111 protein-coding genes, 4 tRNA genes and 9 pseudogenes (2 of these 124 running past the window's edge) are annotated in these 112,180 nt (G+C 69.7%); 86 read left to right on the top strand and 38 right to left on the bottom strand.

Annotated features, from left to right (window positions below):
* A protein-coding gene (locus tag ABZV31_RS09390; RefSeq protein WP_355890349.1) for a tetratricopeptide repeat protein crosses the window boundary here: on the top strand, positions 1-241 show its end. The gene continues 1,427 nt to the left of window position 1, outside the view; only the last 241 of its 1,668 coding nucleotides appear in the window; its start codon lies off the left edge, out of view; the stop codon is at positions 239-241.
* Positions 242-261: 20 nt separating this feature from the next.
* Here ABZV31_RS09390 and ABZV31_RS09395 read toward each other — a convergent pair whose 3' ends face one another.
* Entirely contained in the window at positions 262-732 is a 471-nt protein-coding gene (locus tag ABZV31_RS09395) for a VOC family protein (RefSeq protein WP_355890352.1), read from the bottom strand.
* Between the two features lie 21 nt (positions 733-753).
* On the opposite strand from ABZV31_RS09395, the gene ABZV31_RS09400 reads away from it, so the two are divergent.
* A complete protein-coding gene (locus ABZV31_RS09400; protein WP_355890355.1) occupies positions 754-1,377 on the top strand; it encodes a CGNR zinc finger domain-containing protein in 624 nt (207 codons plus the stop codon).
* 16 nt (positions 1,378-1,393) lie between these two features.
* Here ABZV31_RS09400 and rarD read toward each other — a convergent pair whose 3' ends face one another.
* Positions 1,394-2,353, bottom strand: coding sequence for an EamA family transporter RarD (rarD, locus tag ABZV31_RS09405; protein WP_355890358.1), 960 nt, complete (start codon positions 2,351-2,353; stop codon positions 1,394-1,396).
* A gap of 179 nt (positions 2,354-2,532) precedes the next feature.
* Positions 2,533-3,366 (bottom strand): annotated as a pseudogene (locus ABZV31_RS09410) (SDR family oxidoreductase); the annotation flags it as partial.
* A 148-nt stretch (positions 3,367-3,514) separates the two neighbouring features.
* On the opposite strand from ABZV31_RS09410, the gene ABZV31_RS09415 reads away from it, so the two are divergent.
* Positions 3,515-3,886 (top strand): helix-turn-helix domain-containing protein, encoded by a 372-nt coding sequence (locus tag ABZV31_RS09415; protein ID WP_355891192.1) that lies wholly within the window; start codon positions 3,515-3,517, stop codon positions 3,884-3,886.
* Between the two features lie 16 nt (positions 3,887-3,902).
* Here ABZV31_RS09415 and ABZV31_RS09420 read toward each other — a convergent pair whose 3' ends face one another.
* The 5 genes from ABZV31_RS09420 to ABZV31_RS09440 form a co-directional block, all read right to left on the bottom strand.
* The gene (locus tag ABZV31_RS09420; protein ID WP_355890361.1) at positions 3,903-4,982 is read right to left on the bottom strand and encodes a 2-oxoacid:ferredoxin oxidoreductase subunit beta; all 1,080 of its coding nucleotides are present in this window, start codon (positions 4,980-4,982) and stop codon (positions 3,903-3,905) included.
* Positions 4,975-6,903: a 2-oxoacid:acceptor oxidoreductase subunit alpha gene (locus ABZV31_RS09425; RefSeq protein ID WP_355890363.1), complete on the bottom strand. Its 1,929-nt coding sequence runs from the start codon at positions 6,901-6,903 to the stop codon at positions 4,975-4,977. The genes ABZV31_RS09420 and ABZV31_RS09425 overlap by 8 nt, the downstream gene beginning before the upstream one ends.
* Positions 6,904-7,264: 361 nt before the next feature.
* Complete coding sequence (locus tag ABZV31_RS09430) at positions 7,265-7,924, bottom strand: response regulator transcription factor (protein ID WP_355890366.1); 660 nt, start codon at positions 7,922-7,924, stop codon at positions 7,265-7,267.
* A 323-nt stretch (positions 7,925-8,247) separates the two neighbouring features.
* On the bottom strand, positions 8,248-9,657 hold the full coding sequence (locus ABZV31_RS09435; RefSeq protein WP_355890369.1) for a sensor domain-containing protein: 1,410 nt from the start codon (positions 9,655-9,657) through the stop codon (positions 8,248-8,250).
* Between the two features lie 248 nt (positions 9,658-9,905).
* Entirely contained in the window at positions 9,906-11,114 is a 1,209-nt protein-coding gene (locus tag ABZV31_RS09440) for a sensor domain-containing protein (protein ID WP_355890372.1), read from the bottom strand.
* Between the two features lie 338 nt (positions 11,115-11,452).
* Here ABZV31_RS09440 and ABZV31_RS09445 point away from each other — a divergent pair, with 338 nt between their 5' ends.
* The 12 genes and pseudogenes from ABZV31_RS09445 to ABZV31_RS09500 all read left to right on the top strand — a co-directional run.
* Positions 11,453-11,860: an NADH-quinone oxidoreductase subunit A gene (locus ABZV31_RS09445; protein ID WP_355890375.1), complete on the top strand. Its 408-nt coding sequence runs from the start codon at positions 11,453-11,455 to the stop codon at positions 11,858-11,860.
* Positions 11,851-12,561: an NADH-quinone oxidoreductase subunit B family protein gene (locus ABZV31_RS09450; RefSeq protein WP_355890378.1), complete on the top strand. Its 711-nt coding sequence runs from the start codon at positions 11,851-11,853 to the stop codon at positions 12,559-12,561. The genes ABZV31_RS09445 and ABZV31_RS09450 overlap by 10 nt, the downstream gene beginning before the upstream one ends.
* Entirely contained in the window at positions 12,558-14,246 is a 1,689-nt protein-coding gene (locus ABZV31_RS09455; RefSeq protein WP_355890381.1) for an NADH-quinone oxidoreductase subunit C, read from the top strand. The genes ABZV31_RS09450 and ABZV31_RS09455 overlap by 4 nt, the downstream gene beginning before the upstream one ends.
* Complete coding sequence (locus ABZV31_RS09460; RefSeq protein WP_355890384.1) at positions 14,243-15,211, top strand: complex I subunit 1 family protein; 969 nt, start codon at positions 14,243-14,245, stop codon at positions 15,209-15,211. The genes ABZV31_RS09455 and ABZV31_RS09460 overlap by 4 nt, the downstream gene beginning before the upstream one ends.
* 2 nt (positions 15,212-15,213) lie before the next feature.
* Positions 15,214-15,774 (top strand): NADH-quinone oxidoreductase subunit I, encoded by a 561-nt coding sequence (locus ABZV31_RS09465; RefSeq protein ID WP_355890386.1) that lies wholly within the window; start codon positions 15,214-15,216, stop codon positions 15,772-15,774.
* Entirely contained in the window at positions 15,771-16,463 is a 693-nt protein-coding gene (locus ABZV31_RS09470; RefSeq protein WP_355890389.1) for an NADH-quinone oxidoreductase subunit J, read from the top strand. Before ABZV31_RS09465 ends, ABZV31_RS09470 begins: the two co-directional genes overlap by 4 nt.
* Positions 16,463-16,852, top strand: a complete 390-nt coding sequence (gene nuoK / locus ABZV31_RS09475; RefSeq protein ID WP_355890392.1) for an NADH-quinone oxidoreductase subunit NuoK — start codon at positions 16,463-16,465, stop codon at positions 16,850-16,852. The genes ABZV31_RS09470 and nuoK overlap by 1 nt, the downstream gene beginning before the upstream one ends.
* Positions 16,849-18,843, top strand: a complete 1,995-nt coding sequence (locus tag ABZV31_RS09480; protein WP_355890395.1) for an NADH-quinone oxidoreductase subunit L — start codon at positions 16,849-16,851, stop codon at positions 18,841-18,843. Before nuoK ends, ABZV31_RS09480 begins: the two co-directional genes overlap by 4 nt.
* Before the next feature lie 6 nt (positions 18,844-18,849).
* Positions 18,850-20,424 (top strand): NADH-quinone oxidoreductase subunit M, encoded by a 1,575-nt coding sequence (locus ABZV31_RS09485; RefSeq protein WP_355890398.1) that lies wholly within the window; start codon positions 18,850-18,852, stop codon positions 20,422-20,424.
* Positions 20,421-21,944, top strand: coding sequence for an NADH-quinone oxidoreductase subunit N (locus ABZV31_RS09490; protein WP_355890400.1), 1,524 nt, complete (start codon positions 20,421-20,423; stop codon positions 21,942-21,944). Before ABZV31_RS09485 ends, ABZV31_RS09490 begins: the two co-directional genes overlap by 4 nt.
* 250 nt (positions 21,945-22,194) lie before the next feature.
* Positions 22,195-23,058 (top strand): zinc metalloprotease HtpX, encoded by an 864-nt coding sequence (gene htpX / locus ABZV31_RS09495; protein ID WP_355890402.1) that lies wholly within the window; start codon positions 22,195-22,197, stop codon positions 23,056-23,058.
* Positions 23,055-23,171: pseudogene (locus ABZV31_RS09500) on the top strand (YccF domain-containing protein); the annotation flags it as partial. The gene htpX and the pseudogene ABZV31_RS09500, both read left to right, overlap by 4 nt.
* Here the strand turns inward: ABZV31_RS09500 and ABZV31_RS09505 are convergent.
* Positions 23,143-23,412, bottom strand: a complete 270-nt coding sequence (locus ABZV31_RS09505) for a hypothetical protein (protein ID WP_355891249.1) — start codon at positions 23,410-23,412, stop codon at positions 23,143-23,145. The pseudogene ABZV31_RS09500 and the gene ABZV31_RS09505 overlap by 29 nt on opposite strands.
* Before the next feature lie 315 nt (positions 23,413-23,727).
* Here ABZV31_RS09505 and ABZV31_RS09510 point away from each other — a divergent pair, with 315 nt between their 5' ends.
* Positions 23,728-23,886 (top strand): hypothetical protein, encoded by a 159-nt coding sequence (locus ABZV31_RS09510; protein ID WP_355890404.1) that lies wholly within the window; start codon positions 23,728-23,730, stop codon positions 23,884-23,886.
* A gap of 609 nt (positions 23,887-24,495) precedes the next feature.
* On the opposite strand, the gene ABZV31_RS09515 is transcribed toward ABZV31_RS09510, so the two are convergent.
* From ABZV31_RS09515 to ABZV31_RS09525, 3 genes are all read right to left on the bottom strand, one after another.
* Complete coding sequence (locus tag ABZV31_RS09515; RefSeq protein ID WP_355890407.1) at positions 24,496-25,347, bottom strand: hypothetical protein; 852 nt, start codon at positions 25,345-25,347, stop codon at positions 24,496-24,498.
* 370 nt (positions 25,348-25,717) lie between these two features.
* On the bottom strand, positions 25,718-26,593 hold the full coding sequence (locus ABZV31_RS09520) for a hypothetical protein (RefSeq protein ID WP_355890409.1): 876 nt from the start codon (positions 26,591-26,593) through the stop codon (positions 25,718-25,720).
* 632 nt (positions 26,594-27,225) lie between these two features.
* Positions 27,226-27,627, bottom strand: coding sequence for a YccF domain-containing protein (locus tag ABZV31_RS09525; RefSeq protein ID WP_355890412.1), 402 nt, complete (start codon positions 27,625-27,627; stop codon positions 27,226-27,228).
* Between ABZV31_RS09525 and ABZV31_RS09530 the strand changes: the two genes are divergently transcribed.
* Both ABZV31_RS09530 and ABZV31_RS09535 read left to right on the top strand, forming a co-directional pair.
* Entirely contained in the window at positions 27,614-28,036 is a 423-nt protein-coding gene (locus ABZV31_RS09530; protein WP_355890415.1) for a YccF domain-containing protein, read from the top strand. The two genes, ABZV31_RS09525 and ABZV31_RS09530, sit on opposite strands and share 14 nt — an antisense overlap.
* Positions 28,037-28,268: 232 nt before the next feature.
* On the top strand, positions 28,269-28,835 hold the full coding sequence (locus tag ABZV31_RS09535) for an SMI1/KNR4 family protein (protein ID WP_355891194.1): 567 nt from the start codon (positions 28,269-28,271) through the stop codon (positions 28,833-28,835).
* 28 nt (positions 28,836-28,863) lie between these two features.
* On the opposite strand, the gene ABZV31_RS09540 is transcribed toward ABZV31_RS09535, so the two are convergent.
* Positions 28,864-30,114, bottom strand: coding sequence for an APC family permease (locus ABZV31_RS09540; RefSeq protein ID WP_355890418.1), 1,251 nt, complete (start codon positions 30,112-30,114; stop codon positions 28,864-28,866).
* Positions 30,115-30,324: 210 nt separating this feature from the next.
* On the opposite strand from ABZV31_RS09540, the gene ABZV31_RS09545 reads away from it, so the two are divergent.
* Entirely contained in the window at positions 30,325-30,591 is a 267-nt protein-coding gene (locus tag ABZV31_RS09545) for a GlsB/YeaQ/YmgE family stress response membrane protein (RefSeq protein WP_355890421.1), read from the top strand.
* 104 nt (positions 30,592-30,695) lie between these two features.
* Here ABZV31_RS09545 and ABZV31_RS09550 read toward each other — a convergent pair whose 3' ends face one another.
* Complete coding sequence (locus tag ABZV31_RS09550; protein WP_355890424.1) at positions 30,696-31,184, bottom strand: YajQ family cyclic di-GMP-binding protein; 489 nt, start codon at positions 31,182-31,184, stop codon at positions 30,696-30,698.
* A 252-nt stretch (positions 31,185-31,436) separates the two neighbouring features.
* Here ABZV31_RS09550 and ABZV31_RS09555 point away from each other — a divergent pair.
* The 4 genes from ABZV31_RS09555 (at position 31,437) to ABZV31_RS09570 (ending at position 32,672) form a co-directional block, all read left to right on the top strand.
* Positions 31,437-31,518: transfer RNA gene (locus tag ABZV31_RS09555), tRNA-Tyr, on the top strand.
* A gap of 137 nt (positions 31,519-31,655) precedes the next feature.
* Complete coding sequence (locus ABZV31_RS09560) at positions 31,656-31,901, top strand: hypothetical protein (RefSeq protein WP_355891196.1); 246 nt, start codon at positions 31,656-31,658, stop codon at positions 31,899-31,901.
* A 30-nt stretch (positions 31,902-31,931) separates the two neighbouring features.
* Complete coding sequence (locus tag ABZV31_RS09565; RefSeq protein WP_355890426.1) at positions 31,932-32,405, top strand: NUDIX domain-containing protein; 474 nt, start codon at positions 31,932-31,934, stop codon at positions 32,403-32,405.
* Positions 32,406-32,459: 54 nt separating this feature from the next.
* Positions 32,460-32,672: a hypothetical protein gene (locus ABZV31_RS09570; protein WP_355890429.1), complete on the top strand. Its 213-nt coding sequence runs from the start codon at positions 32,460-32,462 to the stop codon at positions 32,670-32,672.
* 32 nt (positions 32,673-32,704) lie between these two features.
* Here ABZV31_RS09570 and ABZV31_RS09575 read toward each other — a convergent pair whose 3' ends face one another.
* From ABZV31_RS09575 to ABZV31_RS09585, 3 genes are all read right to left on the bottom strand, one after another.
* Positions 32,705-33,154 carry a nuclear transport factor 2 family protein gene (locus ABZV31_RS09575; protein ID WP_355890431.1) on the bottom strand — a complete coding sequence of 150 codons (450 nt, stop codon included), beginning with the start codon at positions 33,152-33,154 and terminating at the stop codon, positions 32,705-32,707.
* Between the two features lie 2 nt (positions 33,155-33,156).
* Entirely contained in the window at positions 33,157-33,813 is a 657-nt protein-coding gene (locus ABZV31_RS09580; RefSeq protein ID WP_355890434.1) for an SDR family oxidoreductase, read from the bottom strand.
* A 275-nt stretch (positions 33,814-34,088) separates the two neighbouring features.
* A complete protein-coding gene (locus tag ABZV31_RS09585) occupies positions 34,089-35,354 on the bottom strand; it encodes an amidohydrolase family protein (protein WP_355890436.1) in 1,266 nt (421 codons plus the stop codon).
* Positions 35,355-35,711: 357 nt separating this feature from the next.
* On the opposite strand from ABZV31_RS09585, the gene ABZV31_RS09590 reads away from it, so the two are divergent.
* From ABZV31_RS09590 to ABZV31_RS09620, 7 genes and pseudogenes are all read left to right on the top strand, one after another.
* A tRNA-Thr gene (locus ABZV31_RS09590) sits at positions 35,712-35,784 on the top strand.
* Positions 35,785-35,830: 46 nt separating this feature from the next.
* Positions 35,831-35,903, top strand: a tRNA-Met gene (locus tag ABZV31_RS09595).
* An 89-nt stretch (positions 35,904-35,992) separates the two neighbouring features.
* Complete coding sequence (gene rpmG / locus ABZV31_RS09600; protein WP_067397031.1) at positions 35,993-36,157, top strand: 50S ribosomal protein L33; 165 nt, start codon at positions 35,993-35,995, stop codon at positions 36,155-36,157.
* A gap of 105 nt (positions 36,158-36,262) precedes the next feature.
* On the top strand, positions 36,263-36,715 hold the full coding sequence (locus tag ABZV31_RS09605; protein WP_355890440.1) for a MaoC family dehydratase N-terminal domain-containing protein: 453 nt from the start codon (positions 36,263-36,265) through the stop codon (positions 36,713-36,715).
* Between the two features lie 8 nt (positions 36,716-36,723).
* Complete coding sequence (locus tag ABZV31_RS09610) at positions 36,724-37,152, top strand: MaoC family dehydratase (protein ID WP_355890442.1); 429 nt, start codon at positions 36,724-36,726, stop codon at positions 37,150-37,152.
* A gap of 117 nt (positions 37,153-37,269) precedes the next feature.
* Positions 37,270-37,425 (top strand): annotated as a pseudogene (locus tag ABZV31_RS09615) (MFS transporter); the annotation flags it as partial.
* A 281-nt stretch (positions 37,426-37,706) separates the two neighbouring features.
* Entirely contained in the window at positions 37,707-38,762 is a 1,056-nt protein-coding gene (locus ABZV31_RS09620; RefSeq protein WP_355890445.1) for a UDP-N-acetylmuramate dehydrogenase, read from the top strand.
* 165 nt (positions 38,763-38,927) lie between these two features.
* Here ABZV31_RS09620 and ABZV31_RS09625 read toward each other — a convergent pair whose 3' ends face one another.
* On the bottom strand, positions 38,928-39,560 hold the full coding sequence (locus tag ABZV31_RS09625; protein ID WP_355890448.1) for an SDR family oxidoreductase: 633 nt from the start codon (positions 39,558-39,560) through the stop codon (positions 38,928-38,930).
* A gap of 120 nt (positions 39,561-39,680) precedes the next feature.
* On the opposite strand from ABZV31_RS09625, the gene ABZV31_RS09630 reads away from it, so the two are divergent.
* Complete coding sequence (locus ABZV31_RS09630) at positions 39,681-40,277, top strand: helix-turn-helix domain-containing protein (RefSeq protein ID WP_355890451.1); 597 nt, start codon at positions 39,681-39,683, stop codon at positions 40,275-40,277.
* 37 nt (positions 40,278-40,314) lie between these two features.
* On the opposite strand, the gene ABZV31_RS09635 is transcribed toward ABZV31_RS09630, so the two are convergent.
* Together ABZV31_RS09635 and ABZV31_RS09640 are read right to left on the bottom strand one after the other, a co-directional pair.
* A complete protein-coding gene (locus ABZV31_RS09635; protein ID WP_355890453.1) occupies positions 40,315-41,346 on the bottom strand; it encodes an adenosine deaminase in 1,032 nt (343 codons plus the stop codon).
* A gap of 120 nt (positions 41,347-41,466) precedes the next feature.
* Positions 41,467-42,693 carry a pyridoxal phosphate-dependent aminotransferase gene (locus tag ABZV31_RS09640; RefSeq protein ID WP_355890456.1) on the bottom strand — a complete coding sequence of 409 codons (1,227 nt, stop codon included), beginning with the start codon at positions 42,691-42,693 and terminating at the stop codon, positions 41,467-41,469.
* Positions 42,694-42,953: 260 nt separating this feature from the next.
* On the opposite strand from ABZV31_RS09640, the gene ABZV31_RS09645 reads away from it, so the two are divergent.
* The 10 genes from ABZV31_RS09645 to ABZV31_RS09690 all read left to right on the top strand — a co-directional run bounded on the left by ABZV31_RS09645 (position 42,954) and on the right by ABZV31_RS09690 (position 56,635).
* Positions 42,954-43,026 (top strand) — tRNA-Trp (locus ABZV31_RS09645).
* A 109-nt stretch (positions 43,027-43,135) separates the two neighbouring features.
* Positions 43,136-43,423, top strand: coding sequence for a preprotein translocase subunit SecE (secE, locus tag ABZV31_RS09650; RefSeq protein ID WP_355890459.1), 288 nt, complete (start codon positions 43,136-43,138; stop codon positions 43,421-43,423).
* 81 nt (positions 43,424-43,504) lie between these two features.
* Positions 43,505-44,374 carry a transcription termination/antitermination protein NusG gene (nusG, locus tag ABZV31_RS09655; RefSeq protein WP_355890462.1) on the top strand — a complete coding sequence of 290 codons (870 nt, stop codon included), beginning with the start codon at positions 43,505-43,507 and terminating at the stop codon, positions 44,372-44,374.
* A 208-nt stretch (positions 44,375-44,582) separates the two neighbouring features.
* On the top strand, positions 44,583-45,017 hold the full coding sequence (gene rplK, locus ABZV31_RS09660) for a 50S ribosomal protein L11 (protein ID WP_355890465.1): 435 nt from the start codon (positions 44,583-44,585) through the stop codon (positions 45,015-45,017).
* 100 nt (positions 45,018-45,117) lie between these two features.
* Positions 45,118-45,843 (top strand): 50S ribosomal protein L1, encoded by a 726-nt coding sequence (rplA, locus tag ABZV31_RS09665; RefSeq protein WP_355890468.1) that lies wholly within the window; start codon positions 45,118-45,120, stop codon positions 45,841-45,843.
* Positions 45,844-45,979: 136 nt separating this feature from the next.
* Entirely contained in the window at positions 45,980-46,891 is a 912-nt protein-coding gene (locus ABZV31_RS09670) for a hypothetical protein (RefSeq protein ID WP_355890471.1), read from the top strand.
* 633 nt (positions 46,892-47,524) lie between these two features.
* Positions 47,525-48,055 carry a 50S ribosomal protein L10 gene (gene rplJ, locus ABZV31_RS09675; protein WP_355890474.1) on the top strand — a complete coding sequence of 177 codons (531 nt, stop codon included), beginning with the start codon at positions 47,525-47,527 and terminating at the stop codon, positions 48,053-48,055.
* Positions 48,056-48,173: 118 nt separating this feature from the next.
* The gene (rplL, locus tag ABZV31_RS09680; protein WP_355890477.1) at positions 48,174-48,563 is read left to right on the top strand and encodes a 50S ribosomal protein L7/L12; all 390 of its coding nucleotides are present in this window, start codon (positions 48,174-48,176) and stop codon (positions 48,561-48,563) included.
* A gap of 589 nt (positions 48,564-49,152) precedes the next feature.
* Entirely contained in the window at positions 49,153-52,638 is a 3,486-nt protein-coding gene (rpoB, locus tag ABZV31_RS09685; protein ID WP_355890480.1) for a DNA-directed RNA polymerase subunit beta, read from the top strand.
* Between the two features lie 97 nt (positions 52,639-52,735).
* A complete protein-coding gene (locus ABZV31_RS09690; RefSeq protein WP_355890483.1) occupies positions 52,736-56,635 on the top strand; it encodes a DNA-directed RNA polymerase subunit beta' in 3,900 nt (1,299 codons plus the stop codon).
* Between the two features lie 66 nt (positions 56,636-56,701).
* Here the strand turns inward: ABZV31_RS09690 and ABZV31_RS09695 are convergent, their stop codons facing one another.
* From ABZV31_RS09695 to ABZV31_RS09720, 6 genes are all read right to left on the bottom strand, one after another.
* Positions 56,702-57,955: a M48 family metalloprotease gene (locus ABZV31_RS09695; RefSeq protein ID WP_355890486.1), complete on the bottom strand. Its 1,254-nt coding sequence runs from the start codon at positions 57,953-57,955 to the stop codon at positions 56,702-56,704.
* Between the two features lie 51 nt (positions 57,956-58,006).
* A complete protein-coding gene (locus tag ABZV31_RS09700; RefSeq protein WP_355890489.1) occupies positions 58,007-58,558 on the bottom strand; it encodes a Pycsar system effector family protein in 552 nt (183 codons plus the stop codon).
* Positions 58,555-60,159 (bottom strand): hypothetical protein, encoded by a 1,605-nt coding sequence (locus ABZV31_RS09705; protein ID WP_355890492.1) that lies wholly within the window; start codon positions 60,157-60,159, stop codon positions 58,555-58,557. The genes ABZV31_RS09700 and ABZV31_RS09705 overlap by 4 nt, the downstream gene beginning before the upstream one ends.
* A 55-nt stretch (positions 60,160-60,214) precedes the next feature.
* The gene (locus ABZV31_RS09710; protein WP_355890495.1) at positions 60,215-62,398 is read right to left on the bottom strand and encodes a hypothetical protein; all 2,184 of its coding nucleotides are present in this window, start codon (positions 62,396-62,398) and stop codon (positions 60,215-60,217) included.
* Positions 62,395-63,159 carry a hypothetical protein gene (locus ABZV31_RS09715; protein ID WP_355890498.1) on the bottom strand — a complete coding sequence of 255 codons (765 nt, stop codon included), beginning with the start codon at positions 63,157-63,159 and terminating at the stop codon, positions 62,395-62,397. Before ABZV31_RS09715 ends, ABZV31_RS09710 begins: the two co-directional genes overlap by 4 nt.
* A 186-nt stretch (positions 63,160-63,345) precedes the next feature.
* Entirely contained in the window at positions 63,346-64,113 is a 768-nt protein-coding gene (locus ABZV31_RS09720; RefSeq protein ID WP_355890501.1) for a Crp/Fnr family transcriptional regulator, read from the bottom strand.
* A gap of 462 nt (positions 64,114-64,575) precedes the next feature.
* Between ABZV31_RS09720 and rpsL the strand changes: the two genes are divergently transcribed.
* The 5 genes from rpsL (at position 64,576) to ABZV31_RS09745 (ending at position 69,518) form a co-directional block, all read left to right on the top strand.
* Positions 64,576-64,947 carry a 30S ribosomal protein S12 gene (gene rpsL / locus ABZV31_RS09725; RefSeq protein ID WP_003948652.1) on the top strand — a complete coding sequence of 124 codons (372 nt, stop codon included), beginning with the start codon at positions 64,576-64,578 and terminating at the stop codon, positions 64,945-64,947.
* Positions 64,948-64,949: 2 nt separating this feature from the next.
* A complete protein-coding gene (rpsG, locus tag ABZV31_RS09730; RefSeq protein WP_355890504.1) occupies positions 64,950-65,420 on the top strand; it encodes a 30S ribosomal protein S7 in 471 nt (156 codons plus the stop codon).
* A 39-nt stretch (positions 65,421-65,459) separates the two neighbouring features.
* On the top strand, positions 65,460-67,589 hold the full coding sequence (gene fusA / locus ABZV31_RS09735) for an elongation factor G (RefSeq protein ID WP_355890507.1): 2,130 nt from the start codon (positions 65,460-65,462) through the stop codon (positions 67,587-67,589).
* Between the two features lie 157 nt (positions 67,590-67,746).
* Positions 67,747-68,940, top strand: a complete 1,194-nt coding sequence (tuf, locus tag ABZV31_RS09740) for an elongation factor Tu (protein ID WP_355890510.1) — start codon at positions 67,747-67,749, stop codon at positions 68,938-68,940.
* A 227-nt stretch (positions 68,941-69,167) separates the two neighbouring features.
* Positions 69,168-69,518: a hypothetical protein gene (locus tag ABZV31_RS09745; RefSeq protein WP_355890513.1), complete on the top strand. Its 351-nt coding sequence runs from the start codon at positions 69,168-69,170 to the stop codon at positions 69,516-69,518.
* A 1,063-nt stretch (positions 69,519-70,581) separates the two neighbouring features.
* On the opposite strand, the pseudogene ABZV31_RS09750 reads toward ABZV31_RS09745, so the two are convergent.
* The 6 genes and pseudogenes from ABZV31_RS09750 to ABZV31_RS09775 form a co-directional block, all read right to left on the bottom strand.
* Positions 70,582-70,827 (bottom strand): annotated as a pseudogene (locus tag ABZV31_RS09750) (helix-turn-helix domain-containing protein); the annotation flags it as partial.
* 129 nt (positions 70,828-70,956) lie between these two features.
* Positions 70,957-71,505 carry a hypothetical protein gene (locus tag ABZV31_RS09755; RefSeq protein WP_355890516.1) on the bottom strand — a complete coding sequence of 183 codons (549 nt, stop codon included), beginning with the start codon at positions 71,503-71,505 and terminating at the stop codon, positions 70,957-70,959.
* Between the two features lie 46 nt (positions 71,506-71,551).
* Positions 71,552-71,866, bottom strand: a pseudogene (locus tag ABZV31_RS09760) (ATP-binding protein); the annotation flags it as partial.
* A gap of 118 nt (positions 71,867-71,984) precedes the next feature.
* Complete coding sequence (locus tag ABZV31_RS09765) at positions 71,985-74,099, bottom strand: serine/threonine-protein kinase (RefSeq protein WP_355890519.1); 2,115 nt, start codon at positions 74,097-74,099, stop codon at positions 71,985-71,987.
* Entirely contained in the window at positions 74,096-76,309 is a 2,214-nt protein-coding gene (locus tag ABZV31_RS09770; RefSeq protein WP_355890522.1) for a protein kinase, read from the bottom strand. Before ABZV31_RS09770 ends, ABZV31_RS09765 begins: the two co-directional genes overlap by 4 nt.
* Before the next feature lie 5 nt (positions 76,310-76,314).
* Positions 76,315-77,154 (bottom strand): HAD hydrolase family protein, encoded by an 840-nt coding sequence (locus ABZV31_RS09775; protein WP_355891198.1) that lies wholly within the window; start codon positions 77,152-77,154, stop codon positions 76,315-76,317.
* Positions 77,155-77,373: 219 nt separating this feature from the next.
* Here ABZV31_RS09775 and ABZV31_RS09780 point away from each other — a divergent pair, with 219 nt between their 5' ends.
* The 12 genes from ABZV31_RS09780 (at position 77,374) to ABZV31_RS09835 (ending at position 91,037) form a co-directional block, all read left to right on the top strand.
* Positions 77,374-79,485 (top strand): glycoside hydrolase family 27 protein, encoded by a 2,112-nt coding sequence (locus ABZV31_RS09780; RefSeq protein WP_355890525.1) that lies wholly within the window; start codon positions 77,374-77,376, stop codon positions 79,483-79,485.
* Between the two features lie 218 nt (positions 79,486-79,703).
* Entirely contained in the window at positions 79,704-80,996 is a 1,293-nt protein-coding gene (locus ABZV31_RS09785; RefSeq protein ID WP_355890528.1) for an ABC transporter substrate-binding protein, read from the top strand.
* Positions 80,997-80,998: 2 nt separating this feature from the next.
* Positions 80,999-81,895: a sugar ABC transporter permease gene (locus tag ABZV31_RS09790; RefSeq protein WP_355891201.1), complete on the top strand. Its 897-nt coding sequence runs from the start codon at positions 80,999-81,001 to the stop codon at positions 81,893-81,895.
* The gene (locus tag ABZV31_RS09795; RefSeq protein WP_355890531.1) at positions 81,895-82,818 is read left to right on the top strand and encodes a carbohydrate ABC transporter permease; all 924 of its coding nucleotides are present in this window, start codon (positions 81,895-81,897) and stop codon (positions 82,816-82,818) included. The genes ABZV31_RS09790 and ABZV31_RS09795 overlap by 1 nt, the downstream gene beginning before the upstream one ends.
* Complete coding sequence (locus ABZV31_RS09800; RefSeq protein WP_355890533.1) at positions 82,815-84,926, top strand: alpha-galactosidase; 2,112 nt, start codon at positions 82,815-82,817, stop codon at positions 84,924-84,926. Before ABZV31_RS09795 ends, ABZV31_RS09800 begins: the two co-directional genes overlap by 4 nt.
* Before the next feature lie 56 nt (positions 84,927-84,982).
* Positions 84,983-85,741 carry a glucose 1-dehydrogenase gene (locus tag ABZV31_RS09805; protein ID WP_355890536.1) on the top strand — a complete coding sequence of 253 codons (759 nt, stop codon included), beginning with the start codon at positions 84,983-84,985 and terminating at the stop codon, positions 85,739-85,741.
* Positions 85,742-85,790: 49 nt separating this feature from the next.
* Entirely contained in the window at positions 85,791-86,552 is a 762-nt protein-coding gene (locus tag ABZV31_RS09810) for a FadR/GntR family transcriptional regulator (RefSeq protein WP_355890539.1), read from the top strand.
* Complete coding sequence (gene dgoD, locus ABZV31_RS09815) at positions 86,549-87,694, top strand: galactonate dehydratase (RefSeq protein WP_355890542.1); 1,146 nt, start codon at positions 86,549-86,551, stop codon at positions 87,692-87,694. Before ABZV31_RS09810 ends, dgoD begins: the two co-directional genes overlap by 4 nt.
* On the top strand, positions 87,688-88,485 hold the full coding sequence (locus ABZV31_RS09820; RefSeq protein WP_355890545.1) for a hypothetical protein: 798 nt from the start codon (positions 87,688-87,690) through the stop codon (positions 88,483-88,485). Before dgoD ends, ABZV31_RS09820 begins: the two co-directional genes overlap by 7 nt.
* Before the next feature lie 26 nt (positions 88,486-88,511).
* A complete protein-coding gene (locus ABZV31_RS09825; RefSeq protein ID WP_355890548.1) occupies positions 88,512-89,147 on the top strand; it encodes a bifunctional 4-hydroxy-2-oxoglutarate aldolase/2-dehydro-3-deoxy-phosphogluconate aldolase in 636 nt (211 codons plus the stop codon).
* Positions 89,144-90,049, top strand: a complete 906-nt coding sequence (locus ABZV31_RS09830; RefSeq protein WP_355890551.1) for an SMP-30/gluconolactonase/LRE family protein — start codon at positions 89,144-89,146, stop codon at positions 90,047-90,049. The genes ABZV31_RS09825 and ABZV31_RS09830 overlap by 4 nt, the downstream gene beginning before the upstream one ends.
* A gap of 10 nt (positions 90,050-90,059) precedes the next feature.
* Positions 90,060-91,037 carry a sugar kinase gene (locus tag ABZV31_RS09835; RefSeq protein WP_355890554.1) on the top strand — a complete coding sequence of 326 codons (978 nt, stop codon included), beginning with the start codon at positions 90,060-90,062 and terminating at the stop codon, positions 91,035-91,037.
* 372 nt (positions 91,038-91,409) lie between these two features.
* On the opposite strand, the pseudogene ABZV31_RS09840 reads toward ABZV31_RS09835, so the two are convergent.
* The 5 genes and pseudogenes from ABZV31_RS09840 to ABZV31_RS09860 form a co-directional block, all read right to left on the bottom strand.
* Positions 91,410-91,668: pseudogene (locus ABZV31_RS09840) on the bottom strand (integrase); the annotation flags it as partial.
* Between the two features lie 111 nt (positions 91,669-91,779).
* Positions 91,780-91,965 (bottom strand): hypothetical protein, encoded by a 186-nt coding sequence (locus ABZV31_RS09845; RefSeq protein WP_355890556.1) that lies wholly within the window; start codon positions 91,963-91,965, stop codon positions 91,780-91,782.
* A gap of 216 nt (positions 91,966-92,181) precedes the next feature.
* Positions 92,182-92,823: pseudogene (locus ABZV31_RS09850) on the bottom strand (coagulation factor 5/8 type domain-containing protein); the annotation flags it as partial.
* Positions 92,824-93,127: 304 nt separating this feature from the next.
* Positions 93,128-94,069 (bottom strand): annotated as a pseudogene (locus ABZV31_RS09855) (STM4014 family protein); the annotation flags it as partial.
* The gene (locus ABZV31_RS09860) at positions 93,973-94,545 is read right to left on the bottom strand and encodes an ATP-binding protein (RefSeq protein ID WP_355890559.1); all 573 of its coding nucleotides are present in this window, start codon (positions 94,543-94,545) and stop codon (positions 93,973-93,975) included. The gene ABZV31_RS09860 and the pseudogene ABZV31_RS09855, both read right to left, overlap by 97 nt.
* 152 nt (positions 94,546-94,697) lie before the next feature.
* On the opposite strand from ABZV31_RS09860, the gene ABZV31_RS09865 reads away from it, so the two are divergent.
* The 3 genes from ABZV31_RS09865 to gdhA all read left to right on the top strand — a co-directional run bounded on the left by ABZV31_RS09865 (position 94,698) and on the right by gdhA (position 97,829).
* Complete coding sequence (locus ABZV31_RS09865) at positions 94,698-95,573, top strand: helix-turn-helix transcriptional regulator (protein WP_355890562.1); 876 nt, start codon at positions 94,698-94,700, stop codon at positions 95,571-95,573.
* Positions 95,570-95,779, top strand: a complete 210-nt coding sequence (locus ABZV31_RS09870) for a DUF397 domain-containing protein (RefSeq protein WP_355890564.1) — start codon at positions 95,570-95,572, stop codon at positions 95,777-95,779. Before ABZV31_RS09865 ends, ABZV31_RS09870 begins: the two co-directional genes overlap by 4 nt.
* A gap of 691 nt (positions 95,780-96,470) precedes the next feature.
* The gene (gdhA, locus tag ABZV31_RS09875; protein ID WP_355890567.1) at positions 96,471-97,829 is read left to right on the top strand and encodes an NADP-specific glutamate dehydrogenase; all 1,359 of its coding nucleotides are present in this window, start codon (positions 96,471-96,473) and stop codon (positions 97,827-97,829) included.
* A gap of 128 nt (positions 97,830-97,957) precedes the next feature.
* Here gdhA and ABZV31_RS09880 read toward each other — a convergent pair.
* Positions 97,958-98,350: pseudogene (locus tag ABZV31_RS09880) on the bottom strand (ricin-type beta-trefoil lectin domain protein); the annotation flags it as partial.
* A 647-nt stretch (positions 98,351-98,997) separates the two neighbouring features.
* On the opposite strand from ABZV31_RS09880, the gene ABZV31_RS09885 reads away from it, so the two are divergent.
* The 25 genes from ABZV31_RS09885 to map form a co-directional block, all read left to right on the top strand.
* Positions 98,998-99,315 (top strand): hypothetical protein, encoded by a 318-nt coding sequence (locus tag ABZV31_RS09885; protein ID WP_355890570.1) that lies wholly within the window; start codon positions 98,998-99,000, stop codon positions 99,313-99,315.
* A gap of 704 nt (positions 99,316-100,019) precedes the next feature.
* Complete coding sequence (gene rpsJ / locus ABZV31_RS09890; protein WP_003948644.1) at positions 100,020-100,328, top strand: 30S ribosomal protein S10; 309 nt, start codon at positions 100,020-100,022, stop codon at positions 100,326-100,328.
* Between the two features lie 18 nt (positions 100,329-100,346).
* Positions 100,347-100,991 (top strand): 50S ribosomal protein L3, encoded by a 645-nt coding sequence (gene rplC / locus ABZV31_RS09895; RefSeq protein WP_355890573.1) that lies wholly within the window; start codon positions 100,347-100,349, stop codon positions 100,989-100,991.
* Between the two features lie 8 nt (positions 100,992-100,999).
* Positions 101,000-101,656 carry a 50S ribosomal protein L4 gene (rplD, locus tag ABZV31_RS09900; protein WP_355890576.1) on the top strand — a complete coding sequence of 219 codons (657 nt, stop codon included), beginning with the start codon at positions 101,000-101,002 and terminating at the stop codon, positions 101,654-101,656.
* Positions 101,656-102,075, top strand: a complete 420-nt coding sequence (rplW, locus tag ABZV31_RS09905) for a 50S ribosomal protein L23 (RefSeq protein WP_355890579.1) — start codon at positions 101,656-101,658, stop codon at positions 102,073-102,075. Before rplD ends, rplW begins: the two co-directional genes overlap by 1 nt.
* A gap of 40 nt (positions 102,076-102,115) precedes the next feature.
* On the top strand, positions 102,116-102,952 hold the full coding sequence (gene rplB, locus ABZV31_RS09910; RefSeq protein ID WP_355890582.1) for a 50S ribosomal protein L2: 837 nt from the start codon (positions 102,116-102,118) through the stop codon (positions 102,950-102,952).
* Between the two features lie 12 nt (positions 102,953-102,964).
* Complete coding sequence (rpsS, locus tag ABZV31_RS09915; protein WP_355890585.1) at positions 102,965-103,246, top strand: 30S ribosomal protein S19; 282 nt, start codon at positions 102,965-102,967, stop codon at positions 103,244-103,246.
* A gap of 45 nt (positions 103,247-103,291) precedes the next feature.
* On the top strand, positions 103,292-103,639 hold the full coding sequence (rplV, locus tag ABZV31_RS09920) for a 50S ribosomal protein L22 (RefSeq protein WP_355890588.1): 348 nt from the start codon (positions 103,292-103,294) through the stop codon (positions 103,637-103,639).
* On the top strand, positions 103,639-104,463 hold the full coding sequence (gene rpsC, locus ABZV31_RS09925) for a 30S ribosomal protein S3 (RefSeq protein ID WP_164391222.1): 825 nt from the start codon (positions 103,639-103,641) through the stop codon (positions 104,461-104,463). Before rplV ends, rpsC begins: the two co-directional genes overlap by 1 nt.
* Positions 104,464-104,468: 5 nt before the next feature.
* Positions 104,469-104,888: a 50S ribosomal protein L16 gene (gene rplP / locus ABZV31_RS09930; RefSeq protein WP_028420770.1), complete on the top strand. Its 420-nt coding sequence runs from the start codon at positions 104,469-104,471 to the stop codon at positions 104,886-104,888.
* The gene (gene rpmC / locus ABZV31_RS09935) at positions 104,888-105,112 is read left to right on the top strand and encodes a 50S ribosomal protein L29 (RefSeq protein ID WP_007494763.1); all 225 of its coding nucleotides are present in this window, start codon (positions 104,888-104,890) and stop codon (positions 105,110-105,112) included. Before rplP ends, rpmC begins: the two co-directional genes overlap by 1 nt.
* Positions 105,112-105,396, top strand: coding sequence for a 30S ribosomal protein S17 (gene rpsQ, locus ABZV31_RS09940; protein WP_355890594.1), 285 nt, complete (start codon positions 105,112-105,114; stop codon positions 105,394-105,396). The genes rpmC and rpsQ overlap by 1 nt, the downstream gene beginning before the upstream one ends.
* A gap of 115 nt (positions 105,397-105,511) precedes the next feature.
* Entirely contained in the window at positions 105,512-105,880 is a 369-nt protein-coding gene (rplN, locus tag ABZV31_RS09945) for a 50S ribosomal protein L14 (protein ID WP_003998823.1), read from the top strand.
* 2 nt (positions 105,881-105,882) lie between these two features.
* Positions 105,883-106,206, top strand: a complete 324-nt coding sequence (rplX, locus tag ABZV31_RS09950) for a 50S ribosomal protein L24 (protein ID WP_355890597.1) — start codon at positions 105,883-105,885, stop codon at positions 106,204-106,206.
* Positions 106,206-106,763 carry a 50S ribosomal protein L5 gene (gene rplE / locus ABZV31_RS09955; RefSeq protein ID WP_355890600.1) on the top strand — a complete coding sequence of 186 codons (558 nt, stop codon included), beginning with the start codon at positions 106,206-106,208 and terminating at the stop codon, positions 106,761-106,763. The genes rplX and rplE overlap by 1 nt, the downstream gene beginning before the upstream one ends.
* A gap of 5 nt (positions 106,764-106,768) precedes the next feature.
* Positions 106,769-106,954, top strand: a complete 186-nt coding sequence (locus tag ABZV31_RS09960) for a type Z 30S ribosomal protein S14 (RefSeq protein WP_003956452.1) — start codon at positions 106,769-106,771, stop codon at positions 106,952-106,954.
* 212 nt (positions 106,955-107,166) lie between these two features.
* Positions 107,167-107,565, top strand: a complete 399-nt coding sequence (rpsH, locus tag ABZV31_RS09965) for a 30S ribosomal protein S8 (protein WP_355890603.1) — start codon at positions 107,167-107,169, stop codon at positions 107,563-107,565.
* A gap of 24 nt (positions 107,566-107,589) precedes the next feature.
* Positions 107,590-108,129, top strand: a complete 540-nt coding sequence (gene rplF / locus ABZV31_RS09970) for a 50S ribosomal protein L6 (protein ID WP_355890605.1) — start codon at positions 107,590-107,592, stop codon at positions 108,127-108,129.
* A gap of 3 nt (positions 108,130-108,132) precedes the next feature.
* Entirely contained in the window at positions 108,133-108,516 is a 384-nt protein-coding gene (gene rplR / locus ABZV31_RS09975) for a 50S ribosomal protein L18 (protein ID WP_355890607.1), read from the top strand.
* A 41-nt stretch (positions 108,517-108,557) separates the two neighbouring features.
* Positions 108,558-109,163 (top strand): 30S ribosomal protein S5, encoded by a 606-nt coding sequence (rpsE, locus tag ABZV31_RS09980; protein WP_344014107.1) that lies wholly within the window; start codon positions 108,558-108,560, stop codon positions 109,161-109,163.
* A 2-nt stretch (positions 109,164-109,165) separates the two neighbouring features.
* A complete protein-coding gene (gene rpmD / locus ABZV31_RS09985; protein WP_009190145.1) occupies positions 109,166-109,348 on the top strand; it encodes a 50S ribosomal protein L30 in 183 nt (60 codons plus the stop codon).
* A 2-nt stretch (positions 109,349-109,350) separates the two neighbouring features.
* Complete coding sequence (gene rplO, locus ABZV31_RS09990) at positions 109,351-109,806, top strand: 50S ribosomal protein L15 (RefSeq protein WP_355890612.1); 456 nt, start codon at positions 109,351-109,353, stop codon at positions 109,804-109,806.
* Positions 109,807-110,050: 244 nt separating this feature from the next.
* Positions 110,051-111,364, top strand: a complete 1,314-nt coding sequence (gene secY / locus ABZV31_RS09995; protein ID WP_355890614.1) for a preprotein translocase subunit SecY — start codon at positions 110,051-110,053, stop codon at positions 111,362-111,364.
* Positions 111,364-112,026 carry an adenylate kinase gene (locus ABZV31_RS10000; RefSeq protein ID WP_355890616.1) on the top strand — a complete coding sequence of 221 codons (663 nt, stop codon included), beginning with the start codon at positions 111,364-111,366 and terminating at the stop codon, positions 112,024-112,026. The genes secY and ABZV31_RS10000 overlap by 1 nt, the downstream gene beginning before the upstream one ends.
* 129 nt (positions 112,027-112,155) lie before the next feature.
* Positions 112,156-112,180: the 5' portion of a type I methionyl aminopeptidase gene (map, locus tag ABZV31_RS10005; RefSeq protein WP_355890619.1), read on the top strand. 812 nt of this gene lie beyond the right edge of the window; 25 of the gene's 837 nt are visible here — the first part of the coding sequence; the start codon lies at positions 112,156-112,158; its stop codon lies off the right edge, out of view.

Here is a 112,180-nt window from a genome sequence, read left to right on the forward strand (position 1 = left end):
CCGCGCGAGGGACGCGGAGGCCGCCTACGGCAACATCCAGAGCGCGGCCGCCGCCTGGCGCGCGGTCCGCGACCCCGAGCAGGGCCTGCGGCTCGGCCGCGACCTGATCGGCCTGTGGACGGAGCTCACGGCCGAGGACGGCCCCGCCGCGGACGACATCGAACAGCTGGAGTCCGCCCGCGCCCGCATGGGCCGCCTCGCCGAACGGGCGCGCAAGGCGGCGTCCCCGCCCACGAGCTGACCCGGAGCCCTCCTGCACACCTAATGCACACAGAACTCGTTCCCCTCCGGGTCCGCCATCACCACCCACTCCCCGGCGGGCTCCTTCACGTGCCGCAGCACGCTCGCCCCGAGCCCCTCCAGCCGTTCGACCTCGCCCGCGCGCCGGTCCTCGCCGGGGTGCAGGTCGAGGTGGAGCCGGTTCTTGACGGTCTTCGCCTCCGGCACGCGCTGGAACAGCAGCCGCCGCCCCAGCCCGGTGCCGCTCTCGTTGTCGTACGGGTCGTCCGGATGCCGTACGGCGATCAGGTCCCGGAAGGCCGGACGGCCGTGGAACTCGACGGTGGCCTCGCCCGGCAGCGCGCCGAGCTCCAGCAGCCGCTCGATGAACGCGCTGTTGTCCTCGATCTCGTAGTGCAGCGCGGCGGCCCAGAAGTCGGCCTGCGTGTGCGGGTCCCCGCAGTCGACGACGAGCTTCCAGTGCACGGGTTGTGGTGCGGGAGAGTCGCTCATGTAACCACTTATAGTGGTTACATGAGCGCACGGGCAATGGAAACGCCAAAACCCTCACCCGGCCTGACGCTGGTCTCGTACGACGGGAAGCCCTACCGCTTCGACCCGGGGGCGCTGTGCCTGGAGCTGCTGGCGACGGGCGGCCCGGGTCGTTTCGCCCGATACGAGGTGCTGCACACACCCGCCGACCTCGCGGCCTGGGCCGACCGCAGCCGACTCGCAAAAGGGCTGGAGCTCACCGTGAGCGAAGGTGAGCTGGCGCGCGCCCGGGCCTTCCGCGACGCCCTGTTCCTGCTCACCGCCGACCGCGCCCACGGCCGTCCGCTCGAGTCGGCCCACCTGGACGTCGTCAACGCGGCCGCGGCCGAGCCCCCGCTCGTCTCCCGCCTCACCCCGGCCGGCACCCGCAGCTGGGCGCCCGGCGCCACCGGTACCCAGCTGCTGTCGACCGTCGCCCGTGACGCGATCGACCTCTTCACCGGCCCGTACGCCGACCGCATCCGCGAATGCGGCGCCCACGACTGCTACCTGCTCTTCGTCGACACCTCACGCCCTGGCAGGCGGCGCTGGTGCGCGATGGAGCACTGCGGGAACCGGGAGAAGGTACGGGCGCACCGGGCACGCACCGGCGGCGGATCGGCCTAGGCGTCCACCGATCGGCCTAGGCGTCCACCGGGTCGGAGCTCGGCGCGGCGGTCCGGGGTGTGCCGATCCGGGCCCGGAGCAGCGCCGCCCTCCGCGCGGAGCGCAATCCGTCCCAGGTCAGGAGCGTCAGCGCCAGCCACACCAGCGCGAAGCCCGCCCAGCGCTCGGCGGGCATGGCCTCGTGGAAGTACAGGATGCCGAGCAGGAACTGGAAGACGGGGGCCAGGTACTGCAGCAGGCCCAGCGTGGACAGCGGCACCCGTATCGCGGCCGCGCCGAAGCAGACGAGGGGCAGGGCGGTGACGACGCCGGTCGAGGCGAGCAGGGCGGCATGGCCCGTGGTCCCGCTCGTGAAGGTGGAGTCGCCGTGCGCGGTCAGCCACAGCAGATAGCCGAGCGCGGGCAGGAACTGGACCGCGGTCTCGGCGGCCAGCGACTCGATGCCGCCGAGGTTGACCTTCTTCTTCACCAGGCCGTAGGTGGCGAAGGAGAAGGCGAGGCAGAGGGAGATCCACGGCGGGCGGCCGTAGCCGATGGTCAGGACCAGGACGGCGGCGAGGCCGATGCCGACCGCGGTCCACTGCACAGGCCGCAGCCGCTCCTTGAGGATGAGTACGCCCATCGCGATGGTGACCAGCGGGTTGATGAAGTAGCCGAGGGAGGCCTCGACAACGTGCCCGCTGTTCACGGCCCAGATGTACACGCCCCAGTTGACGGTGATCACCGCGGCCGCGAGCGTGATCAACGCGAGCCTGCGCGGTTGTCGCAGCAGTTCGCCGGCCCAGGCCCAGCGCCGTGCGACGAGCAGCGCGACGGCGACGAAGGCGAGCGACCACACCATCCGGTGGGCGAGGATCTCCACCGCCCCGGCCGGCTTCAGCAGGGGCCAGAAGAGCGGGACGAGGCCCCACATCCCGTAGGCGGCGAAGCCGTTCAGCAGTCCTGTGCGCCGCTCGCCCCTCGACTTGTCGGTCACGGGCCCCTCCTTCGTGCCTGGCTGCGTCCCGTGCAGCAAGCACGAAGGTAACGCCGAGCGCCCCCGCCTGTCATGCCCGTATTGCCATACGGTCATGACAGGCGGGGGTTAAGAGGCTCAAGGGTCCTACCGGGGGAGTTCAGCCCTTGAGTGTTGGCGTCAGCCCTTGAGGCGGCGGTGATCGCCTCGGCGAGCGGGGTGGTCGGGCGGCCGGCCAGGCGGGACAGGTCGCCGGTGGTGACGACGAGCTCGCCCTGCTCGATGGAGGCGTCCACGCCCGCCAGGATCGTGGCCAGCGGCCCGGGCAGCCCGGCGCCGGTCAGAATGCTTTGGTAGTCCTCGACGGAGACCGGGGTGTAGGTGATCTCCTTGCCGGTCTGCTTGCTCAGCTCGGCGGCGAACTCGGCGAAGCTCCACGCCTCGTCGCCGCCCAGCTCGTACGTCTTGTTCTCGTGCCCCTCGCCGGTCAGCACCGCGACGGCGGCGGCCGCGTAGTCGGCGCGGGAGGCGGAGGAGACGCGGCCCTCGCCGGCGGCCTGGACGACGGCGCCGTGCTCGAGCACGGGGGCGAGGTTCTCGGTGTAGTTCTCGTGGTACCAGCCGTTGCGCAGCAGCGTGTACGGCAGGCCGGAGGCCAGCAGGATCTCCTCGGTGGCACGGTGGTCGTCGGCGAGGGCGGCCGTCAGGCCGCCGGGGGCGCTGGTGTAGGCGAGCAGCGCGACGCCGGCCGCCTTGGCGGCGTCGATGACGACCCGGTGCTGCTGGACCCGGCCCTTGTCGAACTCGTTGCCGGAGATGAGCAGCACCTTGTCGCCGGCCGCGAACAGGCCGTCGAAGGTCTCGGGGGCGTTGTAGTCGGCGACCGCGAGCTTCACGCCGCGCTCCGCGAAGTCGGCGGCCTTCTCCGGGGTGCGTACGACAGCCGTGATCCGGTCGGCCGGAACCTTCTCCAGCAGCTGCTCCACGATGTGGCGGCCGAGGTGTCCGGTGGCTCCGGTGACGACGATGCCCATGACGGAAATCTCCTCGTGGGGTGTGTATGTCACTTACCCTAGGAGGCGCGCTAACTAAGCGAAAGTACCCACTTTGAAGTAAGGTACTGGCGTGAAAGTAAGCAATGAGGGCGTCGTGGCAGCCGCGAAGGGCGACACCGGCGCGGCGATGTGCCCGCACCGCCTGGTCCTGGAGCACGTCACCAGCCGCTGGGGCGTCCTGGTGCTGATCGAGCTGCTGGAGCGCCCCTACCGCTTCAGCGAACTGCGCCGCGCCATCGGCCGGGTCATCGGGGGCAGAGGCGTCAGCGAGAAGATGCTGACGCAGACACTGCAGACCCTCGAGCGCGACGGCCTGGTCCACCGGGACGCCAAGCCCGTGATCCCGCCGCGCGTCGACTACTCCCTCACCGACCTCGGCCGCGAGGCCGCCGAGCAGGTGCGGGCACTGGCGATGTGGACCCAGGAACGCATGGCGGACGTGGAGAACGCCCGTCAGGCATACGACGAGGCCCGGGCGCTCACCGCCCGGGCCTCGTGAAGAAGGGCTGACGCACTCAGCCGACGACGGTCCAGGTGTCGCCGCCGGCCAGCAGCGCGGCCAGGTCGCCCTTGCCGTGCTGTTCGATCGCGGTGTCCAGTTGGTCGGCCATTTTGGTGTCGTAGACCGGGCGGTCGACGTTGCGGAACACGCCGATCGGGGTGTGGTGCAGGGTGTCCGGGTCGGCGAGGCGGGACAGCGCGAACGCGGTGGTCGGCGAGGCGGCGTGGGCGTCGTGGACCAGGACGTCGGCCTCGTTGTCCGCGGTGACGGTGACGACCTTCAGGTCGCCCGTCCGCTGGTCGCGTACGACGCCGCGGGTGCCGTCCGGGCCGAAGCGGATCGGCTGCCCGTGCTCGAGGCGGATGACCGCCTCCTCGGCCGTCTGCTTGTCCTTCAGGGCGTCGAAGGCGCCGTCGTTGAAGATGTTGCAGTTCTGGTAGATCTCGATCAGTGCCGTGCCCGCGTGGGCGGCGGCCTGTCGCAGGACGTCGGTGAGGTGCTTGCGGTCGGAGTCGATGGTGCGGGCCACGAAGGAGGCTTCGGCGCCGATCGCCAGGGAGACGGGGTTGAAGGGCGCGTCAAGGGAGCCCATCGGCGTCGACTTGGTGATCTTGCCGACCTCGGAGGTGGGGCTGTACTGGCCCTTGGTCAGGCCGTAGATCCGGTTGTTGAACAGCAGGATCTTGAGGTTGACGTTGCGGCGCAGGGCGTGGATGAGGTGGTTGCCGCCGATGGACAGGGCGTCGCCGTCGCCGGTGACGACCCACACCGACAGGTCGCGGCGGGTGGTGGCCAGGCCGGTGGCGATGGCGGGGGCGCGGCCGTGGATGGAGTGCATCCCGTAGGTGCTCATGTAGTACGGGAAGCGGGAGGAGCAGCCGATGCCCGAGACGAAGACGATGTTCTCCCGGGCCAGGCCGAGTTCGGGCATGAAGCCCTGGACGGCCGCGAGGATCGCGTAGTCGCCGCAGCCGGGGCACCAGCGCACTTCCTGATCCGACTTGAAGTCCTTCATGGACTGTCTGGCCTCGGCCTTCGGCACGAGGGAAAGCGCCTCGATCGTGCCCGTGCCTTCCGTGGACGTCTCAGCCATCGATGGCCTCCTTGAGAGCCGTGGCGAGCTGTTCGGCCTTGAACGGCATGCCGTTGACCTGGTTGTACGAGTGCGCGTCCACCAGGTACTTCGCCCGCACGAGGGTGGCGAGCTGACCGAGGTTCATCTCGGGGATCACCACCTTGTCGTAACGCTTCAGGACCGTACCGAGATTCCTCGGGAAGGGGTTGAGGTGGCGCAGGTGCGCCTGCGCGATGGACTCCCCGGCCGCGCGCAGCCGACGGACCGCCGCCGTGATCGGCCCGTACGTCGATCCCCAGCCCAGCACCAGCGTGCGTGCCTCGTGCGGGTCGTCGACCTCGATGTCGGGGACGTCGATGCCGTCGATCTTGGCCTGGCGGGTGTGGACCATGAAGTTGTGGTTGGCGGGGTCGTAGGAGATGTTGCCCGTGCCGTCCTGCTTCTCGATGCCGCCGATGCGGTGTTCCAGGCCGGGTGTGCCGGGGATCGCCCACGGGCGGGCCAGCGTCTTGGGGTCGCGCTTGTAGGGCCAGAACACCTCGGTGCCGTCCGCAAGGGTGTGGTTGGGGCCCTGCGCGAACTGCACGCGCAGGTCGGGCAGCTCGTCCAGCTCCGGGATGCGCCAGGGTTCGGAGCCGTTGGCCAGGTAGCCGTCGGACAGCAGCATCACCGGGGTGCGGTAGGTCAGCGCGATCCGGGCGGCCTCCAGCGCCGCGTCGAAGCAGTCCGCCGGGGTGCGCGGGGCGACCACCGGCACCGGCGCCTCGCCGTTGCGGCCGTACATGGCCTGCAGCAGGTCCGCCTGCTCGGTCTTGGTCGGCAGACCGGTCGAGGGGCCGCCGCGCTGGATGTCGACCACCAGCAGCGGCAGCTCCAGCGACACGGCCAGACCCATCGTCTCCGACTTCAGGGCCACACCCGGGCCGGAGGTGGTGGTCACCGCGAGCGAACCGCCGAAGGCGGCACCGAGGGCGGCGCCGATGCCGGCGATCTCGTCCTCGGCCTGGAAGGTGCGCACGCCGAAGTTCTTGTGCTTGGACAGTTCGTGCAGGATGTCGGAGGCCGGGGTGATCGGGTACGAGCCCAGGAACAGCAGCAGGTCCGCCTGGCGGGAGGCGGCGATCAGGCCGTAGGCCAGGGCCAGGTTGCCGGAGATGTTCCTGTACGTGCCGACCGGGAAGGCCTTGGTGGCCGGGGCGATCTCGTAGGAGACCGCGAAGTCCTCGGTGGTCTCGCCGAAGTTCCAGCCCGCACGGAAGGCGGCGAGGTTGGCGGCCGCGATCTCCGGCTTCTTGGCGAACTTGGTCTTGAGGAACTTCTCGGTGCCCTCGGTCGGCCGGTGGTACATCCAGCTCAGCAGGCCCAGCGCGAACATGTTCTTGCTGCGCTCGGCCTCCTTGCGGGTGAGGTCGAACTCCTTGAGCGCCTCGACCGTCAGGGTGGTCAGCGGCACCGGGTGGAGGTTGTAGCCGTCGAGGGAGCCGTCCTCCAGCGGGGAGGCGGTGTAGCCGACCTTCTGCATCGCGCGCTTGGTGAACTCGTCGGTGTTGACGATGATCTCCGCGCCACGCGGCAGGTCGCCGATGTTGGCCTTCAGAGCGGCCGGGTTCATCGCGACCAGGACGTTCGGTGCGTCGCCGGGCGTGAGGATGTCGTGGTCGGCGAAGTGCAACTGGAAGGAGGACACGCCCGGGAGGGTGCCGGCGGGTGCCCGGATCTCGGCCGGGAAGTTCGGCAGGGTCGACAGGTCGTTGCCGAAGGACGCCGTCTCCGAGGTGAATCGGTCACCGGTGAGCTGCATACCGTCACCCGAGTCACCCGCGAACCGGATGATCACCCGGTCCAGACGGCGAACGTCCTTCGCTCCGGCCGCCCTGCGCTGCTCTCCTACGACGGCTCCGTCGGCATGCTCCGCTGGACTGCTGACCTTGCTGGTCACTGAACTGGACCTCCTTCGAGGCGGCTGTATGGGAGCGGCCTTCCCGAAGGCCTTCCCGGGATCAACCCTACGACCGTGAGGGTCGCCCTCCCTGTGCCGTTCGCATGGTGGACGCACCCATGAGACGGCCTGATGCCCTGATGAGCCATGCTTTCCCACCCCCCGGACTTCTCCTGAAGACGCTCCGCGCTCGTTCCTTGGTTCTGGGCCCGCCTCTGTCTGGTTCTGGGGCCGCTCCTCTCTGTCCGTCCTTGCACGCGTGGCCCGCTGGATCTCCATTCGTACGCGTGGCCCGCTGGATCTCCGTTCGTTCCTGCACGCGTGGCCCGCTGGTCCCCGCACCTGACTCAGTTTCGGGCCATCAGGAGTTCAGATAGGTGAGCACGGCCAGAACACGCCGGTGATCCCCGTCGCTCGGCGACAGGCCGAGCTTCAGGAAGATGTTGCTGACGTGCTTCTCGACCGCGCCGTCGCTCACCACCAGTTGCCGGGCGATCGCGGAGTTCGTGCGCCCCTCGGCCATGAGTCCCAGGACCTCCCGCTCCCGCGGCGTGAGCCCCGCGAGCACGTCCTGTTTGCGGCTGCGCCCGAGCAGCTGCGCGACCACCTCCGGGTCGAGGGCGGTGCCCCCCTGGGCCACCCGCGCCACCGCGTCCACGAACTCCCGCACCTCGGCCACGCGGTCCTTGAGCAGGTAGCCGACTCCGCGACTGGAACCGGCCAGCAGTTCCGTGGCGTAACGCTCCTCCACGTACTGCGACAGCACGAGCACGCCGAGGCCGGGATGCGCCTTGCGCAGCTGTACCGCGGCCCGCACCCCCTCGTCGGTGTGCGTCGGCGGCATCCGTACGTCGGCCACGACGACGTCCGGCAACGTCCCCTGCTCGTGCAACTCGGTGATGGTCTTGATCAGCGCGTCGGCGTCGCCGACACCGGCCACGACCTCGTGTCCGCGGTCGGTCAGCAGCCGGGTCAGGCCCTCCCTGAGCAGCACTGAGTCCTCGGCGATGACCACCCGCACCCTGTCCTCCACGTTCCTCGGCCCCCCACAGCCTCACTCCACGGCCGTCCCATACGGCAAAGTCCAGCATCCCAGCATTCGGACTTCGATGGGCCCGGGCTCCGGGAATGAGGGGGCATTGGCCGCTCCGGCCTGTCACTGCTTCGGCCTGTCACTGCTTCGGCCTGTCACCACTTCGGCCTGCGATCACCCTTGTTGGCGGTCACCTTTGTTGGCGATCACGGGGGGGGGGAGTGGTGGGCCCACTGGACTGCCGGAACGGCCGACGGCACCCTTCAGCGCCGGGCACCAGTTTCGGCGCCCGGCGGCGGCCAAGCTCACACTCACCCTCGCCAGGGCAGCTCCGCCGTCACCCGCGTGGGCCCGCCCTCCGGGGAGTCGACCACCAGGACCCCGTCCACCGCGTCCAGCCGCTCGGCCAGCCCCGCCAGCCCCGACCCGTTGGACACGTCGGCACCCCCCGCCCCGTCATCCACGACCTGCAGCATCAGCCGGTCGTCCGTCCGCCACACATCCACGGAGGCGAACCTCGCCCCGCTGTGCTTGCTGACGTTCTGCAGCAGCTCGGACACCGTGAAGTACGCGATCCTCTCGATCGCCGGCGCCGGCCGCTCCGCCAGGTCCACCTCCACCTGCACCGGCACGGTGCAGCGCGAGGCGACCGCCGACAGCGCGGCGTCCAGGCCGCGGTCCGTCAGCACCGCCGGATGGATCCCGCGCGCCAGGTCCCGCAGCTCCTGCAGCGCCGTCTTCACCTCGCCGTGCGCCTCGTCCACCATCCGCGCCGCCGCCTGCGGATCCTCCGCCAGCTTCTCCTTGGCCAGACCGAGTCCCATGGCCAGGTTGACCAGCCGGGCCTGTGCCCCGTCGTGCAGGTCCCGTTCGATGCGCCGCAGGTCGGCGGCCGCCGTGTCGACCACGACCCCCCGGTCCGACTCCAGCTCCACCACCCGCGCCGACAGCCGCGACGGCCCGAGCAGCCCGTGCACCAGCAGCCGGTCCACCATCGTCAGCGCCCGCACGATCCACGGTGTGGCCAGCGTGAACAGCAGCCCGACCAGCGCGGTCACCGTGATCTCGAAGGGGTTGTCGAGGAAGATCCGGTGGTGCTCGTCGCCGTAGAGCTGGAGGCCGCCCTGACCGGCGTACATCGGGAAAACCCAGAACCACAGCGGGTATGTCAGCAACGCCCAGCCCAGCGCCCAGACGTTCACGGCGACCGTGAAGGAGAACACCGACCACGGGAACTGCAGCACCGCGTAGAGCAGGGCCCGCCACGAGGTGCCGCTCTTCAGCACGGCCACCATCCAGGCCAGCGCGCCCTGGCGCTTCATCCGCAACGGCTGCGGTTCGGCCACCTGAAGACCGAGCAGCCCGCGCGCCCGCGCCCGCTCCAGCGCACCGAACCCGCGGCTGCCCGCCAGCGCCGCCGCCAGCACCGGGATGCCGAGGAACGTCACCAGCAGGCCGGCGCCCAGCGACACCATCGTGACGGCGTACGTGAACAGCACGATGCCGATCGGCAGGCTCAGCAGCACATAGCCGAACTCGCGCCAGCTGCGCGCCTCGAACGGCGCTCGCAACCCGGCGGGCAGCCTGTGCCGCCCCCTGCCGGTGCCCGCGCCGGTGCCCCTGCCGGTGCTCGCGCCGGTGCCCGCGTCGGGGCCCGCGCCCGCCTCGCGGAATCCGGCCCCGCTGTAGGGCCCGTACCCCTGTCCGTACTCGGTGGCCATCGGCGCCGTCCCGTTCCCCTCGTCCTGCTTCCTGCGGCCTGTCTCGCCGTTCGGCGGCTGCTCCGCTGTTCGGCGGCTGCTCCGCTGTTCGGCGGCTGCTCCGCTGCTCGGCGGCTGCTCCGCCGTTCTTGTCTCGCCGTCGAGCGGCTGTTCTGCCGTCGGGCGGCTGTTCCGCCGTACCTCCACCCTGCTGGGCCGCAGGTCACGGGACCATGGAGTCCGTCGGCGTCTTGGACGGGGGGTTTTCCCTACCCCTTGTTGGGGGTGTCCGTCCGGTTCCGCCAGGGCAGCTCCGCCGTCACAGTCGTCGGGCCGCCGGGCGGCGACTCGACGACGAACAGGCCGTCGACGGCGTTCAGCCGCTCGGCCAGGCCCCGCATGCCCGTGCCGCCGTCGAGGCGCGCGCCGCCGCGGCCGTCGTCCCACACCTGGATGAGGAGGCGGTCGTCGGCCCGCCAGACGTCCACGGAGGCGGACTTCGCCCCGCTGTGCTTGCTGATGTTCTGCAGCAGCTCGGAGACGGTGAAGTAGGCGATGCCCTCGATGGCCGCGGCCGGGCGCGCGTCCAGGTCGGCCGTCACCTTCACCGGGACGGTGCAGCGGGAGGCGACCGCCGACAGGGCCGCGTCCAGGCCGCGGTCCGTCAGGACGGCGGGATGGATACCGCGGGCCAGGTCGCGCAGCTCCTGCAGCGCCAGTTTCACCTCGCCGTGCGCCTCCTCGACCATCGCCGCGACATGTTCGTCGCCCTGACCCTCGAGCAGCTTCTCCTTGGCCAGGCCGAGCCCCATGACCAGGTTGACCAGCCGAGCCTGTGCCCCGTCGTGCAGGTCCCGTTCGATGCGTCGCAGGTCGGCGGCCGCCGTGTCGACCACGACCCCCCGGTCCGACTCCAGCTCGGCGATCCGCCGCTCCAGCTCGTCGGAGGGCGACAGCAGCGCACGCACCATCGCCCGGTCCACGTTCGCCAGGCCCCGCGCGATGAACGGCAGCACCGGCCACAGCACGAACAGCGAGGTCAGGGTGACGGTGAAGGTGAGGATGCCCCAGGGCAACCGTATGAAGTCGTACAGAACCGTACGCCAGCCCACCGGGTCCTTCAGTGCCAGCCACAGCTGGTTGAACAGTCCCTTCGTCCGGTGCAGCAGCAGCGGGCTCGGCTCGTCGATCCGCACCCCGAGCAGCGCCCGGGCCCGGGCCCGTTCCAGCCTGCCCAGCTGCCGAGCGCCCATCAGCCCGGCCGCGAGCAGGGGGAAGCCGACCACGGTGAGCGTCAGCGTGGCGCCGGTGAACAGCACCGACACCACATAGGTGAAACCGAACAGCGACACGGGCAGGTTCGCCAGGAGATGCGTGATCTCCTTCCAGGTGGGCAGGTCGTAGGCGAGACGAGCCGGGGGCAGGTGGTCCTCGGTGCCGGCCGCCGCCGGGTCGGCGGAGGAGATGCGTGCGGTCATGTGGGCTAGCGTGCCGCGCAGCGTGCTGCGGCGCCATGAGGTCGGCCGCCCTGGTCACCGGGGGAAAACCCCACCCCCGCATCTCAAGAGGTGACGGGCTGCTTACCGTCTCTTTATCAGGGCCTAGACTCCCGTGCGTACAGATCGTCGAACACAGGATTCACGAAGGTCACAGGCCACAGGCCACAGGCCACAGGCCACAGGCCACAGGCCACAGGCCACAGGCCACAGGCCACGGGCCACGGGCCACGGGCTACGGGCTACGGGCTACGGGCCAGAGTCAGAGGCCAAAGGCCAGAAGCCAGAGGTCAGAGGTCAGAGGGAGCGAGGGACGGACGGTGCGGGAGACGTTGCGGGGGTCGACTGTCGTCGTCGCGGCGGACTACTTCCAGTCCTATTCGGTCGTCGGACTGCTCGCCGTCGTGGGCGTGCTCTTCGTCGCCGTCGCCTTCGGCGCGGGCCGCCTGCTGCGCCCGGTCGTGCCCACCCCCGAGAAACTTATGACGTACGAGTGCGGCGTCGACCCCGTCGGCGAGGGCTGGGCCCACACCCAGGTCCGCTACTACGTCTACGCGTTCCTGTACGTGATCTTCGCCGTCGACTCGATCTTCCTGTTCCCCTGGGCGACGGTCTTCGCCGCCCCCGGCTACGGCGCAACGACGCTCGTGGAGATGTTCATCTTCCTCGGCTTCCTGGCCGTGGGCCTGCTGTACGCATACAAGAAGGGCGTCCTGGCATGGACGTGAACCCCTCGACCGCTGAGACCTCTGGGAACCCTGGGGCCTCCAGGATCTCCGGGATCTCCGGGACCTCCGGGAGCTCTGGTCCGGTGCTGCTTTCTGAGCCGAAGCGGCTCGGCGCACTCGCGCGCCTCGCCCCCGAGCCGATGAAGGTCGTCCTGAACTGGGGCCGCCGCTACTCGCTCTGGGTCTTCAACTTCGGCCTCGCCTGCTGCGCGATCGAGTTCATCGCCGCGTCGATGGCCCGTCACGACTTCATCCGCCTCGGCGTGATCCCGTTCGCACCGGGCCCGCGCCAGGCCGACCTGATGGTCGTGTCCGGGACGGTGACGGACAAGATGGCTCCCGCGGTGAAGCGCCTGTACGAACAGATGCCCGAGCCGAAGTACGTCATCTCCTTCGGCGCCTGCTCCAACTGCGGCGGCCCGTATTGGGACTCGTACTCCGTCACCAAGGGCGTCGACCAGATCATCCCGGTGGACGTCTACGTCCCCGGCTGCCCGCCCCGCCCCGAGGCGCTGCTCCAGGGGATTCTCAAGCTCCAGGAGAAGATCGCGCGGGAGTCGCTGGGGGAGCGGTACGGCTCCGGCGCGGCGCGTCCTTCGGCGTCGGCGCTGCAGAGCGGGCTGGTGAGGCCGCCGGCCTCCCACTCGGGCGACTCGGGCTTGGGATCGGCCTCGGGATCGACCTCGGAGGAGGGGCGATGACCGCCGTGGGCTGGCTGCCTGCACCCGCCGAGGAACTGTTCGGTACGGAGGCCACCGCGGAGGAGTCGTACGAGATCCTGACGGTGGACGTACCGCCGTCGGCCTGGGTCTCCGCGCTGCGGACCGCCCGCGACGGGCTGGGCTGTACGTACTTCGACTGGCTGAGCGCGGTCGACGAACCGGGCACGGGCTTCCGCGTCTCGGCGCACGTCGTCGCCCTCTCCCCGGTGCGGCGGCTGCTCCTGCGGACGACGGTCCCGCACGAGGCGCCGATCCTGCCCACCGCCGTGGACGTGTACGCGGGCGCGGCCTGGCACGAGCGCGAGACGCACGAGATGTTCGGCGTCGTCTTCGAAGGCCACCCGGCCCTGGACCACCTCCTCCTCCCGGAGACCTTCGAGGGCCACCCGCTCCGCAAGGACTTCGTGCTGGCTGCGCGCGTCGCCAAGGGCTGGCCGGGAGCGAAGGAACCCGGCGAGTCGGACCACGGCGGCCCGAGGCGCCGCCAGATGCTGCCCCCGGGGGTGCCCGACCCCAACGAGTGGGGTCCTTTGAAGGGCCAGCTTCCGCCTGCCCCCGCCCGTCCCGCCCGCGGCGCGGGGCGTGCGGCGGGCGAGCGTCCGGTGCGTCGTACGCGTACGGCGGCGGAAGGCTCGGCCAGCCAGGCGACCACGGCGGCGAGGCCGAAGACAGCCACGGGGGCCACGGGGGCCGCGGGGGCTGGGGAGGCCCCGGCGAGCCCGGCGTCGCCCTCGGCGGAGGCGGCGGGCGCGGGAGCTGCGGCCAGGCCGCGCCGGATGCGCAGCGCGAGCGAGGGCTCGGTGAGCCAGACCGCGGCGCGCGCCGAGGGCGCGGGAACGGAAACCCCGGCCGCGACCGAGGACGCGGCGACCGAGAAGCAGGCCGCGGCCGAGAAGCAGGCCGCGGCCGAGGGCGCTGCGACAGAAACCCCGGCGGTGGAAGGGCCGGAGGCCTCGGTGGCCCCCGAGCCGGTCACTCCGGCCGAGGGAGCGGCTGAAGCCGAGGGAGCGGCTGAAAGGGCGGCTGCGGAGACCCCGGCCGCCGAGGGCGCGGCCACTTCGGCCGAGGGGGCGACCTCCGGGGCACCGACCGGGCCGCGTCGCGCGCGCAGCGCGTCCGAGGGTTCGGCGTCGCAGCGGGCGGGCGCCGCCGGTACGACCGGGCCACGTCGCGCGCGCAGCGCGAGCGAGGGCTCGGCCTCCCAGCGGGCGCAGGCGGCGGCTGCCAAGCCGCCCACACCACCCGCAGCCCCGCGCAGCTCGGACGCCCCCTGGCACCGCGCCCGCCCGGCGTTCGACGAGCTCGAACCGGAGCCGAGGCGGACGCCGCAGGCCGCGGCGGCAGCCGAGCCCGCCGCCCAGCCGCCGACCGCCGCGCAAGCCGACACACGTCCGAGCGACACCGGCACCGCCGAGCCCGGATCCGGCCCGGTCACGTCTGCCACCGGCGCCGCCGAGCCCGGAACCGGCACAGGCACGCCCGCCACCGGCGCGTCCGAACCCGGTACCGCCCCGGCCGACGACCGGGACAACCGGACCGAACCCCCGGCCGGCGATCCGGCCGGCGATCGGCCCGCCACCTCCACCGCCGATGCGACGGACAAGCCCACCGGCGACCAGGACGAACCCCCGACCCACGACGACCACGAAGGAGGCCCGCAGTGAACGACGCGGTCGACGTCGCCCTGCGACTCCTGATCGTCTTCGTCGTCTTCCTCACCTTCCCCCTGATCGTCGGTCAGACCGAGCACAAGGTGATGGCCCACATGCAGGGCCGCCTCGGCCCGATGTACGCCGGCGGCTTCCACGGGTGGGCCCAGCTTGTCGCGGACGGCGTGAAGTTCGCGCAGAAGGAGGACGTGGTCCCGGCGGGCGCGGACCGCCGTATCTTCCAGCTCGCCCCCGCCGTGGCCCTGCTCCCGTACCTTCTGGTCCTGCTCGCCATCCCGATCGGCCCCGGCGAGGGTGCCGTCGGACAGGTCCTGGATGCGGGCGTCTTCTTCGTGCTCGCGGTGATGGGCGTCGGCGTCCTCGGCTCCCTCATGGCCGGCTGGGCCTCCGCCAACAAGTTCTCCCTCCTCGGCGGCCTGCGCACCGCCGCCCAGCTGCTCGCCTATGAACTCCCGATGCTGCTCGCCGCCGCCTCCGTGGCGATGGCGGCCGGCACGGTCTCCCTTCCCGGCATCCTCGACGCCTTCCACTGGTGGTGGCTGCCCTGGCAGATCGTCGGCGCGATCGTCTTCTTCGTCGCCGGCCTCGCCGAGCTGCAGCGCCCGCCGTTCGACATGCCCGTCGCCGATTCGGAGATCATCTTCGGTGCGTACACCGAGTACACCGGCCTGCGCTTCGCCCTGTTCCTCCTTGCCGAGTACGCCGGAATCATCGTCCTGTGCGGCCTGACCACCGTCCTCTTCCTGGGCGGCTGGCACGGCCCGTGGGGCGCCGACGGCCTCGGCTGGGTCTGGACCCTCCTGAAGGCGGCCGTCCTCGCCTTCGTCGTCATCTGGCTGCGCGTCACCTATCCCCGCCTGCGCGAGGACCAGCTCCAGAAGCTCTCCTGGACCCTCCTCGTCCCCCTCTCCCTCGCCCAGATCGCCCTCACCGGCATCGTCAAGGTGGTGATCCAGTAGCTATGGCCCCCATCCCCGGCTCCGGCCTCGCCAAGGGCCTGGCCGTCACCCTCCGCACGATGACGAAGAAGACCGTCACCGAGCAGTACCCGGACACCCAGCCCGACCTCCCGCCCCGCACCCGCGGCGTGATCGGCCTGTTCGAGGAGAACTGCACGGTCTGCATGCTGTGCGCCCGCGAGTGCCCGGACTGGTGCATCTACATCGACTCCCACAAGGAGACGATCCCGGCGGCGACCCCCGGCGGCCGCGAACGCAGCCGCAACGTCCTCGACCGCTTCGCCATCGACTTCTCCCTTTGCATGTACTGCGGTATCTGCATCGAGGTCTGTCCTTTCGACGCCCTGTTCTGGTCCCCGGAGTTCGAGTACGCCGAGACCGACATCCGCGACCTCACCCACGAGCGCGACAAACTCCGCGAGTGGATGTGGACCGTCCCCGCCCCGCCCGCCCTCGACCCCGGCGCGGAGGAACCCAAGGAGATCGCGGCCGCCCGCAAGACCGCCGAGAAGCTGGCGGCGGCGCAGGCCGAGCCGACCGAGCCGCAGGGAGGAGAGTCGTGACCCTCGCCGCAGCCGCCGCGGCGGCGCATGCCACCACGATCACGACCGCCGCCGAACCGCACGGTTTTCTCTCCCCGACCGGTGTCGAGATCGCCTTCCTTCTCGTCGGCCTGGTCACCTTCGGCGCCGCGCTCGTCACCGTCACCACCCGGCAACTGGTGCACGCCGCCCTGTGGCTGGTGGTGACCCTCGGCAGCCTCGCCGTCGAGTACCTGCTGCTCACCGCCGAGTTCATCGCCTGGGTGCAGGTCCTCATCTACGTCGGTTCCGTCGTCGTCCTCCTCCTGTTCGGTCTGATGCTCACCAAGGCCCCCATCGGCCGCTCCCCGGACGCCGACTCCGGCAACCGCCGGGCCGCCCTCACCGTGGCCGTCGCCGCCGCTGCCGCCCTGGTCTGGGTGGTCGCCGACGCCTTCCGCACGACCTGGATCGACCTGGACGGCGCCGCCGCCGGCTCCACCAAGGTCACCGGCGCGAGCCTCTTCCAGAACTGGGTCCTGCCCTTCGAGGCCCTCTCCGTCCTCCTCCTCGCCGCCCTGGTCGGTGCGATCGTCCTGTCCCGCAAGGCGAAGGCGGACGCGGCCGCCGCCACCGCGAGCGCCCAGGCCGCACCGGCCGCCCCCACCGATCCGGGCACGCCGAACGAAGAGGCGCCCGGCGCCCGCGGCGCCAAGGAAGGTGTCCGCTGATGCACCTCGCCTATCCCGCCGTGCTCTCCGCCCTCCTGTTCTGCACGGGCCTGTACGGCGTCCTCGCCCGCCGCAACGCGATCCTGGTCCTGATGTCGGTCGAGTTGATGCTCAACGCCGTCAACCTCAACCTGGTCGCCTTCGACGTCTGGCTCAGCAAGGCCGCCGCCGAACCCCTGCACTCCGGCCAGGCCCTGACCCTGTTCACCATCGCCATCGCCGCCGCCGAGATCGGCATCGGCCTGGCGATCGTCCTCGCCGTCTACCGCAACCGCGGCACCTCGGACATCGACCGCCTCCGCGATGCCGCCGAAGGCCGCGACGACGGCCCCGACAGCGACGCCCCCGCAACCGCGCAGGCCGCTGAGAAGGCTGAGGCCACCGCGTGACCACGACCACCCTCGCCGTCCTCGTCCCCCTCCTTCCGTTCCTGGGTGCCGCGGCCGGCCTGCTGCTCGGCCGAACGGCCCCCGGATTCGTCCGCCCGCTCGCCGTCCTGCCGGCCCTCGCGTCCCTCGTGCTGGCCGTGCTGGTCGCCGCGCGCCAGGGCGGCGACCGGGCCGTCGACGCCGCGACCGAGCTCACGCCCACCGGCTCGGTCCCCATCGAACTCGCCCTGCACATCGACGGCTTCGCCGCGCTCGTCGCCGTCCTGGTCGGCGTCGTCGCCACCTGCGTGCAGATCTACTCGACGGGCTACCTGCGCGACGACCCGCGCTACCCCTCGTACGCCGCTCTCGTCTCCCTGTTCACCTCCGCCATGCTCCTCGTCGTCTACTCGGGCGACCTGATCGTGCTGCTGGTCGGCTGGGAAGTCATGGGCATCTGCTCGTACTTCCTGGTCGGCCACTACTGGGAGACCCCGGAGGCCCGCGCCGCCTCCATCAAGGCCTTCCTGGTCACCAAGCTCGGCGACGTGCCCTTCCTGATCGGCCTGTTCGCGCTCGCCACCGACGCCGGGTCCTTCCGCATCACCAACGTCCTCGGCACGGTCGCGAGCGGCGGCCTGCACCACCCGACGGTGATCGCCCTGCTGCTCCTCGCGGGCGTGGCGGGCAAGTCGGCGCAGTTCCCGCTGCACACCTGGCTGCCCGACGCGATGGCCGGCCCGACCCCCGTTTCCGCGCTGATCCACGCCGCGACGATGGTCGCCGCCGGTGTCTACTTCATCGCCCGTCTCCTCCCCGTCTTCCAGGCCTCCTCTGCCGCGATGATCGTCCTCGCCGTCATGGCCGCCGTGACGATGGCCGGGTCGGCGCTCGCCGCGCTCGCCCAGGACGACATCAAGCGCGTCCTCGCCTACTCGACGATCGGCCAGCTCGGCTACATGACCGGGGCCCTTGCGGTCGGCGACCGCGGTGCCGCCGTCTTCCACCTCCTGTCCCACGGCGCCTTCAAGGCGCTGCTGTTCCTCGCGGCCGGCGTGATCATCCACGCCGCCGGCACGAACTCGCTGGCCGCCATGTCCCGCATGAGCAAACTGCGCGACCGCGTCCCCGACGCCTACTGGACGATGACCGTGGCGCTCCTCGCGCTCGCCGCGATCCCGCCGTTCAGCGGCTTCTTCTCCAAGGAGTCCGTCCTCGGCGCCGCCGAGCACGTCGCCACCGGCCAGACCGACCATGCCCCCGGTTCGGCGGGCTGGATCGTCCTCGTCTCAGGTCTCCTCACGGCCCTGCTCACCGCCGCGTACGCGATGCGCCTGTGGTTGCTGGCCTTCCACGGCCGGGGCGCCGAGGCCCCGGACCACGGGAAGCAGCCCGTGGTGATGAACGCCGTGCTGTGGGTGCTCACCGTGCCGTCCCTCGCCCTCGGTGGGCTCGCCTACCGCGTGCTGCCCGACTGGTTCGACGGCCGCGACCTCACCCCGGCCCTCACCACCTCCGTGCTCGGCACGGGCCTGGCCCTGGCCGGCGGCATCGTCGCCTATGGCGCCTGGCGGCACACCACCGCGCTCGCGGCCCGCGTCCCGCTGGGTGCGGTCGCGGCCCACCCCCAGGCCGACGCCGGACTGGTCGAGGCCGAGGCCATCGCCAGCCACAAGCCCGCGTACGGAGACATCGCCTACGCGCCCGACCCCGCGGACCCGGGACGGCTGCTGCTCGGCCCGCTGCACCGCCACGCGGCCGTCGGCTTCCACCTCGACGCCGTGTACGCGGCTCTCTTCGTCCACCCGGTCCTGGCCGGAGCGAGCCTCGTCCGGTTCCTCGACCGCGAGGTCGTCGAAACCTACGTACGCGGCGCCGGCGCCCTACCCCGCCTGCTCGGGGCCGCCGTACGGCGTGCCCAGACCGGCAATGTGCAGACCTATGTGAGCGCGCTGCTCGCCGGCACCGTCCTCCTCGCGGTCGCCGCCGTCCTCGTCGCCACGGGAGCGTGAGCAGGCGTGATCGATATCAACGAGTCCGTGATGCAGTTCCTTCTGGCATTCGTCGTCGTCGGCCCGCTCCTCGGCGCGCTCGCCGCCCTCCTGCCGGCCCCGCCCGGGCTGAAGGGGAAGTCGCCCGAGCAGGCCGTGCTCCGGCACGGCGTCACCGTCACCGGCGCGGTCCTCATCGCCGCGATCGTCCTGGCGCTCGGCTTCGACCACGACCATCCGTCGAAGATGCAGGCCACGACCGACATCAGCTGGATCCCCGCACTCCATGTGCGCATCCACCTCGGCATCGACGGCATCTCCCTCCCCCTCGTCGTCCTGACCGCGCTGCTGACCTTTCTCTGCGCGCTGTACTCCTACTTCAAGATGCCTGCGGGCCCGACCCCGAAGGCCTTCGTCGCGCTGCTGCTCGTCCTCGAGTCCGGCACTCTCGCGACCTTCGCCGTCCTCGATCTGCTGCTGTTCTTCCTGGCGTTCGAGATGGTGCTCATCCCGATGTACTTCCTCATCGCCCGCTGGGGCGGCGAGGGCCGTCAGGCCGCTGCCTGGCGGTTCATCCTCTACACGGTGCTCGGTTCGGTCGTCATGCTGCTCGGCCTGCTCCTGATCGGAATCAAGGCGGGCACGTTCGACATGGTGGCACTCGCCACTGACAACGGCCGGTCGCTGACCGCATCCGTGCAGGTCATCGCGGTTCTGGCGATCGGAATCGGACTCGCGGTCAAGTCGCCGATGTGGCCGCTGCACAGCTGGCTGCCGGACGCCCACACCGCCGCGCCGACCGTCGGTTCGGTCCTGCTGGCCGGCGTACTGCTGAAGATGGGTACGTACGGGTTCGTCCGGATTCTGCTCCCCATCACTCCCCACGGCTTCCACACCTTCGCCCCCTACCTCGCCGCCTTCGCCGTCGTCGGGATCATCTACGGATCCCTGGCCTGCCTCGCCCTCGCCAAGCAGGGCGCCAAGGGCGACCTCAAGCGGCTCATCGCCTACTCCTCCGTCGGCCACATGGGCTTCGTCCTGCTCGGCATTGCCACCATGACCCCGACCGGCGTGAACGGCGCGCTGTTCGCCAACATCGCCCACGGCCTGATCACCGGCCTGCTCTTCTTCCTGGTCGGCGCGCTGAAGGAACGCACCGGCACCACCGACCTCGACACCCTTGCCGAGGGGACCGGCGCCGCGCTGTACGGCAAGGCCCCGCGCCTCGGCGGCCTGCTCGCCTTCGGCGCGGTCGCCTCGCTCGGGCTGCCGGGCCTGGCCGGGTTCTGGGGCGAGATGTTGGCGCTGTTCGGCGCGTTCAAGCCCGCCGCCGACCTCAGCCGTCCCGCCTTCCTCACCTTCATGGCGATCGGCGCGTTCGGCACCCTGCTGACAGCCGCGTACATGCTCGTCGTGGTCCGCCGCGTCTGCATGGGCGCCGTACCGCAACAGGCTCCGAAGCTCGCCGACGTCCACAACTTCGAGTTCGCGGCCTGGACCCCGCTCGTTGTCCTCACCGTCGTCGCCGGGCTGTGGCCGAGGGCCCTGCTCGGGCTGACCGACCCGGCCGTGCAGCAGCTCCTCGCAGGAGGCACCCGATGAGCGCCCTGGCCCAGCCCCTGGCGGAGTCGGCGGTCCAGTCCGTCGACTGGCTCGCGATCGCGCCGCCCACCGTCGCCGCGGTGGTCGCCCTCGTGGTGCTGGTCGCCGACCTTTTCGTGTCCGACGCGCGCAAGCCCCTCCTCGGCCGGGTCTCCGTCGCCGGCCTCGCCGCCTCCGCGGTGCTGCTGCTGCCGCTCCTCGACGGCGACCGCACCACGTTCTGCCTCACCGGCCACGCCGACGTCTGCAGCTACACGGCCGACCGCTTCACCCTCGTCATCCAGTTCCTGGTCCTCGGTGGTGCCCTCCTCGCGGCTCTCCTGTCGGTCACCGCCCTCAAGGATGCCCGCCGGGGACTCCCCGAAGGGGAGTACTGGTTCCTGCTGCTGTCGTCCGCCGCGGGCGCCGCGCTCCTGCCCGCCTCCCGCGACCTGGCGACCCTGATCGTCGCCCTGGAGGTCGCCTCGCTGCCCGCCTTCGCGCTCGTGGGCATCCGATACGGCGACCGGAAGTCCTCCGAAGCGGCCCTGAAGTTCTTCCTGTCGTCGGTCACCGCGACCGCCGTCAGCCTCATGGGCATCAGCTTCGTCTACGCCTCCACGGGCACCCTCTACCTCACCCAGGTCGCCGACCGCATCCAGCACGTCGACGGGCAGCTCCACACACTCGCCCAGACCGGCGTCGTCCTCACCCTCGTCGGCTTCGCCTTCAAGACGGCCGCCGTCCCCTTCCACTTCTGGGTGCCCGACACCTACGTCGGCGCGCCCCTGCCGATCGCCGCCTACCTGTCGGTCGTCGGCAAGGCGGTGGGCTTCTCCGGCCTGATCCTCGTCACCGTCGTCGCCTTCCCTTCGTACGCCGACGTCTGGGGCCCGGCGCTCGCGGCGCTGGCCGCGCTCACCATGACCGTCGGCAACGTCGGCGCCCTGCGCCAGCAGGCCACGCGCGCGTACAGCGCGGTACGGCTGCTCGCCTGGTCGTCCGTCGGCCAGGCCGGCTACCTCCTCGTACCGATCGCCGCCGCGGGGTACTCCAAGGACGCCCAGAAGTCGATCGGCTCCACCGTCGCGTACGCCCTCATGTACGCAGCAGTGAACCTCGGCGCCTTCGCGGTGGCCGCGCTCGTGGGCCGTACGAGGGCCCGCAACCGCATCACGGACTACCGCGGCCTGTACGCCACGAACCCGCTGACCGCCCTCCTGCTGGCGTTCTTCCTGCTGTGCCTCGCCGGGCTGCCGCCAGGCATCATCGGCCTCTTCGCCAAGGTCACCGTCTTCTCCGCGGCCGTCGACGCCGGACTCGGCTGGCTCGCCGTCGTCATGGCCGTCAACGTCGTCATCGCGCTGTTCTACTACCTCCAGTGGACGGCACTGCTGTTCCGCGCGCCCGAGGGCGAGCCCGTCAAGCACCGCGTCCCGGCCCCCCTCACGGCCGCGATCACCCTGACGGCCGTCCTCGGCATCGCCCTGTCCGGCGCACCCCAGTTGGTGTTGCGCTTCGCGGACACCGGTCTGTTCTGACCATCTCGCGTCCGAACACTTCGCGCGCCGCACCGCGCGCGTGGGGCACTCGACCCCCACGCGCGCGTGCCGGCCGGTGACCCGCTCACCCCGACGGCCCCGCGCGCCGTCGCGCACACAAGGGAACCAGCGGCCCTCGCCTGGCGTTGACCAGTACGGAAGGGTCCACTGGACGTGACACCACGGCACCAGTGGCGTCGAACAGCAGCAAGCGAAGGGTTCCCCTGCCGCACCACTTGGAGGGCGTACCGTGCACCGCCGGCACAACGGGCTCAGGACCGCAGTACTCCTCGGGGGACTGTCCGCACTCATCATCCTCATCGGCAGCTTCTTCGGCCGCACGGGCCTGATCGTCGCGGTCCTCGTCGCCCTCGGTACCAACGCGTACGCATACTGGAACAGCGACAAGCTGGCACTCCGCGCGATGCGCGCCCGACCGGTCAGCGAGTTCGAGGCCCCGGCCCTGTACCGCATGGTCCGCGACCTCTCCACCCAGGCCCGCCAGCCCATGCCCCGCCTGTACATCTCCCCGACGGAGGCGCCGAACGCCTTCGCGACCGGTCGCAACCCACGCAACGCCGCCGTGTGCTGCACGGAAGGCATCCTGCGCAGCCTGGACGAGCGCGAGCTGCGCGGCGTCATCGGCCACGAACTCAGCCACGTCTACAACCGCGACATCCTGATCTCGTCCGTCGCCGGCGCCCTCGCCTCCGTGATCATGTTTTTGGTCAACTTCGCCTGGCTGATCCCGATCGGCCGCTCCGATGACGACGACGGCCCCGGCCTCCTCGGCATGCTCCTGATCATGATCCTCGGCCCGCTCGCGGCCACGCTCATCCAGTTGGCCATCAGCCGGTCCAGGGAGTACGAGGCCGACGCGTCCGGCGCCCGCCTCACCGGCGACCCCCTCGCCCTCGCCAGCGCGCTGCGCAAGCTGGAGATCGGCACCAAGCAGCTTCCGCTGCCCCCGGAGCCGCGCATCGAGACCGCGAGCCACATGATGATCGCTAACCCCTTCCGCCCGGGTCAGGGGCTGTCGAAGATGTTCTCCACGCACCCGCCGATGGCGGAGCGCATCGCCCGACTCGAGCGGATGGCAGGTCGCCCTCAGTGAAGACAATCCTCAACGTCATCTGGCTGATCCTGAGCGGCTTCTGGCTGTTCCTCGGGTACCTCCTCGCGGGCGTGCTGCTGTGCATCACGGTGATCGGTATCCCGTTCGGGATCGTTCTTCTGCGTTCAGCATCGCGCTCGGGTCGACCCGTCCTTCGATGACCATCGAGGGCAGTAGCTGAAGCTCCGGGAGAGGGACCTGTTCCATGTCCGCCAGGGCAGCGCACACACGGCTCCAGGTGTCGTCAGACGTCCAGGTGTTGAAGTGCTTCGAAGCCTGGATGGTGGCGCCGGTTTCCTTGATCACAATGGGCCAGGACTTGCCGGTACGCGCCTTATAGAAAATGGCGTCCACGGATCGGCGAACGGTACCCCGGCGCCCCTTAGGGAGTAGGGGGAGCGACCTTTGCCCACTCCTCGTCGGAGAGTGCGGCGGCAGGGATGCCGAGGCCAGCAGTGGCGTACCAGGCGCGAACGGTGCAGGGGACGCCGCCGCGCCGATCGTCGGGCACCGGGCCCGTGATCGTGACCTTTAAGTGGCGCTCCGACTTCCGCGGCTTGCCTGGACGCCAAGATCGGTGAGCGGCATGCCGTCGGGACGGCCGTGCCCATATATACGGGTGGCTTCCACTTCTTCGCGGAGAGCGGCGGGTCTCATCAGTTCCCGCCTGTGGAGATTGTCAAGATCGACCGGAGCTTTCCGCACCACCGGATACAGATCACCACGACCAGCACGGTATGGAAGACGATCGTGGTAGAGCCGCAGAACTGGAACATCAAGGCGTGGGAGCTTCTCAAGGACCGGGAAACCTACCAGGCAGACCAGTAGGACCCACCACAAGAGCGGCTTCTAATAAGGCGCTCAGTCGCACACCTTACGCACCAACGAACGCCGACGAGCCCCCTTCCCGGTCAGGGAAGGAGGCTCGCAGCCACACAGTCACGCACAATTCGATACGGACCTCAGACCCACTCCACCTCGGAAACGATGCGCAGCGAAGCCTCAGGGCCCGGCAGCGGTGTCCGAGAGGGTGTCGACGGCGCAGACGGGCGAGGGGCCGAAACGCCGGCCGCAGACAGAGCAGCCGTCACCTCGTCCTCGCTCGCGCCCGCCAGCGCCTCAATCACCCGATCGAGTGCCCCGCTCACCTCAGTGGGTGTGACCGCTCGAAGCCGGCGTCGGACCTGCGTTCTTGACCGTCAGAGGCAGCAGCTTCTTGCCGGTCGGGCCGATTTGTATGGCCGTATCCATCTGCGGGCTGAACCACACCGAAGACTGGGCCGATTCAGCACCGTGGACGGTTCTGCGCGGTTACCTCACACGAAGAAGCCACCGATCGGCGCAGCACCCCTGATCTCAGCCTCATGTACTGGACCGCGAAATCCGTATCCATGAACTTGCGGTCCCCTGGGCGAGGATTCGCGCCCCGCCCAGTGCTTACCCGCGACTTGCTTCCTGACGGGCCACTGCAGCCTCCGGGCCCACAGTCTCAAGGCTCGGTGTGACGGCCTTGCGCTCCTGGATGTGGGCGTAGGCCATCAGGCCGAACAGGACCGCGAGCAGCACGGCCGAGGAGCCCGCGGTGCCGAGTTCCAGTCCGCCCTTGGCGACCGGCTTGGTGAGGAAGTCGCCGGCGGTGGCGCCGAGGGGGCGGGTGAGGACGAAGGCGATCCAGAACAGGAGGACGTTCGGGACGGCAGGCACCTTCATCAGAGCGACCAGCACGACCAGCACGCTGGACACCAGCGCCGCACCGCCCAGGTAGCCGAGTCCGGAGCTGTCGGACAGGAAGTCGCCCATCGAGGTACCGAGGGTGTTGGAGACGAGGATCGCCGCCCAGAACAGGGCCTCGCCCTTGAAGGTGACGATGTCGCGGATCTGGAACGTCATCCCGCTGATCCTCCAGGCGAGGAAGATCGCCAGGAGGATGGAGACGAGGATCGCGGCTCCCTCCGGGTAGCCGAGGCCGAGGCCCTGCGGGCCCCAGCCCAGCGAAGAGGCGCCGCCCGAGAGGTACTTGTCGCTGGCGTCGCGGTTCATGAAGTCAGACATCGTCGTGCCGGCCGTGCTGGTCGACAGGATCACGGTCCAGTAGAAGAACGGGTTGTACTGAGAGGACCGCAGCTGCACCACCAGCGTCACCACGAAGATCAGGAACAGGGCGATCGTGGTGAGGAAATAGCCGAACTTGAGCGTCTGGGCGAACAGGTCGCCCGCCGTCTCACCCAGGGTCGTCGCGGCGATCTTCATGATCCAGAACGCCAGCGTGACCTCGGGCAGCTTCTTCATCACAGACTTCGTCGACGTCAAAAGGGTGCTCCTGTGCTTGTGGGGGGATCTCCGTTCGACCCTGACAAGGTCAACCTGAACGCATCCTGGACGTGCGCATCATGGATCTTGCGTCAGTGCGCCCGCGGTGCTTCACCTGTCAACCTTTGCCTCGTCCGCACCTCGCATAGCATCCGCCGCTCCAGCTCGAACACCCGCGCCGGAAGCGGCGGAGGCCGAGGATCGTCAGGGCACCGGAAGGCTTCCGGTTCTACGATTTACGGCGGCCGGGCACGCCGTGTTCACGGCGAGCGGGCTGCGCCGAAGGCACCAGAGAGATCTCGGCCAAGCCCGGCGCCGCCCTCATGTGACAGCCTCAGCCCCACTCAGCTCAGAGATCGGCCCGACCACTTCCCTCCGGCGTGTGTGGCGGCTCGGCGGGTTTGCCCGCATAGTCAGCCGACAAGGTTGCCGTTGATGGGCCGACAGGCTGGCGATCGTGGCTGTCGGTCGGGGAGAGCGTATCCACCGTGCGGGTCTGTCGACGGCCGGTGAGCATCTGCCGGCCCACCAGAATGGCCAGGACAGCGAGCAGCGCGGACGAGGTGATCGTGGTTCCTACTCCGAGTCCGCCCTGTGCGACGGGCTTTTCCACCGCGTTCTCCGCCACCGCTCCGAGTGGGCGCGTCAACACGTAGGCCGCCCAGAACAGCACCGTGCCCGAGATCGGGGTCAGATAGTGCGCGGCAAGGATCACGAGCATGGCCCCGGACAGCAGCAGAGAGCTGTCGCGGAAGCCGAGGCCCAGACCGCCGGAAAGGAAGTCGCCGCTGGAGGTGCCCAGCGTGTTGGACACCAGTGTCGCGGTCCAGTACAAGACCTCGCCCTCAGTGGTGGCGATCCGCTCGACATCCATGGTCTGTCCGGTCATCCGCCACCCGATCAGCACGATTGCCAGCAGGCTGGTCAGCAGAATCGAGCCGCCGGCGTAGCCGAGCCCGGCCGTGCGGTTGATGTAGTCGGACATCGAGGTGCCCACGATGCTGGTCGTCAGAATGACCGACCAGAACACCACCGGGCGGAAGCGGCCGGCCTTGAGCTGCATCGCCAGAGTGAGCGCGAAGGCCAGTAGGAAGATCATCGCGCCGACCGCGTAGCCGAGGTTCAGTGGCGCCATCGTGACGAAGTTCGATGCCGACTCACCCAGCGTGGTGGCCACGATCTTGGTCGCCCAGAACATCGCGCCGACCATCGGCAACTTGCTCACGGCAACCCTGCTCATTGAAGGTCCCATCCTCACCCCTCACGAGGCACCGGCCTGCCGAATCCCTCGTGGCGGACCGCAGACCTGGCCCGCGAGTCCATAGGTCCCCGACGCGGGCGCTCGATCCCGCTTCATCCTGCTGATCCACCCGACAGGGTGATGGCCGAGGGTCGCCCGACAGATGAAGCACCCTGCTGGCTCGGCACGGGTGCTGCGAAAACCGCCGAGCCCCTTCCCGATCAGGGAAGGGACTCAGGACGTCATGCAGTTGCACAAGGAGCCGTAGGGAGCTCAGACCCACTCCACCTCTGAGTGGATGTCCGAAGGGCCCCCAGGAGGCGGCAGTGGCGTCCTCGGCGCATCCCGCACGAGCCTCTGCCGCCTACCTTGCACGCCGAGCGCCTTCAGCACGGCAGCTCTGTCTTCCTCGCTGCTGTCCGCCAAGGCATCGGCGACGCGCCGTAACGCCTCGCTCACCTCAGTGCACGTGCCCGCTGGCCGCAGCGCCCTTCTTGACCGTCAGAGGCAGCAGCTTCTTGCCGGTCGGGCCGATTTGTATGGCCGTATCCATCTGCGGGCACACGCCGCAGTCGAAGCAGGGGAGAGAAACGTCAACCACCGAGCAGCGACCTCGGTCAGCGCCCGCCGAACTGCTGATCCGTCGCAACCACCTCACGCCCAAGCGGCATGAGCGAGATCGGGATGAGTTTTAGGTTGGCCCACCCAAACGGGATACCGATGATCGACAGGAACAGCGGGATACTCGTGATCAAGTGCGCCAGAGCAAGCCACCAGCCCGCGAAGACCAACCACAGGACGTTGCCGATACAAGAGGGCGCCCCGGCATCCGGTCGCTCTACAGTGGTTCGGCCGAACGGCCACAGCACGAACCCCGCGATACGCAGCGACGCGATGCCGAACGGGATGGTGACGATCAAGATGAAGCACACCAGCGCCGCGATCAGGTACCCGATCGCCATCCAGATGCCGCAGAAGACGAGCCACAGAATGTTCAGCAGCAGGTTGAACAGCTTCATGATCGGTACCTCTCCAGGTCGCTCCATCGCCACTGCCTGCCAAGACAAGTATCAGCTCGTCAGGCGTTCAGGCGGAACCGCAGCGGCCTTGTGGCGTGATCGGGAACATTCCGAGACGATCCCGTTCGGCATCGCGGCGTTCCGCATCGGTGTCTACGCCCTCTGGCCGTTCGGGTACACCACGGTCGAGCGCCGCGACGCGGGCGCCCCCTCCTGCATCGGCAACGTCCTGTGGCTGGTCCTCGCCGGCTGGTGGCTGGCCCTCACCCACATCGTCACGGGCGTCGCCCTGTGCGTCACGATCATCGGCATCCCGTTCGGCATCGCCAACTTCAAGCTGATCCCGGTCTCCCTGCTCCCGCTTGGCCGCGAAATCGTGCCCACGGACCAGCCGTTCGCGACGCGCTGACAGGCGGCCACGGGGGGAGTCGTGTCGGCGTCCCTTCCCGCCTTCCCCGCCTGCCCACTCCTGACGGCTCGCCGCCCGCTGCACGGGCCGCGAGCCGTCCGCTTTCCACAGCCGGCGAGCTGCTGGTTGTCCACAGCCCGCCGGTTGTCCACAGCCCGCCGGTTGTCCACAGGCCGGCCCGATTGTCAGTGGCGGCCTGCATGATGAACCCATGACCGAGCACGAGCAGTTGCTGACCGAGCACGAGCAGTTGCTGACACGGGTGGAGGCCAAGGCCCGCAACACCCGCCCGTGGGGCTGGACTTCACTGCCCGCCCCCGTGGACGCGGCCACGCTGGCCCGCGCCGAGGCCGCGCTGGGGTTCCGCCTGCCCCCGCTGCTCGCGGAGCTCTACCTGCGGATAGGCGACGGCGGATTCGGCCCGGAGTACGGCCTGCTGCCCCTGCTGGACAGCCCGCCGGCCGGTGAGCCCGCCGCTGTCCCGCAGTACCTCGCAAACCGCGAAAGCGGCCGCAGCGACCCCGACTGGCCCTGGCCGGAAGGCGTGCTGCCGATATCCCACTGGGGCTGCGCCATGTACGCCTGCGTGGACTGCCTCGCCCCGGAAGCCACCGTGCTGCTCTTCGAGCCGAACCCCGGCGACCCCGAACGCGCCTGGTTCGTGGACGCCCCCAGCCTCACCGACTGGCTGCGCGCCTGGGTCGACGGCACAGGCTGGTACGAGGAGATGAACGAGGAGCTGGAGATGGTCCCCTGGCCCGACTTCCGCATTCGCACGGCGCCGGTGCAGGCGCCCTGAGAGGCATACGCGTACGCGCGTGCGTGAGCTAACGCGCCGCCACCCACCGCCGTACGCCGTACGCGGCCACGCCCACCGCCAGCACCGCCGCGCCCAGGACCACCGAAACCCACGGCAAGGCGAACGCCAGCGTCACGCACCCGACCAGCCCCACCACCGGCACCACCCGGGAGGCCGGAGCGGAATCGAGGGTCCAGGCGGAGGCGTTGGCCACCGCGTAGTACGCCAGCACACCGAAGGAGGAGAAACCGACCGCGCCCCGGACGTCCACCGTGGCGGCCAGGACCGCGACCACCGCGCCCACGGCCAGCTCCGCCCGGTGCGGCACCCGGAAGCGGGGATGCACGGCGGCCAGCGCGCCGGGCAGATGCCGGTCCCGGGCCATGGCCAGCGTGGTGCGCGAGATACCCAGGATCAGAGCGAGCAGCGACCCCATCGCGGCCACGGCGGCACCGGCCCGCACCACCGGCACCAGCCCCGGCACCCCGGCCGCCCGCACCGCGTCGGCCAGCGGCGCGCCCGCGTGCCCGAGACCGCCCGACCCCAGCACGGAAAGGACAGCCACTGCCACACACGCGTACAGGGCCAGCGTGATGCCCAGGGCGAGCGGGATCGCGCGGGGGATGGTACGCGCCGGATCCCGTACCTCCTCGCCCAGGGTCGCGATCCGCGCGTACCCCGCGAACGCGAAGAACAACAGCCCGGCCGCCTGCAGCACGCCGCCGGCGCCCCCGGCGTCGCCGATGGCCAGCCGCCCGGCATCGGAGGCGCCGGAGCCCAGGCACACGACCACCACGGAAGCGAGGACTGCCAGCACCACTGCCACGATCGCCCGCGTCAGCCAGGTGGACTTCTGGATGCCGCCGTAGTTCACCGCGGTCAGCGCCACCACGGCCGCGACCGCCACGGCGTGCGCCTGCCCCGGCCAGACGTATGCCCCCACGGTCAGCGCCATCGCCGCACAGGAGGCCGTCTTCCCGACCACGAACGCCCAGCCCGCGAGGTAGCCCCAGAACGCCCCCAGCCGCTCGCGCCCGTACACGTATGTGCCGCCCGAGGCCGGATACCGGGCGGCCAGCCGCGCCGACGACGTGGCGTTGCAGTACGCGACCACGGCGGCGACCGCGAGCCCGACCAGCAGCGCGGACCCGGCCGCGCGCACCGCGGGTCCCAGGGCGGCGAAGATCCCGGCCCCGACCATCGAGCCGAGCCCGATGACCACGGCGTCCCCGACCCCCAGGGTGCGCCGCAGCTCGGACGTGGAAGCCGACTGTGTCATGGCCCGCACCCTACTGATCAGTGCAACCGCGGGGTGTGGTCGTGACGTCCTCTTCATCAACACGGCACGAACACGCGTGTGGCAAGCACCACGACGAGTACCTTCGAGCACGACGAGCAACGACGCACGGGCCTACGGGCACAGCCTGTCCGAACCGAAGTCACAGCGCCGGGACAGTGCAGGAACAGCGTGGAAGGGCAGGGTCAGGGCATGGGCATCATCGGTTGGATCATCCTGGGGCTGTTGGCCGGAGCCATCGCCAAGTTCCTGCTGCCGGGCCGCGACCCGGGCGGCCTCATCGGCACGACCCTCATCGGCATCGCGGGCGCGTTCATCGGCGGCTGGGTATCGGCCCGCTGGCTGCACCACCCGATCACCAAGAACTTCTACGACGGCGCCACCTGGGCCGCGGCGATCGGCGGCTCGCTCGTGCTGCTGATCGCCTACCGCATCCTGTTCGGCAACTCGCGCGACTGAGCGCACCCCCGAGCCGCAGCCAGCAGGCGAGAAGGGTGGGCACCAACCGGGTGCCCACCCTTCTTCGTATGCGCGGCGCGCGGGGAACCCCCGGCCGCTGCGGACTACCGGTAGTTCACGAACTGCATCGCGAAGTCGAAGTCCTTGCCCTTCAGCAGGGCGATCACGGCCTGCAGATCGTCGCGGCTCTTGGAGCTGACGCGCAGCTCCTCGCCCTGGACCTGGGCCTTCACGCCCTTCGGGCCCTCGTCCCGGATGATCTTCGCCACCTTCTTCGCGTTCTCCTGGGAGATGCCCTCCTGGATCGACGCGAAGATCTTGTACTCCTTGCCGGAGAGCTGGGGATCGCCCGCGTCCAGGGCCTTCAGCGAGATGCCGCGCTTGATCAGCTTGGACTGGAAGACGTCGAGGACTGCCTTCACCCGGTCCTCGGAGTTCGCCTCCATGAGGATCTTGTCACCGGACCACGAGATCGAGGCACCAACGCCCTTGAAGTCGTAGCGCTGCGAGATCTCCTTGGCGGCCTGGTTGAGGGCGTTGTCGACCTCCTGCCGCTCGACCTTCGAGACGATGTCGAAACTGGAGTCGGCCATGTCCTGTGGCTCCTTGTATCGGGGTGCGTATCGGGGTGCGTATCGGGGTGCGTATCGGGTGCGTATCGGCGGGCGTGGGGGTGGCCGCCGAGCCCGGCATGGGATCCCGGGCCGCATCCGCACCAGCCTAGCCACCCCCCGTCCGCCCGGCGCCGATGAATCGGGTGGCGAAGCACCCCTCCGTATCGGGTATTGTTTACGTCGTTGCCACGGAGCACCGCCGAAGGGCGGTTCGAATGGCAGCCCCCCTCCGGCGGTGTGCCCGAGCGGCCAAAGGGAGCAGACTGTAAATCTGCCGGCTCAGCCTTCCCAGGTTCGAATCCTGGCGCCGCCACACGGGAAACAAAGGGCCCGTGGCCTGCGAGAACAGCAGGTCACGGGCCCTTTTTGTTGTTTTCCGGCGCGGGAAGGTGCCGGCTCGCTCCGTCACCGGGAAGCAATCGCGTGACGGAGGTCATAAAGGCCCGCGGGCTGTGCAGGCGGAGGTCGTTCGCGGGCGTGTGGGCAGGGGCGTATGGGCTGGCCCGGGACTGGAACGTCAAGCACGACGGCGTCGGCTTCGCGACCCGGTTCGAGGTCGAGACCGAGTTCCTGCGCCGGTATCCCGTTCAGCAGGCGGGCGGACGATTCTCGAGCTGTGGGTGCCGGGCCGAGGAGCTCGACGAGTTCAACACCCACATCGTCGGAACCATCCAGGTGGTGCACGAGTTCCGGTGAGCTGTCGGGGGCGCTGGGTACGTACGCGGCATGGGACGGATTGACTACCTCCACGACCCCGACGCGCCGCCCGCCAACTCCGTCGTGCCCTCCGTCGTCGCGTTCGTGCAGAACGACGCCGGTCACGTGCTGGTGATCCAGCGGTCCGACAACGGGCGCTGGGCGCTGCCCGGGGGCGGGCACGACCTCGGCGAGTCGATCAGCGACACCGTGGTGCGGGAGGTCCGGGAGGAGACCGGCATCGACGTGGAGGTCGTCGACCTGTCCGGGATCTACACCGACCCGGGGCACGTGATGCGGTACGACGACGGCGAGGTGAGGCAGCAGTTCAGTCTCTGCTTCCGGGCCCGGCCGATCGGCGGCGACCTCCGCACCAGCAGCGAGACCACCCAGGTGCGCTGGGTCCCGCCGACGGAACTGCCCACCCTGGACGTGCATCCGACCATGCGGCTGCGGATCGGCCACGCCATGGAGCGCGGCCGCTCCTCGCCCTACATCGGCTGACGGGTCCCTCCCCGCGCATCCGCCGACCGCGGCGCAACGCGGCACACTGGCCCCATGTCTTCCCGACGCAGACCCTGCCCCGTGTGCCGTCGTGAGATCGCCGTCGTCGCGGCGCGGTTCGCCCGGCACGATCCGCGCGGTGCGCGGGAGAACGGCGAGCTGACGTCGTGTCCCGGCTCGCGTCGGCCGGCGCAACTCGGGGCAGTGCAGCCCTCGTTGGACCGGTACGTCGTCCCCGAGTTCCCGGGGCAGCTTTCGCTGTTCTGACACGGTCGGGCCTCGACCCGCCGGGCGCTCCGCTACACCGCCCGTACGTCCATCCGCGCCACCCGGCCGTCCTCACCGAAGCGGTAGACGTGCTCGACCGTCCCGGCCCAGTGGTCGCCCTCCGCGTCCCTCATGCCCTGCCTTACGGTCGCGACCACGCCCTCGCCGTCCCCGTCCAGGCGCAGCCCCTCCAGCCGTACGAGGGGATGGCCGGCCGTGAACTGCCGTGCCCAGTAGGCCCGGACCTCCTCGTGACCGTGGAGCCGAACGCCGTCCAGCACGTTCGGCCAGTCCACGTCGGGCGCAAGACACCGCGGGATGAAGGCGTCCCGCTCGTCGGTCGAGAAGACCTCGTACATCCGGCGGAGCAGAGTTTCCTCCTCCGCCGGCACGGCCTCCGCCGGCCCACCGTCCGCCGACCCGCCCTGCGCCGACCCGCCCTGCGCCGGCCCGCCCCGCGCCGGCATCCCCTCCGTCGTCATCCTCAGTTCCCCGCCACCGACTTCACCGCCACCGACACCGGTGTCGAACCGCTGATGAGCTCCAGGGTCAGGCCTGCCGTCGCCGGGGTGTCCACCAGTTCGGCCAGTACGGCGGCCACGTCGTCGCGCGGGATCGAGCCGCGGCCGGTGTGGGCCTCCAGGCGTACGAGACCGGTGCCGGCGTCGTTCGTCAGCGAGCCGGGGCGCAGGATCGTCCAGTCGAGGGCCTCCTGCCCGCGGACGTAGTCGTCCGCCGCACCCTTGGCGCGCAGATACACGTCGAAGACGTCGTCCCCCTTGTGCTCCGCATCGGCGCCCATCGACGACACGACCACGTGGCGCCGTACGCCCGCCCGGACCGCGGCGTCCGCGAACAAGATCGCCGCGCCCTTGTCCACCGTTTCCTTGCGGGCCGCTCCGCTGCCCGGGCCCGCGCCCGCCGCGAACACTGCCGCGTCCGCGCCCCGCAGCCGTTCCGCGACCTCCTCGACCGAGGCCGACTCCAGGTCGAGCACGATCGGTTCGGCGCCGGCTGCCCGCAGGTCGTCGCCCTGTTCGGCGCGGCGGATGATCCCCGCGACCTCGTCCCCGCGCGCGGCGAGCAGCCGCTCCAGCCGTAGCGCGATCTGACCATGACCACCAGCGATGACAATGCGCATGTTTCCGACCGTACGCCCGGACGGCCGCATCCGCCGCACGACTTCAGCCACGCCCCAGGGCGCACGCCATCACCCCTCTACGGGCGTACGCCCTCACGTGCGCACATCTCTACGCACGGCGCACGCCATCACGGGCGCACGCCATCATGCACCCCTCCACGGGCGTACGCCTCAACCTCCGGTTCCGTGGTACAGGGGGTACGGGGGTACGGGGGTACGGGGGTACGGGGGTGAAGGTCGGCCTGGGAGCGGGCGCGGGACGGTTGCCCTGCCCGTCACGACAACTCCCCCCGGCCCTGCCGCGGCAATCCCAACTCCACCGTCGCCGCCGAGTCGCAGAACTCCCGTACGGCGCTCGTCCGTGCCACCACGCGCCCCCGGTGCACCACGATCCTGCTGTACGCGAGCGACAGGGCTTCCGCGAGCCGGTCGCCGCGCACCGCGAGCAGTTCGGCCGGGAAGCCCGCCTCCACCCGCACCTGGGGCAGGCCCAGCACGGCGCGGGCCGACGAACTCGCCGCCTCGTAGGCGTCCTCGGGCCGCAGGCCGTTGCGTGAGGCCAGCAGGTACGCCGCCTCCAGCGGGTCCCCGCGCCCCACCGGGTTCGACACGTCCCGCAGGGCGCCGCTGCCCGCGGCGACCCGCACCCCGGCCGCCTGCAGCAGCCGTACCGGAGCCGTCCCTCGGCCTTCGACGCTTCCGCAGCCGCCCTGCGGCAGGCACACCACCGTCACCCCGGCGGCTGCCAGTTGGTCCGCGGTCCGGGAGGCCACCTCGGCGGGCAGCCGGGCGAGGCCGCCGCACGGGCCGAGCGTCACCCCGGGGCGCAGCCCGCCCGCCATCGCCGCGATCCGGGCCAGGCGCGCCGGGTCGGTGCCGTCGGTGTGCAGGTCGACGGGGCAGCCGTGCTCGGAGGCGACCTCGAGGACCGCCTCGACGTAGCCCGTGGGGTCGGGGTCCACGTCGGGGCAGCCGCCCACCACGCACGCGCCCATCTTCACCGCGTCCCGCAGCATCGCGAGCCCGTCCGCCCCGGCCGCCCCGGTCAGCACGCGCGGCACCGCCACCGTCGTCAGCTCGGTGAGCCCGCGCAGCGCCCGCCGCGCCCGCAGGACGGCGGTCAGGGCGCCGAGCCCCTGGACGTCGCCCACGCGCACGTGCGAGCGCAGTGCGGTCGCTCCGTGACCGAGCTGCAGCAGCGCGGCCTCGGTCGCCCGGCGCTGGACGTCCTCGGGGTCGTACGACACCGGTCCGCCGCTGTCGGCGGTCAGGGCCGTGTCGCCGTGGGCGTGGGGTTCGGCGGGGGCCGGCAGGAGCAGGTAGCCGGTGAGGTCCACGCGTGCCCCGCCGTCGCGCAGACCGCTCGCGCCGAGGCTGCCGGCCGTGCCGACCGCCTCGATGCGCCCGCCGGCCAGCCGTACGTCCACGGTCCGCCCGTCGGTCAGCCGCGCCCCGCACAGCAGCAGGCCGCCCGGGTCGGCAGGTCCCGACGAACCCGACGAGGAGGACGAGTGGGGCGGCTGCGGCTGACTGTCGGGCATCGCGCTCCAGGTACGACAGGTGCTCCGGTACATGGACTCGTGGCTGCGCGTAGGGCGCAAAGATCACACAGAGTGAGTCGAGCCTAGGGTGGCTCTCCGCCCGGGAGGGGGAGGAGCTCAATAGTCGTACCGGTGTGGCCGCGCGCGGTCGCAGGTGCCGCAGGTGATGGGAGCCGTGCGTCCGGGACACGAGAGGACACGAGAGGGCACGAGAGGGCACGAGAGGACGCGAGGGCACACGAGAGGCCCCGCGAGGCTCCTGTGAGGTCCTCGCGGCGGGACGGGGAACGGGACGGGGCGGGGCCGCGAAACGGATTTGGGTGAACGGCGGCCGAGCGTGTAATGTCTTCATCGCTCGCCCCAATAGCTCAGTCGGCAGAGCGTCTCCATGGTAAGGAGAAGGTCAACGGTTCGATTCCGTTTTGGGGCTCTGGTGTGTGAGGTTCCCGCCGCGAGGCGGGGGCCGATCGCATCGCAGCGGTGTAGCTCAGTCGGTAGAGCAAGCGGCTCATAATCGCTGTGTCACCGGTTCAAGTCCGGTCACCGCTACTGACAGTAGCCGATTGCGGGGTCGGTCCTTCGATCGGCTACTCTTTCTTGCGTTGAACTAGCCCACCCGTTCGTCAAGGAGCACTCACGTGGCTGCCACCGACGTCCGCCCGAAGATCACGCTGGCCTGCGTGGAGTGCAAGGAGCGGAATTACATCACCAAGAAGAACCGGCGCAACAACCCGGACCGTCTTGAGCTGAAGAAGCACTGCCCGCGTTGCAACGCCCACACGGCGCACCGCGAGACGCGATAACCAAGGCTCGTGCATGAGGCCGCCCCCGCAGTAGGGGGGCGGCCTCATGCTGTTTCCTCTTCCTTATGTCGTTTCCACGCAGCTGACACCAGGAGGTGCCGAGCCATGGCGCTCGACCAGTCCTTCGTGGGGCGGTCCTACCCGCCCACCGCCCCCTACGAGGTGGGCCGGGAGAAGATCCGTGAGTTCGCGGAGGCGGTGGGGGACGCCAACCCGGCGTACACGGACCCGGTGGCCGCCAAGGCGCTCGGCCATCCCGACGTGATCGCCCCGCCGACCTTCGTCTTCGCGATCACCTTCAAGGCCGCCGGACAGGTCGTCGAGGACCCGTTGCTCGGCCTGGACTACAGCCGGGTGGTGCACGGCGATCAGAAGTTCGCCTACACCCGGCCCGTGCGCGCCGGCGACCGGCTGACGGTCACCTCGACCATCGAGGCGATCAAGTCCCTGGCCGGCAACGACATCCTGGACATCCGTGGCGAGGTGCACGACGAGGCGGGCGAGCACGTCGTGACCGCCTGGACCAAGCTCGTGGCCCGTGCGGCCGAGGAGGCGTGAGGAGACCGATGACGGCGAAGATCGCCTACGACGACGTCGAGGTCGGCACCGAGTTGCCGGCGCAGACCTTCCCCGTGACCCGCGCCACCCTCGTCCAGTACGCGGGCGCCTCAGGGGACTTCAACCCGATCCACTGGAACGAGAAGTTCGCCAAGGAGGTCGGGCTGCCGGATGTGATCGCGCACGGCATGTTCACCATGGCCGAGGCGATCCGTGTCGTCACCGACTGGGTGGGCGACCCGGGTGTCGTCGTCGAGTACGGTGTCCGCTTCACGAAGCCGGTCGTCGTCCCGAACGACGACAAGGGAGCCACGATCGAGGTCAGCGGCAAGGTCGCGGCCAAACTCGACGACAACACCGTGCGGGTGGACCTGACGGCCATCAGCGGCGGGCAGAAGGTGCTCGGGATGTCCCGGGCGGTCGTGCGGCTGGCCTGACAGGGCTGCGCGAGGTACGGGGCGTCCGCCATGGCGGACGCCCCGTACCTGTCTCCACTTGTCCGCTTGTACTTGTCTCCACTTGTCCGCTTGCCCGCAGCGCTTGACTGGTTGGTGATTGACGGCCTGCGGCGGCCCGCGCTGGTGACCGGCTCCGCGGTGGGGGCCCTCGCCGGGGTGGCCGCGCTGCTGATCCCGACCCGGCGGCGCGCCGCACGGACCGCGGACGCGGCGGAGCAGCCCGCACCGGTCCTGGAAACCGCCGCCCACTGAGCCCCTCGCGCCGGCGCTCGCAGGCCGCAGCACCCCACCTCGGCGGCTGCTCCCGCAGTCCGCATTCCACCGGGCATGCGCGCGTACGGCTCCGTTTCCACCGACGGGCCGTACGCGCGCGTGCCCGGTTGTGGGGAGGGGGCGGCCGGACCTCTGCGCGTGGGGGTGTCGAAGGGGGGCCGCCTGGGAGTCGCGCAGCCCTCTCGGTGGGGGTGTGCGGGTGGGGCCGCCCGAGTCGTCTCGGCGCGGGGCTGTCTGCGGGGTCTCGTAGTCTTGAGCGCGTGCAGGAACTCCACGACGCGCCCCTGGCCCCGCTGACCACCTTCCGACTGGGCGGCCCCGCGACCCGGCTGATCACCGCGACCACCGACGCCGAGGTGGTCGACGCCGTCCGCGAGGCCGACTACACCGGCACACCGCTGCTGCTCATCGGCGGCGGTTCGAACCTGGTCATCGGCGACAAGGGCTTCGACGGCACCGCCCTGCGCATCGCCACCAGCGGCTTCGAGCTGAGCGGTACGACACTGGAGCTGGCCGCCGGCGAGGTGTGGACGGACGCCGTCGCCCGCACCGTCGAGGCCGGGCTCGCAGGCATCGAGTGCCTGTCCGGCATCCCCGGCTCTGCGGGCGCGACGCCGATCCAGAACGTCGGGGCGTACGGCCAGGAGGTCTCCTCCACGATCACCGAGGTCGTCGCGTACGACCGCAGGGCGGGCGAGACGGTGACCCTGGCGAACGAGGAGTGCGCCTTCTCCTACCGCCACAGCCGGTTCAAGGCCGACCCCGAGCGGTTCGTCGTCCTGCGCGTCCGCTTCGAGTTGGAGGACGCGGATGGGCTGTCGGCGCCGATCAAGTACGCCGAGACGGCTCGGGCGCTGGGGGTGGAAGCGGGCGACCGGGTGCCGCTGACCACTGCCCGCGACACCGTCCTGAAGCTGCGCGCCGGGAAGGGCATGGTGCTGGACCCCGAGGACCACGACACCTGGTCGGCCGGGTCCTTCTTCACAAACCCGATCCTCACGGACGCCGAGTTCGCCGCGTTCCGCACGCGCGTGCGGGAGCGGCTGGGCGACGGCGTCGAGCCGCCCGCGTATCCGGCGGGGGAGGGGCACACCAAGACCTCGGCGGCCTGGTTGATCGACAAGGCCGGCTTCACCAAGGGCTACGGCACCGGCCCGGCCCGCATCTCCACCAAGCACACGCTCGCCCTCACCAACCGCGGCGGGGCGACGACGGAGGACCTGCTGGCGCTGGCCCGCGAGGTCGTGGCCGGAGTTCGTGAGACCTTCGGCATCACGTTGGTGAACGAGCCGGTGACGGTGGGCGTGAGCCTCTAGGCCGGACGGCTTCCGGAGGCGGCCCTGATCAGCCACCCCGGCCCTGGCAGGCCACTCGCGCCCCCGGCCTTGGCAGGCCATTCCTGCTCCCGGGCAGGCCGCCCCGCCCCGGCCCTGGTGGACCGCTCCTGCCCCCGGCCCCTGGCAGACCACCCCCACCCCGCCCTAGTAGGCCACCCCCACCCCCTGCTTCACCGTCCCCGGATCGTCGACCATCGCCAACATCGCGTGAGCCACGTCGGCGCGGGCGATGAAGCGGCCCTTGGGCGGGAACCCGCCGACGACCATGCGGTACGTGCCGGTGAGCGGCTTGTTCTGCAGGCGCGGCGGGCGGATCACGGTCCAGTCCGTGGCGCTGCGGGCCAGCTCGGCCTCCATCCGGCGCAGGTCGGCGTAGACGTCCTTCAGGAGGGCGGAGACCAGGCTCCGCGCGGTGCGGTCGAGGAACCCGTCGCCCTCCGGCTCTGGGCCGACCGGGCCCGCGCTCACCACGAGCAGCCGTCGCACCCCCTCCGCCTCCATCGCGCCCAGCACCGTACGGGTGAGCCGGGTCGCCACCCCGGCGTCCTTGCGGCTGCGGGCGCCCAGCCCGGACAGCACCGCGTCCCGGCCTGCGACGGCGGGACGCAGTGCCTCCGGGTCCGTCAGGTCGGCGCGGAACACCTCCAGCCCGTCGCCCGTCACGGTCAACCGTGCCGGATCGCGGACGACGGCCGTGACCCGGTGGCCTGCGGCCAGCGCCTGGCGCACGATCTCCTGACCGATCCCGCCGGTGGCGCCGAAAACGGTGAGGTTCATGGGTTACTCCCGTGCTCGGGTAGTGGGTGAGTGTTCACTCACCTATGTCGCTCCTAGAGTGAGTAAATACTCACCCACCCGTCAAGCCTGGTGGGACCCACCATGGAATCCTTGGTCCCCATGCAGCAGAAACCGGCCCGCGTCCGCATCCTCGACGCCGCCCACGAGCTGATGCTCACCGTCGGCCTCGCCCGCGCCACCACCAAGGAGATCGCCAGGGCGGCCGACTGCTCCGAGGCCGCGCTCTACAAGTACTTCCCGAGCAAGGAGGAGCTGTTCATCCGCGTCCTGGCGGAACGGCTGCCGCAGCTGACGCCGCTGCTGCGCAGCCTGGCTGCCGAGCCGGGGCGGCGCTCGCCGGAGGAGAACCTCACCGACATCGCCCGCCAGGCCGCCCTCTTCTACGAGCAGAGCTTCCCGATCGCCGCGTCGCTGTACGCCGAGACCCAGCTCAAGCGGCGCCACGACGACGCGATGCGCCGCATGGGGTCGGGGCCGCACATGCCGATCGAGGAGCTGGACGCGTACCTCCGGGCCGAGCAGGCCCTGGGGCGTGTGCGCCCCGACGCGGACACCTTCGCGGCCGCGTCCTTGCTGCTCGGGGCGTGCGCCCAGCGGGCATTCGCCTACGACGCGACCCCCACGGGCGAGCCCCCGCCCGTGGACGACTTCGCCCGACGCCTGGCCCGGACACTGCTCGCGGGCATCACCGGGTGACAGGGGCTCGCGGCGATACGCCCACGGCTCGCCGGCCTCAGTTCGCCAGCCAGTCGTCGACCCCCGCCAGCAGCTTGCTCTGCACGCCCTCCGGGGCCGCCGACGCACGGATCGACTGGCGGGCCAGGTCCGCCAGTTGCTCGTCCGTGAAGCCGTGGTGGCGACGGGCGATGTCGTACTGGGCCGCCAGCCGGGAGCCGAACAGCAGGGGGTCGTCCGCACCCAGGGCCATCGGGACGCCCGCCTCGTACAGCGTCCGCAGCGGGACGTCCTCCGGCTTCTCGTACACCCCGAGCGCGACGTTCGACGCCGGGCACACCTCGCACGTCACGCCCCTGTCGGCCAGGCGCTTCAACAGGCGCGGGTCCTCCGCCGCGCGCACCCCGTGACCCACCCGGTCGGCGTGCAGGTCGTCCAGGCAGTCGCGGACCGAGGCCGGCCCCGTCAGCTCGCCGCCGTGCGGGGCCGAGAGCAGGCCGCCGTCCCTCGCGATCGCAAAGGCCCGGTCGAAGTCCCGTGCCATGCCCCGGCGTTCGTCGTTCGAGAGGCCGAAGCCGACCACGCCGCGGTCCTTGTGGCGCACGGCGAGGCGGGCCAGTGTGCGCGCGTCCAGCGGGTGCTTCATGCGGTTCGCGGCGACCAGGACCCGCATGCCCAGGCCCGTCTCCCGCGACGCCGCCTCCACCGCGTCCAGGATGATCTCCAGAGCCGGGATCAGCCCGCCCAGGCGCGGCGCGTACGACGTCGGGTCCACCTGGATCTCCAGCCAGCCCGAGCCGTCCTTCAGGTCCTCCTCGGCCGCCTCGCGCACCAGCCGCTGGATGTCCTCCGGCTCTCTCAGGCACGAGCGCGCCGCGTCGTACAGCCGCTGGAAGCGGAACCAGCCCCGTTCGTCCGTCGCCCGCAGCCGCGGCGGCTCCCCGCTGACCAGCGCCTCGGTCAGCGCCTCGGGCAGCCGTACGCCGTACTTGTCGGCCAGTTCCAGCAGGGTGGCGGGCCGCATCGACCCGGTGAAGTGCAGGTGCAGATGGGCTTTCGGCAGCTCAGAGACATCACGTACACGCTCCATCCCAGGATCCTGCCGTACCTCCCTGGCGTCCCGGTAGCGCTTTCCCCGTTCGTGGTCTTGCTCGCACAAAGGAACGGGCCGCCTCCCCGGAAGGAAACGGCCCGCACGCGCGCGTGTGCGTCAGTCCCGCGCCTCCGCCAGCAGCTTCTGGATCCGGCTCACGCCCTCGACCAGGTCCTCGTCACCGAGGGCGTAGGACAGCCGCAGGTAGCCCGGCGTGCCGAAGGCCTCGCCCGGGACGACCGCGACCTCGGCCTCCTCCAGGATGAGCGCGGCCAGCTCCACCGTGTTCTGCGGGCGCTTGCCGCGGATCTCCTTGCCGAACAGCGCCTTCACCGACGGGTAGGCGTAGAACGCGCCCTCCGGCTCCGGGCAGACGACGCCGTCGATCTCGTTGAGCATCCGCACGATGGTCTTGCGGCGCCGGTCGAAGGCCTCGCGCATCTTCGCGACCGCCTCCAGGTCGCCGGAGACCGCGGCCAGGGCCGCCACCTGCGCCACGTTCGACACGTTCGACGTGGCGTGCGACTGGAGGTTCGTCGCGGCCTTCACCACGTCCTTGGGGCCGATGATCCAGCCCACGCGCCAGCCGGTCATGGCGTACGTCTTGGCGACGCCGTTGACCACGATGCACTTGTCGCGCAGCTCGGGCAGGAGCGCCGGCAGGGACACGGAGACCGCGTCGCCGTAGACCAGGTGCTCGTAGATCTCGTCGGTCAGCACCCAAAGGCCGTGCTCCACGGCCCAGCGGCCGATCGCCTCGGTCTCGGCCTCGGAGTACACCGCGCCGGTCGGGTTGGACGGGGACACGAAGAGGACGACCTTGGTCTTCTCCGTGCGGGCGGCCTCCAGCTGCTCGACCGTGACGCGGTAGCCGGTGGTTTCGTCCGCGACGACCTCCACCGGGACACCGCCGGCCAGGCGGATCGACTCCGGGTACGTCGTCCAGTACGGCGCCGGCACGATGACCTCGTCACCGGGGTCGAGGATCGCCGCGAAGGCCTCGTAGATGGCCTGCTTGCCGCCGTTGGTGACCAGGATCTGGGAGACGTCGGGCTCGTAGCCGGAGTCGCGCAGCGTCTTGGCGGCGATCGCGGACTTCAGCTCGGGCAGGCCGCCGGCCGGGGTGTAGCGGTGGTACTTCGGGTTCTTGCAGGCCTCGATCGCGGCCTCGACGATGTAGTCCGGGGTCGGGAAGTCGGGCTCACCGGCGCCGAAGCCGATCACCGGACGCCCGGCGGCCTTGAGGGCTTTGGCCTTGGCATCCACCGCGAGGGTGGCGGACTCTGAGATCGCGCCGACTCGGGCGGAGACCCGGCGCTCGGTGGGAGGGGTTGCAGCGCTCATGAGTCCATCGTTTCAGACCGGAAACGCCCCCGGCACGCGGGTTTCACAGACTGAGCAGGATGGGTCGGACCCCTGAACATCCGTCCGGATCCGGACCCCGGCCAGGGCGATCATCCGCCGGGAAATCCCCGACGGGCACTTCCTGTTCGACGACCGGCGCCGGACCACGTACACTCTCACCTCGTTGGCCTTCAGCAGCGCTGCCGCACCAGGTGCACACCGAGCATCCGGTCGGATGCGGTACGTTGGGGGGCACACAAAGGGTCGTAGCTCAATTGGTAGAGCACTGGTCTCCAAAACCAGCGGTTGGGGGTTCAAGTCCCTCCGGCCCTGCTACACACACCTTCGCCAGGATGTGTGCGCATGTACGTACAGCAATGCACCGCCGTGCGGCTCAGACCGGGCGCGGCACGGCCACGACCCGGAATCAGGTGAGGACGGAATGACGGACGCCGTGGGCTCCATCGACACGCCTGATGCCCAGGACGAGGTGCCGGAGTCGAAGAAGAAGGCCCGCAAGGGCGGCAAGCGGGCCAAGAAGGGCCCGCTGAAGCGCCTTGCTCTCTTCTACCGTCAGATCATCGCGGAGCTCCGCAAGGTCGTCTGGCCCACGCGCCATCAGCTGACGTCGTACACCACCGTGGTGATCTTCTTCGTTGCCATCATGATTGCCCTGGTGACCGTGATTGACTATGGGCTCAACCACGCGGCCAAGTACGTCTTCGGCTGAGTCAAGAGCGAAGGGCGCCGTGGATCCCGGCGCCCGTTTTCGCATGTTCCACCCCTATGTATCCAGGAAGAAGCAGCCACCGTGTCTGACCCGAACCTGAACGACGCCACCGAGCCTCGCGGGGAAGCTGTCGAGCCCGTGGATGTCGAGTCCGTGGATGACGAGCTCGACATCGTCGAGGGCGCGGACGAGGTCGACGAGGCCGAGGCTGCTGAAGCCGCCGCGGGCGAGCCGGCCGAGCGGGCCGCTGTCCACGTCGTGGATGAGGACGAGATCGCCGAGGGCGAGGCCGCGGCCGCGTCCGACGAGGCCGACGACGAGCCGGAGGCCGAGCTCGACCCGGTCGAGAAGCTCCGCGAGGAACTGCGCACGCTGCCCGGCGAGTGGTACGTCATCCACACCTACGCCGGCTACGAGAAGCGCGTGAAGGCCAACCTGGAGCAGCGCGCCGTCTCGCTGAACGTCGAGGACTTCATCTACCAGGCCGAAGTGCCCGAGGAAGAGATCGTCCAGATCAAGAACGGCGAGCGCAAGACCGTCCGGCAGAACAAGCTGCCCGGATACGTCCTCGTCCGCATGGACCTGACGAACGAGTCCTGGGGCGTCGTCCGCAACACCCCGGGTGTCACGGGCTTCGTCGGCAACGCCTACGACCCCTACCCGCTGTCCCTGGACGAGATCGTCAAGATGCTCGCCCCGGAGGCCGAGGAGAAGGCCGCCCGCGAGGCCGCCGAGGCCGAGGGCAAGCCGGCCCCGCAGCGCAAGGTCGAGGTCCAGGTGCTGGACTTCGAGGTCGGCGACTCGGTCACCGTCACCGACGGCCCGTTCGCCACGCTGCAGGCGACCATCAACGAGATCAACCCCGACTCGAAGAAGGTCAAGGGCCTGGTGGAGATCTTCGGCCGCGAGACGCCGGTCGAGCTCTCCTTCGACCAGATCCAGAAGAACTGACGTTCTTTCGGACCGAGCACTTCCGAGCAGGTCAGGCCGGCTGCGAAAGCCGGCCTGACCTGCTCGGTTTTTGGCCGCGCATGGATACCCGTTATCGTTGTGCGGTATGCCTCCATCCGTATGATCCACTCGATCTCCCCTGAGATCGCGTGCGGTCTGGCAGGTGGATGGGGGCGAAACACTCTCACTAAGGACCCGGAGAGAGCACATGCCTCCCAAGAAGAAGAAGGTCACGGGGCTCATCAAGCTCCAGATCCAGGCCGGCGCCGCCAACCCGGCCCCGCCGGTCGGTCCGGCGCTGGGTCAGCACGGCGTCAACATCATGGAGTTCTGCAAGGCCTACAACGCCGCGACCGAGTCGCAGCGCGGGTGGGTCATCCCGGTGGAGATCACGGTCTACGAGGACCGTTCCTTCACCTTCATCACCAAGACTCCGCCGGCCGCCAAGATGATCCTGAAGGCTGCGGGCATCGAGAAGGGCTCCGGCGAGCCGCACAAGACCAAGGTCGCCAAGATCACCCAGGCGCAGGTCCGCGAGATCGCCCAGACCAAGATGCCCGACCTCAACGCCAACGACCTGAACGCCGCCGAGAAGATCATCGCCGGCACCGCCCGTTCCATGGGCGTCACCATCGAGGGCTGAACCCCACCTTCGTAGAACCCCGCGGCAGCAGTTGTCTGTCGCACGTGGAAGGGCCTGCTCGGCCCGTACCACGACTCCTTCAGAACACACAGGAGCAGTTGTGAGCAAGCGCAGCAAGGCTCTCCGCGCTGCGGACGCCAAGGTCGACCGGGAGAAGCTGTACGCCCCGCTCGAGGCCGTCCGTCTCGCCAAGGAGACCTCCACGACCAAGTTCGACGGCACCGTCGAGGTCGCCTTCCGTCTGGGTGTCGACCCGCGCAAGGCCGACCAGATGGTCCGTGGCACCGTGAACCTTCCGCACGGCACCGGTAAGACCGCCCGGGTCCTGGTCTTCGCGACCGGCGACCGTGCCGAGGCCGCGCGTGCCGCGGGCGCCGACATCGTCGGTGCCGACGAGCTGATCGACGAGGTGGCGAAGGGCCGTCTGGACTTCGACGCCGTCGTCGCCACCCCGGACCTCATGGGCAAGGTCGGCCGCCTCGGCCGCGTGCTCGGTCCCCGTGGTCTGATGCCGAACCCGAAGACCGGCACCGTGACCCCGGACGTCGCCAAGGCCGTCACCGACATCAAGGGCGGCAAGATCGAGTTCCGTGTCGACAAGCACGCGAACCTGCACTTCATCATCGGCAAGACGTCGTTCGACGACACCAAGCTGGTGGAGAACTACGGCGCGGCGCTGGAGGAGATCCTCCGTCTGAAGCCGTCCGCCGCGAAGGGTCGCTACATCAAGAAGGCCGCCATCACCACCACGATGGGCCCCGGCATCCCGGTCGACCCGAACCGCACCCGCAACCTCCTCGCCGAGGAGGACCCGGCCGCGGTCTGAGCCTGACGGCTCACCCCAGTCGGACGACGGGCCCCGCACCCTTTCCAGGTGCGGGGCCCGTCCCCCACTTTTCGTACGCATGTCAGTGCCCTGCGCTAGCGTGCGAAGCACAGCAATCGCATAGGGGTGGGACGAAATGAAGAGCACGACCGTGCGCCGCGTGACGCTCTCAATCGCGGCGGCGACCGCGCTGACGGGGGTGGCCGCCTGCAGCTCCTCGGGCTCCGGCGAGGGCGACGGCGCGGCCGGGCAGGGCGCGACGCGCGTCAGTCCCATATCCGCCCTGCGCTCCGCCGAGCAGTCCACCGACAGGGCCGACTCCGCCAAGGTCGTCTCCACGACCACCATCGGCACGCTGATGTCCATGGAGGCGCACGGCACCCTCGCCTGGGGCCACGGCCTGACCGGCACGCTCACGCTCACCTACACCGGCGGCAGCCTGGCCGACACGATGCGCCGCCTCGACAGCAGCTCCATGCAGGCGCGCTACCTGCCGGACGCCTACTACGCGCGCATGGGCGACCGGTTCGCCCGGCAGGCCGACGGCAAGCACTGGCTCCGGTACGGCTACGACGACCTCGCCACCCTGGCCGGCGGCTCCGGCGCGTACCTCAAGGAACAGATGCAGAACACCACGCCCAACCAGTCGGTGAAGCTGCTGCTGGCCTCCGGCGACGTCAAGAAGGTCGGCGAGGCGACGGTGGCAGGCCAGCACACCACGCACTACGCGGGTACGGTGAACGTCGACGATCTCGCCGCCGAGAACTCCCACCTCACCCGGAACCAGCTGGACCAGCTGCGGAAACAGCTCACCCAGGCCGGCGTCAGCACGGAAACCGTCGACATCTGGGTCAACGACCAGAACCTGCTGGTCAAGCAGGTGTCCCAGGCCCAGATGGCGATGGGCCGGATGACCCAGACCGCCTACTACACCCACTACGGCGTGAAGGTGTCCGCCCAGCAGCCCCCGGCGAGCGACACCGAGGACTTCAAGGACCTGCTGAAGAAGCGGGGCGGCACATTCGGCGGGACCGGCACGACCTCCTGAGGCCCACGGGAATCCAAAGGACCGCCCGCACACCCGGGGACACGCTCGCGATCTTGCTGTGCATCAGCCATATGTGTCCTGGGGGGAAGCAATGAGATCGTCTGGACGTGGTTCTGCGCGCGGCAGAGCGATGGGCGCCGCACTCGCGGTTCTGCTGCTCGCCGGCGGTGCGGCAGGCTGCACTCAGGACGCGCCCGGAGCGTCGGCACGGGGCCGGCGGCGGCCGTCACCAGGGCCGCCAGGAAAACGGCGGCCCTCACGTCCGTGCGCCGGTGACGGTGAAGGCACCGCCCGCCTCGGACACGGTGGACATGCCGAGCGGCTGAAGAAGGCCCACTGCTGAGCACCGCAGGGGCGGATTTGCTTGACAGCGGCCCGTTCCCTTACCCTCCTACAGAAGCCAAAGACCGCTGGTCGTTGCCGTGCGCTCGAACGAGGGCGCGGTGGCCGAAGGATCCGCTGAACTGCGGACGACCCGCGCAGGTGACAGAGGAAGCACTCCCGGAGTACGTGTGTCGTCGCGCGTGCGCCCGGTCGAGTCCGCCCCGTGCGCCTGCGCCGGGGCGTTTCGTTTTCCCCAGTCCTCCTTCGGGTCCGCGCGGTCCGAATCACCCGGAAGGAGGCCGAGGCTCTATGGCGAGGCCCGACAAGGCTGCCGCGGTTGCCGAGCTGACGGATAAGTTCCGCAACTCGAGCGCCGCTGTGCTGACCGAGTACCGCGGTCTCACCGTGGCGCAGATCAGGACGCTGCGCCGATCGCTCGGTGAGAACGCCCACTACGCCGTGGTGAAGAACACGCTGACCAAGATTGCGGCCAACGAGGCCGGGATCACGACGCTGGACGACCTGTTCAACGGTCCGACGGCGGTCGCCTTCGTCACCGGTGACCCGGTGGAGTCGGCGAAGGGTCTCCGTGACTTCGCCAAGGACAACCCGAATCTCGTTATCAAGGGCGGTGTCCTTGACGGCAAGGCGCTGTCCGCCGACGAGATCAAGAAGCTTGCGGACCTCGAGTCCCGCGAGGTTCTGCTTTCCAAGCTGGCCGGTGCCTTCAAGGCGAAGCAGTCCCAGGCTGCCTCCGTCTTCCAGGCGCTGCCGTCGAAGCTCGTCCGCACCGTGGACGCGCTGCGCGCCAAGCAGGAAGAGCAGGGCGGTGCCGAGTAATTCGGCTCGCTTTCTGATCCTCGCCGCCTGAGCGCGGCAAGGGTCGCAGCGGGCCCGACGTACGCCCGCCTTACCCAGTACATCCGGCACCTGCCGATTGAGTGGAAGGACCGCCATCATGGCGAAGCTCACCCAGGACGAGCTGCTTGCCCAGTTCGAGGAGATGACCCTCATCGAGCTCTCCGAGTTCGTGAAGGCCTTCGAGGAGAAGTTCGACGTCACCGCCGCCGCTGCCGCGCCGGTCGTCGTCGCCGGTGGCGGTGCCGCCGGCGCTGAGACCCCGGCCGAGGAGGAGAAGGACGAGTTCGACGTCATCCTCACCGGCGCCGGCGACAAGAAGATCCAGGTCATCAAGGTCGTGCGTGAGCTGACCTCCCTGGGCCTGAAGGAGGCCAAGGACCTTGTCGACGGCACTCCGAAGCCGGTCCTCGAGAAGGTCAACAAGGAGCAGGCCGACAAGGCCGCCGAGGCCCTCAAGGGTGCCGGCGCCTCCGTCGAGGTCAAGTAAGACCTTTCGGAGTCTCTCCGACCTCTCCGCGCGCTGACAGCAGTCCCGTAGGGCTGTAACGCTCACGCACCGAAGAGCGATCATCCATCCGGGTGGTCGCTCTTCGGCGTTCCGGAGGGTCGGCGGCGGCTGCCTTGCACCGACGGTCGTGAGGGGTATGGTGATCTTCGTCTTGCCCCGAGCTCCTCGTGGCAGGCTGCAAGTGACGATGGCAGCACCCGGTGTGGGCAAGGGGGGCCTTGACGAACCGCACGCAGCGCGCAATTCTCAGGACGCGTCGTCACAAGGATCCGAAACCGAGGCATGGATCGACGACGAAGAGGGCAGTATGAACGTGCGTTGAGGGCAGGTATGGCGCAGGCGTTGACAACAACAAGGGTCTCCAAAAACCCGCACTGGACATCAGTGTGCCAAGTGGCTACACTGACCCTTTGCGCTGCCTGTTAGCTGTCCCCTGCCCGTCACCAGGGGCATGCCCTCGCCTGAAGCCCGACGACCGGACGATCCCTGACCTGGGATTCCTGTCTTCGTGCAGCGGTGGGGGACCGGTACGCGCGTAGTGAGTCCGAGCCCTCGGAAGGACCCCCTCTTGGCCGCCTCGCGCACTGCCTCGACCGCGAATACGAACAACGGCGCCAGCACCGCCCCGCTGCGCATTTCCTTTGCAAAGATCAAGGAGCCCCTCGAGGTTCCGAACCTTCTCGCGCTGCAAACCGAGAGCTTCGACTGGCTGCTCGGCAACGACGCATGGAAGGCTCGCGTCGAGGAGGCTCTCGAGAACGGTCAGGACGTCCCCACCAAGTCCGGCCTCGAGGAGATCTTCGAGGAGATCTCCCCGATCGAGGACTTCTCCGGGTCGATGTCGCTGACGTTCCGCGACCACCGCTTCGAGCCGCCGAAGAACTCGATCGACGAGTGCAAGGAGCGCGACTTCACCTACGCCGCGCCCCTCTTCGTCACGGCCGAGTTCACCAACAACGAGACCGGCGAGATCAAGTCCCAGACCGTCTTCATGGGCGATTTCCCGCTCATGACGAACAAGGGCACCTTCGTCATCAACGGCACCGAGCGTGTCGTGGTGTCGCAGCTGGTCCGTTCGCCGGGTGTCTACTTCGACTCCTCCATCGACAAGACGTCCGACAAGGACATCTTCTCCGCCAAGATCATCCCGTCCCGGGGTGCCTGGCTGGAGATGGAGATCGACAAGCGTGACATGGTCGGTGTCCGCATCGACCGCAAGCGCAAGCAGTCCGTGACCGTCCTCCTGAAGGCGCTCGGCTGGACCAACGAGCAGATTCTCGAGGAGTTCGGCGAGTACGAGTCGATGCGCGCCACCCTGGAGAAGGACCACACCCAGGGCCAGGACGACGCGCTGCTCGACATCTACCGCAAGCTGCGCCCGGGCGAGCCCCCCACGCGCGAGGCCGCGCAGACGCTGCTGGAGAACCTGTACTTCAACCCCAAGCGCTACGACCTCGCCAAGGTCGGCCGCTACAAGGTCAACAAGAAGCTGGGTACGGACACCCCGCTGGACGCGGGCATCCTGACCGTCGAGGACATCATCGCGACGATCAAGTACCTGGTGAAGCTGCACGCCGGCGAGACCGAGACGGTCGGTGACAACGGCCAGCCGGTCGTCGTCGAGACCGACGACATCGACCACTTCGGCAACCGCCGCCTGCGCAGCGTCGGCGAGCTCATCCAGAACCAGGTCCGCACGGGTCTGGCCCGTATGGAGCGCGTCGTGCGCGAGCGCATGACCACGCAGGACGTCGAGGCGATCACGCCGCAGACCCTGATCAACATCCGGCCGGTCGTCGCCTCCATCAAGGAGTTCTTCGGCACCAGCCAGCTGTCCCAGTTCATGGACCAGAACAACCCGCTGTCCGGGCTGACGCACAAGCGGCGTCTGTCCGCGCTGGGTCCGGGTGGTCTGTCCCGTGAGCGGGCCGGCTTCGAGGTCCGTGACGTCCACCCGTCGCACTACGGCCGCATGTGCCCGATCGAGACCCCTGAAGGCCCGAACATCGGTCTGATCGGCTCGCTCGCCACCTACGGTCGCGTGAACGCGTTCGGTTTCGTCGAGACGCCGTACCGCAAGGTCACCGACGGCCGGGTTACCGACCAGGTCGACTACCTGACGGCCGACGAAGAGGACCGATTCGTCATCGCGCAGGCCAACGCCACCCTGACGGACGAGATGCGCTTCGCCGAGAACCGCGTCCTGGTCCGCCGCCGTGGCGGCGAGGTCGACTACGTCAGCCCCGAGGACGTCGACTACATGGACGTCTCGCCGCGCCAGATGGTGTCGGTCGCGACCGCCATGATCCCCTTCCTCGAGCACGACGACGCCAACCGTGCCCTCATGGGCGCGAACATGATGCGCCAGGCCGTTCCGCTGATCCAGGCGGAGGCCCCGCTCGTCGGCACCGGCATGGAGTACCGCTCCGCCGTCGACGCCGGCGACGTCGTCAAGGCGGAGAAGTCCGGTGTGGTCCAGGAGGTCTCCGCGGATTACATCACCACCGCCAACGACGACGGCACGTACATCACGTACCGCCTGGCCAAGTTCGCCCGCTCCAACCAGGGCACCTCGGTCAACCAGAAGGTCATCGTCAACGAGGGCGACCGGGTCGTCGAGGGCCAGGTCCTCGCCGACGGTCCGGCCACCCAGAACGGCGAGATGGCGCTGGGCAAGAACCTGCTCGTGGCGTTCATGCCGTGGGAGGGTCACAACTACGAGGACGCGATCATCCTGTCGCAGCGCCTCGTGCAGGACGACGTCCTCTCCTCAATCCACATCGAGGAGCACGAGGTCGACGCCCGTGACACCAAGCTCGGCCCCGAGGAGATCACCCGGGACATCCCGAACGTCTCCGAGGAGGTCCTCGCCGACCTCGACGAGCGCGGCATCATCCGCATCGGTGCCGAGGTCATCGCCGGCGACATCCTCGTCGGCAAGGTCACCCCGAAGGGTGAGACCGAGCTGACCCCCGAGGAGCGCCTGCTGCGCGCGATCTTCGGTGAGAAGGCCCGTGAGGTCCGTGACACCTCGCTGAAGGTGCCGCACGGCGAGACCGGCAAGGTCATCGGCGTGCGCGTCTTCGACCGCGAGGAGGGCGACGAGCTGCCGCCGGGCGTGAACCAGCTGGTCCGCGTCTACGTGGCGCAGAAGCGCAAGATCACCGACGGTGACAAGCTCGCCGGCCGCCACGGCAACAAGGGTGTCATCTCCAAGATCCTGCCGATCGAGGACATGCCGTTCCTGGAGGACGGCACCCCGGTCGACATCATCCTCAACCCGCTGGGTGTGCCGTCCCGAATGAACCCGGGACAGGTCCTGGAGATCCACCTCGGCTGGCTCGCCAGCCAGGGCTGGGACGTCTCCGGCCTGGCCGACGAGTGGGCGCAGCGCCTGCAGGCCATCGGCGCGGACCGCGTCGAGCCGCGTACCAACGTGGCGACCCCGGTCTTCGACGGTGCCCGCGAGGACGAGCTGGCCGGTCTGCTGGAACACACCATCCCGAACCGTGACGGCGACCGCCTGGTCCTCCCGTCCGGCAAGGCCCGGCTGTTCGACGGCCGATCCGGTGAGCCGTTCCCGGACCCGATCTCGGTCGGCTACATGTACATCCTGAAGCTGCACCACCTGGTCGACGACAAGCTGCACGCCCGCTCGACCGGTCCGTACTCGATGATCACCCAGCAGCCGCTGGGTGGTAAGGCCCAGTTCGGTGGCCAGCGCTTCGGCGAGATGGAGGTGTGGGCCCTCGAGGCCTACGGCGCCGCCTACGCGCTCCAGGAGCTGCTGACCATCAAGTCCGACGACGTCACCGGCCGCGTGAAGGTCTACGAGGCCATCGTCAAGGGCGAGAACATCCCCGAGCCCGGCATCCCCGAGTCCTTCAAGGTGCTCATCAAGGAGATGCAGTCTCTCTGCCTGAACGTGGAGGTGCTGTCCAGCGACGGTATGTCCATCGAGATGCGTGACACCGACGAGGACGTCTTCCGCGCTGCGGAGGAGCTCGGCATCGACCTGTCCCGGCGCGAGCCGAGCAGCGTCGAAGAGGTCTGACGGGAGTCCGGCCGGGACTCCGTCCCGAGTCCCGGCCGGCCCCAGGACCCCCGTATCAGACCCAAAGACTTACGACCCTGAGAGGGATTGACGCATAGTGCTCGACGTCAACTTCTTCGACGAGCTCCGGATCGGCCTGGCCACCGCTGACGACATCCGTCAGTGGAGCCACGGCGAGGTCAAGAAGCCCGAGACCATCAACTACCGCACCCTCAAGCCGGAAAAGGACGGCCTCTTCTGCGAGAAGATCTTCGGCCCCACCCGGGACTGGGAGTGCTACTGCGGCAAGTACAAGCGCGTCCGTTTCAAGGGCATCATCTGCGAGCGCTGTGGCGTCGAGGTCACGCGCGCCAAGGTGCGCCGTGAGCGGATGGGCCACATCGAGCTGGCCGCGCCCGTCACGCACATCTGGTACTTCAAGGGCGTCCCGTCGCGCCTGGGCTACCTGCTCGACCTGGCCCCGAAGGACCTGGAGAAGGTCATCTACTTCGCGGCGTACATGATCACGTACGTCGACGAGGAGCGCCGGCAGCGCGACCTGCCCTCGCTGGAGGCCCACGTCTCCGTCGAGCGCCAGCAGATCGAGCAGCGCCGCGACGCCGACCTGGAGGCCCGCGCCAAGAAGCTCGAGGCCGACCTGGCCGAGCTGGAGGCCGAGGGCGCCAAGGCCGACGTGCGCCGCAAGGTGCGCGAGGGCGCCGAGCGCGAGATGAAGCAGCTGCGCGACCGCGCCCAGCGCGAGATCGACCGCCTCGACGAGGTGTGGAACCGGTTCAAGAACCTCAAGGTCCAGGACCTCGAGGGCGACGAGCTGCTCTACCGCGAGCTGCGCGACCGCTTCGGCACGTATTTCGACGGCTCGATGGGTGCCGCGGCGCTGCAGAAGCGCCTGGAGTCCTTCGACCTCGAGGAGGAGGCCGAGAAGCTCCGCGAGATCATCCGTACCGGCAAGGGCCAGAAGAAGACCCGTGCCCTGAAGCGCCTGAAGGTCGTCTCCGCGTTCCTGCAGACGTCCAACAGCCCCAAGGGCATGGTCCTGGACTGCGTGCCGGTCATCCCGCCGGACCTGCGTCCGATGGTGCAGCTGGACGGTGGCCGCTTCGCGACCTCCGACCTGAACGACCTGTACCGCCGTGTCATCAACCGCAACAACCGTCTGAAGAGGCTGCTCGACCTCGGCGCGCCCGAGATCATCGTCAACAACGAGAAGCGCATGCTTCAGGAGGCCGTTGACGCCCTCTTCGACAACGGTCGTCGCGGCCGCCCGGTCACGGGCCCCGGCAACCGCCCGCTGAAGTCCCTCAGCGACATGCTGAAGGGTAAGCAGGGCCGCTTCCGTCAGAACCTGCTCGGTAAGCGTGTCGACTACTCGGCGCGTTCCGTGATCGTCGTCGGTCCGCAGCTGAAGCTGCACCAGTGCGGTCTGCCGAAGGCGATGGCGCTGGAGCTGTTCAAGCCGTTCGTGATGAAGCGCCTGGTCGACCTGAACCACGCGCAGAACATCAAGAGCGCCAAGCGCATGGTCGAGCGCGGCCGCACGGTCGTGTACGACGTGCTGGAAGAGGTCATCGCGGAGCACCCGGTTCTGCTGAACCGTGCGCCCACGCTGCACCGCCTCGGCATCCAGGCCTTCGAGCCGCAGCTGGTCGAGGGCAAGGCCATCCAGATCCACCCGCTCGTCTGCACCGCGTTCAACGCGGACTTCGACGGTGACCAGATGGCCGTGCACCTGCCGCTGTCCGCGGAGGCGCAGGCCGAGGCCCGCATCCTGATGCTGTCCTCGAACAACATCCTCAAGCCGGCCGACGGCCGTCCGGTGACGATGCCGACCCAGGACATGGTGCTGGGCCTGTTCTTCCTCACCACCGACGCCGAGGGCCGCGACGTCAAGGGCGAGGGCCGCTCCTTCGCGTCGGTCGCCGAGGCGATCATGGCGTTCGACGCGGGCGAGCTGTCGCTCCAGGCGCCGGTCGACATCCGCTTCCCGGTGGGCACCATCCCGCCGCGCGGCTGGACCCCGCCGGCGCGTGAGGAGGGCGAGCCGGAGTGGCAGCAGGGTGACTCCTTCCGTCTGAGGACGACCCTGGGCCGCGCGCTCTTCAACGAGCTGCTGCCCGAGGACTACCCGTTCGTCGACTTCGAGGTCGGCAAGAAGCAGCTCTCCGAGATCGTCAACGACCTCGCCGAGCGCTACCCGAAGGTCATCGTGGCGGCCACGCTCGACAACCTGAAGGCGGCCGGCTTCTACTGGGCCACCCGTTCCGGCGTCACCGTCGCCATCTCCGACGTCGTCGTTCCCGAGGCGAAGAAGGAGATCGTCAAGGGCTACGAGGCGCAGGACGAGAAGGTCCAGAAGCAGTACGAGCGCGGTCTGATCACCAAGGACGAGCGGACGCAGGAGCTCATCGCGATCTGGACCAAGGCGACCAACGAGGTCGCCGAGGCGATGAACGACAACTTCCCGAAGACCAACCCGATCTTCATGATGGTGAACTCGGGTGCACGAGGCAACATGATGCAGATGCGTCAGATTGCCGGTATGCGTGGTCTGGTGTCGAACGCGAAGAACGAGACGATCCCGCGTCCGATCAAGGCGTCCTTCCGTGAGGGTCTGTCCGTGCTGGAGTACTTCATCTCCACGCACGGTGCCCGTAAGGGTCTGGCGGACACCGCTCTGCGTACCGCCGACTCGGGTTACCTGACCCGCCGTCTGGTGGACGTCTCGCAGGACGTCATCATCCGCGAGGAGGACTGCGGCACCGACCGCGGCCTCAAGCTGCGGATCGCCGAGCGCGGCGCCGACGGCGTGCTGCGCAAGGCGGAGAACGTCGAGACGTCCGTGTACGCGCGCTGCCTCGCCGAGGACATCGTGGTCGACGGCAAGGTGCTGGCCCCGGCCGGCACCGACCTGGGTGACGTGCTCATCGAGGAGCTCATCCTCCAGGGCGTCGAGGAGGTCAAGACCCGCTCGGTCCTGACCTGCGAGTCCGCCGTCGGCACCTGCGCCATGTGCTACGGCCGCTCGCTGGCCACCGGCAAGCTGGTCGACATCGGTGAGGCGGTCGGCATCATCGCCGCCCAGTCCATCGGTGAGCCCGGTACCCAGCTGACGATGCGTACCTTCCACACCGGTGGTGTGGCCGGTGACGACATCACCCAGGGTCTGCCGCGTGTCGTCGAGCTCTTCGAGGCCCGTACGCCGAAGGGTGTCGCCCCGATCTCCGAGGCCTCCGGCCGTGTCCGGATCGAGGAGACCGAGAAGACCAAGAAGATCGTCATCACGCCGGACGACGGCAGCGACGAGACGTCCTACCCGATCTCGAAGCGCGCCCGACTCCTGGTCAGCGAGGGCGAGCACGTCGAGGTGGGCCAGAAGCTCACCGTGGGTGCCACCAACCCGCACGACGTGCTGCGCATCCTGGGCCAGCGTGCCGTCCAGGTCCACCTGGTCGGCGAGGTCCAGAAGGTGTACAACTCGCAGGGTGTGTCGATCCACGACAAGCACATCGAGATCATCATCCGGCAGATGCTCCGCCGCGTGACGATCATCGAGTCCGGCGACGCCGAGCTGCTGCCCGGCGAGCTGGTCGAGCGCTCGAAGTTCGAGCAGGAGAACCGTCGTGTGGTCCAGGAGGGCGGTCACCCGGCTTCCGGTCGTCCGCAGCTCATGGGTATCACCAAGGCCTCGCTGGCGACCGAGTCCTGGCTGTCGGCGGCGTCCTTCCAGGAGACGACCAGGGTCCTCACGGACGCGGCGATCAACGCCAAGTCCGACTCCCTGATCGGCCTCAAGGAGAACGTCATCATCGGTAAGCTCATCCCGGCCGGTACGGGCCTGGCCCGCTACCGCAACATCCGGGTCGAGCCGACCGAGGAGGCCAAGGCCGCGATGTACTCGGCCGTGGGCTACGACGACATCGACTACTCGCCGTTCGGCACGAGCTCCGGCCAGGCTGTGCCGCTGGAGGACTACGACTACGGTCCGTACAACCAGTAAGCGAGCAGCATGAGGTGAAGGGCGGTCACCCCCAGGGGGTGGCCGCCCTTCGGCGTGTCTGGGCTTTTAGTACGACCGCTGCCCCTGGAGGTACGGCTGCAGGTGGTGCAGCCGGGTGTGGTAGTCGGGGTGGGAGGAGAGCAGCTTGCTCAGCGGGCTCTCCGCGGGGGGCACGCCGCCGTTCTCGGCGGTGAGCGCGGCCTGCGCCTGCTGCTCCTGCTGGTGCAGTTTGTCGAGTACGGCGGCCAACGGCCCGGCGAAGTCGAGGGCGGCCGCGTGTGCGTCGGCGCGCAGCTCGGCGCGGCGGCCGACGGCGGCGAGCGCGTACGGCATGCCCAGGATCAGCAGCGGCAGCCCGTAGAGCGAGCTGATCGTCGCCATGGCGATGCCGCCGATGCCCAGCACGACGAAGGCGACCCCGAAGCAGCCGAAGGCGCGTGAGACGTGGAAGAAGACGGCGGCGAACCCCTTCAGGAAGCGCCAGGTGATCCGGCCGGGCAACGCATACCAGTAGCCGAGGAGCCCGGACCAGGCGTGACCGCCGACGTGGTGGCCCAGCTCGTGGGCCATGACGGCGGCCAGCTCGCCGTTGGGGAGCTCGTTCATGGCGAAGCGGGTGACGCCGACGATGTGGCCGGCCGCGGCGACCGCGTTGAGGCTGTCGCTGTCCTCGACCCAGAGCTGGTACGTGCGGCCCTCGACGCCGGCCCGGGCCGTGACTTCCCGCCAGACCGGTTCGAGTCTGGCTCGTTCTTGTGGAGTGGGGTAGCGCAGACGGAGCGCATAGCGCGCAAGGGCGCTTTCCGCGGGGCGGTAAAACACGAGTGCGCCGCTGGCGAGCCAGAGCAGGATCACCACGATCGCGAGACCGCCGAAGAAGGAGGCGACCAGGCCGACGACGAAGAAGCTGCAGAGGAAATGCGGCAGGTAGAGGAGCAGATTGCCGACCGCTGTGGCGTCTGTGCGGCGTTGGTGGCTGGAGATGTGGATACGGCGGACGTCGGTGTTGATGTGGTGGGGGTGGGAGGGGTCGTCGGGGGATGGGGGAGCGGAGGGCGTGGGGGGAGGGCTCTGGGGGTACTGCGGGGGGACCGGTGCGGAGGCCAGCGGGTATTGCGGGGGGATCGGAGCGGCGGCCTGCGGATACCGGGGCGGCTGGGACGGCGGCGGGTACGTGGGCGGCTGCTGCGGGTACTGGGGCGGCAGCTGCGGGTGCTGAGGTGGTTGGGCCGACTGCGGGTACTGGGGCGGTACCTGTGGCTGGGCCGCCTGGGTGGGGTACTCCGGGGCCCGGGGGAATTCGGGCGGTGGCTGGGTCACGGTGGTTCCTAGTTTCTTCGAGTTGGCGGGGACGGCTTGCGCGACGGGCCGTCAGCCGATCAGTAGGGAGGCGGGCAGCAGGACCGTGCCGGTGCAGAAGGCGATCAGACCGGTGCGGATCCACTGGTGCTTGCGTGCGGCGATCCGGCTCAGCTCGGCGAGGGCGGTGGTCAGCCCGGCAGTGGGGTCGCGCCAAGTGTTGCCGAGCGCGGTTTCCAACTGGCCAAGCCGGATGGCCTGTTGGATGTCGCCGAAGTAGGACAGGGGCCGGCCGGGCGTCCACTTCTCGGAGCGGTAGCGGGGCAGGACGGCCAGCAGCAGGGCGAACAGGGAGAACCCGAGGGTTCCGGTCCCGGCCCACCACAGCACGGTGCCCGCGGTGGAGAGGGCGCTCGGAGTCCAGTCCCGCCCGGCGAGCACCCCGGTGAACACGCCGGCGGTCATACCCAGGGCGGCGACCAGGACGGACGCCTTGCTGTCGGCGCGGGCAACCTCGTTGCGCAGCTCGGTGAGGAGACGTTCGCAGAGGGGGATGAGGTCGGCGGCCGTGCCGGTGTCGTCAGGGCGGGGCGCGGGCACCGGCGTGGGGTCGAGCGTGGTCATGTGCCGCTGTCCTCCACGTTGTTGGCCGCGTCCGCAGGAGTGGCGGCGTCAGGCACGTTCTGGGCGGGCAGGGTCGGGGTGCTGCCGTAGCCGGGCGGGGGCTGCCAGGCGGGGGGTTGGGGCACGGCAGCGGACGGGGGCGACGCCGGGACACCGGGATACGGCCCCGGGACGCCCGGCGGAGGCGGTGGGACATGTCCCGGGGGCGGCGGAGCGTAGGGCGTAGGGCCCGTGGTGCCGGGCATCGTGGGCGCGCCGGGGACTCCGTACGGGCCGGGGACGGTCGCCGCCGCGCCCGGGTACGGGCCCGTCGGATACGGCCCCGTTGGCGCCGCGTGCCCGCCCGGGGGCTGTGCCTCGCCCTCCGTGGCCTGCGCCATCTCGTGCTGTGGGTCGGTGTCCGCGGCGCCTTGTACGTCCTCCGCCGAACCGGGCTGTCCTGCCGGCCCCGGCTGCCCCCCGCCGCCTTCCGGCGGGATCGCCGCCCCCGGGTACGCCGGTCCGCCCCCCTGCGGCAGGGGCGGTGGGGTCTGCGGGACGCCCGGGAGGCGTTGGTTGAGGATGTCGTTGACCGTGCGCAGGGCCAGTTGCTTGGGGCCCTCCAGTTCCCAGTTCTCGGCGGAGTCGCCGCTCAGGAGCTGCTTCACCAGGTCCATCTGGGCCTGGATCATGCGGAGTTGGTCCTCCCGCATGCTGGTCATGACCAGGTGGGAGTCCTCCGGGTGCTGGGCCAGGTGCAGGGCCCAGGTGTGGACACCGCCCTGCTGCAGATGCCACTGGTAGAAGGCGATCTTCTCCGCCTCGATCCGCTGCAGTTCCAGCTGCTGCTGCCCGGACAGCAGCGCCCGCTCGTGCTGCCACCGCTGCTGTTGGAGGAGCAGTTCCTGCTGCTGGTCGCCGTATGCCGTGGCGCGTTCGATCTGCAGCCGGTCCTGTTGCCGGTTGCGGCGGTCGATCTCGACGTCGACTTCCATGCCCCGCTGTGCCGCGCGGATCTGCTCGGCGGCGGCGTGGTCGATGGCCTGCTGGCGCAGTTCGTGGTCGATGTTGGCCTGGTCGCGCCGCAGTCGCAGGGTCCAGGTGACCTGTAGGCCGGCGGGGGCGCCGAGGGGGCCGAGCAGGTGCATCCGTTCCAGCAGTTCCGCCTCGGCGGCCGCGCTGTCGGCGATGGCGAAGCGGCGGGTCACCGGGCGGGCTGCCTGCTGGAGTTCGCCGAGCAGCAGGCCGGGCACGTCCCGGTGGCCGCTGGCCACGAACCGGGCCGGGTCGAGGACCTGCCAGGACAGGTCGACCTCGGCTGTGAACTCGAGGGCGTCGTTGGCGCTGGGCAGGGTGAGGTGAGCGGTGTGCGGGTGGACGCCCATGTCCACCTCGTAGACGGACGTGTAGTGCTTCGCCACGACCTCGGTGCGCGTCGGCCGCCGGGGCGGCAGATACGCCTCGTACTCGCCCTTGGCGGTGGAGAAGACCAGGGCGTGATCGATGCGGACGTACGACTTCAGGCTGAACTCGAAGCGCGACAGTTGCCGCACGGTGAGGACCGGGTCGATCAGATGGCTGTGCCGGTCGGCATCCTGTTGCCACTCGGGGAAGCGGGGCATGGGGCGTGTCTCCTCGGACGTACCCGCGGAGGGAGGCGGGTCGTCCTCACGTGGGTCAGCGGGTGGGAAGGGTGGTCAGCAGGCGGGCCGCCACCGGGGGCGGGGGGTTGCCGTCCTCGCCGGGCATGGTGCGCAGCAGGTGGCTCAGCCGCTGGAGTTCGGCGGGCGTGGTGACGAGGGCCGGGAGCAGGGCGGCCAGCGCCCACTCGGTGGCCGTGGAGTGGTCGGCGATCAGGACCCACTCGCGCAGCACGTCGAGCGCGTGCCGGGTGGAGTGGGCGTCGGACAGGGCGGCCCGCCACAGGTGCGGGATGCCGTGGGCGGCGGGGCCACCCTCGGACACCGCGCGGGAGTACCAGGCGAGGACGAGTGGGGTGCCGTAGCGTTCGTCGTCCTCGGTACGGCGGCAGGCGTTGACGAAGCCCGCGCGCGTGAGGTCGCGTACGGCGCGGTCGTCGTCGAGGTGGGTCCGCAGTTCGGCGAGGACCCGCTCGCTGGCGGGGGAGAGCAGCAGCAGCTCCACGGCCTCGGCGAGTTCGCCGGCCACCTCTTCGTCCAGGTCGTCGGGGTCGTCCTCGTAGAGCCGGCGCGCGGCGCCGCGCAGTGCGGCGAGGGCCTGCTCGGGGCGTTCCGGTCCGATGAGCCCGTACGACCGTACGGCCACCCAGCGCAGCCGCGGGTCGTCGTCCTCGCACCAGTCGTCGAGGATGCGCGGGATGTTGGGGGTGCCGATGAGGTGGGCGAGGGTGAGGGAGTTGACCGCGACCAGCCGCTCCCGGAACCGCCGGGAGGTGGCCCACGGTTCGATGACGAGGGCCATCGCCGAGGGCAGGTCGGTGCGGGCGAGGACGGCGACGGTGGATGCGGCGCGGGTACGGACCAGGGGGCGGCCGTCCTCGGCGAGGTGTCGCAGCCACTGGACGAGCGCGGGCCGGGCGGACGGGTGGCCCGTCCACACCTCGCGCAGCAGCACCAGCGAGGCCCGCTCGTCGCGGAACGCGGCCTTCCGCTGGGTCACCGGGCCCCACTCGGTGTGCTCGTCCTCCTCGTACGTCTTCGCGCGGGCGAGCTGCACGCGCTTGCCGATGTGGGTGCCGAAGACGGGGACCTCGGGGACGCGGGCCGGGTTCTCGGTCTGCTGCAAGAAGCGGTAGAGCAGGTCGCTCAGTTCGGCGGTGAGGGCGTAGGGGCCGCCGTCGAAGGCGGCCAGTGCGACCAGGAATGCCTTGTCGCGCAGGTGGACCGCGCTCTCGTCCTCCTCGAACCACTCCTGCACCTGGTTCTCCAGAGAGGCCAGCGAGAACTGGGCGACCGCGTCCTCGGTGACCTCCCCGGCCGCGTACCGGCCCAGTAACTGGGCGAAGGCGGCGACCTCACGCAGCTGGTGGTCGCGGTCCAGGAACTCCGCCACGTCCGGCAGGCCGAGCAGCTTGGCGGCGGTCTCGTCGTCGGTGCGGGTGCGCAGATGCGCGGCGAGGACGTCGGCCGCGGCGGGCGGCTGCCACTCGACGGCGGGTACGTCCTCCAGTACGGCAGTGGGGCCGACGGTGATGACCAGGTAGCCGTTCCGCTCGGCGAGCCGGTCCTTCGCGGCGAGCAGGTGCGGTTCGCGCAGGGGGCGGTCGCGGCGGGTGGTGAGGTCGCACAGGACGTGGCCGCGGGCCTGGTCCTCGGCGGTGAACCGCTCGGCGAGGACGTTCGGGCTGGTGTCGCGCGCCAGGGTGTGCACGGGCGTGGCGCCCAGCCGGTGCAGCAGCATCAGGGCTGCTGTGCGCCGGCCGGTGAAGCGGGCGCCGGACAGGATGAGGACACGGTCGCGGCGCAGCCGGTCGAGCAGGCCGGTCATGACCTTATCGTCGGCGACGAAGGTCTCGGCCAGGCGTTCGAGGGTGATCCGCGGGACCTCGCCGGAGGCGGAGGTGGGTGCGGAGATCCCCGGCATGGCGAAGTGGATCTCCGTCTTGCCGCCCATGATGACGTCGCCGGTGACCCGGCCGCCGCTGACGCCGTGCTGGTCACCGCCGACCAGGCTGCCGCCGAAGCGGGCGCGGTCGCCGACGTTCATGGACCGGGGGCTGTGGTCGATCAGATCGCGCCGGGCCGCCCAGGCGTCCTGCGGCTGGTCGCGTTCCTCGGTGCCTTCGCCGCCCTGCTGGGCCTCGCCGGGTTTGTCGTCCTGGTCCGGGGCGTGGCCGGCCGCCGGTCTGGGCTTCTCCGGTTCCGGGGTGCCCGTGCTCATGCGCCGTCTCCTTGCTCACGTCCGCCGAGGTGCACGTCGCCGGTGACCTGGCCGCCGCTGACGCCGTGCTGGTCGCGGCCGACCAGGCTGCCGCCGAAGGAAGGCGAGTTGCCGAAGTTGAAGATGGTGCCCGGCGCCGGGGCTCCCCGTTTTCCGTCCGGCGCCGGGCGGTACTCACGGGTCCCGCTCGGCACGGGAACCTGCGGCGCCGGGCGGTCCCCCAAAACGCCCGGCGCCTCCCCCTTCCCCGTGTCACCATGGTCTTTTCCGACTGCCCCCGCGGGCACCGGTCCGTGCAGGTACGCCGTCAGCGGGCCGTTCTTGCTCGCCACCGTCACCGGATGGAAGTCGGCGGCCGGGATGCCCGGGTGGTCGTGCCGTACGACACCGGCGTACAGGGCGTCCGAGACGCACAGGGCGAAGTTGGCGGTGCGCTCGCGCAGGGCGGAGCGCAGGACATCCGCATCCAGCAGTCGGCAGGCGTGGTTGAGGTCGGAGCCGACCCAGCCGTCGTGCCGGTCCACGGCGACGTAGCCGGTGGCGAGGACACCGCGCAGCCGGATCTGCGCCGAGCTCGACGCCATGCGGTTGACCGTCCTCAGCTGGGCCGGCACCTCCGTGAGAAGGGCCCGCAGCAGCGCCGTGACCGGGGCGTTGGCATCGATCAGCTCCATCACCGAGTCCCCGCGGTCGGCCCGTTGCCGACGGGTCTCGTCGATGCCCGCGCTCTCCATCGTGCGGTCGGAGAGGTCGTAGAGCATGCGCCGCAGATCAGAAGCGGCTTCGGGGGCGCGGGGTGTTCGGCGGGCCGGGGGCGGGTCGGCGAGGTGGGTGAGGTGGCCGTCACCGGCCGCTGCCGCCCCAGGACCCCCGCTTCGGGCTGAAGGGCCTCGTCCTCAAACGCCGGACGGGCTGGATATCGCCGACCAGCGCCGCACAGGTCGCCGTCACTGCTCCGCCGGTCTCGAGGACGACGGAATCCCTCCCGCCGTCCCCGTCCCCGGCCCCGACCCTGCGATCCGGCGCAGGATGTCCGGCCGCATGATCAGCATCGTGCGGCGGCCCGTGGCGACGGCGTCCTTGTCCCGCAGTTCCTTCAGCAGGCGCTGCACCATCTCCCGGGACGCCCCGACCGACCCCGCCAGCTCCTGCTTGCTGAGGGGTACGGCGAGCTTTATGCCCTCCGGGGTGCGGTGGCCGTGGGTGCGGGCCAGGTCCAGGAGCAGTACGGCGAATCGCTCCCGCACGCTCATCGACGCGAACTCCAGCCGGCGCCGGTCGGCGGCGCGGGTGCGGTCCGCGGTGAGGCCGAGGAGGGCGAAGGAGACGGCGGGGGAGTGGTCCAGGAGGTCCTTGAAGCGTTCGCGTTCCACCGCCACCGCCCGCACCGGCTCCAGCGCGGTCACCGTCGCCGATCGCGGGCGTCCGGTCAGTGCAGCGGACTCGCCGACGATGTCGCCGGGGCCGCGCAGCGCGAGCAGTGCCTCGTAGCCGTTGGCGGCGGAGGCGGTGACCTTGGTCCAGCCGTGCACGAGGAAGAGCACGTGTGAGGACGGTTCGTGCTGGCGGAGCAGGACCGTGCGGGGTGTGAAGTCCAGGGTGCGGCCCAGGGCGAGCAGCGCAGAGCGGTCCTCGCTCTCCAGGCGGGCCAGGAACGGCACCCGGTCGTCCAGGCCTCCGTCGTCCGGCGGGTACGTTGACGTCCTTGTTGTCATGCCCATCCCCCGAATTCGGCAGTGGACGGATCAACGTACTGAAAGCGCAAAATCACGGAGTGTGGAAGAGCGCGATTTGGCCATTGGCGGGAGAGGCCCTCTGGACACGCTTTTCCGACCTGCTCCGACCTGCCGGTCGGCGGCCCGCGAAGGGGAAGGGCCAGGCCGGGGGACAAGTCGGATGAATCGCAGGCGGGGAGGTGACAAGTCCGGCGTGTCGGGGTGGACTCCATTTGTTTTGACCGAAGTCCGTGAGGTAGGTACGCTCAGACCTTGTGCCTGGGGTGTGCCCTGGCTCTCGTGCGTGCCTTCAGACCGCACCGGGAGCCGTCATCGGCCACCGTAATCTGCGCCTCTTTCTGCCTAGCGGCGGGAGTCTGCGGGATTCGACACACCCGACCGCGTGGGTCGGCGACGTTCCAGGTTAGCTGTACCCATCGGCACACAGAAACCGGAGAAGTAGTGCCTACGATCCAGCAGCTGGTCCGCAAGGGCCGGCAGGACAAGGTCGAGAAGAACAAGACGCCTGCACTCGAGGGTTCGCCTCAGCGCCGTGGCGTCTGCACGCGTGTGTTCACGACCACCCCGAAGAAGCCGAACTCGGCCCTCCGCAAGGTCGCGCGTGTGCGTCTGACCAGCGGCATCGAGGTCACGGCTTACATTCCGGGTGAGGGACACAACCTGCAGGAGCACTCCATCGTGCTCGTGCGCGGCGGCCGTGTGAAGGACCTGCCGGGTGTTCGCTACAAGATCATCCGCGGCTCGCTCGACACCCAGGGTGTCAAGAACCGCAAGCAGGCTCGCAGCCGTTACGGCGCCAAGAAGGAGAAGTAAGAATGCCTCGTAAGGGCCCCGCCCCGAAGCGCCCGGTCATCATCGACCCGGTCTACGGCTCTCCTCTGGTGACCTCCCTGATCAACAAGGTGCTGCTGAACGGCAAGCGCTCCACCGCCGAGCGCATCGTTTACGGCGCCATGGAGGGCCTGCGCGAGAAGACCGGCAACGACCCGGTCATCACCCTCAAGCGCGCTCTCGAGAACATCAAGCCGACCCTCGAGGTCAAGTCCCGCCGTGTCGGTGGCGCCACCTACCAGGTGCCGGTCGAGGTCAAGCCCGGCCGCGCCAACACCCTGGCGCTGCGCTGGCTGGTCGGGTACGCCCGCGCCCGTCGCGAGAAGACCATGACCGAGCGTCTGCTCAACGAGCTCCTCGACGCCAGCAACGGCCTCGGCGCCGCTGTGAAGAAGCGCGAGGACACGCACAAGATGGCCGAGTCCAACAAGGCCTTCGCGCACTACCGCTGGTAGTCGCTACCCCGACGAGAACCGAGAGAAGACGAAAGCCTTATGGCTACCACTTCGCTTGACCTGGCCAGGGTCCGAAACATCGGGATCATGGCCCACATCGACGCGGGCAAGACGACCACCACCGAGCGGATCCTGTTCTACACCGGTGTTTCGTACAAGATCGGTGAAGTCCACGACGGCGCCGCCACCATGGACTGGATGGAGCAGGAGCAGGAGCGTGGCATCACGATCACCTCGGCTGCCACCACCTGTCACTGGTCGCTGGACAACGTCGACCACACCATCAACATCATCGACACGCCGGGTCACGTCGACTTCACCGTCGAGGTGGAGCGCTCCCTGCGCGTGCTCGACGGTGCCGTGACGGTGTTCGACGGCGTTGCCGGCGTCGAGCCCCAGTCCGAGACGGTGTGGCGTCAGGCGGACCGCTACGGCGTTCCGCGCATCTGCTTCGTCAACAAGCTCGACCGCACCGGTGCCGAGTTCCACCGCTGCGTCGACATGATCTCCGACCGCCTGGGCGCGCAGCCGCTGGTCATGCAGCTGCCGATCGGTGCCGAGGCCGACTTCAAGGGCGTCGTGGACCTGGTCCGCATGAAGGCCCTGGTCTGGTCCCCGGAGGCGACCAAGGGCGAGATGTACGACACCGTCGACATCCCGGCCACGCACATCGAGGCCGCCGAGGAGTGGCGCGGCAAGCTGCTCGAGGCCGTCGCCGAGAACGACGAGGAGATGATGGAGCTGTACCTCGAGGGCCAGGAGCCCACCGAGGAGCAGCTGTACGCGGCGATCCGCCGCATCACCATCGCCTCCGGCAAGGGCACGGCGGGCACCACGGTCACCCCGGTGTTCTGCGGTACCGCCTTCAAGAACAAGGGTGTCCAGCCGCTGCTCGACGCGGTCGTGCGCTACTTGCCCTCCCCCGTTGACATCGAGGCCATCGAGGGCCACGACGTCAAGGACCCGGAGACGGTCGTCAAGCGCAAGCCGTCCGACGAGGAGCCGCTCGCCGCGCTGGCGTTCAAGATCATGAGCGACCCGCACCTCGGCAAGCTCACCTTCGTCCGGGTCTACTCGGGCCGCCTGGAGTCCGGCACCTCCGTGCTGAACTCCGTCAAGGGCAAGAAGGAGCGCATCGGCAAGATCTACCGCATGCACGCAAACAAGCGTGAGGAGATCGAGTCGGTGGGCGCCGGCGACATCGTCGCGGTCATGGGTCTGAAGCAGACCACGACCGGTGAGACGCTGTGCGACGAGAAGGCCCCGGTGATCCTGGAGTCCATGGACTTCCCGGCGCCGGTCATCCAGGTCGCCATCGAGCCGAAGTCGAAGGGCGACCAGGAGAAGCTGGGCGTCGCGATCCAGCGCCTCGCGGAGGAGGACCCCTCCTTCCAGGTGCACTCCGACGAGGAGACCGGCCAGACCATCATCGGCGGCATGGGCGAGCTGCACCTCGAGGTGCTGGTCGACCGTATGCGCCGTGAGTTCAAGGTCGAGGCCAACGTCGGCAAGCCGCAGGTCGCGTACCGCGAGACGATCCGCAAGGCCGTCGAGAAGGTCGAGTACACCCACAAGAAGCAGACCGGTGGTACCGGTCAGTTCGCCCGGGTCATCATCTCGATCGAGCCCATCGAGGGCGGCGACGCCTCGTACGAGTTCGTCAACCAGGTCACCGGTGGTCGTATCCCGAAGGAGTACATCCCCTCGGTCGACGCCGGCTGCCAGGAGGCCATGCAGTTCGGCATCCTCGCCGGTTACGAGATGACCGGTGTGCGCGTGACGCTGCTCGACGGTGCCTACCACGAGGTCGACTCCTCCGAGCTCGCCTTCAAGATCGCCGGTTCGCAGGCCTTCAAGGAGGCCGCGCGCAAGGCCAGCCCTGTTCTCCTTGAGCCGATGATGGCCGTCGAGGTCACCACGCCCGAGGACTACATGGGTGAAGTCATCGGCGACATCAACTCCCGCCGTGGCCAGATCGAGGCCATGGAGGAGCGGGCCGGTGCCCGCGTCGTCAGGGGCCTCGTGCCCCTCTCGGAGATGTTCGGCTACGTCGGAGACCTCCGCAGCAAGACGTCGGGTCGCGCAAGCTACTCGATGCAGTTCGACTCCTACGCCGAGGTTCCGCGGAACGTCGCCGAGGAGATCATCGCGAAGGCCAAGGGCGAGTAACTCACCCGAGTTCCAGCCTTTAGGCTTGACTCCGGAGCCTCGTGGGGCATTCCGTCGCAAACGTGGACGGAATGCCCCGGGGATCCGGGCCATCCAGCAAAGATCACCTGGCGCCGATGAAGTAAGGCGTACAGAACCACTCCACAGGAGGACCCCAGTGGCGAAGGCGAAGTTCGAGCGGACTAAGCCGCACGTCAACATCGGCACCATCGGTCACATCGACCACGGTAAGACGACCCTCACGGCCGCCATTACCAAGGTGCTGCACGACGCGTACCCGGACCTGAACGAGGCCACCCCGTTCGACAACATCGACAAGGCTCCCGAGGAGCGCCAGCGCGGTATCACCATCTCCATCGCGCACGTCGAGTACCAGACCGAGGCACGTCACTACGCCCACGTCGACTGCCCGGGTCACGCGGACTACATCAAGAACATGATCACCGGTGCCGCCCAGATGGACGGCGCGATCCTGGTGGTCGCCGCCACCGACGGCCCGATGCCGCAGACCAAGGAGCACGTGCTCCTGGCCCGCCAGGTCGGCGTGCCGTACATCGTTGTCGCCCTGAACAAGGCCGACATGGTGGACGACGAGGAGATCCTGGAGCTCGTCGAGCTCGAGGTCCGTGAGCTCCTCACCGAGTACGAGTTCCCGGGCGACGACGTCCCGGTCGTGAAGGTCTCCGCTCTGAAGGCGCTCGAGGGCGACAAGGAGTGGACGCAGTCCGTCCTGGACCTGATGAACGCCGTCGACACCGCCATTCCGGAGCCGGAGCGCGACGTCGACAAGCCGTTCCTGATGCCGATCGAGGACGTCTTCACCATCACCGGTCGCGGTACGGTCGTCACCGGCCGTATCGAGCGCGGTGTCCTCAAGGTGAACGAGGAAGTCGAGATCATCGGCATCAAGACGGAGAAGACCAAGACCACGGTCACCGGCATCGAGATGTTCCGCAAGCTGCTCGACGAGGGCCAGGCCGGTGAGAACGTCGGTCTGCTCCTCCGCGGCATCAAGCGCGAGGACGTCGAGCGCGGCCAGGTCATCATCAAGCCGGGCTCGGTCACCCCGCACACCGAGTTCGAGGCCCAGGCCTACATCCTGTCGAAGGACGAGGGTGGCCGCCACACCCCGTTCTTCAACAACTACCGCCCGCAGTTCTACTTCCGTACGACGGACGTGACCGGCGTCGTGACCCTCCCCGAGGGCACCGAGATGGTCATGCCGGGTGACAACACCGAGATGAAGGTGGAGCTCATCCAGCCCGTCGCCATGGAGGAGGGCCTGAAGTTCGCCATCCGCGAGGGTGGCCGCACCGTGGGCGCCGGCCAGGTCACCAAGATCCTGAAGTAAGTTTCGCTTGCTTGAGGGTCCACTGACCCAGAGGTCTCTGACCTGAAGAGGCCCGTACGACTTCGGTCGTGCGGGCCTCTTCGCGTTGTCGCGGAGCGGTTCCCGGCGGCCTGCAGAGATCGCCGGCGTCAACATCGAGCAGTGAAGCGCACCGTGACGAAGCCCCGCATCCGTCGGTTGAAGTGCTTGGACGGTGTCGGCGTATCGAGCGCGGTGAGGGGCGGACGATGGGCGGCAGTTCCGGTTCCAAGGACCTGGTCTCCTCGCCCGTCGAGAAGCGGGCCGCGGCGAAGGCCATCGAGGAGCACATCGAGCCCGGCACACGCAGGGCGGGCGACTGGGCGGACGAGGAGACGGGGGCCGCGGTCCGGGCCTTCGGCGCGAAGGACGGGGACGGCTGGCTGACCTCGGCGGCGCTGAAGAAGGCCCACTGCACCTGGGCCGACCAGGTGAAGAACCTGATGGATCGCCTGGCCTCGGAGAAGGGCGCGCTGCGAGCCGGCAACGCGGTGCTGACCAGCACGGACCTCGCGACCGGGTCGGCGCTGCGGCAGGCGTCGGCGCTGGACCGGTACTGACGCGGCGGACAGGGGACGGGTGACAGGGGACGGGAACGGGCAAACGGGATGCCGACATACCACGAGATCATGAGCACCGACCTCTCCGCGCTCACCACCGTCGCCGACCGCTGGGACGGCATGGCGGGCGAGTTCGAGAAACAGGAGAAGGCCTACCGGCGCGACGTCTATGGCATCTCCATGGGCCGGTCGTGGACGGGCCTGAGCGCCGACGCGGCGAACGCCCGCTTCACGATCACGCTCAAGGAGTTCCAGTACGCACAGACGGAGGCGAAGGCGATCGCATCGCTGCTGCGGGACGCGCACACGCAGTTCGCCGAGCTACAAGGGAGGCTGAAGGCCGCGCGCCGGGAGGCCGCCGAGGCGGGGATGAGGGTGTCGGAGCGCGGGGTGGTGAGCCTGGCCCCAGAGCGGACGAAGGGATCGGAGCACGATCCGCGGCACCACGACGAGTCGTCGGTTTGGCAGGCCCGTATCGACAAGGCGGTCCGGGACGTGACGGACGCGGACACCGGCGTCCAGATCGCGCTGGCGGCGGTGGTGGTCGACTCGGACATGCTGGCCGGAGGCAGGGGCTTCAACGGCAGGACGCTGGGAGACATCGAGAAGTACGAGGCCGAGGCGGCCGAGGGGACCCTGGAGAAGCTCGGCAGGGGTGGACACCTGTCGAGCAGCGAGCTCGCCGAACTGGAGCGAACCTTCCGCGACAACAGCGACGACGAGGCGTTCTCCCGCACCCTGCTGGACGACCTGGGCGCAGCCGGCACGATCCGGCTGACGAACGAACTGAACGACCTCATCCACGTCCGGGGTGGGGCCGGTGCGAACGCCTACTCGACGATTGAAACGGGCCTGGCCGACACCCTCGCCACGGCGACGAAGGACACGAGGGCGGAGTGGTACAGGCACTGGCGCGCCGACATGCAGCACGCGGGCGTGGGACGGTACGCCACCGAAGCCCAGGGCGCCCGCCTCGACAAGGCGGTGGGCTACCAGTCGCTGGTCACCCTCATGGAGAAGGGCCACGGCGCTTCGGGCCTCTCGTGGAGTGTCAAGCTGCTGATCAGGCGACCATTAGTGGGGTCCGGGCCCTGCAGTCGCGGCAGAGGCCTGGCGCAGTGGAACGGAAGGCGCGCTCGCAGCCGTCGCAGGTCTGGAACGGGTCCGGACACGGTGGAGCCGGTGGGACTGGCGGTGGCAGGCACGCGGTGAGACGGTGGGCGAGCAGGGCGGCGGGGCGGCGGAGGGGTTCCGTGGGAAGGTCGGCCGTCAGGGTGCGGCGTACGGCCTCGGGACTCGCCCCACGTTTGTGGACGAGTACGGCGCCGCTGGGTCGACCTCCATGCCCAGTTCGGCGGTGGCGAGGGCGTAGTCGGACACGTCGAGATCGCGGGCGAGCGGTCCCTGGAGCTCTCGGTACGCACAGTGCTCGGGCCAGTCAGACAGGGTTGAACGACCAGAAGACACCGACCTCTTCGGGCGAGACGACGACGATCCCGTAGTCGCCGTCGTACTGGGTGAGGGGTCTCCAGTCGGTGACGCCTGCCGCGAGGTCCGGCGACGGGGAGACGCGCGCTTTGGTGATGTTGCTGTAGCAGGAGATGTCCTCCCCGTACCGGTCGAGCAGGGTCCGGGCGTCGGTGAGCGCATGCGTCACGTCCTCCTCGGGGTCGACCGGCCCCCAGTCGTGCGTCATTACCACCAGCAGGCGAGCAGCTGTTTCGGCCGGGACGGGGAACAGGCGCTCGGTCAGCGCTTCGCGGGACAGGGAGAAGAAGGGGAAGGACGGGCCGCTTGCCGCCCGCTGCTCGTCGTTCTCCTTGTCCCAATCGAGTGTGCGCCAGCCCCGCGGGTCGTCGACGGCTCGGTTCATCACGGCCAGCACGTCGCGCTGCCAGTCGGGGTGCGCCCTCGGGCCGGTCGCCGCGAACGCGTACACGTCTTCCAGGAGGCGCAGGGCGGCTGTCACCCAGGAGGCTTGATTCACCGTTTTCATCCTCGTTGTTGCCATGATCCTACGGACCGTGCCGACCTCAGTGACCTTCGGTCCGAGCCTCGGGGCGGGGCGGCGGCATGGGGCGAGTGGTGAGCTCGGCCCATGCCGTCTTGCGCAGGCACGGTCCCGCCGACACACCCCATCGCTCGGCCAGAGCCGCCACGAGGACGAGCCCCCGCCCCGACTCGCCGTCGGACACGGAACCCCGCACTCCGCGTAGACACGGCAGCCGCTCACCCCGCGCGTCCGTCACCTCGATGCGGAGCGTCTCGCCGACGACGTACAGCGTGAGCCGGAAGTCCCGGCCCGTCACGCGTCCATGCGTCACCGCGTTGGCTGCCAGCTCGGCCACGGCCTGACTCGTTCGGTGACGGCACGGCGACCCGCGACTCCAAGTACCCCACCGGTGCTTGCCTCACCGTGCCTGCCTCCGCGTGGGCCCCGACTTCGTGTCCTATGCGTCCGCGAGCTCAGAAGACGGGTAGGGCCGTGAGCGACCCGCCGTCCATGACGAAGACTCGGTTGCCGTCGGCCGTCATCCAATAGTTCTTCGGGTTCTTGATGATGCGGAAGGTCCAGGAGGTGTTGCTTTGGGTGGAGTTGGGGTCCGAATCGGGGGCTTCGGCCAGGTTGAGAGCGTTGACTCCGCCTTCCGTTTCGTTGACGGCGACTGACCAGAAGCCGTTGCCCTGGATCACCAGCGGGCTGAACGGGTCGCATGTGAGGAGGAGATCGTACGCCCAGCCGCTTTCTTTCCCGTTGCTGATGTCGAAGCGGAGCGGTGCTCCGAGCGCGGCCGCGTAGACGTACGGCCCGTGAACGACGGAAGGACCCCAGAAGACCTTCGCGCCGTCTCGTCGTCTGAGGTCCGGGCTCCACAACTTCTGCCCGTTGCTGATGTCACGGGCCGTGAAGTATCTGCCGCTCACGAAAAGAGACCGGCCCGATACGGCGGCCTTCGGCCTGTCGTCGGCCTGGTCGCGCAGTGCCCATGCCGTGCGGCCGTCGCGCGTGTCGATGCCGAGAACGTCCCCTGTGGCCGTGGTGACCACCAGAATGCCCCGGGCTACGAGCCCTCGTGCCGCTCCCGTCAGGCCGAGATCCGCATTGGCCTTCGCGGTCCAGCGGATCTTCGCGTCGGAGCGGCCCACGCTGCGCAGCCTGCCGTCGTTGGTGACGGCGTACACCGCCTCGGTGTCCGCCGCGAGGACGTAGGAGACGTCTGCGGGAGCCTTCCACTTCGGTTCGCCGGTGGATGCGACGAAGGTCAGGAGGGTGCCCTTGCCGCTGACGGTGGCTATGAGCCGGTCGGACAGTGAGAGGTACCGCCGTTCGGCCACGGCCTCGGGCGCGGACCACCGCGGCTTTCCGTCGACGACACTGTGTGCCGTGACGCCGCCCTTGGGGTTTCCGACGATCAGGACGTCGCGTACTGGCAGCGGGGCGGGTGAGTCGTCGCCGAGAACGGACGTGCGGCTCCAGAGCGGTTCGGGCGTTTCCCCCAGTACGTAGTTTCCCCTCTCCGCGGACAGCAGCCGAGCCGCGGGTGTCTTGACAGCAGGCGGGACGGCGAAGGGATCCCGCCCGCTCTTCCAGAACCACCAGGCCGCCGTTCCGCCGCCCATGGCCGTCACGGATCCGCCGACCGCGAGGGCCCTCAGCAGGCGGCGTCGGGGGAGAGTGCCGAGGGCGCTGGTGCCCGGTACTGTGCTCAGCTCGTGTAGACGGCGTTCACGTGCCTTGACGTCGTGGGCGATGGGGCCTTGCCGCCACGCCCGGTAAAATCGCGCGGCGCGGTGAAAGCCTCGGCCATCAGGCTCGGAGTGGGCCGGTGCGGGGTCCTTGGCAAGGCAGGGGCCGATCAGGTGATGCAGGCCGGGCGGCACGTGGTCGATGCGAGGCTCGCCGTGGACGACCGCGTACTGGACGGCGGCGATGTGTGAGCGCTCGTAGGCTCGCTGCCCGCTTGCGGCGTACACCAGGAGGGCACAGAGGGAGAAGACGTCGGCGGCCGAGCCGACGCGTTGGCCGAGGACCTGTTCGGGGGCGCCGTAGCCGGGGGTGACCGGGACCTCCCCGGTGGTCGTGAAAGTGAGGCCGTGTTCGGGGCGGGCAATACCGAAGTCGATGATGCGCGGACCGGCCGAGGTGAGCACCACGTTGGCCGGTTTCAGGTCGCGGTGTACCAAGCCGGCGGCATGGATGTCGTGCAACGCCCTGGCCAACGCCACAGCGAGGGCTCGTACAGCGCCCTCGTCGAGCGGACCGTGGGTGCTGACGGCCTCCTCAAGGGTGGGACCGCTCAGGAACTCGGTCGCGATCCACGGACGGGCTTCGTCGGTACGGGAGTCCAGGACGCGGGCCACGCCCCCGCTGGTGACCGCCTGTGCCATCCGGGCCTCCCGGACGAACCGCTGGACGAGGTGCTGGTCGTGCAGGAGGTGGGGATGCAGAACCTTGACGGCGGCAACTCGTCCGTCGGCGTCCTGCCCCGCGTAGACCTTGCCCATCCCACCCTCGCCGAGCACTCCGAGTAGTTGGTAGGGCCCCAGGCGGATCGGATCTCCGGTTTCCAGTGGTTTCATGCCTGCGCTGCTTCCGTGAACTCAGAGGAGGGGGTAGCCGGCGACGTAGCTCTCGCCCAGGGCGATGAGCCGGCGGGAGGGCTCATGAGCGAAGTACTGGGCCTTGGCGGCCTTGACGAGGCGGGTAGAGGCGCCCCTTCGGATGTCGGTGGCGACGAGACCGGACGACGACTGGCTGTACACGTACTTGAAGCCGACGACAGGTGGTGTGTCGAGATCCGCCGATGTGGCGCCGCGCTTGTTCTCGGCCCACCGCAGCTCGCCGCTTCCGGCGTCGACGCCACGACGCCACCGCCCTCCTCCACCGCGTACACCAGTCCGTCTTTGACGGTCGGCGGGCTGTACGCGGCTCCGGCCGGACTTTGGTCGTAGCGCCAGGAGACCGTGCCGTCACTCAGGGCGAGGGCGAGGAGCCGGCCCGCTGATGGATAGACGTGTGTGTCGTCCACGGCCAAATGAGCCCGGCTCGCATCCGGCTGCCCGCTGTCGAACTTCCGCTGCCAAAGGACCGCTCCGGTATGCCTGTTGAGGACGACCAGCTGCGTCTCGCCTTTCGCTGACTGCTGCACGAGGACTAAATGGTCCCCCGACACCCGGGCGGACAGAAAGTGCATGCGTGTGGATCCGTCCGGCCGCGGGGGCAGCGGAACTTCCCAGAGCTTGCTGCCCGAATGGATGTCAAGGCCGAGCAGAGACCAGGACTGTTCCTTGAAGAAGTGATCGGTTTCCACCGAGGAAGCCGGATGAGGTCCTCGACCCCCGACCGCATAGAGCGTGTCATCCGTCGCGTACAGCAGTTGGGTCCCGTAGAGGGCAACCCTGAAGTCCTTGAGTTCGATGAAGGGATCCCCGACTGCTCCGGTGGTCAGGTCGACCCTGGAAACGGTCAGTGGGTCCTTTTCTTCGGAGCTGTGGTTGATCGTGTAGATCTGCCTGCTGTTGGTGGCCGTCAGGTGCGCGAAGTAGACCTCGGGGTACTCGGGCCACCGTGCCTTCCCCGTCTTCGGGTTCAACCCCTGCAGGCCGTACGCACCTACGACGATCAACTGATCCAGCAGGAGTGGTGCCGGTGGGACACGGGGGTCCTCGTATGAGGCCGTCACTTGCCAGATCAAGTCCCACTTCGGCTGCTGCGAGCCGGTGGAGCCGGTCGGCTCCGCAGCACCGCCCCGGCGGCCGAGCCAGGCCCAGGCGCCGGCTCCGGAGGCGGCGATACTGGATGCCGACCCTCCGGCAACGGTCAGCAACGTACGGCGGGACATGCCCGGCCGGGCGCTGTCGGGGACGGTTTCGGAGAGCACGGAGCCCGCGGGAGGTGGGAGACGACAGGGCTCGACCTGCCAGACGGCGGTGGCGCGCCGAGCGATCTCCGCCAGCACCGGCTCGGGCAGGTGCGCGGAGAAACCGCCGTCTGCGCAGGCGAGCTCAGACCCCAACTGGGCTGTTGTGGGGCGTCTCTCCGGAACTTTCTCGAAGCACCGGCGGAGAACGGGGACGAGGCTTGCCGGAACCCCGGTGAGGTCGGGCTCGGCGTAGCGCACCCACAGCAGGTCCGCAGCCTGCCCGGCGCCGAATGGTCCCCTCCCCGCGACCGCGTAGACCAGAACCCCCGCCAGGGCGAACACGTCACCGGCCGGAGAGTGGTCCTGGCCCATCGCCTGCTCGGGTGACATGAACGCGGGCGTGCCCGCTTCCGTCCCCGTCCGCGTCAGACGCTCGTCGCCGATCGCTCGTGCGATACCGAAGTCGATGACCTTGGGCCCATCGGCCGTGATCATGATGTTGGAGGGTTTGAGGTCGCGGTGGACGACGTCCGACCCATGCAGCTGGGCAAGCGCCGCGCAGAGCGAGGCGCCGAGGGCGCGTACCGCGGTCTCCGGGAGCGGGCCGCCCGACTGGACGGCTTCGTCAAGGGGCGGGCCGATGACGTATTCCGTGGCCAGCCAGGGTATTTCGGCAATCGGATCCGCATCGAAGACCCGGGCGCCGTGGTGACCGCCGATGACGCGTGAGGCGTCGGTCTCCAGGCGGAAGCGGGCACGGAAGGCGGGGTCGGCTGCTGTGCGGGCGTGCATCGTCTTCAGCGCGGCGATGCGGCCACTGGGCGACTGGCCCAGGTAGACGGTGCCCATGCCGCCGCTGCCGAGGCGAGCAACCAGACGGTAGGTGCCGAGCTGCTCGGGGTCGTCATGCGTGAGCGGGAAGAACACTGAGCTCAGCTCACCGCCGTGAGTCGCTGGGGGAGCTGTGCGGCGAGGACCTGCGCCGACTGGCGGGCGACGGCGGTGACGATCCCAGCGGGGAGGGGCAGCGGAAGTCGGGTGCCAGGTCCGGAGGGTGTGGCCGAGCCGTCGAGGACTGTGGGTGTCGGGGTGGCCGACGCGTCGAGGACCGTGAGAGCCGGTGTGGCCGGATGCCACTTCTCGGACGCCTCGGCCGACAGCCCTGCCGGATCTCTGAGCGGCGGGGTCAACTCGGCCGCCAGCTCGGATGCTGAGGGACGCTTGAGGGGATCGCGGGACAGACAGGCTGTGATCGGGCCGCGCAGGGAAGCCGGGAGTTCGTTTTGCTCAGGAATGGTGTACCCGGTACTCGCATACGACAGCACCGCGCCCAGGGCAAATACGTCACCGAGTGGGCGCGGACGACCGCCCTGTGCTTGCTCAGGGGCAAGGCAGCTCGGGTCCAACCCTGCTAGGCCGGTGCGCTGTTCGCCGTCCGGAGCCGCGGCACGCACCGCTCCGAAGCAGGACAGCTGCGGCCCGTTCGTGCCGAGCAGTACGGCGGCAGAAGACAGGCCGGCATGGCTCACACCCTGCGCATGGGCTGTGGCCATGCGGCCGCGGATGTCGTACACCGGCGCGCTGTTGCCGCACACCGCGGTTCCGGCGAGCCCGGTGGCGGCGGCGAGCGCGTCGACGTAGTGGGGCGGGCGTGCGGTGACAAGGACGACCACTGCGTCGGGTTCCGCGGCGGTGCGCTGGGCGGCCGGCGTACGGGCGGACAGGGTGCCGTCGTCGCGCAGGAGCGTGCCGTCGAGATCGGTGGCGACCAGCCGGGGGCGGGGCGTCGCCGCATCCTACGGAAACCGTCCCGGGGGCGGTGTCTGCATCACTGCGAGATCCCGTTTTTAAGTTAATTAGCAATTAATATTGACAGGCTTGAGGGGCCTGGGCACTGTTTCGGCCGTGGCACCGGCGCCCGGTACGACCGGAGCGGGGTGCCCCGTACCCCCAACTCTCGGGAGAATTCAGTGGCTTCGCATCGTGCAGGGATGGCGCGACCGCGGCGGACCGCGGCGGCGCTCGGTGCCGTGGTGCTGGTCGGGTCGGCAGTTCCGGCGGCACACGCCGCGGACGACCAGGGCGCGCCGCAGTACTACGACAGCGGCCTCGCCCCCACGCCGTACATGGGATGGAACACCTACTACGGGCTCGGCGCCCCGACGGAGGACCAGGTCAGGAAGGTCGCCGACTACCTCGTCAGCAGCGGGCTGCGCGAGAGCGGCTACAACATCGTCTGGCTGGACGGCGGTTGGCAGGCGGACCAGCCGCGCGACCCGGAGACGGGCCGGCTCGTGGCCAACCCCACGCGCTTCCCCTCAGGCATTCCCGCGCTGGTGACGTACCTTCACCAGCGCGGCCTCAAGGCCGGGATCTACACCGACGCGGGCGAGTACGACGGCGGCAAGTGGTGCGGGCTGGGCAGCCGCGGCCACTACGAGGAGGACGCACGCCAGTTCGCCGGGTGGAAGGTCGACGCCATCAAGGTGGACTTCCTCTGCGGCATCGGCGCAGGGCTCGATCCGGGCCCCGCCTTCAAGGAGTTCAGCGACGCCGTCGCCAAGTCCGGGCGGAAGATGCTGCTCAACCTGTGCAACCCGCTCACCGACGACTGGGGCATGCCGCACACCCCCGAGCAGGACGCGCACAACACCTTCGTCTACGGCCCGACGACCGCCGACTCCTGGCGCACCGGCACCGACCTCGCCTGGGGCACCCCGACGGCGGGGGAGTGGCCGAACATCCTGCGCAGCATGGACGCCAACGCCTGGCACCCCGAGGCCCAGGGCCCCGGGCACTGGAACGACCCGGACTACCTCATCCCGATGCGCAAGCTCGCCGAGGGCGGCTACGAGCTGACGGAGGAGGAGTCCACCACGCAGTTCGTGATGTGGGCCGAGATGGCCTCGCCGCTGGTCCTCGGCAGTGACCCGCGCACCCTGCCGCAGTCGATGATCGACACCCTGCGCAACCCCGAGATCATCGCCGTGAACCAGGACGCGCTGGGCATCCAGGGCGCCCGCGTGGCGACCGACTCCGTGGGCGACGTCTACAGCAAGGTGTTGGGGGGCGCGGGCAAGCGGGCGGTCGTCCTGCTCAACCGCTCCGACCAGGCGCAGGACCGCACGGTGACCTTCGCCGACGCCGGCCTGACGGGCAAGGTCGCCGTGCGCGACCTGCGGGACCGCACCTCGCGCGGCACCTTCAGCGGTTCGTACACGGTGCGCGTCCCGGCGCACGGCACCGCCTTCCTCAAGCTGACCGGCACCGACGACTCCCCGGGCACGCAGCTGCCCGGCCGTTCCTCGGCGAGCCCGGCGCTGGTGCGCGACGGCGACAGCCTGACCGTCTTCACCCGCGGCACGGACGGGGCCCTGCGGGCGCAGACCGCGCGCGACGGTGACTGGTCCAAGGCCAGGACCACCGAGCTGGGCGGCCCGACGCACGGCAGCTTCCTCGGCCAGCCCGCCGCGTACGCCTCGGCCGGCGGCAGGATCGACGTCTTCGTCCGCGGCACCGACGACACCGCCTACCGGCGCGTCTACGCGAACGGGCACTGGGGCCGCTGGCAGAGCCTGGGCGGCACGCTGACGGACGCCCCGACCGCGGCCTTCGCGGGCCCGGACGACTGGACGCTCTTCGGCCGCGGCGCCGACGGCAAGCTGTGGTCCCGCGGCCCGGCCTCCGGCTGGACCTCGCTGGGCGCCCCGCAGGACCGGCCGTTCTACGGGCGCCCGTCGGCCGTCGCCGACGACGCGGGCCGGCTGCACGTGGCCGTGCGCACCCCCGACGACTCGGTGTGGTCGCGGACCCGCGACACCTCCGGCACCTGGTCGGACTGGACGGCCCTCGGCGGCACGATCAGCGGCAGCCCGACCCTGGTGGCCTCCGGCGGCACCGTGCACCTGTACACGCGCGCCGGTGACTACACGCTCTGGCAGCGCAGCTGGACCGCCGACGGCGGCTGGGCCGGCTGGTCCAAGGACACCGACTTCGTCAGCGGGGCCTTCGACGGCGCTCTCGGCGGCGTCGCCGGGCCCGACGGCGGCGTGCTCGTCGCCTTCCGCGGGGTGGACGGCCGCGTCCATCAGGCCGCGCTCTGAACCCCGCAGGGCTCGCCCCGCCGCACCCCGTCTGACCTCGCCCCACCCTGCTCCACCTCGTCTCACCTGCGTCACATCGCACCACTCGGCCCCGAAAAATAAATTAGTAATTAATCTTGACGGTGAACGGACCCCTGCGACAGGCTGTGCCTGCCGCACCCAGAGCCGGGCCGTCAGGGGGCCTCAGCTCCGTTCCGTGGGCACTTAGGAGTGCACAGATGACCGCCTTCAACGCCACCCGCCGCAGATTCCTCGTAGGAGCAGGCGCAGTCGGCGCCGGCACGCTGCTCAGCAGCTGCGTCACCCAGAGCCCGTCCGCCTCCGGAGGAAAGTCCGGCGGCCCGGTGACCCTGCAGTCCAACCTCTCCTCGCCGCAGGCCAAGACCGCGATGCAGGCGATCGTCGCCGCCTTCGACAAGCGCGGGGACACCAAGGCGCAGCTCAACACCGTCGCGGCGGAGACCTTCCGCACCCAGCTGCCGACCTACCTCACCTCGGCCAACCCGCCGGACGCCTACACCTGGTACCCCGGCTCCGTCGCCGAGGCCTACGCCAAGAAGGACCTGCTCCTCGGCCTCGACGACATCTGGGACAAGCCCGAGCTCTCCGGCTACTCCGACGCCCTGAAGAAGCTGTGCACCTCGGCCTCCAGCGGCAAGAAGGTCTTCGTGCCCACCAGCTACTACTGGTGGGGCATGTTCTATCGGAAGTCCAACTTCGCCAAGTGGGGCGTCCAGGAGCCGAAGAACTGGGACGAGTTCCTCGACCTGTGCGACAAGCTCAAGAGCAAGGGCGTCGCCCCGATCGGCCTCGGCGCCGGCGGCGACACCCCGTGGGTCGCCTCCGCCTGGTTCGACTACCTCAACATCCGCGTCAACGGCGCCACGTACCACCGCGAACTCCTCGCGGGCAAGCACCGCTTCGACGACCCCGAGGTCCGCAAGGTCTTCGACAAGTGGGACGAGGCCCGTCCGTTCTTCGACCCCAACGGCACGGCGATTCCCTTCCAGGACGCCACCACCGCCCTCCTCCAGGGCCGCACCGGCATGATGCTCATCGGCACCTTCTTCGCCGACGCCGCGCCGAAGGACGCCCTGGGCGACCTGGACTTCTTCCAGTTCCCCATCATCGACCCGAAGGTGCCGGTCGCCGAGGAGGCGCCCACCGACGGCTACTTCGCCAGCGCCCGCAGCAAGCGCGCCGACGGCGTCAAGGAGCTGCTGCGCTACCTGGCCACCGCCGAGGCGCAGGAGCTGTACCTCAAGAGCTCGTCCGGCACCACGCTGCCCACGCACCCGGACGCCAAGGACGCCGGCACCCCGCTGGTCCTCAAGGGCCGCAAGCTCATCGAGAGCGCCACCGACGTCACGCAGTTCTTCAACCGGGACTCCAGCGACGCGCTCCAGCCGACCGCCGACACGGCGCTGGTGCACTACCTGGCCAAGCCCAAGGAGATCGGCCCCATCCTCACCACGTGGCAGCGCAGCGCACAGAAGATCTGGAGCCAGTGACAGTGGCGGTGATCGGCTCCACACGACGGTCCAGGGCCACGCGGGTGCCCCCGGTCGTCCTGGCCTTCGTTTTCGTCCCGCTGCTCGCCGAGGCGTTCTGGGTCTTCTGGCCGGCCCTCCAGGGGTTCTACCTCTCCCTGACCTCCTGGGACGGCCTGGCGGCCCCGAAGTTCGTCGGCCTCGGCAACTTCAGCGAGATGCTGCACGACGCGGTCTTCCGCACCGCCGCGATCAACACGGTGCTGTGGCTGCTGCTCTTCGGCGGGCTCTCCGCCGCCCTCGGGCTCGGTGCCGCGCTGCTGCTCCAGCAGGAGCGGCGCGGCATCGGGTTCTACCGGTCGGCGCTCTTCCTGCCGGTGGTCTTCTCACTGGTCGCGACCGCGCTGGTGTGGCAGGCCATGTACCAGCCGGACGGCCTGATCAACAACGTGCTGAAGGCCATCGGCCTCGGCGGCTGGAAGCACGCCTGGCTCGCCGACCAGGACACCGCCTTCTACGCGGTCATCGTGCCCGCGCTGTGGCGCCAGGTCGGCTACGTGATGGTGCTGTACCTGGCCGGCCTCAAGGGCATCGACCCCGCGCTGTACGAGGCGTCAAAGGTCGACGGCGCCACCCGCCTGCAGCAGTTCCGGCACATCACCCTGCCGCAGCTGCGCAGCGTCAACGCGGTCGTCCTGTCGGTGATCGTCATCGACTCGCTGCGCTCGTTCGATGTGGTGTGGGCGCTCACCCGCGGCGGCCCGTACCACTCCTCCGAATTGCTGAGCACCTACATGTACTCCACCGCGTTCCAGTCCCTGCGCCTGGGATACGGCTCCGCGCTCGCCGTCGTCATCTTCGTGCTGGCCTTCGGCGTCATCGTGAGCTACCTCGTGCGCGCCTTCCGGGAGGCCGACTGATGACCTCCACCCACGCCACCGCGCACGTCAAGGACGTCGAGGGCCCGGCGGGCCAGGCCGGCCCCGCCAAGGTCGCGGCGCCCCGCCGCCCCGTCCTGAGCGGCCGCGCCCTGCGCACCACCGGCTTCCACCTCACCGCGGGACTGCTGTCCGCGCTGTGGCTGCTGCCGATCGTCCTCGTGCTGGTCACCAGCACCCGGACGTTCGACGACATCGCCGCGCACGGCGTCGGCAGCTGGCCGCACTCGTTCACCTTCGACAGCTTCCGGCAGGCGTGGGTGGACGGCGGCCAGCAGCGCGCCCTCATCAACAGCATGCTGGTCACCATCCCCACCGTGCTGCTCTCGCTCGGCCTCGCCTCCATGGCGGCCTTCGCGCTCAGCCGCTACGACCTGCCGTTCCGGCGCGTCCTGCTGCTGCTCATGCTCGGCGGCAACCTGCTGCCCCCGCAGATCCTGCTGATCCCGGTCTCCAAGCTCAGCGAAGTGCTCGGCATCTACGACCAGTTGTACGCCCTGATCGGCGTGCAGGTCGGCTTCGGCGTCGGCTTCTACGTCTTCGTCCTGCACGGCTTCATGCGGGCGATCCCCGGCGAGATCCAGCAGGCCGCCGTCATCGACGGCGCCAACCCGTGGCAGATCTACTGGCGGGTCATCCTGCCGCTGGCCCGCCCGGCGCTGGCCGCGCTGACCGCCCTGTCGTTCACCTGGATCTTCAACGACCTGCTGTGGGCCATCACGGTGCTGCGTACCGACACCCAGATGCCTATCACCGCCTCCCTCATCGGGCTGCAGGGCCAGTACGTGTCCATGTGGAACGTCATCGCGGCCGGCTCGGTGATCGCCGCCGCCCCGACGGTGGCCGTCTTCCTCCGCTTCCAGCGCTACTTCGTGGCCGGACTGAACCTCGGAGCCGTCAAGTGACCGCGCACGACCGGTGGCTGCTGCGCACCGACACCACCACCTACGCCGTCACCCTCGGCGGCGACGACCGCTGGGCCGAGCTCGCCGCCTGGGGGCCGCACGGCGCCGAGGACGGGCCGTCGCCCATGGACTGGTCGCGGCGCACCCACTTCATCATCCCCGCCGACGCCGCCCCGGCCGAGTACATCCCGTACGGGATGCGGCCGTTCACCGGCGCCGACCTGGTCGCCTCCCGCCCCGGCGGCGACCGCGGCAGCTGGTGGCGGTTCACCGGCGCCACGCAGGACGGCGACCGGGCGCTGCGCCTGGAGTTCGCCGACGACGTCCTCGGGCTGCGCACGACGCTCCGCTACGAGACGGTGCCCGGCACGGACGTCGTCCTGCGCTGGACGGAGCTGACCTGCACCGGCGAGACCGAGGTGCGCCTGGAGCGCTTCGACTCCGCCGCCGTCAATGTGCCCGTCCAGGGCGGCGCGAGGCTGACGTACCTGGCCGGCCAGTGGTCGCAGGAGTTCCAGCTGAAGCACGTGGAGCTGGAGCGCGGCCGCTTCGAGATGGAGAGCACCCAGGGCTCGGCCGGGCACGCGTACCACCCCTGGCTCGCGGTCCAGGACGCCGCCGCCCCCGCCGAGGGCGCCACCCCCACGTACGGCATCGCCCTGGAGTGGTCCGGCAACTGGCGGATCACCGCCGACGCCGAGCCCGGCGGCGCCGTACGGGTGCGCGCCGGCCGCGTGCCCCACGAGGGCGCGGTCCGCCTCGCCCCCGGCGCCACCCTCGTCACGCCCCGGCTGGCCTGCGCCTTCAGCCCGGACGGGCTCGACGGGCTGGCCCGCGTGTGGCACCGCTACGAGCGGCACCTCACCGGCGAGCGCATCGACCGGCCGCGCAAGGTCCTCTACAACTCGTGGGAGGCGACCGGCTTCGACGTCGACGCCGCCGGGCAGCTGGAGCTCGCCAAGACGGCCGCGGAGCTGGGCGCCGAACTCTTCGTCGTCGACGACGGCTGGTTCACCGGACGTCCCGACGACACCGGCGGCCTCGGCGACTGGGACCCGGACCCGGCCGAATTCCCCGGCGGGTTCGACCGGTTCGTCGAGGACGTCCGCGCCCTCGGCATGGACTTCGGTCTGTGGGTGGAGCCCGAGGGCATCAGCCCCCGCTCCAGGCTTTACGCCGAGCACCCCGAGTGGGTGTACCGGATCGAGGGCCGGCCCGCGACGCTCGTACGCAACCAGCTTCTGCTCGACCTCGGCCGCGAGGACGTCCAGGAGTTCGTCATCGGCACCCTCGACCGGCTGCTCGGCGACCACGCCATCAGCTACCTCAAGTGGGACATGAACCGGCCGCCCACCGAGCGCGGCCGCCCCGGCCACCCGGCCGGTCCCGACCCCGAGCTCCAGGACCTCGACGCCGCCCACGTCGCCGGCTACCTGCGCGTCCTGGACCACCTGCGCACCGCCCACCCGCACGTCACCGTTGAGGGCTGCGCCGGCGGCGGCGCCCGCGTCGAGCACGCCACCCTCGCCCGCACCGACGTGGTGTGGCCCAGCGACAACACCGCGCCCATGGACCGGCTGCGCATCCAGTACGGCTACCTCCACGCGCACGCCCCGCACACCATGAGCTCCTGGGTCACCGACGCCCCCGGCGTCTTCGACCCGCGCCCCCGCTCCCTCGCCTTCCGGTTCGTCAACTCCATCGCCGGAGTCCTGGGCATCGGCGCCGACATACGCCACTGGACGCCGCAGCAGCGCGCCGAGGCCACCGAGTGGATCGCCCGGTACAAGGAGATCCGCGACATCGTCCATCACGGCGAGGTGAGCCTGCTCGGCAGCCCCGCCGACCCGACCTGCGGCATCCAGTACGAGGAACCGGGCGGTGCCCGCCTGGTGGTGACGGCCTGGAACACCGGCCCGCTCGACGGCGCGCCCCTGGTGCCCGGCCGGGCCGCCCGGCTCCGGCTGCGCGGCCTGAGGCCGGACGCCGTCTACACCGACACCGCGACCGGCACCCGCTACAGCGGCGCGTACCTGCTCCACTCGGGGCTGCCGTTCGCCTGGACTGCCGGACACGACGCGGAGTTGACCGTCCTGGCCCGGCAGTGACGACAGCGAAAGAATCTGCACCCCACCTCCCTCTCGAACAGGAGACGACCCACCTCATGAACCCAGCCGCCCGCTTCACCAACCGCGTCGCCGTCGTCACCGGCGCCGCGTCGGGCATCGGCGCGGCCACCGCGGCACGCCTCGCCGCGGAGGGCGCGGCCGTCGTCCTGGTCGACATCGCCGCCGAACGCGGCGAGGAGACCGCCGAGCGGCTGCGCAAGGACGGGGCCCGGACCCTCTTCGTCGCCGCCGACGTCGCGAGCGAGGACGACTGGCAGCGGGTGATCACCGCCGCCCACAGCCTCGGGCCCGTGGGCGTCCTGGTCAGCAACGCGTACACGGTGGCGGTCGCACCGGCCCACGAGACCAGCCTCGCCTCCTGGGAACGGCAGCTCTCGGTCAACCTCACCGGCACCTTCCTGGGCGTCAGGGCGACACTGCCCGACCTGCGCGAGCACCAGGGGGCCGTGGTGCTCATCTCCTCCGTCCACGCCCACCGGGGGATCCCCGGCCACCCGGCGTACGCGGCGAGCAAGGGAGCGCTGCTGTCGCTGTGCGGCCAGCTCGCCGTCGAGTACGGCCCCGACGTCCGCGTCAACGCCGTGCTGCCAGGACCGATCCTGACCGCCGCCTGGGACCGGGTCCCGCAGGCCGACCGCGAGCTCAGCGTCGCCGAGACCGCGGCCCGCCGCTTCGGCACCCCCGAGGAGGTCGCCGCCGCCGTCGCCTTCCTCGCCGCCAACGAAGCCTCCTACATCACCGGATCGAGCCTGCTCGTGGACGGCGGCTGGAGCGTCATCAAGGCTTCCGCCTGACGGAACCGACCGCTGCAGCCACCGACCGACCAGCAAGAAAGGCAAACCCATGACGCCATACGCGCGCCGCGGAGTGCACGGCCAGACCGTGGAGACCCTCGCCCGCCGGGTGCTCAGCGGCGAGATCCCCGAGGGAGCGACGCTCGACATGGCGGCCCTGCAGAGCGAACTGGACGTCAGTCTGACGGCCCTGCGCGAATCACTCAAGGTGCTCGCGGCCAAAGGCATGGTCGACGCCCGGCAGAAGCGCGGCACCTTCGTCCGGCCCCGCTCCGACTGGAACCTGCTCGACGCCGACGTGCTGCGCTGGCAGTTCTCCGAGAGCAACGGCACCGGCGCCGACCCCGCGCTGCTGCGCAACCTCGGCGAGGTCCGCAGCATCATCGAACCCGCCGCCGTGCGGCTGGCCGCGGCCCGCCGCACCGACGCCGACCTCGAGGCATTGGAGGCGGCACTGACCGCAATGGGCCAGGAGAGCTGCGCGAGCGACGCCGTCGAGGCCGACCTCGCCTTCCACCGGGCGCTGCTCGCGGCCACCCACAACGAACTGCTGGAACGCATGGAAATGGTCATCGAGTCGGGCCTGGCCCAGCGCGACCAGCTCGTGCACAGCGCCCCCCACAGCGAGGACCCGGTCCCCAGCCACCGAGCCGTCCTCGACGCCGTGTGCGACCGGGACCCGGACGCCGCGGAACACGCCATGCGCGCCCTGCTCGACCAGGCGACGCGCGACCTCGACAAGCTCAGCGGCCCGTCCGCGCCCGAGGGCGCGGACGGCTCCGCCGAGGAGAAGGACGGCCAGTCACAGTGAAGATCGCGCGCGTCGAGACCTTCCTCGTCCCGCCCCGTTGGCTGTTCTGCCGCATCGAGACCGACGACGGCGTCGTCGGCTGGGGCGAGCCGGTGGTGGAGGGCCGGGCCGAGGTGGTCCGGTCAGCCGTCGAGGTGCTGGCGGAGTACCTGATGGGCCAGGACCCGCTGCGCATCCAGGACCACTGGCAGGTGCTCAGCAAGGGCGGCTTCTACCGGGGCGGCCCGGTCCTCTCCAGCGCCGTCGCCGGCATCGACCAGGCCCTGTGGGACATCGCGGGCCGCGCCCTCGGGGTGCCGGTGCACACCCTGCTCGGCGGCCCGGTCCGCGACACCGTCCGGGTATACGCCTGGGTCGGCGGCGACGAACCCGAGCGGCTCAAGGAGGAGGTCACCGCCCAGGTGGAGGCCGGCTTCACCGCCGTCAAGATGAACGCCGCCGGGCGCACCCCGCCGATCGGCAGCCCCGCCGAGACGGCTGCCGTCGTCGAGCGCGTGGCGGCCGCCCGCGAGGCCCTGGGCCCGCACCGCGACGTCGCCGTCGACTTCCACGGCCGCCTCAGCGCCGCCAACGCGCGGCGCGTGCTCCACGAGATAGCCCCGCTGCACCCGCTGTTCGTCGAGGAACCCGTCCTGCCCGAGCAGGCACACCTGCTGCCCGGGCTGGTCGCCGCCTCGACCGTGCCGCTGGCCACCGGCGAACGGCTCTACGGGCGGGCCGACTTCCTCCAGGTGCTGACCGCGGGCGTCGCCGTGGCCCAGCCAGACCTGTCGCACGCCGGCGGGATATCGGAGGTCACCCGGATCGCCTCGCTCGCCGAGACCTTCGGGGCCCACCTGGCGCCGCACTGCCCGCTCGGTCCCATCGCGCTGGCCGCCTGCCTCCAAGTCGCCTTCGCCACGCCCAACTTCCTGATCCAGGAGCAGAGCCGGGGCATCCACTACAACAAGGACGCCGACCTGCTGTCCTACCTGGTCGACACCGAGCCCTTCCGCTTCGTCGACGGCCAGGCGCACCGCACCGGACTGCCCGGACTCGGCATCGCCGTCGATGAGGATGCGGTTCGCGCCGCCGACCGGTCCGGCCACGCCTGGCGCAGCCCCGTCTGGCGGCACGTCGACGGCTCCTTCGCCGAATGGTGAGCGTCACGCGGCTGCCCGTCCGTGTCGCCACCGACCCGGACCACGGCGGACGCTGGACGTCGCTGACCGCGGGCGGCCGCGAGTGGCTGTGGCACCGCGACGAGCCCCGCCGCCGCGTGGTCCGGCCCGGTGACCCCTTCGCCGACGCCGGCGGACTGGAGGAGTGCGTGCCCACCGTGCGCGGGCTGCCCGACCACGGGGACACCTGGTCGCGGCCCTGGCGGAGGGCTGGGGAGGAGGACGTCGCGGAGTGCCCCGACTTCCGCCTGACCCGGCGTATCGGCGAGCGAGGGGACGCGGTCGTCGCCGACTACACGCTCGCCGCTGAGCCCGGCTACCGCTTTGTGTGGGCGGCCCACGCCCTGCTGGACCTCTCCCTGGCCGCCCGGATCGGCGTCGTCGGACCGGCGGTGACCCGGCTCTACCCGGACGAGGGCGACCGCTGGGTCGCCGGCGCCTGGCCCACCGTCGACGGCGTACCGCTGGACCGGCTCGGCCCGGACGACGGGAGCGCCGTCGGAGCGGTCGTCCTCACCTCCCGGGTGTCCGTGCACGACGGCGCCGACACACTGCACCTGTCCGTCGAGGCCGATGGGCAACCAATCGCGGTCGCCCTCTGGCGCAACCTCGGTGGCTTCCCCCAGGGCGCGCCGTACCGCTCGATCGGCGTCGAGCCGATGCTCGGCCGCGTCTTCGACCGCGCCGCGGCGGACGACGGCGACACCGCCGTCGTGCCGCCGACCGGCGAGGTCGCCTGGCGGCTCACCGTCACCGCGACCCGCCGCCCCTGAACCCCCAACACCAGAAGGGATGTCGGATGAACCTGCTCGCCGCGCTGCGCGCCCACCGGCTGCTCGCCATCGTCCGCGGCAGCGACCCGGACGCCGCGCTGACCACCGTGCTCACCCTCGCCGAGGAAGGCGTCACCCTCATCGAGGTCTCCCTCTCCGGGCGCGACGCGCTCGACGTCATCACGCGGGCCCGCGCCGCGCTCGGCCCCGACGCGACGCTCGGCGCCGGAACCGTGCTCAGCTCCGACGACGCCCGGGCCGCCCAGAAGGCCGGGGCCGCCTTCCTCGTCACCCCGGCGGTCAGCGACGGCATCGCCACCGGGCGGGAACTCGGACTCCCCGTGCTCGCCGGAGTGATGACGCCCACCGACGTCCTCCAGGCACGGCGGCTCGGCGCCGACGCCCTCAAGCTCTTCCCGGCAGGCAGCGCCGGGGGCCCCGGCTATCTGCGGGACCTGCGCGGACCCTTCCCGGACCTGCCCTTCGTACCCGTCGGGGGAGTGGACGCGGCGGCGGCCGCCGACTACCTGCGCGAGGGAGCCACGGCCGTCGGCGTCGGATCGCCCCTGATCGGCGACGCCGCCGCGGGCGGCGACCTCACCGCCCTGCGCGAGCGCGCCCGCGCCTTCCTGGACGTCGTCCGCGCGGAGGCCCGCCCGTGACCGCCCCCGCGGTCCTGGGGACCGACCGCCTCGAACTGGGCGAGGGCATCCGCTGGACGGACGGCCGCGCCGTGCTGACCGACATCCTCACCGGCCGGCTGCTCGCCGTGCCCGACGGGCCCGACGCGCCGCTCGCCCCGATCACCCGACTGCCCTGCCCGCTGGGCGCCGTGGCACCGGTGGAGGGGCGCCCCGGCCACTGGATCGCGGCGGCGGGCCCCGGCATCTGCCGCATCGACCCCGCGGGCCGCGTCGACTGGATCGCGCGCCCCGAGGACGGCGCACCCGTGCCGATGCGGATGAACGACGGTGTCGCCGACCCGCACGGCCGCTTCTGGGCGGGCAGCGTGGCGTACGAGGCCACCGAGGACGCGGGCTCCCTCTACCGCCTGGACCGCGACGGCCGCGTCACCCGCGTCCTGCGGGACGTCACGATCCCCAACGGCCCGGCCTTCAGCGCCGACGGCGCCGTCATGTACCTCGCCGACAGCGCCCGGGGCGTCATCCGCCGCTACCCGGTCGACCCCGTGAGCGGCGACCCGGGCACCCCCGAACCCTTCGTCACCCTCGGCTCCGGCAGCCCCGACGGCATGACCACCGACATCGAGGGCTGCCTGTGGACCGCCGTCTGGGGCACCGGGCAGGTCCACCGCTACCGCCCCGACGGCAGCCTCGACCGGATCGTCGACCTGCCCGCCGGGCAGCCCGCAGGACTCTGCCTCGGCGGACCCGATGGCCGTACGCTCCTCGTCACCAGCGCGCACATCGGCCTGGCCGCCCCGGGACCCCTCGACGGCGCCGTCTTCGCAGTCCGGGTGGACGTCCCCGGCGCCCCGGCCGCCCCGTACCGTCCGGCGGTCCCCTCCGCCCCGGCCCCGGCGGACCGCGCCGACACACCCTAGGAAGCCCACCATGAGCACCCACCGGCCACTGCGCCCCGGCCCCGTGGTCTGCGTCGGCGAGACCGTGGCCGCCCTCGCACCCGACCCCCTCGGGCCGTTGGACGGCGCCGACCTGCTGCGCGTCGACATCGCGGGCGCCGAGTCGAACGTCGCCCTCTACCTCGCCGACCACGGCATCCCCGCCCGCTGGGTCTCCGCGGTCGGCGACGACCCCTTCGGCCGCCGCGTCCGCGCCCGGATCGCCGCGGGCGGCGTCGACGTCAGCGGCGTCCGCACCGACCCGGAGCGGCCCACCGGACTGCTGCTCAAGGACCCGGGCGCGCACGGCACCCGCGTCCACTACCACCGCGCCGGATCCGCCGCCTCGGCCCTCACCCCCGACGTGCTCGACGACCCGGCGGTGGCGGGCGCCGCGCTCGTCCACCTCAGCGGCATCACCCCCGCCCTGTCGCCCGGCTGCCGCGCCCTCGTCGAACGCGCGCTGCGCCCCGACCGCCCGTGGCCCGTCAGCTTCGACGTCAACCACCGCCCCGCCCTGTGGGCCGGCCGCTCCGCCGCCGACGTGCTGCGGCCGCTCGCGGACCGGGCCGACATCGTCCTCGTCGGCCTCGACGAGGCCCAGGCCTTGTGGGGGGACGGGATCACCGACGCCGAACGGGTCCGCGACCTCCTGCCCGGCCCGCGCGTCCTCGTCGTGAAGGACGGGGACCGCGCCGCCACCGCCTTCGTGGGGGCCGCCACCCGCAGCGTGCCCGCCTTGACCGTGCGCGTTGCCGAACCGGTCGGCGCCGGCGACGCCTTCGCCGCCGGATTCCTCAGCGGCCTGCTGCGGCAGCTGCCCGTGGACCGCGCCCTGCGGCTGGGCCATCTGACCGCGGCCTCGGCCCTGAGGGTCGCCGCCGACCACGGCCCGCTGCCGGACCCCGCCCTCGTCGCGGCGCTCCTGGACGCCGACGACGAGACCTGGCGGGCCGCCGTGATCGACTGAATGGGAACGGTCGATCTCACGGTTCACGGCGAGGAGTTCACCGCCGATGCCCACCCCGTCTACCTTTGATCTTGCGCAGTGCTCCGCCCTTCAGGACTCTGCTGGTAAAGGCGTGATTCGGGCTGTCCGTTGTCGTTGGTCCTTATGCGGTTGTTGTGGTCGTGCCGGGAGGGGCCGGGAGTGTCGCTGGACCCACGGGCAGATCAGGGAGTCCCGGAGCTGACGGCTCGGGTGGTGCGGCCGCGTTCCCCAAGGGGACGTTCGCGGTGCGGATCCGCGAGGCACTGGGCCCGCTGTTTGAGGATGAAGCGTTCGCCGATGCCTTCCCGAGCCGGGGCCGTCCGGCCGTGTCGCCCGGGGCGCTGGCGCTGGGTGCCAGCGAAGGATCGTGTCCGGGCGTACAAGCAGCAGGAGTTGGCGCAGCCTGTCCATCGGAAGGTGGTGGAGCAGGCCAGCGAGCACCACGCGGTCAGTATCGGTGAACGCGGGCTTGCCCCACGTGGCGCTGCAGGACCAGCAGTTGGTGCCGTAGCGCCAGGATCTCGATGTCCTTTTCCCGATCGCTCATCGGCAGCCGGCGCAGGAGCGTGAAGGTGTTGGTCACGGCGAGGTAGGCCAGGCGCAGCAGCACGGAAGGTCATGATTCCGCCCGCCCCCTGTCCATGTGAAGACAGCCGGGGCGAGCGGAGCGACCGCAGGCGGCCTCTGATCGACGATCAAGCTTCTGACCTGGCCGGATGACTTATTGGCACCCGCAGAGGCGTGGCCGGATGCCGAGTTGTCGGCGGAGCACCGCGTTCTTGTGGCGGAGCGCGAGCAGTTCGGCATTCTTGGCTTCCTCCGAACGCGACAGGAGCAGGAGCAGTCCGAGGAGCCGTAGGAAGATCAGGTAGAGCACGCGCAACGCCATGCGGTCCGAGCGCGCCATGATCGAACGGAACTGCAAAGCGCCTGATCAGAGGCTGCACGCTAGTTCTGGCATCCTACGGGGAGCTGGGGAGCGAGCAGCAGGTCGCCCTGCGCGCGTCTGCCTGACCGGTCGGCCCGGGGCGAGCCCGCGGCACGGGTGAGGGGTCGGCCGATGTGATGCGCCCCTGGGCCGGCCGGCCCCTCTGTCCTGTGTGCCGTCAGGTCTGCGCCGGACCTACGGGTAGCTGACCAGGTAGGCCACGTTGCTGCTGGCGGTGACCTGGTTGCCGGTGTTGTCGACGATGTGGTTGATGGTGCCGGCGCCGCCCAGGACCGTGGTGACCATACTGTGGAACTTCACCGTGGACGTGGTGGGCACCTCGATGGCATGGCCGAGTACCACGGAGGGGTTGTCGCGGAGATAGGCGTAGACACCCACACCCCATGCCTCGTGGGAGGTGACCGAATTGGCGACCTTGTACGAGGCGTAGCCGAGGTCGCCTCCACTGGTGGTCCAACTGGATTGGTTGGGCACGTCGTAGGGAGTCTCGCTCTGGTAGAAGTACGTGCGGCCGCCGCTGCCGTTCCAGGTGGTCTGGTACTTCTGGTAGTGCTCGACCGCCAGGCCGTACATGGTGACGTTGTTGCCGTTGACGACCAGTCCGTTGAGGGCCGGGTTGGTCGTCCAGCCGACGCCGTTGGTGTGGTCGGCCCGCCACAGCCACAGGTCGTCGCCGATGACGTCGTTGCTGTTGATCACCAGCGACTGGGTGGCCTTGCCGGCGACGTCGCCGCCGATGCGGAAGAACACGTCGTGCAGCACGATCGGGTCGGCGGTGTGACTGGCGCTCGAGCCGGTCGGGCCAACCTGCATCAGGTAGACGAAGGTGCCGTCCGCGGTGGTCTCGCTGCCCGCGAAGCGGGCGGCGAAGAGCCGCGGGTGCGGACCCGGCGTGGCCGGCGTCGGCAGGAAGCCCGCGAACATGGCCTGGTGAGAGGCGTAGGTGAAGTTGCCGGGGGCGTGTCGGCGCTCCCATGCGCCGCCGGGCAGATGCCGGGCCAGGTTCGGGATGCGGCCGGCCGCGGCCAGCTCCTGCGCCACGTCGTGGCGGAGTGTGTCCAGCGTGACCAGCAGAAGGTCGTGGCTGCCCACGACCTCGTTCATGTCGATCGGTGGCACGTCAGCCGGTGGCGTCATGATGGTGCTCCTCGCGTTCCGCGCGCCGCATGGCGGCCGGTACGGCGGCGACCTGCGCGCCGTAGGTGTCCAGGGCCTCGGCGCCGCTGCCCGGCAGGCCGGTCAGGCGGGGCAGCAGATCGCCGAAGGCGTTCACCTCGGCGACGGTGAAGCGGCGCCACCCGGTGGACGGCAGGACGTCCACGCCGACGCACAGCGTGCCCGGGAAGCACGAGGCCGCCCGCTCGGCGGTGTCCAGCACATGGTCGAAGCTGCCGCCCGCGGCGTGGATCGCCCCGCGTGCCGCGGCCAGATCGCCACGGGCGCCGCCCAGGTGCAGATTCGTCATGGGGTGTCGGCTGGTCCGTACGACGGCGTGCGTGGCGCGTCCGGCGACCACGACTACCCGCAGATCGGTGGCGCGCCCGCCCTGGGAGGCCTTGGGCAGCCACTGCTCGACGTGGATCCCGTCCGGGGCCAGCACGTCGACCAGGGCGGCGACCTCGGGCTCCGAGGCGTAGTGCCGTACCCGCAGGGAGTTGAACAGCCGGCCGTCGGGGGTCGTCTCCACGGAGGTCGTCGCCTTGACCCGGCCGGGGCCGGCCACCGTGAGCGCCACGACGCCGGAGGCCGACGAACCGTGCGCCGGCTTCACGAACGCCCGCGAGATGTGCGCGGCCTTCAGCCGCTCCCTCACTTCGTCCCAGCCGCCGAGCGGACCCGCCAGGGCCCGGGGCACCGGCACGCCCGCGGCGGCCAGCCGAAAATGGCAGCGGCGCTTGTCGAACATCACCGCCACGTCCTCCGGGTCGGCGGACGCCACCGCACCCGCGTGGCGCGCCGCGCCCGTCACCTCCCGGACCGCCGCCGTGAAGCGGCGGTACCACAGGGCCGTTCCCTCCACCCGGGTGGGATCGTCGACGCCCCGCAGCAGCCGGTCGCTTTCTTGGGGAAAGGCGTCGGCGGCACCGGAGCGTGAGGGGCGGGCTCCGGTGACGAGAAGCGCAGTTCGGCCCAGACGGTCTTGCGCGGGAAGCGGCCCTCGGTCACGCCCCAGCGGTGCGCCAGCGCGTCCACGAGCAGCAGGCCACGGCCGGACTCGGCTCCGGGGGCCGGCTGCTGGAGTTGGGGGAGCCGTTCACCGCGAGTGTCGGTGACCTCGATGCGGAGCGTGCCGTCGATCACGTAGAGCGTGAGGCGGAAGTCCCGTCCCTGGACGCGGCCATGTGTGGCGGCGTTGGCTGCCAGTTCGGCCACGATGTGGCTCGCCGTCTCCGACGGGAGTCCCCAGCGGCGCAGTTGCTCGTCGGCGAGCAGGCGGGCGAGGCGGGCGCCGCGTGGGGTGGACGACAGCAGGACGCTGAAGTTGGGGAAGTGGCATGCCGGTTGAGCGGTTGTGGTCTCGGCGATTTCCTGATTCACGTCACTCAGCGTGGCCGACCGCGCCTACCGTGAAGAGTGACTGAGTGGCTGCGTACGGTAACTGTCGGGAGGTTGTCCGGTGCTGTCCGGGCTGTCGGGGCGGTTCGTACGGGTAGCGCGTGGCGGTACGGCACGGGACGACGGAGGGGCGCATGACGGTGGACGGCGAGGCGGTACGGCTCAGGGGCGAGGCGGACGAGCCGGGGTGGGAGGTGGATCCGGACGATGACTGGGGCGTGGCCGTAGTTGCCACTGTGGGGCGGCAGTTGAGGCTCCGGCGGGAGGCGGCGGGGATGCGGGCCGCCGAGTTCGGCGCGGCGGTGGGGTACGGGGAGGACCTCGTCTACAAGATCGAGGGAGGGAAGAGGATCCCCCGGCCCGAGTATCTGGACAGAGCGGACGAGGTGCTGGGGGCGGCTGGGCTGCTCTCGGCGATGAAGGAGGACGTGAAGAAGGTCCGGTACCCGAAGAAGGTACGGGACTTGGCCAAGCTGGAGTCCCAGGCTGTGGAGCTCCTTTCCTACGGCAGCCACAACCTGCATGGTCTCGTGCAGACCGAGGAGTACGCGCGGGCCCTACTGGGCACGCGGCGGCCGGCGCTGTCGGAGGATGAACTTGAGCAGGCAGTGGCTGCCCGCATGGCCCGGAAGGCGATTTTCGAGCGAGACCCCGCCCCAGAGCTCAGCTTCGTCCAGGAAGAGGTGACACTGAGGCGCCCTGTCGGGGGCAAGATGGTGCTGCGCAGGCAGCTCGAACACCTCTTGGAGGTGGCGCAGCTGCGACACGTCGAAGTCCAAGTGATGCCGACGTCTCGCGGGGACCACCCGGGAACCGGAGGGCGGATTCAGGTGCTCAAGTTCGGCGACGGCACGGCGATCGGCCGGGCTGACGACGAGTTCGGCAGCCGTCCTGTCTCCGACCCTAGGCAACTGCGGATCCTTGAGCTGCGCTACGGCATCATCCGGGCCGAGGCTCTGACCGCACGGGAGTCGCTGGCCTTCATCGAACAAGTGCTGGGAGAGACATGAACCGCAAGGACTCGGTCGGGGACGTTGTGGATCTGACCTGGTTCAAGAGCAGTTACAGCGACAGCAGCAATCCCAGCGATTGCGTGGAGGTCGCTGTGGCCCCAGGCACGGTTCACGTCCGCGATTCCAAGAACATCGGAGGTCCTCAGCTCGAGCTTGCGCCGGGGGCCTGGGCGGACTTTGTGACGTACGCCTCCGGAAGCTGAGCTTTCAGCGGCGCGCCCCGCACCGGGTCTCCCCGGGGGCGGGGCGCTTTGACGAACGGCTTAGAACACCGCATCCGGCTTGGGGAACAGCCCGCCGTCCTCGAAGGTCTCCGGGGTGCGCTGGGGCTGCGCGCAGCGGCCCGTACCTTCGCTTGGGCCTTGCGGGCAGCGTCCTACGCTTCTTCGCTTGGGCCTTGCGAGCAGCGTCCTACGCTTCTTCGCCTCCGGCGTGTGCAGACCCAGCTCCAGCTCTGCCTTATAGCGGACGTGGTTCAACCGAAGGAGCAGGTCCAAAATTCTTGTCTGGGCCTGGGTGGACATGGTGTAACGAGTACTCCGCCGCGTCTCGCGGAAGCCGTATTCAAGGTCGACGTACGTCCCAGCCGTAGCCAGCTAGGACAGCATGGTCGATGCGTCGGTGGATATCCCTGACAAGGGCCGAGGCGGGCGATGTCGGCAGGTATGGCAAGGGGACTGTCAAACCCGTACCGACCCGTGGTCGGCACGGCCCGTCTCAGCTGGTGGACGGCCGAGGCAGGCATGCTGGCCACGTCGTTTACACGGGGAGTAACACTGAAGGTTCGGCCGCTTCCTGGATGATCACTCCCGGGGCGGCCCGTCCTACGCGAAGGCAATGGCGCCGAGCGCTCCCCACCGGTTCGCACCGGCAGTCTTGCCAGAAAGGGACACCGTGGTGACACGACCCGACACGAAGACCACGCTCAACCGCCTGCGCACCGAGATCGAGCACCGCAACCCGGCCCAGCCCGAGTTCCACCAGGCCGTCCACGAGGTGCTGGAGACGCTCGCGCCGGTGCTCGCGGCCCGTCCCGAGTATGCGGAGCCGGGCCTCGTCGAGCGGCTGTGCGAGCCGGAGCGGCAGATCATCTTCCGGGTGCCGTGGCAGGACGACCACGGCCGGGTCCACGTCAACCGCGGTTTCCGGGTCGAGTTCAACAGCGCACTGGGCCCCTACAAGGGGGGCCTGCGCTTCCATCCGTCGGTGAACCTCGGCATCGTCAAGTTCCTCGGCTTCGAACAGGTCTTCAAGAACGCGCTCACCGGGCTCGGCATCGGCGGCGGCAAGGGCGGCAGCGACTTCGACCCGCACGGCCGCAGCGACGCGGAGGTCATGCGGTTCTGCCAGTCGTTCATGACGGAACTGCACCGGCACATCGGCGAGCACACCGACGTCCCGGCGGGTGACATCGGCGTCGGTGGCCGCGAGATCGGCTACCTCTTCGGCCAGTACCGGCGGATCACGAACCGCTGGGAAGCGGGCGTGCTCACCGGCAAGGGCGCGGGGTGGGGCGGCTCGCTGATCCGGCCGGAGGCGACCGGGTACGGCAACGTGCTGTTCGCGGCGGCGATGCTGCGCGAGCGTGGCGAGGACCTGGAGGGACAGACGGCGGTCGTCTCCGGGTCGGGAAACGTCGCGATCTACACCATGGAGAAGCTGGCGGCCCTCGGCGCGAACCCGGTGACCTGCTCGGACTCCAGCGGATACGTGGTCGACGAGAAGGGCATCGACCTTGACCTGCTGAAGCAGGTCAAGGAGGTCGAGCGCGGCCGGGTCGGCACGTACGCCGAGCGCCGGGGCGCGTCCGCGCGGTTCGTGCCCGGCGGACGGGTCTGGGAGGTCCCGGCCGATGTCGCGCTGCCGTCGGCCACGCAGAACGAGCTGGACGAGAACGACGCCGCCGCCCTCATTCGCAACGGCGTGAAGGCGGTGTCCGAGGGCGCGAACATGCCCACGACGCCGGAGGCTGTGCACCTGTTCCAGCAGGCGGGGGTCGCCTTCGGCCCCGGCAAGGCGGCGAATGCCGGTGGCGTCGCGGTCAGCGCCCTTGAGATGGCCCAGAACGCGTCGCGCACGGCGTGGTCGGCCGAGCGGGTGGAGGAGGAGCTGGCCCGCATCATGAGCGACATCCACACCACCTGCCACGAGACCGCCGAGCGCTACGGCGCCCCCGGCGACTACGTCACCGGCGCGAACATCGCCGGCTTCGAGAGGGTCGCCGACGCGATGCTGGCGCAGGGCGTCATCTGACGGGCCGGGAACCGGCTCGGATGGGCGCCGTCATGCGAACGCGTCCGCGACGGGGGTGGTATCGCGGGCGCGTTGGCGGGGGCCCGGCCGTGCGTGACGGCCGGGAAACACGGGAAACAGGGGACTGTCTAGCCGATGGTCCACTTCTGGTTCGCGGCGCCGGTGCACGTCCAGATCTGCAGCCGGGTGCCGTCGGCGGCCGAGTTGCCCGTGGCGTCCAGGCACTTGTCCGCGCCGACGTTGGTCAGGTCGTGCGCGGCGGTGTACGTCCACTGCTGGGCCTTGGTGCCGTTGCAGGTGTAGAGCTGTACGGGTGCCCCGTCCGCGGTCGAGGCGGCGCGTACGTCGAGACATTTCCCGAGGGCGCGTACAGTGCCGTCGCTGCCGAGGGTCCACTTCTGTGCGTCGAGGCCGGTGCAGTTGTGCAGCTGGATCGGGGTCTCGTCGGCGGACGAGGCGCCGGCCACGTCGACGCACATGCCGCCGATGCCCTTGATGGCGCCGGACGCGGTGGTGCCGCCGGGCCACACCTTGTCTGTGGGGGATCCAGGGCCCGGTGCCGAGGCGAACCCGTCAGGCCCATGACAGCCACGTCCCCGTTCGGTGCGTCCCCCCGGCCGCACCGAACGGCGCCGTTGGGGCCGATGGTACGGACCACACCCCCCGCGGCAAACTCGTCGAACCCCTCGTCAAATGGCTCTGACCTGCGGTGACTTGGTCGAAATAAGGTCAGGGGAAGATCGCTTAACTCGTGTTTAAGGTCCCCTTAAGAGACCGGGGCGCCGTGCGGCACCACCGGACGTCGCGGATCGTTGGTGAGGGACAGCCCGGTGAGACGGGTTGGCGGTCCATGTCCCCGAAGCCCGCTGTTCGGGCCATGCGCAGCCGGGGCAGGTCGGCCCCTCCCGCCGGCAGCGATCACTTACTCATCCGGCGCCGACCGGCACTCCATGCCCCACTGGGCGGTCGAGTACCCGCTGAGTACCCGCGCTCATGCCGCTTGGCGATCACTGGCCGCAGGCTGTCCCCATCAGTCCAGACCAGTCCGGCAGTCCAGACCAGTCCGGCGCGTCCCCGATCGGAGAGCCGTTTGCGCCCCTTTCGCCTCCTGCACGACGCAGTACGCCCCGGAAGCGCCCGTCCACGGGCAGCCCGCAGGCTCCTCGGCGTGCTCCTGGCCCTCGCCCTCACCGTGTCCGCCGTCCACTACGGCAGGATCTTGTGGAACGGCACCGCCTACCCCACCGCCGACCCCGACCTCGTCGCCGAGCGTGTCCAGCAGCAGTCCCAGCAGGTCTACGACGTGCTCGGGCTCCCCGCGTCGCACCGCGTCGAGTCGCGCGACCTGGACACCGGGACCTGCTACGCCCGCGGGCTCCTCGACATCGAGAAGGTCGCGCGGGGCGTGGTCGACGTCCGGCACCGCTGGAGTGTCGGCGGGGTGTCGGAGAGCGCCGCGGTCGCCGACGGCTGCGGGACACGCTGACCGGGGAGGGGTGGAAGCGGGCGTACAAGGACGACGAGTACCGCGGGGGCGTCCGGCAGCTTATGTACGGGTTCGAGTTATGTACGGGTTCGAGTTATGTACGGGTTCGAGGAGCCGGGGGGCGGCTATCAGGTCACCGCCCAGTGGATCAGTGGGTCCCGTGCCCTCTACATCGACGTCTTCTCTCCCTGCGCCCGCATCCCGGTCGACCACCCCTCGGCCGGCGAGAACGATCTCCACTGGCCCGCCCACGCCCCCCCGAACCCTGTCGACGCGGTCGAAACGCCCCCGCGTTTGACCTACGTCACTCCCGGGGTACTCTCTTCCACTCGATTGGCCAGCCCCCCGCCCCATATGGCAGACTGTCCGAGTTGCTCGGTCGAGTGTTGATGCTGCGCGCCTCCCGCCGGGAGGACCGGAAGCGAGTCCCACAGTACTCGTCGTCCTAACTGCCTCACGGCAGCGCTGGGGCGGAAGTACGGGAATCTTCCGGGAAGCGTGGGCGCGGCGCCGGCCAGGCACCCGGTGGGCCTTCGCCCCCGGCTCGCGGTTCCGGTAGGGCCGTGCGCATTCCCCGGCAGGGATGTTCGAGCGTGGGACATCCATGTCAGCGGGAGCGCGACACGCCCGACCGCGTGGGTCGGAGAAAGCGAAGGGAACGCCGGGTTCCAGAGCGTGAGAAGAGACAGGACTACGAAGTAGCCATGGCGGGACAGAAGATCCGCATCCGGCTCAAGGCCTACGACCACGAGGTCATCGACTCCTCGGCGAAGAAGATCGTCGAGACGGTGACCCGCACTGGTGCGTCGGTCGCGGGCCCGGTGCCGCTGCCCACTGAGAAGAACGTGTACTGCGTCATCAAGTCGCCGCACAAGTACAAGGACTCGCGCGAGCACTTCGAGATGCGCACGCACAAGCGCCTGATCGACATCCTCGACCCGACCCCCAAGACCGTTGACTCTCTGATGCGACTCGACCTCCCGGCCGGCGTCGACATCGAGATCAAGCTCTGAGGCGCGGTGATCTGAGAGATGGCTAAGCAGATCAAGGGCATCCTCGGCGAGAAGCTCGGTATGACGCAGGTCTGGGACGAGAACAACCGTGTCGTCCCCGTGACCGTCGTCAAGGCCGGCCCGAACGTCGTCACCCAGGTCCGTACGAACGACACTGACGGCTACGAGTCGGTCCAGATCGCCTTCGGCGAGATCGACCCGCGCAAGGTGAACAAGCCCCTCAAGGGCCACTTCGCCAAGGCCAACGTCACCCCGCGTCGTCACCTTGTCGAGATCCGCACGTCGGACGCCTCCGAGTACACGCTCGGCCAGGAGATCACCGCTGAGGTGTTCGAGGCCGGCCAGAAGGTCGACGTCACCGGCAAGAGCAAGGGCAAGGGCTTCGCCGGTGTCATGAAGCGCCACAACTTCGGTGGCCTCGGCGCCGGGCACGGTACCCAGCGCAAGCACCGCTCGCCCGGTTCCATCGGTGGCTGCGCCACCCCGGGCCGTGTGTTCAAGGGCCTCCGCATGGCGGGTCGCATGGGCAACGAGCGGGTCACCACCCAGAACCTGACCGTCCACGCCGTTGACGCGGAGAAGGGTCTGCTGCTCATCAAGGGCGCGGTTCCCGGTCCGAACGGCGGCCTCGTCCTGGTCCGCACTGCGGCCAAGGGGGCCTGAGGTAACCGATGAGCACTGTTGACATCCTTTCGCCGGCGGGCGACAAGGCCGGTTCCGTCGAGCTCCCCGCGGAGATCTTCGACGCCAAGGTCAGCGTTCCGCTGATCCACCAGGTCGTCGTCGCACAGCTGGCCGCTGCCCGTCAGGGCACCCACAAGACCAAGACCCGTGGTGAGGTCCGCGGCGGTGGCAAGAAGCCGTACCGCCAGAAGGGCACCGGTCGCGCCCGTCAGGGTTCGACCCGCGCGCCGCAGTTCGCCGGCGGTGGCACCGTGCACGGTCCCGTGCCGCGCGACTACTCGCAGCGGACCCCGAAGAAGATGAAGGCCGCCGCGCTGCGCGGTGCCCTCACTGACCGGGCCCGCCACAACCGCATCCACGTCGTCACCGGCGTGATCGAGGGCGAGACCCCCTCCACCAAGGCCGCCAAGAGCCTGTTCGGCAAGATCAGCGAGCGCAAGAACCTGCTGCTCGTCGCCGAGCGCTCGGACGAGGCCACGTGGCTGTCCGCCCGCAACCTGCCCCAGGTCCACATCCTGGAGCCGGGCCAGCTGAACACGTACGACGTTCTCGTCTCGGACGACGTGGTCTTCACCAAGGCCGCTTTCGAGTCCTTCGTCGCCGGCCCGAACAAGGCCAACGACACCGAAGGGAGCGAGGCCTGATGGCTACGCGTCACCCCTCCATCGCCTCGAAGGCCGCCAAGGCCGCCAAGGCCGCGCGCGTCGCCAAGGCGCGTCGCCACGCCACCGAGGGCAAGAACACGGTCGAGACCCCGCTGAGCAAGGGCTACACGGACCCCCGTGACGTCCTGATCAAGCCGGTCGTCTCCGAGAAGAGCTACGCGCTCCTCGACGAGAACAAGTACACGTTCATCGTCGACCCGCGTGCCAACAAGACCCAGATCAAGGAGGCCGTCCAGGCGGTCTTCGAGGTCAAGGTCACCGGGGTCAACACGATCAACCGCCAGGGCAAGCGCAAGCGGACCCGCACCGGCTTCGGTCAGCGTGCGGCCACCAAGCGCGCGATCGTGACCCTCGCCGAGGGCGACCGTATCGACATCTTCGGCGGTCCGACCGCCTGACGGCGGTCCGGATCGTCCGATATCGGACGAGGACTGAGAAATGGGTATCCGCAAGTACAAGCCGACGACTCCTGGCCGTCGTGGCGCCAGCGTCGCCGACTTCGTCGAGGTCACGCGGTCCACGCCGGAGAAGTCGCTGGTCCGTCCCCTGCACAGCAAGGGCGGCCGTAACAATTCCGGTCGTGTGACCGTCCGCCACCAGGGCGGTGGCCACAAGCGCGCCTACCGCGTGATCGACTTCCGTCGTCACGACAAGGACGGCGTGCCGGCGAAGGTCGCGCACATCGAGTACGACCCCAACCGCACCGCGCGCATCGCGCTGCTGCACTACGCGGACGGCGAGAAGCGTTACATCCTCGCGCCGCGTGGCCTGTCGCAGGGCGACCGCGTCGAGAACGGTCCCGGGGCCGACATCAAGCCGGGCAACAACCTCGCGCTCCGCAACATCCCGGTCGGTACGACGCTGCACGCGATCGAGCTCCGTCCGGGCGGCGGCGCCAAGTTCGCCCGCTCCGCCGGTGCCTCCGTGCAGCTGCTCGCGAAGGAGGGCTCGATGGCCCACCTCCGCATGCCCTCCGGCGAGATCCGCCTGGTCGACGTGCGCTGCCGCGCCACCGTCGGCGAGGTCGGCAACGCCGAGCAGAGCAACATCAACTGGGGCAAGGCCGGCCGCAAGCGCTGGCTGGGCGTCCGCCCGACCGTTCGCGGTGTGGCGATGAACCCGGTTGACCACCCCCACGGTGGTGGTGAGGGCAAGACCTCGGGTGGCCGCCACCCGGTCAGCCCCTGGGGTCAGAAGGAAGGTCGTACTCGTGCTCCCAAGAAGGCGAGCAACAAGTACATCGTCCGCCGCCGCAAGACGAACAAGAAGCGCTAAGGACGGGTTGAGATGCCTCGTAGCTTGAAGAAGGGGCCCTTCGTCGACGACCACCTGATCAAGAAGGTGGAAGCGCAGAACGAAGCCGGCACCAAGAACGTCATCAAGACCTGGTCCCGCCGCTCGATGATCGTCCCGGCCATGCTGGGCCACACGATCGCGGTGCACAACGGCAAGACCCACATCCCGGTGTTTGTCACCGAGTCGATGGTCGGCCACAAGCTCGGCGAGTTCGCGCCGACCCGCACCTTCCGGGGCCACGTCAAGGAAGACCGGAAGTCGAAGCGCCGCTAGTTGGCGGGGTGCAAACGACCAATGACAAACACTGAAGGGACAACCATGGAAGCCAGGGCCCAGGCGCGGTACATCCGCGTCACGCCCATGAAGGCCCGCCGTGTGGTGGACCTCATCCGTGGCCTGGACGCCACGGAGGCTCAGGCGGTCCTGCGTTTCGCCCCGCAGGCCGCGAGCGTGCCGGTCGGCAAGGTGCTGGACAGCGCCATCGCCAACGCCGCGCACAACTACGACCACACCGACGTCGACAACCTGTACGTCTCCGAGGCGTACGTCGACGAGGGCCCGACCCTGAAGCGGTTCCGTCCGCGCGCCCAGGGCCGTGCCTACCGGATCCGCAAGCGGACCAGCCACATCACCGTGGTCGTCAGCAGCAAGGAAGGAACCCGGTAATGGGCCAGAAGGTAAACCCGCACGGGTTCCGGCTCGGTGTCACGACCGACTTCAAGTCGCGTTGGTACGCCGACAAGCTGTACAAGGACTACGTCAAGGAAGACGTCGCCATCCGTCGGATGATGACGTCCGGCATGGAGCGCGCCGGCATCTCCAAGGTCGAGATCGAGCGCACCCGTGACCGCGTCCGTGTGGACATCCACACCGCGCGTCCGGGCATCGTCATTGGCCGCCGTGGCGCCGAGGCCGACCGCATCCGCGGCGACCTCGAGAAGCTCACGGGCAAGCAGGTCCAGCTGAACATCCTCGAGGTCAAGAACCCCGAGACGGACGCTCAGCTCGTGGCCCAGGCCGTTGCCGAGCAGCTCTCCTCCCGCGTCTCCTTCCGCCGCGCCATGCGCAAGAGCATGCAGTCGGCGATGAAGGCGGGCGCCAAGGGCATCAAGATCCAGTGCGGTGGCCGCCTCGGCGGCGCCGAGATGTCCCGCTCGGAGTTCTACCGCGAGGGCCGTGTGCCCCTGCACACGCTCCGCGCGAACGTGGACTACGGCTTCTTCGAGGCCAAGACGACCTTCGGCCGCATCGGTGTGAAGGTCTGGATCTACAAGGGCGACGTCAAGAACATCGCCGAGGTCCGCGCCGAGAACGCTGCCGCCCGTGCGGGTAACCGCCCGGCCCGCGGTGGCGCCGACCGCCCGGCCCGTGGTGGCCGCGGTGGCGAGCGGCGCGGTCGCAAGCCGCAGCAGGCTCCGGCTGCCGAGGCCCCCAAGGCCGAGGCTCCCGCAGCTGCCGCTCCGGCTGAGAGCACCGGAACGGAGGCCTGACCGACATGCTGATCCCCCGTAGGGTCAAGCACCGCAAGCAGCACCACCCGAAGCGCACCGGTATGTCCAAGGGTGGAACGCAGGTTGCGTTCGGCGAGTACGGCATCCAGGCGCTGACCCCGGCGTACGTCACGAACCGCCAGATCGAGGCGGCCCGTATCGCCATGACCCGTCACATCAAGCGTGGCGGCAAGGTCTGGATCAACATCTACCCGGACCGCCCGCTGACCAAGAAGCCCGCCGAGACCCGCATGGGTTCCGGTAAGGGTTCGCCGGAGTGGTGGGTCGCGAACGTCAAGCCGGGGCGCGTGATGTTCGAGCTGTCCTACCCGAACGAGAAGATCGCCCGTGAGGCGCTGACTCGTGCGGCCCACAAGCTGCCGATGAAGTGCCGGATCGTCAAGCGCGAGGCAGGTGAAGCGTGATGTCGGCCGGTACCAAGGCGTCCGAGCTGCGCGAGCTGGGCAACGAGGAGCTTCTGGCGAAGCTCCGCGAGGCCAAGGAAGAGCTGTTCAACCTCCGCTTCCAGGCGGCGACGGGTCAGCTCGAGAACCACGGCCGTCTCAAGGCGGTCCGCAAGGACATCGCCCGGATCTACACCCTCATGCGTGAGCGTGAGCTCGGCATCGAGACGGTGGAGAACGCCTGATGAGCGAGAGCAACGTGACTGAGAACAAGGAAGCGCGCGGTTTCCGCAAGACCCGTGAGGGTTACGTCGTCAGCGACAAGATGGACAAGACCGTCGTCGTCGCCGTCGAGGACCGCGTCAAGCACGCGCTGTACGGCAAGGTCATCCGCCGTACGAACAAGCTCAAGGCGCACGACGAGCAGAACGCCGCGGGTGTCGGCGACCGCGTTCTCCTGATGGAGACCCGGCCGCTGTCCGCGACCAAGCGCTGGCGCGTCGTCGAGATCCTCGAGAAGGCCAAGTAATCCCTGCGGGGCAAACCCCGCAGGACAGTTCCGCCAGGCTCCAACGGGGCTGAGGTGCTTTTAAGACAAGCACAGTAGCCCCGTTGGGGAACCGGCAGACGATCAGGAGATAGACGTGATCCAGCAGGAGTCGCGACTGCGTGTCGCCGACAACACGGGAGCGAAGGAGATCCTTTGCATCCGTGTGCTCGGCGGCTCCGGTCGCCGCTACGCGGGCATCGGTGACGTCATTGTCGCCACCGTCAAGGACGCGATCCCCGGTGGCAACGTGAAGAAGGGTGACGTCGTCAAGGCGGTCATCGTTCGCACCGTCAAGGAGCGCCGCCGTCCGGACGGCTCGTACATCCGCTTCGACGAGAACGCCGCCGTCATTCTGAAGAACGACGGCGACCCTCGTGGCACCCGTATCTTCGGCCCCGTCGGCCGTGAGCTGCGCGAGAAGAAGTTCATGAAGATCATCTCCCTCGCGCCGGAGGTGCTGTGAGCATGAAGATCAAGAAGGGCGACCTGGTTCAGGTCATCACCGGCAAGGACAAGGGCAAGCAGGGCAAGGTCATTGCCGCTTACCCGCGCGAGGAGCGCGTCCTGGTCGAGGGTGTCAACCGGGTCAAGAAGCACACCAAGGCCGGTCCGACCGCTGGCGGTTCGCAGGCCGGCGGGATCGTGACCACCGAGGCCCCGATCCACGTGAGCAACGTTCAGCTCGTCGTGGAGAAGGACGGCAAGAAGGTCGTGACCCGCGTCGGTTACCGCTTCGATGAGAACGGCAACAAGATCCGCGTTGCCAAGCGGACGGGTGAGGACATCTGATGGCGACCACCACCACTCCGCGTCTGAAGCAGAAGTACCGCGACGAGATCGTCCCGAAGCTGCGTGACGAGTTCAAGTACGAGAACGTCATGCAGGTTCCGGGCCTCGTCAAGATCGTGGTCAACATGGGTGTGGGCGATGCCGCCCGCGACTCCAAGCTGATCGAGGGCGCCGTGCGCGACCTCGCCACGATCACCGGCCAGAAGCCGGCGGTCACCAAGGCCCGTAAGTCCATTGCGCAGTTCAAGCTGCGTGAGGGCCAGCCGATCGGTGCCCACGTCACGCTCCGTGGCGACCGCATGTGGGAGTTCCTCGACCGCACCCTGTCGCTCGCGCTGCCGCGAATCCGCGACTTCCGCGGCCTGTCCCCCAAGCAGTTCGACGGCCGTGGCAACTACACCTTCGGTCTCACGGAGCAGGTCATGTTCCACGAGATCGACCAGGACAAGATCGACCGCGTCCGGGGTATGGACATCACCGTGGTCACCACGGCGACCAACGACGAAGAGGGCCGTGCCCTTCTCCGTCACCTCGGCTTCCCGTTCAAGGAGGCGTGAGCGAGATGGCGAAGAAGGCTCTCATCGCGAAGGCTGCTCGCAAGCCCAAGTTCGGTGTGCGCGCGTACACCCGCTGCCAGCGCTGCGGCCGTCCGCACTCCGTGTACCGCAAGTTCGGCCTCTGCCGCGTGTGCCTTCGTGAGATGGCTCACCGTGGCGAGCTGCCGGGCGTGACCAAGAGCTCCTGGTAATCCCCCCATTAGGGGACTTCCAGGACTCTCGGTAGGCAACTGGGACGGCAGGAGGCCCACCTCCGCATGCCTTAGGCTTGTGGGGTTGGGCACCTGCCGTGCCGTACGACTTACTACGCCGTAGGTCCACCGCGCCGCACCCGTCCCGTCTCGGATCGGGGAGAGGGATGGCGCACCAGGAAACCCCGGCGAGAGAGGCCGAAGGCCAATTCATGACCATGACTGATCCGATCGCAGACATGCTCACGCGTCTGCGGAACGCGAACGCGGCGTACCACGACACCGTGTCGATGCCGCACTCCAAGATCAAGTCGCACATCGCGGAGATCCTCCAGCAGGAGGGCTTCATCACGGGCTGGAGGACCGAGGACGCCGAGGTCGGCAAGAACCTCGTCCTCGAGCTCAAGTACGGCCCGAACCGTGAGCGCTCCATCGCGGGCATCAAGCGGATCTCCAAGCCCGGTCTCCGGGTGTACGCGAAGTCCACCAACCTGCCGAAGGTGCTCGGCGGCCTCGGCGTGGCGATCATCTCCACGTCCCACGGGCTCCTCACCGACAAGCAGGCCGGCAAGAAGGGCGTAGGCGGAGAAGTTCTCGCCTACGTCTGGTAACGGAAGGGAACGGAGGAAACAGCTATGTCGCGCATCGGCAAGCTCCCCATCGCGGTTCCCGCCGGCGTGGACGTCACCATCGACGGCCGCACGGTTTCGGTAAAGGGCCCCAAGGGCGAGCTGACCCACACCGTCGCCGCGCCGATCGAGATCGTCAAGACTGAGGACGGCACCCTCCAGGTGACCCGCCCGAACGACGAGCGGCAGAACAAGGCCCTGCACGGCCTGTCCCGCACGCTGGTGGCGAACATGATCACCGGCGTGACCCAGGGTTACGTGAAGAAGCTCGAGATCAGCGGTGTCGGTTACCGCGTGCAGGCCAAGGGCTCGAACCTGGAGTTCGCGCTCGGCTACAGCCACCCGGTCACCGTCGAGGCGCCCGAGGGCATCACCTTCAAGGTGGAGAGCCCGACCCGCTTCTCGGTCGAGGGCATCGACAAGCAGAAGGTCGGCGAGGTTGCGGCCAACATCCGCAAGCTGCGCAAGCCGGACCCGTACAAGGCCAAGGGCGTCAAGTACGAGGGCGAAGTCATCCGCCGCAAGGTCGGAAAGGCGGGCAAGTAAGCCATGGCATACGGGCAGAAGATCCTGAAGGGCGACGCGTACAAGCGTGCTGCGATCAAGCGTCGCCACATCCGGATCCGCAAGAAGGTCTCCGGTACCGCGGAGCGTCCCCGCCTGGTCGTGACCCGCTCCAACCGCCACATCGTGGCGCAGGTGATCGACGACCTCAAGGGCCACACCCTGGCGTCGGCGTCGTCCCTGGACGCGTCGATCCGCGGTGGCGAGGGCGACAAGTCCGCGCAGGCCAAGCAGGTCGGTGCCCTGATCGCCGAGCGGGCCAAGGCCGCGGGTGTCGAGGCCGTCGTGTTCGACCGTGGTGGCAACCAGTACGCCGGGCGCATCGCCGCCCTGGCGGACGCCGCCCGCGAGGCCGGGCTCAAGTTCTGAGCCGGTTCCGTAGCTAGCGGAAACAGAGAGAGGTAAATCCAATGGCTGGACCCCAGCGCCGCGGCAGCGGTGCCGGTGGCGGCGAGCGGCGGGACCGGAAGGGCCGTGACGGCGGCGCAGCTGCCGCCGAGAAGACCGCGTACGTTGAGCGCGTCGTCGCGATCAACCGCGTCGCCAAGGTTGTGAAGGGTGGTCGTCGCTTCAGCTTCACCGCGCTGGTCGTGGTGGGCGACGGTGACGGCACCGTGGGTGTCGGATACGGCAAGGCCAAGGAGGTGCCGGCCGCCATCGCCAAGGGCGTTGAGGAGGCCAAGAAGCACTTCTTCAAGGTCCCGCGGATCCAGGGCACCATCCCGCACCCGATCCAGGGTGAGAAGGCTGCCGGCGTCGTGCTGCTCAAGCCGGCGTCGCCGGGTACCGGTGTGATCGCCGGTGGTCCGGTGCGTGCCGTGCTCGAGTGCGCCGGTATCCACGACGTCCTGTCGAAGTCGCTCGGCTCCGACAACGCGATCAACATCGTGCACGCGACCGTGGCGGCCCTGAAGGGTCTGCAGCGTCCCGAGGAGATCGCGGCCCGCCGCGGTCTGCCGCTCGAGGACGTCGCCCCCGCGGCCCTGCTGCGTGCGCGTGCTGGAGTGGGTGCGTAATCATGGCTCAGCTCAAGATCACGCAGACGAAGTCCTACATCGGCAGCAAGCAGAACCACCGTGACACCCTGCGCTCGCTCGGGCTGAAGAGGCTCGGCGACGTGGTCGTCAAGGAGGACCGCCCCGAGTTCCGCGGCATGGTGCACACCGTCCGCCACCTCGTGACGGTCGAGGAGGTCGACTGATCATGGCGGAGCAGAACCCGCTCAAGATCCACAACCTCCGTCCCGCCCCGGGCGCCAAGACCGCCAAGACCCGTGTCGGTCGTGGTGAGGCGTCGAAGGGTAAGACGGCCGGTCGTGGTACGAAGGGCACGAAGGCCCGCTACCAGGTTCCGGAGCGCTTCGAGGGTGGCCAGATGCCGCTGCACATGCGCCTCCCGAAGCTGAAGGGCTTCAAGAACCCGTTCAAGACCGAGTACCAGGTCGTCAACCTCGACAAGCTGGCCGCGCTCTACCCCGAGGGTGGCGAGGTCACGGTCGAGGACCTGGTGGCCAAGGGTGCCGTTCGCAAGAACAGCCTGGTCAAGGTTCTCGGCCAGGGCGAGGTCTCCGTGGCGCTGCAGGTGACGGTCGACGCCGTCTCCGCCTCCGCCAAGGAGAAGATCACCGCCGCCGGCGGTACCGTCACCGAGCTCGTCTGAAACTTTCGGGCGTCTCGATGACCTGAACGACCCCGACCGGGGATACCCAACAAAACGGGGTATCCCCGGTTGGTCGTTCCAAGGGGGCAGTGTCGCCGGTAAGGTGGCCTGCACTGCCCACTTTCACGGGGTGCTTCCCATGGGGCACCCTGGGCGGCAGTCGACCGTTACGTAAGTCGTTGCTCTGTTGGAACCTCAAGACCGTCACCCTTGACGCAGTTGCGCGGGGGTCGCAGGAGGCACCGTGCTCACCGCGTTCGCCCGGGCGTTCAAGACGCCCGACCTGCGCAAGAAGCTGCTCTTCACGCTCGGCATCATCGTGGTGTACCGGGTCGGTACGCACATTCCGATCCCGGGCGTCGACTACAAGTCCGTCCAGCAGTGTGTTGGCGAGGCCTCCGGCAACCAGGGCCTCTTCGGGCTGGTCAACATGTTCAGCGGTGGTGCGCTGCTGCAGATCACGGTCTTCGCGCTGGGGATCATGCCGTACATCACGGCGAGCATCATCCTGCAGCTGCTGACCGTGGTGATCCCGCGCCTGGAAGCCCTCAAGAAGGAGGGCCAGGCCGGTACCGCGAAGATCACGCAGTACACCCGCTACCTGACGCTGGCGCTCGCCATCCTGCAGGGCACCGGCCTGGTGGCCACCGCCCGCAGCGGCGCCCTGTTCTCGGGCTGCACCGTCGCCAGCCAGATCGTGCCGGACCGGGCGATCTTCACCACCATCGTCATGGTGATCTGCATGACCGCCGGTACGACCGTGGTCATGTGGCTCGGCGAGCTGATCACCGACCGCGGCATCGGCAACGGCATGTCGATCCTGATGTTCATCTCGATCGCCGCGACCTTCCCGACCGCGCTGTGGGCCATCAAGAAGCAGGGCACGCTCGCCGGCGGCTGGATCGAGTTCGGCACCGTGATCCTGGTCGGCCTGGTCATGGTGGGTCTGGTCGTCTTCGTCGAGCAGGCTCAGCGCCGCATCCCGGTGCAGTACGCCAAGCGGATGATCGGCCGCCGTTCCTACGGCGGTACGTCCACGTACATCCCGCTCAAGGTCAACCAGGCGGGTGTGATTCCCGTCATCTTCGCGTCGTCGCTGCTCTACATCCCGGCGCTGGTCGCCCAGTTCTCCGGAAGCAACTCCGGCTGGAAGACCTGGGTGCAGCAGAACCTGACCAAGGGCGACCACCCGATTTACATCACTCTGTACTTCTTGCTCATCGTTTTCTTCGCGTTCTTCTACGTGGCGATCTCCTTCAACCCCGAGGAAGTCGCCGACAACATGAAGAAGTATGGTGGCTTCATCCCGGGCATCCGGGCTGGCCGACCGACCGCTGAGTACCTTTCGTACGTACTCAACCGGATCACCTGGCCGGGTTCGCTGTATCTGGGCCTGATCGCTCTCGTACCAACAATGGCGTTGGTCGGGTTCGGGGCGACGAACAACTTCCCCTTCGGCGGGACCAGCATCCTCATCATCGTGGGTGTCGGCCTCGAGACGGTGAAGCAGATCGAGAGCCAGCTCCAGCAGCGCAATTACGAAGGGTTCCTCCGCTGATGCGAATCGTCCTCGTCGGGCCGCCGGGTGCCGGTAAGGGAACGCAGGCCACACGCCTGGCTGAGAAGCTGCGCATCCCCCACATCTCCACCGGCGACCTGTTCCGCGCCAACATCAGCCGGCAGACGGAGCTGGGGAAGCTCGCGAAGTCCTACATGGACGCCGGCAACCTGGTGCCGGACGAGGTCACCATCGCGATGGCCAAGGACCGCATGGAGCAGCCGGACGCCGAGCACGGCTTCCTGCTGGACGGCTTCCCGCGCAATGTGTCGCAGGCCGAGGCGCTGGACGAGCTGCTCAAGACCGAGGGCATCAAGCTCGACGCGGTGCTCGACCTGGAGGTCCCCGAGGAAGAGGTGGTCAAGCGGATCGCCGGTCGACGGATCTGCCGGAACGACTCCAGCCACGTCTTCCACGTGACGTACAGCCCGCCCAAGAAGGAGGGCGTGTGCGACGTCTGCGGCGGTGAGCTCTACCAGCGGGACGACGACTCCGAGGAGACCGTCCGCAAGCGGCTGGAGGTCTACCACACGCAGACCGAGCCGATCATCGACTACTACAAGGCGCAGGGCCTGGTCGTCACGATCTCGTCGCTGGGCCCGGTGGACGAGGTCACGCGGCGGGCGCTCGAGGCGCTCAGGCGCGAGGACGGCGACAAGTAGTCCCACGTCCGCTGCAGCCGCGGTTCCCGCACGGGGGCCGCGGCTGCTGTGTGGGACGGCGCAGACGGCCTCCCCCTTATCGTTGACGTTGTTCGTCCCCTTTCCGGTCCAAGAAAGGCCGTAGTCCCCATGGTGCAGATCAAGACCCCCGAGC

It is taken from the genome of Streptomyces sp. NPDC005202 (assembly GCF_040608235.1).
Classification (GTDB): domain Bacteria; phylum Actinomycetota; class Actinomycetes; order Streptomycetales; family Streptomycetaceae; genus Streptomyces.

Bases quoted from the DNA above. Each gene is read 5' to 3' on its own strand.
- ABZV31_RS09395 (WP_355890352.1), bottom strand. From the start codon at position 732: ATGAGCGACTCTCCCGCACCACAACCCGTGCACTGGAAGCTCGTCGTC.
- ABZV31_RS09400 (WP_355890355.1), top strand. From the start codon at position 754: ATGAGCGCACGGGCAATGGAAACGCCAAAACCCTCACCCGGCCTGACG.
- ABZV31_RS09415 (WP_355891192.1), top strand. From the start codon at position 3,515: ATGTGCCCGCACCGCCTGGTCCTGGAGCACGTCACCAGCCGCTGGGGC.
- ABZV31_RS09420 (WP_355890361.1), bottom strand. From the start codon at position 4,982: ATGGCTGAGACGTCCACGGAAGGCACGGGCACGATCGAGGCGCTTTCC.
- ABZV31_RS09435 (WP_355890369.1), bottom strand. From the start codon at position 9,657: ATGGCCACCGAGTACGGACAGGGGTACGGGCCCTACAGCGGGGCCGGA.
- ABZV31_RS09440 (WP_355890372.1), bottom strand. From the start codon at position 11,114: ATGACCGCACGCATCTCCTCCGCCGACCCGGCGGCGGCCGGCACCGAG.
- ABZV31_RS09450 (WP_355890378.1), top strand. From the start codon at position 11,851: ATGGACGTGAACCCCTCGACCGCTGAGACCTCTGGGAACCCTGGGGCC.
- ABZV31_RS09455 (WP_355890381.1), top strand. From the start codon at position 12,558: ATGACCGCCGTGGGCTGGCTGCCTGCACCCGCCGAGGAACTGTTCGGT.
- ABZV31_RS09465 (WP_355890386.1), top strand. From the start codon at position 15,214: ATGGCCCCCATCCCCGGCTCCGGCCTCGCCAAGGGCCTGGCCGTCACC.
- nuoK (WP_355890392.1), top strand. From the start codon at position 16,463: ATGCACCTCGCCTATCCCGCCGTGCTCTCCGCCCTCCTGTTCTGCACG.
- ABZV31_RS09490 (WP_355890400.1), top strand. From the start codon at position 20,421: ATGAGCGCCCTGGCCCAGCCCCTGGCGGAGTCGGCGGTCCAGTCCGTC.
- ABZV31_RS09515 (WP_355890407.1), bottom strand. From the start codon at position 25,347: ATGAAGAAGCTGCCCGAGGTCACGCTGGCGTTCTGGATCATGAAGATC.
- ABZV31_RS09525 (WP_355890412.1), bottom strand. From the start codon at position 27,627: ATGAAGCTGTTCAACCTGCTGCTGAACATTCTGTGGCTCGTCTTCTGC.
- ABZV31_RS09540 (WP_355890418.1), bottom strand. From the start codon at position 30,114: ATGACACAGTCGGCTTCCACGTCCGAGCTGCGGCGCACCCTGGGGGTC.
- ABZV31_RS09545 (WP_355890421.1), top strand. From the start codon at position 30,325: ATGGGCATCATCGGTTGGATCATCCTGGGGCTGTTGGCCGGAGCCATC.
- ABZV31_RS09550 (WP_355890424.1), bottom strand. From the start codon at position 31,184: ATGGCCGACTCCAGTTTCGACATCGTCTCGAAGGTCGAGCGGCAGGAG.
- ABZV31_RS09565 (WP_355890426.1), top strand. From the start codon at position 31,932: ATGGGACGGATTGACTACCTCCACGACCCCGACGCGCCGCCCGCCAAC.
- ABZV31_RS09570 (WP_355890429.1), top strand. From the start codon at position 32,460: ATGTCTTCCCGACGCAGACCCTGCCCCGTGTGCCGTCGTGAGATCGCC.
- ABZV31_RS09575 (WP_355890431.1), bottom strand. From the start codon at position 33,154: ATGACGACGGAGGGGATGCCGGCGCGGGGCGGGCCGGCGCAGGGCGGG.
- ABZV31_RS09580 (WP_355890434.1), bottom strand. From the start codon at position 33,813: ATGCGCATTGTCATCGCTGGTGGTCATGGTCAGATCGCGCTACGGCTG.
- ABZV31_RS09585 (WP_355890436.1), bottom strand. From the start codon at position 35,354: ATGCCCGACAGTCAGCCGCAGCCGCCCCACTCGTCCTCCTCGTCGGGT.
- ABZV31_RS09605 (WP_355890440.1), top strand. From the start codon at position 36,263: ATGGCGCTCGACCAGTCCTTCGTGGGGCGGTCCTACCCGCCCACCGCC.
- ABZV31_RS09610 (WP_355890442.1), top strand. From the start codon at position 36,724: ATGACGGCGAAGATCGCCTACGACGACGTCGAGGTCGGCACCGAGTTG.
- ABZV31_RS09625 (WP_355890448.1), bottom strand. From the start codon at position 39,560: ATGAACCTCACCGTTTTCGGCGCCACCGGCGGGATCGGTCAGGAGATC.
- ABZV31_RS09630 (WP_355890451.1), top strand. From the start codon at position 39,681: ATGCAGCAGAAACCGGCCCGCGTCCGCATCCTCGACGCCGCCCACGAG.
- ABZV31_RS09635 (WP_355890453.1), bottom strand. From the start codon at position 41,346: ATGGAGCGTGTACGTGATGTCTCTGAGCTGCCGAAAGCCCATCTGCAC.
- ABZV31_RS09640 (WP_355890456.1), bottom strand. From the start codon at position 42,693: ATGAGCGCTGCAACCCCTCCCACCGAGCGCCGGGTCTCCGCCCGAGTC.
- secE (WP_355890459.1), top strand. From the start codon at position 43,136: ATGACGGACGCCGTGGGCTCCATCGACACGCCTGATGCCCAGGACGAG.
- rplK (WP_355890465.1), top strand. From the start codon at position 44,583: ATGCCTCCCAAGAAGAAGAAGGTCACGGGGCTCATCAAGCTCCAGATC.
- ABZV31_RS09670 (WP_355890471.1), top strand. From the start codon at position 45,980: ATGAAGAGCACGACCGTGCGCCGCGTGACGCTCTCAATCGCGGCGGCG.
- rplJ (WP_355890474.1), top strand. From the start codon at position 47,525: ATGGCGAGGCCCGACAAGGCTGCCGCGGTTGCCGAGCTGACGGATAAG.
- rplL (WP_355890477.1), top strand. From the start codon at position 48,174: ATGGCGAAGCTCACCCAGGACGAGCTGCTTGCCCAGTTCGAGGAGATG.
- ABZV31_RS09700 (WP_355890489.1), bottom strand. From the start codon at position 58,558: ATGACCACGCTCGACCCCACGCCGGTGCCCGCGCCCCGCCCTGACGAC.
- ABZV31_RS09705 (WP_355890492.1), bottom strand. From the start codon at position 60,159: ATGCCCCGCTTCCCCGAGTGGCAACAGGATGCCGACCGGCACAGCCAT.
- ABZV31_RS09710 (WP_355890495.1), bottom strand. From the start codon at position 62,398: ATGAGCACGGGCACCCCGGAACCGGAGAAGCCCAGACCGGCGGCCGGC.
- ABZV31_RS09715 (WP_355890498.1), bottom strand. From the start codon at position 63,159: ATGCTCTACGACCTCTCCGACCGCACGATGGAGAGCGCGGGCATCGAC.
- ABZV31_RS09720 (WP_355890501.1), bottom strand. From the start codon at position 64,113: ATGACAACAAGGACGTCAACGTACCCGCCGGACGACGGAGGCCTGGAC.
- rpsG (WP_355890504.1), top strand. From the start codon at position 64,950: ATGCCTCGTAAGGGCCCCGCCCCGAAGCGCCCGGTCATCATCGACCCG.
- fusA (WP_355890507.1), top strand. From the start codon at position 65,460: ATGGCTACCACTTCGCTTGACCTGGCCAGGGTCCGAAACATCGGGATC.
- ABZV31_RS09745 (WP_355890513.1), top strand. From the start codon at position 69,168: ATGGGCGGCAGTTCCGGTTCCAAGGACCTGGTCTCCTCGCCCGTCGAG.
- ABZV31_RS09765 (WP_355890519.1), bottom strand. From the start codon at position 74,099: ATGAAACCACTGGAAACCGGAGATCCGATCCGCCTGGGGCCCTACCAA.
- ABZV31_RS09780 (WP_355890525.1), top strand. From the start codon at position 77,374: ATGGCGCGACCGCGGCGGACCGCGGCGGCGCTCGGTGCCGTGGTGCTG.
- ABZV31_RS09785 (WP_355890528.1), top strand. From the start codon at position 79,704: ATGACCGCCTTCAACGCCACCCGCCGCAGATTCCTCGTAGGAGCAGGC.
- ABZV31_RS09795 (WP_355890531.1), top strand. From the start codon at position 81,895: ATGACCTCCACCCACGCCACCGCGCACGTCAAGGACGTCGAGGGCCCG.
- ABZV31_RS09805 (WP_355890536.1), top strand. From the start codon at position 84,983: ATGAACCCAGCCGCCCGCTTCACCAACCGCGTCGCCGTCGTCACCGGC.
- ABZV31_RS09810 (WP_355890539.1), top strand. From the start codon at position 85,791: ATGACGCCATACGCGCGCCGCGGAGTGCACGGCCAGACCGTGGAGACC.
- ABZV31_RS09820 (WP_355890545.1), top strand. From the start codon at position 87,688: ATGGTGAGCGTCACGCGGCTGCCCGTCCGTGTCGCCACCGACCCGGAC.
- ABZV31_RS09825 (WP_355890548.1), top strand. From the start codon at position 88,512: ATGAACCTGCTCGCCGCGCTGCGCGCCCACCGGCTGCTCGCCATCGTC.
- ABZV31_RS09835 (WP_355890554.1), top strand. From the start codon at position 90,060: ATGAGCACCCACCGGCCACTGCGCCCCGGCCCCGTGGTCTGCGTCGGC.
- ABZV31_RS09845 (WP_355890556.1), bottom strand. From the start codon at position 91,965: ATGGCGCGCTCGGACCGCATGGCGTTGCGCGTGCTCTACCTGATCTTC.
- ABZV31_RS09865 (WP_355890562.1), top strand. From the start codon at position 94,698: ATGACGGTGGACGGCGAGGCGGTACGGCTCAGGGGCGAGGCGGACGAG.
- ABZV31_RS09870 (WP_355890564.1), top strand. From the start codon at position 95,570: ATGAACCGCAAGGACTCGGTCGGGGACGTTGTGGATCTGACCTGGTTC.
- rpsJ (WP_003948644.1), top strand. From the start codon at position 100,020: ATGGCGGGACAGAAGATCCGCATCCGGCTCAAGGCCTACGACCACGAG.
- rplC (WP_355890573.1), top strand. From the start codon at position 100,347: ATGGCTAAGCAGATCAAGGGCATCCTCGGCGAGAAGCTCGGTATGACG.
- rplD (WP_355890576.1), top strand. From the start codon at position 101,000: ATGAGCACTGTTGACATCCTTTCGCCGGCGGGCGACAAGGCCGGTTCC.
- rplW (WP_355890579.1), top strand. From the start codon at position 101,656: ATGGCTACGCGTCACCCCTCCATCGCCTCGAAGGCCGCCAAGGCCGCC.
- rplB (WP_355890582.1), top strand. From the start codon at position 102,116: ATGGGTATCCGCAAGTACAAGCCGACGACTCCTGGCCGTCGTGGCGCC.
- rpsS (WP_355890585.1), top strand. From the start codon at position 102,965: ATGCCTCGTAGCTTGAAGAAGGGGCCCTTCGTCGACGACCACCTGATC.
- rplV (WP_355890588.1), top strand. From the start codon at position 103,292: ATGGAAGCCAGGGCCCAGGCGCGGTACATCCGCGTCACGCCCATGAAG.
- rpsC (WP_164391222.1), top strand. From the start codon at position 103,639: ATGGGCCAGAAGGTAAACCCGCACGGGTTCCGGCTCGGTGTCACGACC.
- rplP (WP_028420770.1), top strand. From the start codon at position 104,469: ATGCTGATCCCCCGTAGGGTCAAGCACCGCAAGCAGCACCACCCGAAG.
- rpmC (WP_007494763.1), top strand. From the start codon at position 104,888: ATGTCGGCCGGTACCAAGGCGTCCGAGCTGCGCGAGCTGGGCAACGAG.
- rpsQ (WP_355890594.1), top strand. From the start codon at position 105,112: ATGAGCGAGAGCAACGTGACTGAGAACAAGGAAGCGCGCGGTTTCCGC.
- rplX (WP_355890597.1), top strand. From the start codon at position 105,883: ATGAAGATCAAGAAGGGCGACCTGGTTCAGGTCATCACCGGCAAGGAC.
- rplE (WP_355890600.1), top strand. From the start codon at position 106,206: ATGGCGACCACCACCACTCCGCGTCTGAAGCAGAAGTACCGCGACGAG.
- ABZV31_RS09960 (WP_003956452.1), top strand. From the start codon at position 106,769: ATGGCGAAGAAGGCTCTCATCGCGAAGGCTGCTCGCAAGCCCAAGTTC.
- rpsH (WP_355890603.1), top strand. From the start codon at position 107,167: ATGACCATGACTGATCCGATCGCAGACATGCTCACGCGTCTGCGGAAC.
- rplF (WP_355890605.1), top strand. From the start codon at position 107,590: ATGTCGCGCATCGGCAAGCTCCCCATCGCGGTTCCCGCCGGCGTGGAC.
- rplR (WP_355890607.1), top strand. From the start codon at position 108,133: ATGGCATACGGGCAGAAGATCCTGAAGGGCGACGCGTACAAGCGTGCT.
- rpsE (WP_344014107.1), top strand. From the start codon at position 108,558: ATGGCTGGACCCCAGCGCCGCGGCAGCGGTGCCGGTGGCGGCGAGCGG.
- rpmD (WP_009190145.1), top strand. From the start codon at position 109,166: ATGGCTCAGCTCAAGATCACGCAGACGAAGTCCTACATCGGCAGCAAG.
- rplO (WP_355890612.1), top strand. From the start codon at position 109,351: ATGGCGGAGCAGAACCCGCTCAAGATCCACAACCTCCGTCCCGCCCCG.
- ABZV31_RS10000 (WP_355890616.1), top strand. From the start codon at position 111,364: ATGCGAATCGTCCTCGTCGGGCCGCCGGGTGCCGGTAAGGGAACGCAG.